The organism is Thalassospira sp. CA1 (assembly GCF_059052855.1).
On the sequence record NZ_JBZCIA010000004.1, the window covers coordinates 230,685 to 331,662 of the forward strand.

The 100,978-nt window shown below is 54.2% G+C and carries 102 protein-coding genes and 1 tRNA gene (1 of these 103 running past the window's edge); 55 read left to right on the plus strand and 48 right to left on the minus strand.

Going from position 1 to position 100,978, the window contains the following annotated elements:
• From AC5Q5A_RS09650 to AC5Q5A_RS09660, 3 genes are all read left to right on the plus strand, one after another.
• Positions 1-916, plus strand: the 3' portion of a protein-coding gene (locus AC5Q5A_RS09650; protein WP_063088740.1) for a LysR family transcriptional regulator. 17 nt of this gene lie to the left of the window's left edge; the window shows 916 of its 933 coding nt (coding positions 18-933); its start codon lies beyond the left edge, outside the window; its stop codon occupies positions 914-916.
• 921 nt (positions 917-1,837) lie between these two features.
• Positions 1,838-3,226, plus strand: a complete 1,389-nt coding sequence (locus tag AC5Q5A_RS09655; protein ID WP_493895122.1) for an adenylate/guanylate cyclase domain-containing protein — start codon at positions 1,838-1,840, stop codon at positions 3,224-3,226.
• Between the two features lie 887 nt (positions 3,227-4,113).
• Positions 4,114-4,584, plus strand: coding sequence for a Dps family protein (locus tag AC5Q5A_RS09660; protein WP_008889506.1), 471 nt, complete (start codon positions 4,114-4,116; stop codon positions 4,582-4,584).
• Positions 4,585-4,733: 149 nt separating this feature from the next.
• On the opposite strand, the gene AC5Q5A_RS09665 is transcribed toward AC5Q5A_RS09660, so the two are convergent.
• Entirely contained in the window at positions 4,734-5,768 is a 1,035-nt protein-coding gene (locus tag AC5Q5A_RS09665; RefSeq protein ID WP_008889505.1) for a TRAP transporter substrate-binding protein, read from the minus strand.
• Between the two features lie 153 nt (positions 5,769-5,921).
• Positions 5,922-6,938 carry an aromatic ring-hydroxylating dioxygenase subunit alpha gene (locus AC5Q5A_RS09670; RefSeq protein ID WP_493895123.1) on the minus strand — a complete coding sequence of 339 codons (1,017 nt, stop codon included), beginning with the start codon at positions 6,936-6,938 and terminating at the stop codon, positions 5,922-5,924.
• A 175-nt stretch (positions 6,939-7,113) separates the two neighbouring features.
• Here AC5Q5A_RS09670 and AC5Q5A_RS09675 point away from each other — a divergent pair, with 175 nt between their 5' ends.
• Positions 7,114-7,836, plus strand: coding sequence for a GntR family transcriptional regulator (locus tag AC5Q5A_RS09675; protein WP_040822962.1), 723 nt, complete (start codon positions 7,114-7,116; stop codon positions 7,834-7,836).
• A gap of 133 nt (positions 7,837-7,969) precedes the next feature.
• Entirely contained in the window at positions 7,970-8,935 is a 966-nt protein-coding gene (locus AC5Q5A_RS09680; protein WP_493895124.1) for a PDR/VanB family oxidoreductase, read from the plus strand.
• A gap of 50 nt (positions 8,936-8,985) precedes the next feature.
• On the opposite strand, the gene AC5Q5A_RS09685 is transcribed toward AC5Q5A_RS09680, so the two are convergent.
• Positions 8,986-10,260 (minus strand): amidase, encoded by a 1,275-nt coding sequence (locus tag AC5Q5A_RS09685; protein WP_493895125.1) that lies wholly within the window; start codon positions 10,258-10,260, stop codon positions 8,986-8,988.
• Complete coding sequence (locus AC5Q5A_RS09690) at positions 10,248-10,427, minus strand: hypothetical protein (protein ID WP_493895126.1); 180 nt, start codon at positions 10,425-10,427, stop codon at positions 10,248-10,250. The genes AC5Q5A_RS09685 and AC5Q5A_RS09690 overlap by 13 nt, the downstream gene beginning before the upstream one ends.
• Positions 10,428-10,506: 79 nt before the next feature.
• Here AC5Q5A_RS09690 and msrP point away from each other — a divergent pair, with 79 nt between their 5' ends.
• Complete coding sequence (gene msrP, locus AC5Q5A_RS09695; protein ID WP_493895127.1) at positions 10,507-11,475, plus strand: protein-methionine-sulfoxide reductase catalytic subunit MsrP; 969 nt, start codon at positions 10,507-10,509, stop codon at positions 11,473-11,475.
• 87 nt (positions 11,476-11,562) lie between these two features.
• Here msrP and AC5Q5A_RS09700 read toward each other — a convergent pair whose 3' ends face one another.
• Positions 11,563-12,333, minus strand: coding sequence for a substrate-binding periplasmic protein (locus AC5Q5A_RS09700; RefSeq protein ID WP_493895128.1), 771 nt, complete (start codon positions 12,331-12,333; stop codon positions 11,563-11,565).
• Positions 12,334-12,444: 111 nt separating this feature from the next.
• Positions 12,445-14,580, minus strand: a complete 2,136-nt coding sequence (gene uvrB / locus AC5Q5A_RS09705; RefSeq protein WP_493895129.1) for an excinuclease ABC subunit UvrB — start codon at positions 14,578-14,580, stop codon at positions 12,445-12,447.
• 316 nt (positions 14,581-14,896) lie between these two features.
• Here uvrB and AC5Q5A_RS09710 point away from each other — a divergent pair, with 316 nt between their 5' ends.
• Both AC5Q5A_RS09710 and AC5Q5A_RS09715 read left to right on the plus strand, forming a co-directional pair.
• A complete protein-coding gene (locus AC5Q5A_RS09710) occupies positions 14,897-16,099 on the plus strand; it encodes an aspartate transaminase (RefSeq protein ID WP_493895130.1) in 1,203 nt (400 codons plus the stop codon).
• Positions 16,100-16,253: 154 nt separating this feature from the next.
• Positions 16,254-17,060 carry an alpha/beta fold hydrolase gene (locus AC5Q5A_RS09715; protein WP_493895131.1) on the plus strand — a complete coding sequence of 269 codons (807 nt, stop codon included), beginning with the start codon at positions 16,254-16,256 and terminating at the stop codon, positions 17,058-17,060.
• A gap of 39 nt (positions 17,061-17,099) precedes the next feature.
• Here AC5Q5A_RS09715 and AC5Q5A_RS09720 read toward each other — a convergent pair whose 3' ends face one another.
• The 3 genes from AC5Q5A_RS09720 to AC5Q5A_RS09730 are packed head-to-tail and all read right to left on the minus strand — an operon-like array spanning position 17,100 to position 20,237.
• Positions 17,100-18,182: an ABC transporter substrate-binding protein gene (locus AC5Q5A_RS09720; RefSeq protein ID WP_493895132.1), complete on the minus strand. Its 1,083-nt coding sequence runs from the start codon at positions 18,180-18,182 to the stop codon at positions 17,100-17,102.
• Positions 18,179-19,522 carry a sensor histidine kinase gene (locus tag AC5Q5A_RS09725; RefSeq protein ID WP_493895133.1) on the minus strand — a complete coding sequence of 448 codons (1,344 nt, stop codon included), beginning with the start codon at positions 19,520-19,522 and terminating at the stop codon, positions 18,179-18,181. Before AC5Q5A_RS09725 ends, AC5Q5A_RS09720 begins: the two co-directional genes overlap by 4 nt.
• Before the next feature lie 43 nt (positions 19,523-19,565).
• Complete coding sequence (locus tag AC5Q5A_RS09730) at positions 19,566-20,237, minus strand: response regulator transcription factor (RefSeq protein ID WP_064787357.1); 672 nt, start codon at positions 20,235-20,237, stop codon at positions 19,566-19,568.
• 184 nt (positions 20,238-20,421) lie between these two features.
• On the opposite strand from AC5Q5A_RS09730, the gene AC5Q5A_RS09735 reads away from it, so the two are divergent.
• The 3 genes from AC5Q5A_RS09735 to AC5Q5A_RS09745 all read left to right on the plus strand — a co-directional run bounded on the left by AC5Q5A_RS09735 (position 20,422) and on the right by AC5Q5A_RS09745 (position 23,419).
• Positions 20,422-21,387 (plus strand): Bug family tripartite tricarboxylate transporter substrate binding protein, encoded by a 966-nt coding sequence (locus tag AC5Q5A_RS09735; protein WP_064787358.1) that lies wholly within the window; start codon positions 20,422-20,424, stop codon positions 21,385-21,387.
• Between the two features lie 78 nt (positions 21,388-21,465).
• Entirely contained in the window at positions 21,466-21,906 is a 441-nt protein-coding gene (locus tag AC5Q5A_RS09740) for a tripartite tricarboxylate transporter TctB family protein (RefSeq protein ID WP_064787359.1), read from the plus strand.
• A 10-nt stretch (positions 21,907-21,916) separates the two neighbouring features.
• Positions 21,917-23,419 carry a tripartite tricarboxylate transporter permease gene (locus tag AC5Q5A_RS09745; protein ID WP_493895134.1) on the plus strand — a complete coding sequence of 501 codons (1,503 nt, stop codon included), beginning with the start codon at positions 21,917-21,919 and terminating at the stop codon, positions 23,417-23,419.
• 82 nt (positions 23,420-23,501) lie between these two features.
• Here the strand turns inward: AC5Q5A_RS09745 and ahpD are convergent, their stop codons facing one another.
• Both ahpD and AC5Q5A_RS09755 read right to left on the minus strand, forming a co-directional pair.
• Positions 23,502-24,038, minus strand: a complete 537-nt coding sequence (gene ahpD, locus AC5Q5A_RS09750) for an alkylhydroperoxidase, AhpD family (protein WP_064787361.1) — start codon at positions 24,036-24,038, stop codon at positions 23,502-23,504.
• A gap of 181 nt (positions 24,039-24,219) precedes the next feature.
• Positions 24,220-24,747: a peroxiredoxin gene (locus tag AC5Q5A_RS09755; protein WP_008889483.1), complete on the minus strand. Its 528-nt coding sequence runs from the start codon at positions 24,745-24,747 to the stop codon at positions 24,220-24,222.
• Between the two features lie 165 nt (positions 24,748-24,912).
• Between AC5Q5A_RS09755 and AC5Q5A_RS09760 the strand changes: the two genes are divergently transcribed.
• The 4 genes from AC5Q5A_RS09760 to AC5Q5A_RS09775 are packed head-to-tail and all read left to right on the plus strand — an operon-like array spanning position 24,913 to position 28,449.
• Complete coding sequence (locus AC5Q5A_RS09760) at positions 24,913-25,836, plus strand: LysR substrate-binding domain-containing protein (protein WP_064787363.1); 924 nt, start codon at positions 24,913-24,915, stop codon at positions 25,834-25,836.
• Between the two features lie 54 nt (positions 25,837-25,890).
• Positions 25,891-26,856 (plus strand): rhomboid family intramembrane serine protease, encoded by a 966-nt coding sequence (locus AC5Q5A_RS09765; RefSeq protein ID WP_120224358.1) that lies wholly within the window; start codon positions 25,891-25,893, stop codon positions 26,854-26,856.
• 36 nt (positions 26,857-26,892) lie between these two features.
• On the plus strand, positions 26,893-27,933 hold the full coding sequence (locus AC5Q5A_RS09770; protein WP_493895135.1) for a zinc-dependent alcohol dehydrogenase family protein: 1,041 nt from the start codon (positions 26,893-26,895) through the stop codon (positions 27,931-27,933).
• Between the two features lie 3 nt (positions 27,934-27,936).
• Positions 27,937-28,449 carry a DUF2478 domain-containing protein gene (locus AC5Q5A_RS09775; protein ID WP_493895136.1) on the plus strand — a complete coding sequence of 171 codons (513 nt, stop codon included), beginning with the start codon at positions 27,937-27,939 and terminating at the stop codon, positions 28,447-28,449.
• A 9-nt stretch (positions 28,450-28,458) separates the two neighbouring features.
• On the opposite strand, the gene AC5Q5A_RS09780 is transcribed toward AC5Q5A_RS09775, so the two are convergent.
• The 10 genes from AC5Q5A_RS09780 to rfaD all read right to left on the minus strand — a co-directional run bounded on the left by AC5Q5A_RS09780 (position 28,459) and on the right by rfaD (position 38,388).
• Complete coding sequence (locus tag AC5Q5A_RS09780; protein ID WP_493895137.1) at positions 28,459-29,196, minus strand: glutamine amidotransferase-related protein; 738 nt, start codon at positions 29,194-29,196, stop codon at positions 28,459-28,461.
• Positions 29,197-29,339: 143 nt separating this feature from the next.
• Complete coding sequence (gene ychF / locus AC5Q5A_RS09785; protein WP_063088725.1) at positions 29,340-30,443, minus strand: redox-regulated ATPase YchF; 1,104 nt, start codon at positions 30,441-30,443, stop codon at positions 29,340-29,342.
• Positions 30,444-30,507: 64 nt separating this feature from the next.
• On the minus strand, positions 30,508-31,302 hold the full coding sequence (pth, locus tag AC5Q5A_RS09790) for an aminoacyl-tRNA hydrolase (RefSeq protein ID WP_493895138.1): 795 nt from the start codon (positions 31,300-31,302) through the stop codon (positions 30,508-30,510).
• Positions 31,303-31,317: 15 nt separating this feature from the next.
• On the minus strand, positions 31,318-31,947 hold the full coding sequence (locus tag AC5Q5A_RS09795; RefSeq protein ID WP_287445000.1) for a 50S ribosomal protein L25/general stress protein Ctc: 630 nt from the start codon (positions 31,945-31,947) through the stop codon (positions 31,318-31,320).
• 123 nt (positions 31,948-32,070) lie between these two features.
• Positions 32,071-33,003: a ribose-phosphate pyrophosphokinase gene (locus tag AC5Q5A_RS09800; RefSeq protein ID WP_063088722.1), complete on the minus strand. Its 933-nt coding sequence runs from the start codon at positions 33,001-33,003 to the stop codon at positions 32,071-32,073.
• Positions 33,004-33,318: 315 nt separating this feature from the next.
• Positions 33,319-34,332, minus strand: a complete 1,014-nt coding sequence (locus AC5Q5A_RS09805) for a hypothetical protein (RefSeq protein WP_493895139.1) — start codon at positions 34,330-34,332, stop codon at positions 33,319-33,321.
• Positions 34,333-34,449: 117 nt separating this feature from the next.
• Entirely contained in the window at positions 34,450-35,280 is an 831-nt protein-coding gene (gene pgeF, locus AC5Q5A_RS09810) for a peptidoglycan editing factor PgeF (protein ID WP_493895140.1), read from the minus strand.
• Positions 35,281-35,323: 43 nt separating this feature from the next.
• Complete coding sequence (locus tag AC5Q5A_RS09815; RefSeq protein WP_493895141.1) at positions 35,324-36,451, minus strand: class I SAM-dependent methyltransferase; 1,128 nt, start codon at positions 36,449-36,451, stop codon at positions 35,324-35,326.
• Positions 36,452-36,453: 2 nt separating this feature from the next.
• Positions 36,454-37,287, minus strand: a complete 834-nt coding sequence (gene lgt, locus AC5Q5A_RS09820) for a prolipoprotein diacylglyceryl transferase (RefSeq protein WP_174713872.1) — start codon at positions 37,285-37,287, stop codon at positions 36,454-36,456.
• Between the two features lie 114 nt (positions 37,288-37,401).
• On the minus strand, positions 37,402-38,388 hold the full coding sequence (rfaD, locus tag AC5Q5A_RS09825; RefSeq protein WP_197145818.1) for an ADP-glyceromanno-heptose 6-epimerase: 987 nt from the start codon (positions 38,386-38,388) through the stop codon (positions 37,402-37,404).
• Positions 38,389-38,598: 210 nt separating this feature from the next.
• Here rfaD and AC5Q5A_RS09830 point away from each other — a divergent pair, with 210 nt between their 5' ends.
• From AC5Q5A_RS09830 to AC5Q5A_RS09855, 6 genes are all read left to right on the plus strand, one after another.
• A complete protein-coding gene (locus tag AC5Q5A_RS09830; RefSeq protein WP_493895142.1) occupies positions 38,599-38,925 on the plus strand; it encodes an accessory factor UbiK family protein in 327 nt (108 codons plus the stop codon).
• A gap of 246 nt (positions 38,926-39,171) precedes the next feature.
• The gene (locus AC5Q5A_RS09835) at positions 39,172-39,678 is read left to right on the plus strand and encodes a type III secretion system chaperone family protein (RefSeq protein WP_120224348.1); all 507 of its coding nucleotides are present in this window, start codon (positions 39,172-39,174) and stop codon (positions 39,676-39,678) included.
• 347 nt (positions 39,679-40,025) lie between these two features.
• Positions 40,026-40,841 (plus strand): pyrroline-5-carboxylate reductase, encoded by an 816-nt coding sequence (gene proC / locus AC5Q5A_RS09840; protein ID WP_493895143.1) that lies wholly within the window; start codon positions 40,026-40,028, stop codon positions 40,839-40,841.
• A 41-nt stretch (positions 40,842-40,882) separates the two neighbouring features.
• A complete protein-coding gene (locus AC5Q5A_RS09845) occupies positions 40,883-41,599 on the plus strand; it encodes a TetR family transcriptional regulator (protein WP_493895144.1) in 717 nt (238 codons plus the stop codon).
• A gap of 197 nt (positions 41,600-41,796) precedes the next feature.
• A complete protein-coding gene (locus AC5Q5A_RS09850) occupies positions 41,797-42,249 on the plus strand; it encodes a phasin family protein (RefSeq protein WP_063088716.1) in 453 nt (150 codons plus the stop codon).
• A 190-nt stretch (positions 42,250-42,439) separates the two neighbouring features.
• Complete coding sequence (locus AC5Q5A_RS09855) at positions 42,440-42,787, plus strand: tRNA-binding protein (RefSeq protein ID WP_063088715.1); 348 nt, start codon at positions 42,440-42,442, stop codon at positions 42,785-42,787.
• A gap of 89 nt (positions 42,788-42,876) precedes the next feature.
• On the opposite strand, the gene AC5Q5A_RS09860 is transcribed toward AC5Q5A_RS09855, so the two are convergent.
• From AC5Q5A_RS09860 to AC5Q5A_RS09870, 3 genes are all read right to left on the minus strand, one after another.
• Positions 42,877-44,229, minus strand: coding sequence for a PAS domain-containing protein (locus tag AC5Q5A_RS09860; RefSeq protein ID WP_493895145.1), 1,353 nt, complete (start codon positions 44,227-44,229; stop codon positions 42,877-42,879).
• A 227-nt stretch (positions 44,230-44,456) separates the two neighbouring features.
• Positions 44,457-45,947 carry a methyl-accepting chemotaxis protein gene (locus tag AC5Q5A_RS09865; RefSeq protein WP_493895146.1) on the minus strand — a complete coding sequence of 497 codons (1,491 nt, stop codon included), beginning with the start codon at positions 45,945-45,947 and terminating at the stop codon, positions 44,457-44,459.
• 223 nt (positions 45,948-46,170) lie between these two features.
• Positions 46,171-46,947: a ferredoxin--NADP reductase gene (locus AC5Q5A_RS09870; RefSeq protein WP_063088712.1), complete on the minus strand. Its 777-nt coding sequence runs from the start codon at positions 46,945-46,947 to the stop codon at positions 46,171-46,173.
• A gap of 433 nt (positions 46,948-47,380) precedes the next feature.
• Here AC5Q5A_RS09870 and AC5Q5A_RS09875 point away from each other — a divergent pair, with 433 nt between their 5' ends.
• Entirely contained in the window at positions 47,381-48,076 is a 696-nt protein-coding gene (locus AC5Q5A_RS09875) for a nitroreductase family protein (protein ID WP_493895147.1), read from the plus strand.
• A 70-nt stretch (positions 48,077-48,146) separates the two neighbouring features.
• Here AC5Q5A_RS09875 and AC5Q5A_RS09880 read toward each other — a convergent pair whose 3' ends face one another.
• The 3 genes from AC5Q5A_RS09880 to AC5Q5A_RS09890 form a co-directional block, all read right to left on the minus strand.
• Complete coding sequence (locus AC5Q5A_RS09880) at positions 48,147-49,481, minus strand: ATP-binding protein (RefSeq protein WP_286791700.1); 1,335 nt, start codon at positions 49,479-49,481, stop codon at positions 48,147-48,149.
• 45 nt (positions 49,482-49,526) lie between these two features.
• Positions 49,527-50,255, minus strand: coding sequence for a response regulator (locus AC5Q5A_RS09885; protein ID WP_493895148.1), 729 nt, complete (start codon positions 50,253-50,255; stop codon positions 49,527-49,529).
• 104 nt (positions 50,256-50,359) lie between these two features.
• Positions 50,360-50,875: a MarR family winged helix-turn-helix transcriptional regulator gene (locus AC5Q5A_RS09890; protein WP_008889456.1), complete on the minus strand. Its 516-nt coding sequence runs from the start codon at positions 50,873-50,875 to the stop codon at positions 50,360-50,362.
• Positions 50,876-50,988: 113 nt separating this feature from the next.
• On the opposite strand from AC5Q5A_RS09890, the gene AC5Q5A_RS09895 reads away from it, so the two are divergent.
• The 3 genes from AC5Q5A_RS09895 (at position 50,989) to AC5Q5A_RS09905 (ending at position 53,876) form a co-directional block, all read left to right on the plus strand.
• Positions 50,989-51,885, plus strand: a complete 897-nt coding sequence (locus tag AC5Q5A_RS09895) for a branched-chain amino acid aminotransferase (protein WP_008889455.1) — start codon at positions 50,989-50,991, stop codon at positions 51,883-51,885.
• A 192-nt stretch (positions 51,886-52,077) separates the two neighbouring features.
• Positions 52,078-53,025 (plus strand): hypothetical protein, encoded by a 948-nt coding sequence (locus tag AC5Q5A_RS09900; protein ID WP_493895149.1) that lies wholly within the window; start codon positions 52,078-52,080, stop codon positions 53,023-53,025.
• Between the two features lie 290 nt (positions 53,026-53,315).
• Complete coding sequence (locus AC5Q5A_RS09905; RefSeq protein WP_493895150.1) at positions 53,316-53,876, plus strand: DJ-1/PfpI/YhbO family deglycase/protease; 561 nt, start codon at positions 53,316-53,318, stop codon at positions 53,874-53,876.
• Positions 53,877-53,976: 100 nt separating this feature from the next.
• On the opposite strand, the gene AC5Q5A_RS09910 is transcribed toward AC5Q5A_RS09905, so the two are convergent.
• Positions 53,977-55,626: a BCCT family transporter gene (locus AC5Q5A_RS09910; RefSeq protein WP_287444963.1), complete on the minus strand. Its 1,650-nt coding sequence runs from the start codon at positions 55,624-55,626 to the stop codon at positions 53,977-53,979.
• A 225-nt stretch (positions 55,627-55,851) separates the two neighbouring features.
• Positions 55,852-57,366 carry a choline-sulfatase gene (gene betC, locus AC5Q5A_RS09915; RefSeq protein ID WP_493895151.1) on the minus strand — a complete coding sequence of 505 codons (1,515 nt, stop codon included), beginning with the start codon at positions 57,364-57,366 and terminating at the stop codon, positions 55,852-55,854.
• A 248-nt stretch (positions 57,367-57,614) separates the two neighbouring features.
• Between betC and AC5Q5A_RS09920 the strand changes: the two genes are divergently transcribed.
• The 4 genes from AC5Q5A_RS09920 (at position 57,615) to AC5Q5A_RS09935 (ending at position 60,213) form a co-directional block, all read left to right on the plus strand.
• Positions 57,615-58,499 carry a choline sulfate utilization transcriptional regulator gene (locus AC5Q5A_RS09920; RefSeq protein ID WP_338186371.1) on the plus strand — a complete coding sequence of 295 codons (885 nt, stop codon included), beginning with the start codon at positions 57,615-57,617 and terminating at the stop codon, positions 58,497-58,499.
• A 95-nt stretch (positions 58,500-58,594) separates the two neighbouring features.
• Entirely contained in the window at positions 58,595-59,548 is a 954-nt protein-coding gene (speB, locus tag AC5Q5A_RS09925; RefSeq protein ID WP_493895152.1) for an agmatinase, read from the plus strand.
• 108 nt (positions 59,549-59,656) lie between these two features.
• Entirely contained in the window at positions 59,657-59,908 is a 252-nt protein-coding gene (locus AC5Q5A_RS09930; protein ID WP_296990511.1) for an antitoxin, read from the plus strand.
• The gene (locus AC5Q5A_RS09935) at positions 59,905-60,213 is read left to right on the plus strand and encodes a type II toxin-antitoxin system RelE/ParE family toxin (protein WP_210514671.1); all 309 of its coding nucleotides are present in this window, start codon (positions 59,905-59,907) and stop codon (positions 60,211-60,213) included. The genes AC5Q5A_RS09930 and AC5Q5A_RS09935 overlap by 4 nt, the downstream gene beginning before the upstream one ends.
• Before the next feature lie 58 nt (positions 60,214-60,271).
• Here AC5Q5A_RS09935 and hemF read toward each other — a convergent pair whose 3' ends face one another.
• Positions 60,272-61,150 (minus strand): oxygen-dependent coproporphyrinogen oxidase, encoded by an 879-nt coding sequence (gene hemF / locus AC5Q5A_RS09940; RefSeq protein WP_493895153.1) that lies wholly within the window; start codon positions 61,148-61,150, stop codon positions 60,272-60,274.
• Positions 61,151-61,200: 50 nt separating this feature from the next.
• Entirely contained in the window at positions 61,201-61,680 is a 480-nt protein-coding gene (locus AC5Q5A_RS09945) for a tRNA (cytidine(34)-2'-O)-methyltransferase (RefSeq protein WP_493895154.1), read from the minus strand.
• Between the two features lie 392 nt (positions 61,681-62,072).
• On the opposite strand from AC5Q5A_RS09945, the gene petA reads away from it, so the two are divergent.
• Genes petA through AC5Q5A_RS09960 form a run of 3 tightly spaced genes read left to right on the plus strand, consistent with a single transcriptional unit; the run spans position 62,073 to position 64,673 of the window.
• Positions 62,073-62,624, plus strand: coding sequence for a ubiquinol-cytochrome c reductase iron-sulfur subunit (gene petA, locus AC5Q5A_RS09950; protein WP_008889443.1), 552 nt, complete (start codon positions 62,073-62,075; stop codon positions 62,622-62,624).
• Between the two features lie 11 nt (positions 62,625-62,635).
• Entirely contained in the window at positions 62,636-63,904 is a 1,269-nt protein-coding gene (locus AC5Q5A_RS09955; protein WP_063088700.1) for a cytochrome b, read from the plus strand.
• Positions 63,897-64,673, plus strand: coding sequence for a cytochrome c1 (locus tag AC5Q5A_RS09960; RefSeq protein WP_063088699.1), 777 nt, complete (start codon positions 63,897-63,899; stop codon positions 64,671-64,673). Before AC5Q5A_RS09955 ends, AC5Q5A_RS09960 begins: the two co-directional genes overlap by 8 nt.
• A gap of 99 nt (positions 64,674-64,772) precedes the next feature.
• Here AC5Q5A_RS09960 and AC5Q5A_RS09965 read toward each other — a convergent pair whose 3' ends face one another.
• Both AC5Q5A_RS09965 and AC5Q5A_RS09970 read right to left on the minus strand, forming a co-directional pair.
• Complete coding sequence (locus AC5Q5A_RS09965; protein WP_493895155.1) at positions 64,773-65,612, minus strand: substrate-binding periplasmic protein; 840 nt, start codon at positions 65,610-65,612, stop codon at positions 64,773-64,775.
• Between the two features lie 76 nt (positions 65,613-65,688).
• Positions 65,689-66,519, minus strand: coding sequence for a methyltransferase domain-containing protein (locus tag AC5Q5A_RS09970; RefSeq protein ID WP_493895156.1), 831 nt, complete (start codon positions 66,517-66,519; stop codon positions 65,689-65,691).
• Between the two features lie 114 nt (positions 66,520-66,633).
• On the opposite strand from AC5Q5A_RS09970, the gene gloB reads away from it, so the two are divergent.
• Positions 66,634-67,404 carry a hydroxyacylglutathione hydrolase gene (gene gloB, locus AC5Q5A_RS09975; protein WP_493895157.1) on the plus strand — a complete coding sequence of 257 codons (771 nt, stop codon included), beginning with the start codon at positions 66,634-66,636 and terminating at the stop codon, positions 67,402-67,404.
• A 12-nt stretch (positions 67,405-67,416) separates the two neighbouring features.
• On the opposite strand, the gene AC5Q5A_RS09980 is transcribed toward gloB, so the two are convergent.
• On the minus strand, positions 67,417-68,664 hold the full coding sequence (locus tag AC5Q5A_RS09980) for an ROK family transcriptional regulator (RefSeq protein WP_493895158.1): 1,248 nt from the start codon (positions 68,662-68,664) through the stop codon (positions 67,417-67,419).
• 226 nt (positions 68,665-68,890) lie between these two features.
• On the opposite strand from AC5Q5A_RS09980, the gene AC5Q5A_RS09985 reads away from it, so the two are divergent.
• The 4 genes from AC5Q5A_RS09985 to AC5Q5A_RS10000 all read left to right on the plus strand — a co-directional run bounded on the left by AC5Q5A_RS09985 (position 68,891) and on the right by AC5Q5A_RS10000 (position 72,638).
• On the plus strand, positions 68,891-69,919 hold the full coding sequence (locus AC5Q5A_RS09985) for a sugar ABC transporter substrate-binding protein (RefSeq protein ID WP_493895159.1): 1,029 nt from the start codon (positions 68,891-68,893) through the stop codon (positions 69,917-69,919).
• A gap of 181 nt (positions 69,920-70,100) precedes the next feature.
• On the plus strand, positions 70,101-71,183 hold the full coding sequence (locus AC5Q5A_RS09990) for an ABC transporter permease (RefSeq protein WP_064787393.1): 1,083 nt from the start codon (positions 70,101-70,103) through the stop codon (positions 71,181-71,183).
• Entirely contained in the window at positions 71,180-71,974 is a 795-nt protein-coding gene (locus AC5Q5A_RS09995) for an ATP-binding cassette domain-containing protein (protein WP_493895160.1), read from the plus strand. Before AC5Q5A_RS09990 ends, AC5Q5A_RS09995 begins: the two co-directional genes overlap by 4 nt.
• Positions 71,975-72,008: 34 nt before the next feature.
• On the plus strand, positions 72,009-72,638 hold the full coding sequence (locus tag AC5Q5A_RS10000; RefSeq protein ID WP_493895161.1) for a nucleoside triphosphate hydrolase: 630 nt from the start codon (positions 72,009-72,011) through the stop codon (positions 72,636-72,638).
• Here AC5Q5A_RS10000 and AC5Q5A_RS10005 read toward each other — a convergent pair.
• Positions 72,625-73,509: a LysR family transcriptional regulator gene (locus AC5Q5A_RS10005; protein WP_493895162.1), complete on the minus strand. Its 885-nt coding sequence runs from the start codon at positions 73,507-73,509 to the stop codon at positions 72,625-72,627. The genes AC5Q5A_RS10000 and AC5Q5A_RS10005 overlap by 14 nt on opposite strands.
• 114 nt (positions 73,510-73,623) lie before the next feature.
• Here AC5Q5A_RS10005 and AC5Q5A_RS10010 point away from each other — a divergent pair, with 114 nt between their 5' ends.
• Complete coding sequence (locus AC5Q5A_RS10010) at positions 73,624-74,217, plus strand: cysteine hydrolase family protein (protein ID WP_493895163.1); 594 nt, start codon at positions 73,624-73,626, stop codon at positions 74,215-74,217.
• Positions 74,218-74,295: 78 nt separating this feature from the next.
• Here AC5Q5A_RS10010 and phbB read toward each other — a convergent pair whose 3' ends face one another.
• The 6 genes from phbB to AC5Q5A_RS10040 form a co-directional block, all read right to left on the minus strand.
• Entirely contained in the window at positions 74,296-75,018 is a 723-nt protein-coding gene (gene phbB / locus AC5Q5A_RS10015) for an acetoacetyl-CoA reductase (RefSeq protein WP_008889427.1), read from the minus strand.
• Positions 75,019-75,265: 247 nt separating this feature from the next.
• The gene (locus tag AC5Q5A_RS10020) at positions 75,266-76,438 is read right to left on the minus strand and encodes an acetyl-CoA C-acetyltransferase (RefSeq protein WP_120224322.1); all 1,173 of its coding nucleotides are present in this window, start codon (positions 76,436-76,438) and stop codon (positions 75,266-75,268) included.
• Positions 76,439-76,750: 312 nt separating this feature from the next.
• Positions 76,751-77,191, minus strand: coding sequence for a DUF411 domain-containing protein (locus AC5Q5A_RS10025; RefSeq protein ID WP_493895164.1), 441 nt, complete (start codon positions 77,189-77,191; stop codon positions 76,751-76,753).
• 41 nt (positions 77,192-77,232) lie between these two features.
• Positions 77,233-78,720 (minus strand): multicopper oxidase family protein, encoded by a 1,488-nt coding sequence (locus tag AC5Q5A_RS10030; protein WP_493895165.1) that lies wholly within the window; start codon positions 78,718-78,720, stop codon positions 77,233-77,235.
• Positions 78,721-78,852: 132 nt separating this feature from the next.
• Positions 78,853-79,083 carry a hypothetical protein gene (locus AC5Q5A_RS10035; protein WP_147419458.1) on the minus strand — a complete coding sequence of 77 codons (231 nt, stop codon included), beginning with the start codon at positions 79,081-79,083 and terminating at the stop codon, positions 78,853-78,855.
• A gap of 186 nt (positions 79,084-79,269) precedes the next feature.
• The gene (locus AC5Q5A_RS10040) at positions 79,270-79,731 is read right to left on the minus strand and encodes an Lrp/AsnC family transcriptional regulator (protein ID WP_064780005.1); all 462 of its coding nucleotides are present in this window, start codon (positions 79,729-79,731) and stop codon (positions 79,270-79,272) included.
• A gap of 173 nt (positions 79,732-79,904) precedes the next feature.
• Here AC5Q5A_RS10040 and AC5Q5A_RS10045 point away from each other — a divergent pair, with 173 nt between their 5' ends.
• A complete protein-coding gene (locus tag AC5Q5A_RS10045) occupies positions 79,905-80,876 on the plus strand; it encodes a nucleoside recognition domain-containing protein (protein WP_493895166.1) in 972 nt (323 codons plus the stop codon).
• A 15-nt stretch (positions 80,877-80,891) separates the two neighbouring features.
• Here the strand turns inward: AC5Q5A_RS10045 and AC5Q5A_RS10050 are convergent, their stop codons facing one another.
• Together AC5Q5A_RS10050 and AC5Q5A_RS10055 are read right to left on the minus strand one after the other, a co-directional pair.
• On the minus strand, positions 80,892-82,079 hold the full coding sequence (locus AC5Q5A_RS10050) for an alpha/beta fold hydrolase (protein WP_081579273.1): 1,188 nt from the start codon (positions 82,077-82,079) through the stop codon (positions 80,892-80,894).
• Positions 81,976-82,791, minus strand: coding sequence for a hypothetical protein (locus tag AC5Q5A_RS10055; RefSeq protein WP_493895167.1), 816 nt, complete (start codon positions 82,789-82,791; stop codon positions 81,976-81,978). Before AC5Q5A_RS10055 ends, AC5Q5A_RS10050 begins: the two co-directional genes overlap by 104 nt.
• A 339-nt stretch (positions 82,792-83,130) precedes the next feature.
• Here AC5Q5A_RS10055 and phaR point away from each other — a divergent pair, with 339 nt between their 5' ends.
• Positions 83,131-83,748, plus strand: a complete 618-nt coding sequence (gene phaR / locus AC5Q5A_RS10060; protein ID WP_008889414.1) for a polyhydroxyalkanoate synthesis repressor PhaR — start codon at positions 83,131-83,133, stop codon at positions 83,746-83,748.
• Positions 83,749-83,857: 109 nt separating this feature from the next.
• Here phaR and AC5Q5A_RS10065 read toward each other — a convergent pair whose 3' ends face one another.
• Positions 83,858-84,235, minus strand: coding sequence for a hypothetical protein (locus tag AC5Q5A_RS10065; RefSeq protein WP_493895168.1), 378 nt, complete (start codon positions 84,233-84,235; stop codon positions 83,858-83,860).
• A gap of 69 nt (positions 84,236-84,304) precedes the next feature.
• On the opposite strand from AC5Q5A_RS10065, the gene AC5Q5A_RS10070 reads away from it, so the two are divergent.
• Both AC5Q5A_RS10070 and AC5Q5A_RS10075 read left to right on the plus strand, forming a co-directional pair.
• Positions 84,305-84,661: a hypothetical protein gene (locus AC5Q5A_RS10070; RefSeq protein ID WP_493895169.1), complete on the plus strand. Its 357-nt coding sequence runs from the start codon at positions 84,305-84,307 to the stop codon at positions 84,659-84,661.
• 168 nt (positions 84,662-84,829) lie between these two features.
• Positions 84,830-85,225, plus strand: a complete 396-nt coding sequence (locus AC5Q5A_RS10075; RefSeq protein ID WP_062956477.1) for a helix-turn-helix domain-containing protein — start codon at positions 84,830-84,832, stop codon at positions 85,223-85,225.
• Between the two features lie 149 nt (positions 85,226-85,374).
• Here the strand turns inward: AC5Q5A_RS10075 and proB are convergent, their stop codons facing one another.
• From proB to rplU, 4 genes are all read right to left on the minus strand, one after another.
• On the minus strand, positions 85,375-86,499 hold the full coding sequence (gene proB / locus AC5Q5A_RS10080; protein ID WP_493895170.1) for a glutamate 5-kinase: 1,125 nt from the start codon (positions 86,497-86,499) through the stop codon (positions 85,375-85,377).
• Entirely contained in the window at positions 86,496-87,533 is a 1,038-nt protein-coding gene (obgE, locus tag AC5Q5A_RS10085; RefSeq protein WP_493895171.1) for a GTPase ObgE, read from the minus strand. The genes proB and obgE overlap by 4 nt, the downstream gene beginning before the upstream one ends.
• Before the next feature lie 432 nt (positions 87,534-87,965).
• Positions 87,966-88,226, minus strand: a complete 261-nt coding sequence (gene rpmA, locus AC5Q5A_RS10090) for a 50S ribosomal protein L27 (RefSeq protein WP_008889409.1) — start codon at positions 88,224-88,226, stop codon at positions 87,966-87,968.
• 35 nt (positions 88,227-88,261) lie between these two features.
• Positions 88,262-88,573: a 50S ribosomal protein L21 gene (gene rplU / locus AC5Q5A_RS10095; protein WP_008889408.1), complete on the minus strand. Its 312-nt coding sequence runs from the start codon at positions 88,571-88,573 to the stop codon at positions 88,262-88,264.
• Between the two features lie 315 nt (positions 88,574-88,888).
• On the opposite strand from rplU, the gene AC5Q5A_RS10100 reads away from it, so the two are divergent.
• The 13 genes from AC5Q5A_RS10100 to AC5Q5A_RS10160 all read left to right on the plus strand — a co-directional run bounded on the left by AC5Q5A_RS10100 (position 88,889) and on the right by AC5Q5A_RS10160 (position 100,923).
• Positions 88,889-88,978 (plus strand) — tRNA-Ser (locus AC5Q5A_RS10100).
• A 266-nt stretch (positions 88,979-89,244) separates the two neighbouring features.
• Positions 89,245-90,549 (plus strand): nucleotide sugar dehydrogenase, encoded by a 1,305-nt coding sequence (locus tag AC5Q5A_RS10105; RefSeq protein WP_493895172.1) that lies wholly within the window; start codon positions 89,245-89,247, stop codon positions 90,547-90,549.
• A gap of 2 nt (positions 90,550-90,551) precedes the next feature.
• On the plus strand, positions 90,552-91,601 hold the full coding sequence (locus AC5Q5A_RS10110) for a Gfo/Idh/MocA family protein (protein WP_493895173.1): 1,050 nt from the start codon (positions 90,552-90,554) through the stop codon (positions 91,599-91,601).
• Position 91,602: 1 nt separating this feature from the next.
• Positions 91,603-92,184, plus strand: coding sequence for an acyltransferase (locus AC5Q5A_RS10115; protein WP_493895174.1), 582 nt, complete (start codon positions 91,603-91,605; stop codon positions 92,182-92,184).
• Positions 92,181-93,275 carry a DegT/DnrJ/EryC1/StrS family aminotransferase gene (locus AC5Q5A_RS10120; protein ID WP_493895175.1) on the plus strand — a complete coding sequence of 365 codons (1,095 nt, stop codon included), beginning with the start codon at positions 92,181-92,183 and terminating at the stop codon, positions 93,273-93,275. Before AC5Q5A_RS10115 ends, AC5Q5A_RS10120 begins: the two co-directional genes overlap by 4 nt.
• Positions 93,253-95,064 carry an ABC transporter ATP-binding protein gene (locus AC5Q5A_RS10125; RefSeq protein WP_493895176.1) on the plus strand — a complete coding sequence of 604 codons (1,812 nt, stop codon included), beginning with the start codon at positions 93,253-93,255 and terminating at the stop codon, positions 95,062-95,064. The genes AC5Q5A_RS10120 and AC5Q5A_RS10125 overlap by 23 nt, the downstream gene beginning before the upstream one ends.
• Positions 95,065-95,093: 29 nt before the next feature.
• Positions 95,094-96,095 carry a UDP-N-acetylglucosamine 4,6-dehydratase (inverting) gene (pseB, locus tag AC5Q5A_RS10130; protein ID WP_493895177.1) on the plus strand — a complete coding sequence of 334 codons (1,002 nt, stop codon included), beginning with the start codon at positions 95,094-95,096 and terminating at the stop codon, positions 96,093-96,095.
• Positions 96,064-97,266 (plus strand): UDP-4-amino-4,6-dideoxy-N-acetyl-beta-L-altrosamine transaminase, encoded by a 1,203-nt coding sequence (pseC, locus tag AC5Q5A_RS10135; RefSeq protein WP_493895178.1) that lies wholly within the window; start codon positions 96,064-96,066, stop codon positions 97,264-97,266. Before pseB ends, pseC begins: the two co-directional genes overlap by 32 nt.
• Positions 97,267-97,992, plus strand: a complete 726-nt coding sequence (locus AC5Q5A_RS10140) for a cytidylyltransferase domain-containing protein (protein WP_493895179.1) — start codon at positions 97,267-97,269, stop codon at positions 97,990-97,992. It abuts the gene before it with no gap.
• A gap of 55 nt (positions 97,993-98,047) precedes the next feature.
• Positions 98,048-98,650, plus strand: coding sequence for a pseudaminic acid biosynthesis-associated methylase (locus AC5Q5A_RS10145; RefSeq protein WP_493895180.1), 603 nt, complete (start codon positions 98,048-98,050; stop codon positions 98,648-98,650).
• A gap of 475 nt (positions 98,651-99,125) precedes the next feature.
• Complete coding sequence (locus tag AC5Q5A_RS10150) at positions 99,126-99,764, plus strand: adenine nucleotide alpha hydrolase family protein (RefSeq protein ID WP_493895181.1); 639 nt, start codon at positions 99,126-99,128, stop codon at positions 99,762-99,764.
• Entirely contained in the window at positions 99,761-100,306 is a 546-nt protein-coding gene (locus AC5Q5A_RS10155) for a glutamine amidotransferase-related protein (protein WP_493895182.1), read from the plus strand. The genes AC5Q5A_RS10150 and AC5Q5A_RS10155 overlap by 4 nt, the downstream gene beginning before the upstream one ends.
• A 176-nt stretch (positions 100,307-100,482) precedes the next feature.
• Positions 100,483-100,923: a hypothetical protein gene (locus AC5Q5A_RS10160; protein ID WP_493895183.1), complete on the plus strand. Its 441-nt coding sequence runs from the start codon at positions 100,483-100,485 to the stop codon at positions 100,921-100,923.
• The last annotated feature ends 55 nt before the right edge of the window (positions 100,924-100,978 follow it).

Here is a 100,978-nt window from a genome sequence, read left to right on the forward strand (position 1 = left end):
GCGTGTTTTTCACGCTGTTGCCGAAGCCGGGAGCTTCACCCACGCAGGGGAAAACCTTAATCTGAGCCAGTCGGCCGTCAGCCGACAGATCAGCGCACTCGAAGAAAGCGTGAAAGTCCCGCTTTTCCATCGCCATGCGCGTGGCCTGATCCTGACAGAACAGGGCGAGCTGCTGTATCGCACGGCACATGATGTTTTTGCCAAGCTTTCCATGGCAGAAGCCCGCATTCGCGAATCAAAGGAACGGCCAAGCGGTCCGCTCAAGGTCACGACAACCGTTGCCTTCGGTTCGACCTGGCTGACGCCGCGCATCAACGAGTTCCTTGAACGCTATCCGGAAATCGAACTGTCGCTGGTGCTCAATGACGAGGAACTCGACCTTGCCATGCGCGAGGCCGATGTTGCCATCCGCATGCAGCCGCCCCGTCAGGCCGACCTGGTTCAGCGTCAACTCATGACACTGCGCTATCATGTGTTTGCATCGCCGGAATACATCAAGCAGCACGGCATGCCCAAAACACCCGAAGAGCTCAAGGACCATCGCCTGATCATCTATGGCGCGGATGCCCGTCCGCCGGTTTCCAACGTCAACTGGATGATGGCAACCGCACAGCAGTTCAAACCGGACATGCGCCCGATCCTGAAGCTCAACAATATCTATGGCATTTTCCGCGCCACCGAGTCCGGCCTTGGTATTTCGGCACTGCCCGATTACTTGCTGCCAACCAACAGCAATCTGGTCCGCATTTTGCCGGAACTCGAAGGGCCAAGCTTCGATGCCTATTTCGTCTATCCGGAAGAACTGCGGCACTCCAAACGTATCGCGGTGTTCCGTGACTTCCTGATCGAGGAAATTTCAAAGGTCAAGGCAAAGGCCGCGGCAGCCGCCAGCGCCAGTGCCACGACCGAGAAATAGAATTCCGGACATCTTTTATCCGATTCTGCAATAGCCCGGCCCTGCCGGGCTGTTGGCGTTTATGGGGTGTTTTACCAATATCGGGGCACATCAAATATCAGTCATGCCATAATGTCTTAAAATTGCTGACATTTTATTGTCATGCGCCTGACGCATGGTTGACTTGTAGTCATTCTATTTTTGGTCCACCCAAGGATCACTTATATTCATATCATAAGTTGTGAGCATCCGCACAAAGCGAGCCTGCTCCGGCTTCCTGATCTTTGGACGATCCGTCCGCCGGAACGATATCCGGCCTGGAATCTTCAAGAGATTCCCTACGTCTCCCAGACGTAAGCCTCCCTGTTGATCTTGCCGGTAGCTCCCCCGCTACCGGCTTTTTTTTGTGCCCCTGCACAATGAATTATCCCCGCAAACAGTGATCTAGCCAGAAAACTGACGAAACACCCTCGCAAAAATTGCTAAATATCAATAACTTAATGCCATTCTAAACATCCCTGTATATTTATGCAGAAAATGCATGGCTGAAAAAGCAATTTGGCAGTGGTCATTATCGTCAAAAACGCTATCTTCTCCCTCGAACCGCAGCGGAACACTCCGCACCGCGGTACAGAGTTTTCTCCCTGACCGATTATGTCGGTCTTTAGCCGGACGCCCTGTCCGGCTTACCCAGGGCCCTGCGAAGGGTCCTACGTCTCCCAGACGTGAAGCCTCCCTGATAAACTTGCCGGGCACATTTGTTGCCCGGCTTTTTTTTTTGCCTTATCGGCCTCCTAGCATCCTCCCCATTGCACCAGCTCGCACGCAGCTGTGATCAGCCGTCACCCGATCTCGACTTGGCAAGTGCCGCCCTTGGTTTCACTATGGGCAATCAATGTGTCCAATAGGGACACCCATCTGCATGATCGGGACATCGGCTCCATGAAAAGCACGCTGAGCGCCTTCCTGTTTGGCAAGAACGCCAACAGTCACCTGCCAGAGCGCGTCCAGAGCGCGATCGAAAAGCAACAATATGAAAGCGAAAAGCTGATCGGCTGGGTTCAGCTGTTGCTGGTCACGATCTTTGCAAGCCTCTATGCCATCTCCCCCAAAACCGTGATGTCCGATGGCATCCATCCTGTGCCATGGGCATTGGGGTTGTATTACCTGTTTACCCTCAAACGCCTTGCCCTGACCTATCGCAACAAGCTATCGACCTGGTTCCTGACTGCTTCAGTGATCGCCGATATCGGTCTTCTGATGGTCCTGATCTGGAGCTTCCACATCCAGTACATGCAGCCGGCAAGCTTTTATCTCAAAGCACCGACGGTGCTCTATGTCTTCATCTTCATTGCCCTGCGCAGTCTGCGCTTTGATCCGCGCTATATCCTGATAGCTGGCGGGACAGCGGCGGCAGGCTGGATCATCCTGACTGGCTATGTCATCTGGTCGGAGGGCGGCAAAAGCATGATCACGCGTGATTATGTGACCTACCTGACCTCAAACTCGATCCTGATCGGGGCTGAAATTGACAAGATTATTGCCATTTTGCTGGTTACGGCAGTTCTGACCGTCGCTGTGATGCGGGCCAAAAGATCGTTTATCCGGGCTGTCACGGATGAAATTGCCGCCCGCGATCTGTCGCGCTTTGTGTCACCCGAAATTGCCGATCGCATCACCCATGCCGAACAACAGATCCGGCCGGGCGACGGTGAAGCAGTCAACGCGACCGTAATGTTTACCGACATCGAAGGCTTTTCATCAATCGCCGAAAAGCTCGCGCCAAAAGAACTGGCCACCATGCTCAATGAATATTTCACCGAAACCAACGCCGTGATTTCGCATTTCGGTGGCGTCATCACCCAGTTTGAAGGCGATGCGATGCTGATCACCTTTAACGCCGTTACCCCCGATACCGATCATGCACTCAATGCCGTGCGCACCGCCCTTGCCATTCAGGAACTCGCCAATCGGCGCATTTATTCTCATGGTGGGCAATTGAAAACCCGCTGCGGGATCAATTCCGGCGAAATTGTTCTGGGTGCGGTCGGCTCCGAAAGCCGCCTGACCTTTACGGTGCATGGTGACAACGTCAATATCGCATCCCGGCTTGAGGCACTGAACAAGGAGTTCGGCACCTATATCCTTGCAACAGAGGATACAGTCCGTGCGTGCGGCAATCACGACGATATTCCGGCATGGACGCCGCGCGGCGATGTCACGGTGCGCGGACGGGAAAACCCGACAAAAATCTTCTCGCTCACACCAATCAAAATCACCGGTCACACCCCGGCGCAAGACACGGCCCGCCAAACGGCATCGCGCGCCTGAAAATCGTAACCAACGGCACGTCACGGACAAATTAAAAGCCCGGGGAGCTGCAAGCTCGCCCGGGCTTTGGGGACAGATGGTCTTGGGGAGACCTGTCAGATGCGCTGCCTTGCCCGTGGGGTGCATGACGCCTTGGGGGATAAGGGCGTCCGTTCCGGGCCTCGATGCGCCGTGAGGGAGGGGCACGGCATCGAAGTTTTCGCATCCGACAGTTAGGAATATGCCTTTGAAATGCGGCTCAAAATACGGTGTCTGATGACCATTTGGGGGCAAATTGGGGCAATTGCGGCGGCGCTTATATGGGGTGATCTTGCTGCCCCGCCATCCGGACAAAAAAAGTGGGGCGGGATAAAACCCGCCCCAATCTATTCGGGGTCATTCATGGTCTTGGGGAGACCAAGTCAGCCGGGGTATTTCAGGTGGGGGAACAACCTGAAACCATCTGGGCCAGTATCGTGAGGGGGGACAGAGACTGCTGACCACGTCCTCGACTGACAGTTGTGAATATGCCCGGAAATCAAGGCGGGAAAACAGGTCACATTGGGCCATTTCAGGGCGAATTGTGTTCCAATAAAGGCATCTGAAACTCAACCTGTTGATTTCATTGAATTCAACTGTCGCCTAGCAAACCTAAAAGCACCATATCGGCTTTTCTTTTGATCAGTGACACAAGCAAATACCCGGGTTTTTGTCGGGTTTGGATGATGCTGAGCGCCTGAAAACCACGTTGGGGACCCTTAAAAATAACCCCACTTCCAGTAATAGAATTGCCCTATCGCAAACAGTTAGACAATCAATTGGTGTAATTAACAGCTGTCATTCATACTGCCTTCAACACGAAAAAGCAAAAAGCCCGCTTGGATTGAAAGCGGCGAAAGGAGATAAACATGCAGATCGATATCGGCATCAATGAATCCAACCGCACCGCTATCGCCGACGGACTTGGCCGCGTTCTCGCAGACAGCTATGCGCTCTATCTGAAAACGCACAATTTCCACTGGAACGTGACGGGTCCGATGTTCCAGACCCTGCACACCATGTTTGAAGAACAGTACACCGAACTGGCAACCGCGATTGACGAGGTTGCTGAACGCATCCGTTCGCTGGGCGCCTATGCGCCGGCCAGCTTCTCGGCGTATGGCGAACTGACCGCGATCAAGGAAGAAAAAGGCGTGCCCGCCGCCAAAGACATGATTGCGCAACTGGTTGAAGGCCACGAAACCGTGATCAAGACCGCGCGTTCGCTCTATCCGATTTGCGATAGCTCGGATGACGACGCCACCGCAGACCTTCTGACTGCCCGCATTCAGGTCCATGAAAAAACCGCCTGGATGCTGCGCTCCCTGCTAGAAGGCTAAGCACCAACTTTTCGCGTCCCCAACGCAAAACGGCCCGGAACATTCCGGGCCGTTTTTTATATATGTGCGTCACAAGAACACCACACCCTTGCGACGTACGATGCCTATGACCAGGAAAGGAGCAACCCGGTCAGCGGGCTGAAAGCTTATTACTGGCTGTGTTTGGCAATCGCCGCACGTGCAGCCGCAACAATGGCCGCACCATCAACACCCTTGTCGTTCATTTCCGCGATCCAGCGATCAATCACTTCATCGGCCTTTGCGGCGAACTTTGCGGTTTCATCGGCTGAAAGCGTCACCAACTCGCCCGATTTGGCGAAAATCTCTTCACCGCGGGGTTCAATCGCATCCCATGCCTCGCCGATTTCGCGCGCAATGTTCTGGCCGGAGTTATCATCGATAACCTTTTTCAGATCATCCGGCAGGGCTTCATAGCGATCCTTGTTCATCGCAAACATGAAGACCAGCGTGCCAAACCGGACACCCTGATCCCCCTCGATTGCATACTGGGTCATATCCGGGATCTTGAACGGAATGGCGACCTCGTGCGGGATCAACGCACCATCCACGACACCAAGCGACAAGGCCTGCGGCAAATCAGGAACCGGCATGCTGACCGGTTGTGCGCCCCAGCTTTCCAGCATCCAGGCGCCGGTACGCGACGGTGCCCGCAGTTTCATACCTTCGACATCAGCAAGGCTTTCGATCTTTTTCTCGGTGGTGAAGATCGCCTGCCCGGTATGGACATGGATCAGCAACGGCTTGATATCGTCAAAGTCCTGCGACAGGTGCTCTTCATAGATATCCTGAATGGCCATGTTGGTGATGGCCGCACTGCCGGTATGAACAAATGGCAGCTCGAACACTTCACTGCGCGGATAGACACCCGGGGTATAACCAAGTGCACTCCAACCCAGATCAACAGCGCCATCGCGAATATGGCTGTAAAGCTCGGTCGGTTTGCCACCAAGCGCCATCGCCGGATAAATCTCGATCTTGATGCGACCGTCAGATTGTTCCTCGATCCGCTGGGCCCATGGCTCAAGAAACTTGGCCTGTGCCGTTGCCTTTGGCCCCAGCACATGTTCCAAAACGAAGGTAAATTCCGGTTCGGCCTGCGCAGAAAGCGCGCTTGCCAAACAGCCAGCAGCAACTGCTGCCGATACAAACAGGCGTTTAAACATTTTCAACCTCAGACGTTTTCCCTGAAAATGCGCTCAGCACCCCCCGCCCGCTTGGCACGGTTTTGGCGCGGTGTTTCACAGCACTGAGCGTCTCTCTCTTTTGGTAGCGTTCTTTGACCGGTTCGGATCCGGCTTTGTCTTTTTATGCGTTGGTTATTCCGCCGCAGCAGCAAGTGCCCGATCAATCAGACGACGTGCACGCACACCGCCCGCATCAATATTGAAGTTCAAAAGCTTGCGTTCCGGATGGCGCAGCATGTTGGCCTGCTGGCCTTCGACAACTTCAAGATCCTCATAGAACACCTTGGCCTGCGCATCTTTGATGTTCTGGGTCAGCCCGTTATCATCGGTGTCAAAGTTGCGCACCATGCCCCAGTAATAGCGGCACGTGGTTTCTGTTTCCGGCGTCATGCAGTTCACGACAATGCCGGTCACCCCTTTGGATCGGTCGCCCTGTTGCGCACCGGTCCCGGCAAGCGCAACACCGACATCAATCATCACATTGGATGGCAGGGTAAAGGTACAGATCTGCCAGCGGTCGCAGACTTCCTTGGATTTCAGGTTATTGGCCCAGAACGGCGGCGGCACGATGTTTTCCATCCAGCGTTCAACCGTGACGCTTTCGTCATCGGATCGTGTCTGCGGCAGGCTTTCGGTGATTTCAAGCTGACCGATGCTGGACGGATGCACATAAGTCTCGTGGCTCAGATCCATCAGGTTATCGACCAGAAGTTCGTACCCGCATTTCACATCATAAGTCCCGCCGTCAAAGACCCAGCCTTGTTCAGACGCATGCGGGATTTCCGGCACAAGCGCCTCGTCAGCCTTTTCCTTATCGCCGATCCAGACCCAGACAAAGCGATCCTTCTCGACCACCGGGTAGGCGCGCACACAGGCCTCGGGGTGGATGCTTTGCTGGTTGGGCATATGGACGCATGCGCCGTCACCATCAAATTCCAACCCGTGATAGCCACACACAAGGCGGTCACCTTCGACATAACCTTGGCTCAGCGGCAAAAGGCGATGCGGGCAGCTGTCTTCAAGTGCGACCAGTGACCGGTCGGCACGGCGATACAAAACGACATTTTCATTGCAGATCGTACGCGCGACGGGGGTGCGACCAATTTCGCCATCCCAGCCTGCGACGTACCAGAAGTTACGCAGGAACATGTTTCTCTCCCTTGGCGCAAGGCCAATCAAGGTTGCTTGCAGGTGGAATTTTTACCACCAAGATTTCTTGTTATGCTTCTAAGCGTAATCAAATTGGATCCAATTTGGCAAGGTGCTTTTTAAACAATTCGATCTGAACTATGATCGCCCGGCAGTCACAAAAACGGAAACCGGCATGAGCAAACACGGCCAGCGCGTCCTGATCACCTTGCGGAAAATGATCGCCAACGGGGAACTTCCACCGGGCGAACGGGTTGCAGAAATCCCGATTGCTGAACGGCTTGGCGTATCGCGCACACCGGTCCGGATTGCCTTTCGAACCCTCGAACAGGAAGGTCTGCTGCGCAAAGGGGATCGTCGCGGATACACCGTGCGTGCCATCACCCCGACCGAAATAGCCGATGCCATCGAAGTGCGCGGCGTGCTCGAAGGACTTGCTGCCCGCCTTGCCAGTGAACGCGGCATTTCCCTTCCGGCCCGCAGCCATTTGATTGAATGTCTGTCCACGGGTGACGCCTTGTTTTCCAAGGGGTTTCTGACCGATGAAGACATGGAAATCTATCACGATTTCAACATGCGCTTTCACAACACCATCATCGAGGCCAGCCGCAACATCGCCATCGAAGACGCGCTGTCGCGCAATGATCACCTGCCATTTGCATCCGTGTCTTCCATCGCCTTTAACCGCGATGACATGACCGGCGAATTCCGCCGATTCAATTTCAGCCATATGCAACATCACATCATTTTCGATGCCATCGATAACGGCCAGGGCGCGCGCGCAGAAGCCCTGATGCGTGAACATGCAAATGCGGCACTGCGCTATACGCAAATCCTTGGTCCGACACAGGATATGCCCGACAACTTCACCGTCATCGAACGCGAAGATACCGCATAATTCGCCCCGCCTTATATTTTCCGGCCCCATCAGGTTTGACAAAATTGGATCCAATTGGTCTAATCTGGATCCAGTCAAGCCGACAGACAAACACACCTGGAGAAAATCCAGGGGCCTGGGAAGGAAAATCGCCATGCCTGAAGTTACCGTTCAACAGGTCCATGACCTGACCGACCGCATACGCGGTTTTGATCTTGTTGCCGCCAACGGCACAAGCCTGCCGCCCGCCGAACCGGGCGCACATATCAAACTCACCGTCACCGATACAGCCGGCCAGTCTGTTAAACGGTCCTATTCGATCATCAATCCGGGGGAGCCTGATCTGTACCGGATCGCCGTACTGCGCGAAGAAGGTGGCGAGGGCGGGTCCATGTATATGCATCGAAAGGTCAAAACCGGTGATGTACTTGAGATCGACCTGCCGCAAAACGACTTCCCGCTTGTGGATAGTGCGGCCAAAACAATCCTGATTGCCGGCGGCATTGGCATCACGCCTATCCTTGCCATGGCGACCGCGCTCCAACAGGCCGGCAAGGATTTTGTCCTGCATTACGCCAGCCGCAACCACGCCGACATGGCCCTGATGACCGAGGTCCTTGATGCCGCCAACGGGCGATGCGCGCTTTATTTCGACGGTGGCGATGCAAAACGCAGCATGCCGCTCGCCACCATCCTCGGCACGGCTGAGGCCGGCAAGCACGTCTATGTCTGCGGCCCGGGCGGCCTGATTGATGCCGTGCTTGATACCGCACGCCGCAATCGCTGGGCGTCGGAGAATGTTCATTATGAACGCTTCACCACGCCTGCCGCACAGCTTGATGACACCAGTTTCGAAGTTCATCTGGCGCAAAGCGGCCAGACATTCGAAGTGCCGGTTGGCAAATCTGTCCTCGATGTCCTGATCGATGAAGGGATCGATCCGCTTTACGACTGCAAAAAGGGTAATTGCGGGATCTGCACATCTGTTGTGATTTCGCATGATGGCGATCTGTCGCATCGCGACGCCTATCTCAGCGACAGCCAGAAAGCCCAGAACGATCAGATGTGCATTTGCGTCTCCCGCATGCAAAGCAGCGGTCGCCTGACGCTCGACCTCTAAACAAAAACGGCCCGGAACTTCCGGGCCGCTTTCTTGTTAAGTCACCTTCTTCAGGCAAACAGCGGATCAATCAACCGGGCCGCGGCCAGGATCGCCTGATCATGACCGTGTGGCGCCCCGATCATAAGGGCGGTCGGTGCAACCTCGCCCTTGATCTGAACCGGCATCGACATCGCACAGGCATCGACGAGGTTCAGATAACCGGTATTGCGCAGCATCAGCGCATTCAGGTTGTCAAAATCGGCTTCGACCTCGGCAATCTTGGGCGCCATGCGCGGCAAGGTCGGCGCGATCATGACGTCAACATCCGCCATCGCAGTCCCGAACATTGAGACGATATCGGTCCGCTTGGCATAGGCGTCGATCACCTCATCACTTGATAGCGTATCGGCAAACTTCATGCGCGACAAAACGCGCGGATCGCCGACGGTTTCAAGCTTCGCGAAATCCTTGGCATAGATCCGGTGTGCTTCAAACGACACCAGCATCTTATTGAGGATCGCGTTCTTGGCGATGAAATCAAAATCAATCTCGATCAGTTCATGCCCGGCCTCTTTCAGCTTTGCACAAATCATTGCAAAGTCTGCCTTCACCCGGTCATCCAGCCCATCGACAAACGCATTCACCGGCACGCCAATACGAAGCATCCTTTTCGCATCTTCCGGCGGTGTCACGGTGATGTCTGTCAGAACTTCAAACGCACGAATGGCGGTTTCAAGATCGCCTGCCAACGGCCCCGGCGTATCAAAACTCTTGGCGAGCGGATGAATGCCCGCCCCCGGCACCGAAAGGCGGCTTGGCTTGATGCCATAAAGCCCGTTGATCGCCGATGGAATTCGGATCGAGCCACCTGTGTCGGTGCCCAACGCCAGATCCACAATCCCGTGCGCCACGGTCAATCCACCGCCCGATGTTGAGCCACCCGGAATACCCTCTGCATCAAAGATATTGCCCGGCGTGCCGTAATGCGGATTAAGCCCGACACCGGAATAGGCAAATTCGCTCAGCGTCGTTCGGCCAAACGGAATGGCCCCGGCGGCCTTGATCCGACGCACGCATTCGCTGTCGGCCTCGGCTGGCGCACGCCCCTTCAAAAGCTCGGATGCCGCCGTCGTGGCAATGCCCGCCTCGTCATACAGATCCTTGACTGATACCAACATCCCAGCAAGTGCGGCACCGGGATTTTGCGCACAATATTTCTCCGCCTCGGCAGCAGCCTTTAAAATCCGCTCAGAATCAAACTCGGTAAAGATCTTGTCCTTAAGCTCGCCAAGTTGATTGACCTTGTCGATTGCTTGTCTGGCCTTGTCGATCATTGCACCCATCTGGCACCCCGATTTGTTGTTTTGTCGCGATCCGACGGCCCCATTCGATCCGCCCCGCGCATTTGTGTTTCACTGTCATAGGATGGCACCCGTGCCTGATCAAGGATCAGATCGGCAATTTCGCCCGTACAAAACGGGTAGTAACCGGAAATGATCAGGGGTTTCACCCGCTGATCACCGAGCCGTGACTTGCCCAAAGCCGGTTTTCAAAGGACATTTAGAAAACCCGCGCAATTGGAGGACGACATGCTGATACGCCGCAAAAAGGGTTGGGAACTCCCCGAACGAGACGCAACGCCGGAATCGATTTATAAAAACCGCCGCCAATTCCTTAAGGGGATCGCCGCCGGATCGATCGGCGCGACAGCATCAAGTCTCCCGCTGGGCTCTGCATTGGCCCAAGGGTCGGGATCAACTGCCGACCTTTATCCGGTGGATCGCAACCCGGCCTACACGGTCGAACGCGAAATGACCGAAAAGTCCAAGGCGCTGACCTATAACAACTTCTATGAATTCGGATCGCACAAATCGATCTCGCAGGCCGCCCAGGCCATGCGCATCCGCCCCTGGACCGTGGTGATCGACGGGCTGGTTGAAAAACCGATTGAGATCGATTTCGAAGAACTTGTGCGCAAGATGCCGCTCGAAGAACGCGTCTATCGGTTCCGTTGTGTCGAAGCTTGGGCGATGACCGTGCCCTGGTCCGGTTTCCCGATGAAGGCACTGGTTGATTTCGCCAAGCCCCTGTCGGGTGCGAAATATGTCGAAATGGAAACCGCCAGCCAAAAGGACACCATGCCGGGCCTGCGTCAGTTCTGGTATCCGTGGCCCTATATCGAAGGCCTCACGATGGCAGAGGCCACCAATGAACTGACCATGATCGCCACGGGCATTTACGGCGAAGAACTGCCCAAGCAGAACGGTGCACCGCTGCGTCTGGTCACACCGTGGAAATACGGTTTCAAGAACATAAAATCGATCGTGCGCTTCACCTTTACTGACACGCGCCCCAAAAGCTTTTGGGAAGACATCAACGCCGATGAATATGGCTTCTGGGCCAACGTAAATCCGGAAGTCCCGCATCCGCGCTGGTCGCAGGCCTATGAACGTCTTCTGAATAACGGCGAAAGCGTCCCCACCCGGATCTATAACGGCTATGGCGATTATGTTGCCGATATCTACAAGGGCATGGAAAACGAACGGCTGTTTATGTAACCCGCACGCCCATTCCGCCCAAATGCAAAAGCCGGTGTTTTACGACACCGGCTTTTTTCTTGGCGATTCTCTTGGCCATCCGGCACGTTACGAATCAGTATTGGCGTACCGGCCATAGATTTCTTCAAAGGTGCCGTCCTGGCGCATATCGATCAGGTGTTTTTCAAGTACGGTAAAGCTGCCATCGGTGAAAAAGTCCGACCGGCGCGATAGCGCGATGAAAGATGGCTTTCCCTGTAACAACAAATCAGATCGTTTGATCCGAAACGGTCCGAACTTGCGGATATGGGCAACGGCAAGAAGCTCAGGCGCAATCAGTGCATCAATCCGCCCAAGATCAAGCATCCGAAACAACGTCTCGTAATCCGCCGCTTCGACAAACCGGATATAGGGCGCCTCGCTAAATTGCCAGCCATAACTGGCCCCGCGCAGCACCCCGGTCAGTTTGTGCTCAAGATCCTCGATCTCGATCACATTGGCATCCAGTGCGCCGGTATAAATCACCTTCGGCTCGCTCGGCAGGGCTGCGCCGAAATAATACATGTATTGCAAACGATCTTCGGTGCGATTGGGACCAAGCATCAGATCCGCCTGCCCGCTCTCCATCAGGTGCAAGGCACGTTTGAACGGCACCACCTGAAACACAAGATCAATCCCCGCACGTCGCGCAGCTTCGCGCACGACATCAACATAGATGCCGCTATAGACCGGCTCATCGGTTGTTTCGGTCACAATACGATAAGGCGGGGCATCATTGATCGCGACGATCAATGTACGTGCGGCAACCTCGTTGCCAAACCATCCTGCCCCAAGCAGGAACGCCGTGAAGACCAAACTCCAGGCTTTCAAACGCCACATCAAGTCTTCTCCATAGCGATCACACAGCGATCTGTGTTGCTGTTGTTATATGTGATCACGACAAATATTCTCAACGGCGAATGCAACCTGTATTTGTAATTTCTAAGTATCCTAGGCCCCTTTTCTACGGCGCCCTTTGTATTTCGGTTTATTGGCCGATTTTGACCCGGGGCCAACAGTGCCAATGGTGCGCGCCATCGGTCCTGCCTCAGCCAGCCCAAGTTCCTGATCCTCAAGGCGTTTGATCTCGTCACGCAGACGTGCTGCTTCCTCAAACTCAAGGTTCCCGGCCGCATCGCGCATGCGTTTTTCAAGGTCTTCGATATGGGCACGCAGATTATGGCCAACCATGATGTCGCCCGACACCCCGGTATCAACCGTGACGTAATCCTGTTCGGCGACACTTTCGAGGACGTCGTTAATTCGCGACCGCACGGTTTCCGGCGTGATGCCATGTTCCGCGTTATAGGCCATCTGCTTTTCACGCCGGCGGTTGGTTTCGCCAATCGCGTATTCAAGGCTGTCGGTCATTTTGTCGGCATAAAGCAGCACGCGACCTTCAACGTTACGCGCCGCACGGCCAATCGTCTGAACCAGCGAGGTTTTCGACCGCAGGAACCCTTCCTTATCCGCATCCAAAATCGCGACCAGCGCACATTCCGGGATATCAAGGCCTTCGCGCAGAAGGTTAATTCCGACCAAAACGTCAAACACGCCAAGCCGCAAATCACGGATGATCTCGATGCGCTCCAGCGTATCAATATCGGAATGCAGATAACGTACACGTACGCCATGCTCATGCAGGTATTCGGTCAAATCCTCTGCCATGCGCTTGGTCAGGGTGGTAACCAGAACACGCTGGCCCTTGGCGGCACATTGCTTGGCCTCGCCCAGCAAATCATCAACCTGGGTTTCAACCGGACGCACGATACAGACCGGGTCAATCAGGCCCGTCGGGCGAATAACCTGTTCGGCAAACACACCACCCGTGCGTTCCATTTCCCAGTTGCCGGGCGTTGCGGAAACAAACACGCTTTGCGGGCGCATTGCTTCCCATTCCTCAAATTTCAGCGGTCGGTTATCAACGCAACTTGGCAGGCGGAAGCCATGCTCGGCGAGCGTAAATTTGCGATTATAGTCCCCGCGATACATGCCGCCGATTTGCGGCACAGCCACGTGGCTTTCATCGACAAACAGCAAAGCGTTTTCCGGCAAATATTCAAACAGGGTCGGCGGCGGCTCCCCCGGATTACGGCCCGACAGCCAGCGGGAATAGTTTTCAATCCCCTTGCAGTGGCCGACCGTTTCCATCATTTCCAGATCAAAGGTCGTGCGCTGCTCGATCCGCTCGGCCGCTAGCAACTTGCCCTCGGCCTGGAACTGCGCCAGACGGTCTTTAAGCTCCTGCTTGATGCCGGCCATCGCCTGCACCAGCGTCGGACGCGGGGTGACGTGGTGCGAATTTGCATAAACCGTGACCGAGTCCATGGTCGCAAACTTGTGCCCGGTCAGCGGATCAAATTCCGCCAGTTCCTCGACCTCGTCACCGAACATCGAAACCCGCCATGCCCGGTCCTCGGCGTGGGCCGGGAAGATTTCCAGAACATCGCCACGCACCCGGAACGTCCCGCGCGAAAAGGCCGCGTCATTGCGGGTATATTGCAACTCCACCAGACGCTTCATGATGTCGTTGCGATCAACTTCATCCCCGACCGAAATGCGCTGGGTCATCTCAAGATAGGTTTCCACCGCCCCGATACCGTAAATGCACGACACCGATGCCACGATGATACAGTCGTTACGCTCCAAAATCGCACGTGTTGCCGCATGGCGCATCCTGTCGATCTGTTCGTTAATCGAACTGTCTTTTTCGATATAGGTATCAGATCGCGGGATATAGGCTTCGGGCTGGTAATAGTCGTAATAGGATACGAAATACTCGACCGCATTATCCGGGAAGAAATGCTTCATCTCAGCATAAAGCTGGGCCGCCAGCGTTTTGTTGGGCGCCAGAACAAGGGCCGGGCGCTGCGTCTTGGCGATGATGTTTGCCATCGTAAACGTCTTGCCCGACCCGGTCACGCCAAGCAGAACCTGATCGCGCTCGCCCTCATCAATACCCGCCATCAGCTCGGCAATCGCTTGCGGCTGATCACCGGCGGGCTCGTATTCGGTCACCAGTTTGAATTCCCGTGATCCTTCAACAGGCGGGCGACGTTTGGTCAAAAATTCCGGTAGCGCATTCATCGGGCAGATCCCTTTTCATTCCAACCCTAGTTATAGGTCAGATACGCCTGACCGCAAGCCCCCGCCCTGACAGTTCCTGTCAGGAAATGTCAGGAGACGTCAGGATGTAAATCCGGGAACAACGGGTGTTTTGGCACGTTTGCAAAACAGTTCTTTCCGCTCGGACTTCTGAAAGGCTGCAAAATTGGATAAAATCATCCCAAAGAACCCGCAGAAGGCCCTAAACAGCCTTGAATTGGAATTAAGGCAGGCGTAGGGTCCGAACCGAAAGAACACGATTCTTTTCACTTCTCATAAATTCCAGGGAAACAGACCAATGGCGTTCATTGCCGACCGTTTGAGCCGTATCAAACCCTCTCCCACCATTGCTGTCACCACCAAGGCTGCCGAACTTAAGGCTGCTGGCGTTGATGTGATCGGACTTGGCGCAGGTGAGCCGGATTTCGATACCCCCGACAATATCAAAGAAGCTGCCAAAGCGGCGATTGACGCTGGCAAGACCAAATACACTCCGGTCGCCGGCACGCCGGAGCTTCGCAAGGCAATTGTCGAAAAGTTCAAGCGTGAAAACGATCTGGAATACACCATCGACGAAATCACCGTCGGTTGCGGTGGCAAGCAAACCCTGTTCAACGCGTTCTTCGCGACCCTGAACCCGGGCGACGAAGTCGTCATTCCGGCACCGTACTGGGTATCCTATCCGGACATGGCGCTGATGGCCGAAGGCACTCCGGTCATTGTTGAATGCCAGGAAGAAAACGACTTCAAAATCACCGCCGCCGAACTTGAAGCCGCGATCACGCCGAAAACCAAATGGGTTGTTCTGAACTCGCCGTCGAACCCGACCGGTGCGGCCTATTCGCGCGCCGAACTGCGCGCGCTTGCCGACGTGCTTCTGAAACATGAAAACGTCTACATCATGTCTGACGACATGTATGAGCACCTTGTCTATGACGGTTTCGAATTCACCACCATCGCCCAGGTCGAGCCGAAGCTGAAAGACCGCACGCTGACCTGTAACGGTGTGTCGAAATCCTATGCCATGACCGGCTGGCGCCTTGGTTATGCTGCAGGCCCGGTCGAGCTGATCAAGGCGATCAACAAGGTTCAGTCGCAGTCGAGCACCCATACCTCCTCGATCAGTCAGGCGGCTTCGGTCGAAGCACTCAACGGCACGCAGGACTTCCTGGCAGAACGCGCAGAAGTGTTCAAAAAGCGTCGTGACCTTGTTGTTGCCGCGCTCAACGAATGCGAAGGCCTGTCGTGCAAGACCCCGGAAGGCGCGTTTTATGTCTATCCGTCCTGTGCGGGCGCAATTGGCAAAACCACCCCGGATGGCAAGAAAATCGAAACCGACACCGACTTCGTCACCTACCTGCTTGAGGCAGAAGGCGTTGCTGCGGTTCAAGGTTCGGCATTCGGTTTGGCACCGTATTTCCGCATTTCCTATGCGACCTCGGACGAGGCCCTGATCGAAGCCTGCAAACGCATCAAACGTGCGTGCGCAGCCCTGAAATAACGCCTGCTGTCCCGGTCTTCGGGATTAAATCGTATCAAACAGGGTCCGGCACTTGCCGGGCCCTGTTTTTTTGTCCATGATTACAATTAAATAATTACGCACCGAATTACCGATAAATCATCCGAACACCGCCCCAACAAAGATTGCCCCTCACATGAAGATCGAAAATTTCTATGCCACCGTGAACGGTATCAGCTTGTCATGTCAGCAGATCATCCCCGAGGATGTCCGACCTGATGCGCCAACCATCCTGATGCTGCACGAGGCCCTTGGCACGATCCGCATGTGGCGCGATTTCCCGGCCAAACTGGCGACCGCGACCCGCCATCCGGTGGTTGTCTATGAACGGCGCGGCCATGGCAAATCCGATCCGCACGCGGTTGGTGATATCCCGCGCGCGATTGATTTCCACAACATCGAAAGCGATGTCTATCTGCATGGCCTGATCACGGAACTGGGCCTCGCCAAGCCAATCCTGTTTGGCCACAGCGACGGGGCAACCATCGCGCTGAAATATGCCGCGCGCTTCCCCGACAACGTAACCGCTGTGATTTCCGAGGCCGCCCATGTTTTTGTCGAAGATGTCACGGTTGCCGGCATTACCGAGGCGGCAAAAATCTATGCGACAACGGATTGGAAAACCAAACTGCAACGCCACCACTTCGCCCAGACCGACGATGTCTTCCGTGCCTGGGTCGATACATGGCGCCAGCCGGATTTCCTTGAATGGAACATGGTTGATGAACTAGCCAACATTACCTGCCCGCTTCTGGTCATTCAGGGCGATGACGATCAGTTTGGCAGCGATGAACAGGTCCACACCATTTGCGCCAAGACCGGCGGCCCGGTGACCAAGATGCTGATCAAGGAGTGCGGCCATATCCCGCATTTCGATCAACCCGATCAGGTGATCAAGGCCAGCCTCAAACATCTTGGCCTTGCCGAATGTGTCGATGGCTAAGGCATCAAACGCCTTGCCGCATATTACGCCGTTTGGAGTCTAATCGGCCTGATATGACGGGCTTGCTGTCCCGCCACTCCACAAGATTGAAGACTCCCAATCTTCAAGGAAGCTCTTCTTCTTGAGCTCGTCCTGAAAGCCCAGCAAGCCGATCCCCAACTTTACCCGGAATACCGGGATGTCTTCCAGATGCGGGGTAAGCACCGTTTCGACATTCTGATTGATCGGAATAAGTGCCGAGTTGTTTGCCAGAACCTGCTGCCCTTCGCGCGACAGCAAAAAGTCGATGAACAGTTGCGCCTGATATTTGGCCTTGGACGTCTTGGGTACAAAGGCCGTGCGGCTCATTGTGATGGTGTAATCGCGCAGGAAATAAACCCCGATATCCGGGTTTTCCCGTGCCGCGGCCATGGCATAGGACCCGATCACGTTATAGCCCAGCACCAGCTCCCCAGTCGCAACGCGGTCGAGAATTTCCGACGAACAACAAAACAACTTTGCGCCCGCGCGACCGAATGTTTCGGTCAGACGTGATGTCTGGTTGTTCTGAATGGCATCCTGAGTGGCAAAGAAATATCCGATCCCCGATTGGCGAATGTCATAGGTACCAATCTTTCCACTGAACAATTCCGGATTGTCACGCACCATATTGGACAGATCGGTATGTGAAACCGGGCTCTCCAATCCTTCAAATGCCTGTTTGTTATAAACAAGTGCCGCCGGCTCAAAGGAAAACCCGTAAAGCTCGTTGCGCCACTGGGCCCAACTAGGTATCGCATCGACGTTTTCCGGCTCAAATCGATAGGCCAGCCCCTCATTGACCAGCTTGACCTGCAAATCCATCGCCGGGCTGATGATCACATCGGCTTCCATTTTCGGGTTATCAATATTGTACATGACAACCTGATAAAGTTCGCTGGTATTGAACTCGCGATAGACGACGTCAATGTCGGGATATTTCGTCTCAAACACATTAATAAAGGGCTCCACCGCCGAGGTATCGGTCGCCGACCAGACATGCACCTGAACACGCGCAAAGCCCTGCGTGCCCCAAAGCATCGCCAAAACCAAAACCGCGACCTGCGCGCAAACGCGCGAAAAGCGTCGGAAAAATACCGTCATTCCTGCCCCCCTTCGACCACGGAAAACACCATTTCGACACGCAACCCGCCAGCGGGCGACTGCCCCAATATCAGTTCCGCATGATGGCGTTCGGCAACTGCATTAACGATGGCAAGTCCAAGACCGGTACCGGTACTCAGACTTGAAAACCGTTCCAGCACGGATGCGTGTTTCCCGACATCAATCCCCGGCCCGTTGTCATCAACGATCAGGTGACATTTCTCACCCGATTTGCGCACCAGGATATCAATCTTGTGCGGAGCCGTTCCGTGTTTGATGGCGTTATCCACCAGATTGCGCAACGCCTCGCGAATGCCAATCTCGTCAAGCATCACAAACACCTGCTCATCCGGGGCAAGGTCACTTTCGATGGAAAATTCCGTATCATATTTAAGATAATCGCGAATGATGTCGCCAAAGGCAGTCCGCACCACATCAATCAGAACCTTGCGCGCCAGTGGTGTATTGTCTGCCCGATGAATGATCATCGCGTGCGATAACAGCTGGTTGGTCAGACGAATTGTTCTTTGCGCCTGTTCTTCGGCCTGCTTGATACGCGCCTGCTGCTGATCTGCGTCCTGCTGGCGACTTGCACTTTCAAGCAAACCTTGTAACGCGCCAAGCGATGTACGGGTTTGATGCGCGACATCGGCAATAAAGGCCTGCGCGTTATCAAGACTTTTCTTGTGGCGCAGGATCAAACCATTGATCGATCGTGTCAGACTGGCGACCTCGCGCGGCGGCGTGATCTCGATTGGTGAAAAGTCGGTCGGTTCGCGATGCCGCAACTGGCGTTCGATCCCGATCAGGGGCGAAAGCGCACGGTTAATCCCAAACCAGACAAATCCCAGTCCAATGGCCGTTACCAACAACAGTAACGCAATCGCATTGATCATCATTTCGCGCGCAAAGGCGTCTCTGGCAATTCGGGTTTGTCCGATCTGAACAACCACCCAATCACCATAGCCCGCACCTGCAAGAAACCGCCCCTGAAGCAGGAAGCGCACGTCTTCACCGCTGTAATGGGTATCAAAAAATACCGGCTGGTCGGATGGTTTATATTGCTCGGGCTGTGGCAAATTCCCAGACCCGGTCAGGGTTTTGCCATTGGCAGTAAAAATGCGATAAAAAACCCGGTCACTTTCGGCCAGGCCGATCAATTCCAGCGCCGAATAGGGAATTTCGACACTGGGCCCGGTTGGCGTCACCAGTGTACGTTCCAGAATGGCAAACGCCGCACCACTCAAAAGCCTGTCATAGGAATGGTTCGCGGCATCACGTGCGTAACTCCAGATCCCGACAGCGATACTGACAAGAATGATCGCAAACCCAACCGCCATGCTGGTCAAAAGCCGCTGGCGCAAAGAATGATGTCTGACCGTCTTATTCATCCGCAATATGGGCAATATACCCAAGCCCCCGAATGGTCTTGAGGATAATCGGCCCACCTGACAATTTCTTGCGCAATCGGGTGACCATCTGCTCGACCGCATTCATGCTCGGCGCTTCATCAAACGAATACACCTTGTCTGCCAGATCTTCCTTGGTCAGAACCCTTTGCAGATTGCCGATGAAGATTTCAAGCAGCTGTACTTCGCGGTTACGCAATTCAATATCGCGACCGTCAATCGTTGCGACTTTTGATGCCCGATCAAAGACAAGGTTTCCGGCGCGAAATTCATTGGATGCCGCCCCGCTTCGACGGCGGATAAGGGCGCGGCAGCGTGCCGCAAGTTCACGCAGATCGACCGGCTTGACGATGTAATCATCTGCACCGCCATCAAGTCCGATCAACCGGTCATCGATTTCCGACCGCGCTGTCAGGATCAGGACCGGGGTGGCATCCCCACGCGCACGCATTGATCGTAAAATTTCAAACCCGCTACGGCCCGGCAGATTGACATCCATCAGAACAAGATCGAACTGCTTGTGACGCAGCAAATCGTTCGCAAGCTCGCCATCATGCTCGCAATCGATGGCATGACCATCCGCGTGCAAACGATCCATGATCGTTTCCGCCAATGTTTCATTATCTTCAATCAAAAGAATACGCATGGCCGGATATTAGGCGTGCTTTGGGTTTCTTACAATTTGTTACACTCGATGTCAGCTTCAAGTCAGGAAGGAGTCAGCCTCCCGTCAGCATACCGTCAAGGCAATGTCAGTCTCGTGGCGTATAGCAGATATGCGGATCGAACATTGATGCGCGTAAAGAATAATCCAATGGGAGGATACAACTATGAAAAAGCTGTTCGCAGCTTCCGTTGTCATGGCTGGCTGCCTTTTTGGCACCGCGCATGCCGCAGACATTGAAAAACCCGAATGCATTGCCCCGGCTAAACCGGGTGGCGGTTTTGACCTGACTTGCCGTGTTGCCCAGGCTGGCGTCGGTGACAAGTTGGGTGACCCGATGCAGGTGACCTTTATGCCGGGCGGCATTGGTGCGGTTGCCATCACCCTTTTCAACACCACCCGTACTGATGATCCCAATGCCATCGTTGCATTCTCGTCGGGTTCACTTCTGAACATTGCGACGGGTAAATACGGTGAGTGGACTGAAAACGACGTTCGTTTTCTTGCTACTGTTGGTGCTGATTTCGGTGCGGTCATTGTCCGTGCAGACAGCGAATACAAAACCCTTGATGATCTGATGAACAAGATCAAGGAAGACGAAGGCAGCCTGGCAATTGGCGCCGGTGGTTCCGTTGGTTCGCAAGACTGGATGAAAGCAGCCCTGCTTCTTAAGTCTGTCGACCGTGATCCGCGCAAAATGATCTATGTCGCCTATGATGGCGGCGGCGATGCCCTGACCGGCCTTCTGGGCGGCAGCATCGATGTCTATACCGGTGATATCGGTGAAATGACCGCACATCTTGGCACCGGCGAGCTGCGTGTTCTCGCTGTCATGTCTCCGGAACGCCTCGACGAGCCGTTCGCAGACATTCCGACCACCAAGGAACTTGGTTACGACGCGGAATGGACCATCATGCGTGGTTTCTACATGGGTAAAAACGTCGATGACGAAGCCTATGACAAATGGGTAGCAGCTTTCAAAGAAGCCTATGGCACCGAAGAGTTCGCTAAAATCCAGAAAGACAAAGGCTTGCTGCCGCTCAACATTGCGGGTAAGGACCTTGATGACAACGTCAAGGAACGCATCAAGAAGCTTCGCGAAATCGCAAAAGAAGCTGGCCTGATCCAGTAATCGCCAAACATGTCGGTCCCCCGTTTCCAAACGGGGGACCTTCAGTTTTTCTAGCGTTCCCTAGGCCGGAGATCTCCGATGGCTGATCGCCTCTTTGCCCTGTTCGCCCTGATCGCTGGCGGCATTTATACCTATGTTGCCTTTTTCGTTATCAAGGCCCCTTTCCAGTATGACCCGCTTGGACCTGAAACATGGCCGCAAGTGCTGGCTGTTGTCTTCCTGCTGTGCAGCCTCTACGTCCTTGTGCGCCCGGATCACATCCAGTTTGCGCTGGGTCGCAGTGTTTGGTTTCGCTTGCTGATGCTGGTTGTGATGCTCGCAGGCTACGCAGAACTATACCAACCACTCGGTTTTGTGATTTCGACCGCGCTGTTTTGCTGCCTGCTGTCGGTCATGCTGGGTGCAAACCGTCTGCATGCTGTCGCCTTTGGATGTGCGACCGGCATCTTCGGATATGGCATTTGTGACTATTTGCTGGGCCTGAACCTGCCAGAAGGTCTGCTGGCACCGCTTTTGTGAGTTTATCCCCATGAATGAAGTTCTAAGTGGCCTAAGCGGCGGCTTTGGCGTCGCATTGATGCCTTTGAACCTGTTGCTCGTCCTGATCGGCTGTTTTGCCGGAACGCTGATTGGTGCGCTGCCCGGTATTGGTCCGATCAACGGTGTCGCCATTCTGCTGCCCATCGCCTATAGCCTGGGCCTTCCACCTGAATCGGCCCTGATCCTGCTTGCTGGCATCTATTATGGCGCGGAATATGGCGGGCGTATCTCGTCCATTCTTTTGAATGTCCCCGGTGATGCCGGGGCTGTCATGACAACGCTTGATGGCAACCCGATGGCCAAACGTGGTGAAGCCGGACGTGCGCTGTCAATCTCGGCTATTGCGTCGTTTGTCGGTGGCACCGTTGCCGTGATCTTGATGTCGTTGTTTGGCCCGTTCCTCGCCAAATTCGCACTGACCTTTACGCCAGCCGACTATGTCGCGTTGATGGTCTTTGCCTTCGCAAGCCTGTCCTCGCTGGTTGGCAAAAACCAGGTCAAAACCCTGATGGGGGCGGCAATCGGTTTGATGCTGGCGACTGTCGGCATTGATGCCAATACCGGTGTCGCGCGCTATACCGGCGGCATTCCCGATATCCTTGCCGGCTTTGACTTCCTTGTTGTCGTGATCGGTTTCTTTGGCATGGCGGAGTTGATCCACCTTGTTGAACAACAGGTTTCCGGCAAATTGAAGCTGCTTCCGATCGGCAAAAGCTTTGTCAGCTGGAAAGACCTGATGCAGATCCGCTGGACCATGTTGCGGTCCTCGATCATCGGATTTGTCATCGGCGTTTTGCCCGGTGTTGGCGCATCTGTTGCGTCGGCTGTGACCTATGGCACCGAAATGCGTATGGCCGGTGAAGATCGCAAGAAATTCGGTACCGGTGATCCGCGGGGTCTGGCCGCACCTGAATCTGGCAACAATGCCGCGGCCGGTGGCGCGATGGTCCCGATGCTGACGCTTGGTATTCCGGGGTCAGGTACAACGGCTATTCTGCTCGGTGCGTTGATGTTGTTTAACGTCACCCCCGGCCCGCTGATGTTTGAACAGCGCCCGGAAATCGCCTGGGGCCTGATTGCATCGATGTATATCGGCAACCTGGCGCTTTTGGTAATCAACCTGCCGCTGGTTGGTCTGTTTGCCAGAATGCTGACCATTCCGCAGAAATATCTCAGCCCACTGATTGCGGTTCTGGCCTTCATCGGCGTCTATTCTGTGGTTGGTAACCCGTTTGATCTGTTCCTGATCATCGCATTCGGGATTTTCGGCTGGGTCTTGCGCAAACTGGAATTCTCGCTGGCCCCGATCATTCTGGGCTTCGTGCTGGGTCACCTGTTTGAAGACAACCTGCGCCGTGCACTTTCGATCTCGCGCGGGGACTGGTCGATCCTGATCTCAAGCTGGGAAAGCATTGGTCTGTATGTGATGGCTGTGTTGATTGTCGCACTGCCCGTCATCGTCGGTCTGCGCAACAGACGCAAAGCCAAATAAACTGTCCTTGCCGGACACAAACTGAAAGAGGGCGTCGTAATGACACCCTCTTTTTTTTGTCTTGATGGCAGATGTTTGGCGGTTAGTCAGCCAATGCATCCTCGGCATCAATCACGACCGCAACCGCATGAATGACCGATGCGATGCGGATGGCGTTCTGGATGGTTTCTTTTTTAACGCCAGCGTTCTTTAGCACCTTGTCATGGCTGTCGATGCACATGCCGCATCCATTGATCGCCGAAACCGCGATCGAAAACAGTTCGAAATCGGCCTTATCAATGCCCGGCTTGCCGATGATGTTCATGCGCAGGCGGGCTGGCATGGTGCTGTATTCTTCATCCGACACCAGGTGGTTGAACCGGTAATAGATGTTGTTCATGCCCATGATGGCAGCCGCACCCTTGGCAGCTTCAATCGCTTCTGGCGTCAGTTTTTCTTTTGCTTCTGCGGCAACGGCCTTGGTCAGTTTGGCGTTGCGCGATGCAAAGGCACAAGCAAGGGCGGTGCCATAAACCTGCTGGTCGGTCATGCCCGGATTGTTGGCCATGCTCGAAAGGTTCAGCTTAAGGTCCTTGGCATAGGCCGGCATGGAGTCCTTGATTTCAACGATCGACGTCATGGAAAAAATCCTCTGAAGCTGTCTGAAACGATAAACGCGTAATGCAATAACGAATGGAGGGATTGTCAGCCTTGGCAGTGCCGCACTTGGTCGGGCGCACAATGCGCAAGTCGGCAAAAGTCACAGGCTGAAAGGCGGGACCGGGCCGAGGCCCGATCCCACAAATAGGTCCGGACTGGACTTACAGGGTTTCGTCGCCCTGGTTCCAGTTGCACGGGCAAAGTTCGTCGGTCTGCAGGGCGTCGAGAATACGAAGCGCTTCCTGCGGGTTACGACCAACGTTCAGGTCATTGACCTGTACGTGACGGATGATGTTGTCCGGGTCGATGATGAAGGTTGCGCGGAGTGCGACACCGGCGTCTTTGGCCAGAACACCAAGGGCGGTCGAGAGTTCTTTTTTCTCGTCAGCCAGCCATACGAACGGGCTGTCGCCCAGGTCTTCGTGGTGGGTACGCCATGCAGCGTGCACGAAGTCGGTGTCGGTCGAGCAACCCAGAAGAACCGCGTCACGGTCTTCGAAATCACCATTCAGTTCGCCGTAACCAACGATTTCGGTCGGGCAAACAAAGGTGAAGTCTTTCGGCCAGAAGAACAGGATCTTCCATTTGCCTTCATAGGACTTGTCGGTAACCGGTGCGAAGCTGTCCGGGGTTTTGCCCGAAACGCCGGTAAGATTGAATTCTGGAAGCGTATCACCAACGGTAAGCATTATGGTTACTCCTAACCCAGTTTGTAAAAACAATGAGCGGCCCCCGACAGGCCGCAAAAACTTTTGTGTGCAGTTGCAAAAAATGCACTGCTTGCTAGCGATTTGTAGAGAAATGCATTACCTAAGACAAATAGATAAAACTTGGATTCTTGATAGGAAAAATTTATGGCTGCCCAACCCAGCATCAAGCAGCTCAAATACCTTGTTGCGCTGTCCGAAACCGGACATTTTGGCCGCGCTGCAGAGACTTGCTTCATTACGCAGCCAAGTTTGTCGGCTGCAATAAGCGAGCTCGAGAACCTTCTGGGCGCCCAACTGGTCGAACGCAACAAGCGTCAGGTCCTGATGACTCCACTTGGTGAAGAGGTCGTCTCGCGGGCGCGAAATATCCTTCAGGAAGTCGATGAATTAACCACCATGGCGCAGGCCGCCTCCGACCCGCTTTCGGGCCCGATCCATATCGGTGTGATTCCGACCATCGGCCCCTATCTGTTGCCCGATGTGATGGCCGCACTCAAGGCCGGGTTCCCGAAATTGCAGCCGCTTTTGCGCGAAGACCAAACCGCCAAGCTGGTGGAACTTCTGATGGCCGGCAAACTCGACCTTGCCCTGATCGCACTGCCGATTGATGAAAACTGGCTTGAAGAGTTCGAACTGTTCGAGGATCGCTTTGTCTTTGCCTGTGCGCCGAACAATCCGCTGACGCATAAAAAGCATCTCGAAATCAGCGACATCAAGGATGAAAAGCTCCTGCTGCTGGAAGATGGCCACTGCCTGCGCGATCAGGCGCTTGAAGTTTGTCAGAAGGCAGGCTGGAACAAGTCGGCTGATTTCCAGGCCAACAGTCTGTCGACCCTGGTCCAGATGGTCGGGGCTGGCATCGGTGCCACACTGTTGCCGGAAATGTCGCTTGAAGTCGAAGCCCGTCGCCCCGATTTGCTTAAGATCGTTCCGTTTGAAAATCCGGTGCCGATCCGGCGCATCGGTATGGTCTGGCGCCGCAGTTCGGCCCGCAAGCTGGAATATCGCCAGTTGGCAGCCTACCTGCGCGATCGCCTTGCCCCGCGCGACCAGGCCGTCGTCGCCTGATCGGCAGCCCGTTGGCCGCCGTACCACTTAGGACACAGACAACAGACATAGCCAATGCTGCCGATCAAGGACAACAACCCGACCACCATCACGCCATGGGTCACCTACGCGATCATTGCGATCAATGTCGTGGTGTTTCTGGGGACCGTCACCCTTGATCCGCGCGCAGCCATCCTTGTGAACCTGCAATATGGCGCGATCCCGGCCGTGCTGTTTGGTCATGCCGAACTGCCACCGGGCTTTTCACCCTTCCCGGCCGGTTTCGGGTTCCTGTCGATCTTTTCGGCCATGTTCATGCATGGCGGCTGGATGCATCTTGGCGGCAATATGCTGTATCTCTGGATCTTCGGGAACAATGTCGAAGATTCGATGGGGCATTTCCGCTTTCTGATCTTTTATCTCGCCTGTGGCGTTGCCGCTGCCCTTGGGCACGGGTTGCTTGATACCCAGTCGGAAATTCCAATGATCGGCGCGTCCGGTGCGCTTGCCGGGGTGCTGGGCGCCTATTTCCTGCTTTATCCCAAGGCACGCGTGCTGGTCTGGTTCTTCTGGGTGTTTATCTTTTATGTCCCGGCCGTGGTCGTGCTTGGCTTCTGGTTTATCACTCAGGTGATCAATTTCGGCAGTGGTGCTGGCGGCGGCATTGCATGGGTTGCCCATATTGCGGGCTTTGTCGCAGGCGTCGCCCTGATCCCGCTGTTTAAGCATCGCAATGTGCCGCTGTGGCATGATGGCTCGCCCGCACCGGCCTTTGGCATCTATCGCCCTGGTCGTAAAACACGCGGTAGCACATCGAACATCCCGCCCTGGGCGGCTGCCTACGAGGCAGAGCGCGCAGCCAAACGTGCCAATATGCGCCGTGATCAGCGCGGACCTTGGGGCAAAGAGGGCGAGGAGCGCGATGCATCCCCGTGGGGACGCTATCAGCCGAAATCGTCACCAAAACCAAAATCCAAACCATCGGTCGGCGTCCCGAAAGTTGTCCGCTTGCATCCGGACCGCAACAAGGACGATACTTAGGCTAAAGAAAAAATATCGTCCCAGGAGGATACCTTCATGCGCGCAGCCTACTTCACCGACTATCAGGGCCCGATCGAGGTTCAGAATGTCGCCGACCCGACCCCGCAAAATGGCGGTGTGGTCATCAAGGTCGAGGCCACCGGCCTGTGTCGCAGTGACTGGCATGGCTGGATGGGCCATGATTCCGATGTTCAGGTTCCCCATGTGCCGGGCCATGAGTTTGCCGGCACCATCGTTGCGGTCGGCAAGGACATCAAACGTTGGCAGGAAGGTGATCGTGTCACCGTGCCGTTCGTATCGGGCTGCGGTCATTGCCCGGAATGCCATAGTGGCAATCATCAGGTCTGCGATCATCAGTTCCAGCCGGGCTTTACCGGCTGGGGCAGCTTTGCCGAATATGTCGCGATTGATTACGCCGATACCAACCTTGTCCGTCTGCCTGATGAGATGGATTTCGCAACGGCCGCAAGCCTCGGCTGTCGCTTTGCCACCAGCTTCCGCGGCGTGATTGATCAGGGCAAGGTTTCTGCCGGTCAAATCGTTGCCGTCCATGGCGCGGGTGGTGTTGGCCTGTCGGCGATCATGATTGCCGCCGCGGCTGGTGCCTATGTCATCGCGGTCGATATTGACGATGCCAAGCTCGACTTCGCCAAAGAAATCGGCGCCAATGCGGTGTTAAATGCCCGCACAATCGATGACATCCCGGCCGCGATCAAGGACATCACCCGGGGTGGTGCGCATGTGTCGGTTGATGCACTGGGAAGTGCTGTGACCTGCTTTAACTCGGTCGCATCCCTGCGCAAACGCGGCAAACATATTCAGATCGGGCTTATGACCGGTGATCATGCCCATGCCAGGGTGCCGATGGATCGCGTTGTTGCCCATGAACTTGAAATTCTGGGCAGTCACGGCATGCAGGCATTTCGCTATGATGCGATGCTCGACATGATCCTGTCTGACAAGCTTGCCCCGCAAAAGCTGATTGCTGATCGCGTCACCCTGGCAGAGGGGGCAACCGCACTTATGAATATGGACAGCTTCTCCTCGACCGGTGTCACTGTGATTGATCGGTTCTGATCCATGCTGGCCGGGATTGCCTTTCAGCCCAAGGACCCGATTGATGATCTTCTGGCCGGGATTGCCGACACCATGTTGGCAAACGGCAAGTCGGTTGCCGGTTACGTTCAAAAACGCCGCAAGGATGCCGATTGCGGAACCCTGGTGCATGTCCGCAATCTGCGCAGTGGCGATGAAATGCCGATCACGAAAAACCGCGGCAAAATGGCCAAGGGCTGCAAGCTGGATGGCGATGCGCTTTCGACCCTGGCCGCGCAGCTTGCCCGCGATGTAGAAGCCGGATCCGATATTCTGATCATTGCCCGATTTGGCCGAAGCGAGGCTGAAGGGCGTGGACTTCGCGATGTGATTTCACGCGCACTGGATCTGGAAATTCCGGTTCTGGTCGGGGTGCGCGATGAATATCGCGATGCGTGGGATGCCTTCCACGGCGGCTATGCCGATGCGCTGGCCCTTAACACCCAAGCCATCGAAAACTGGCTCTCGCAAACGCGCGCAGATACGCTGGCTGTCTGAGGATAACCGCTAGCTGCTCTGCCCGACATCGCATGCCATGCGGTTCTTGACCAGAACCTTCTCGGCAAAGCGTTCAAACCACGCCCCGAAGGCCGCATCATATTTCGCCCGCCCGGCCCGCTGGGTATCGGGGCATTGTGCGTTCGGGCGGTCGGTCTTGTCGGCCGCATTCGAAAGCCAGCGTTCATGGGCTTCATCATCCACCTCCGGGTGGAACTGAATGCCCCAGATACGCTCTTCAATGTGATAGGCCTGATGGGGGAATGTCGGCCCGGTCGCGACCAATTCCGCCCCGTCGGGAATGCCAAACCCTTCACTGTGCCAGTGATAAACCATCAGTTCATCGGGAAACAGGTGTTCGCCTGCTTCTGTCGCCTGCACCGGGTAATAACCGATTTCGGTCATGCCTTCGGGATGGGGCACAACATCGGCACCAAGATGGCGCGCCATCATCTGAGCGCCAAGACAAATGCCCAGATACATCGCATCACTGGCCACCACATGCGGCAGCCAGTTCATGATCGCACGCACATTATCCAGATGATCGTCATTGGCACTCATCGGGCCGCCAAACACGACAACCAGATGATATTTGCCAAGATCAGTCGGAAGCGGGTCGCCTTCACCGGGACGGCGAATATCGAACTCAAACCCATAGCGGCGCATCACCGTTCCCAACCGCCCCGGCTGTCCGGTGGCAGAGTTGAAAACAAGTAGAATGCGGTTTTTCGGGCTCAGATCGTTCATGCGGTCCTCATTGCTGCAATAGCGAAGGTAGACCGCACCACGCCGTTTTGACAAGCCCCGCGTCACCAAAACCGCCTAACCAAAACAAAAGGCCACCGCGCAATTTACGGTGGCCTTTGGAATAATTCCGAAAAAGCGGGTGTTTAGACGTTGAATTTGAAGTGGAAGATATCGCCGTCCTTGACGATATAGGTCTTGCCTTCCTGACGTAGCTTGCCAGCATCGCGCGCCCCCGCTTCACCGTTAAATTCGATGAAATCGTCATAGGCGATGGTTTCGGCCTTAATGAAGCCGCGCTCGAAATCGGTGTGAATGACACCGGCCGCGTTCGGGGCGGTTGCGCCCTTGAACACCGTCCATGCGCGTGCCTCTTTCGGACCTACCGTAAAGAAGGTCAGAAGGTTCAGCAGCTTGTAGCCTTCGCGGATGATGCGCGCGAGGCCGGTTTCCGAAAGACCAAGACCTTCAAGGAATTCTTTCTTGTCTTCAGCACTATCAAGCAGGGCAACTTCGGCCTCGATGGCAGCAGAAATCACCACCGAACGTGCACCCTGTGCTTCGGCCATGGCGGCAACCTTGGCCGAAAGTTCGTTGCCTTCCGCCGCACTGTCTTCATCGACGTTGCAAACATAAAGGATCGGCTTGCTTGTCAAAAGCTGCAGCATACGGAACGCCTTGGCTTCGTCTTCGCCGTCAATTTCGACCACGCGGGCCGGCTTGCCTTCACGCAGCACTTCAAGCGCGCGCTCGATCAGATCCATCGCCAGCTTGGCGTCCTTGTCGTTCGAACGCGCCTTTTTCTGCAGACCCGGAATACGTTTTTCCAGGCTTTCCATGTCGGCAAGCATCAGTTCGGTTTCGATGGTTTCCGCATCACGGACCGGATCGACCGAGTTGTCGACATGGGTGATGTCGTCATCTTCAAAACAACGCAGCACGTGAACGATGGCATCGGTTTCGCGAATATTGGCAAGGAACTGGTTGCCAAGGCCCTCGCCCTTCGATGCACCACGCACCAGACCGGCAATATCGACAAATTCCAACTGGGTCGGAATGATGTTGGCCGAATTTGCGATCGCCGCGATCTTGTCAAGGCGCTCGTCCGGGACGCTGACACGACCGGTATTGGGCTCAATCGTGCAGAACGGGAAGTTTGCTGCCTCGGCTGCTGCCGTCTGGGTCAGGGCGTTAAAAAGGGTCGATTTACCAACGTTGGGCAGACCGACAATACCGCATTTGAATCCCATCTTTCCGGGCTCCGTCACTTGAATTTCTGTTTATCAGGATCGGTTTGCGCATGTGCAAACCAGACTATTTCTTTTTGCCAAATGCCTTGGCAAGCGCTTCGGCCATGGCCGAGGCTGCATTACTTACCGGGGTATCGGCGCGCTCAAGCCGCACCTTTGCCGCCCCTGAAAGATCATTGATGCCGTCACCTGCCTGCGGCTCGGTTGATGCATCTTTGTTTTTCTCGCCCTTTTCGCCCTTGGACTTGTCAGCAGCCGGTTTGTCCTTTTTCGGCGCCTTTGGCTTGGGCGGTGAAACGATGGCGGAAACCTTGCTCATAAAGCCGCCATCATCGCCCTTGATCAGGCGTCCGAATTCCGCGGCCACCGCATCCAGAAGCGTCATCAGCCAGCCATCCTGTTCGGCCTTGGAGAAATCCCCAAGCACATGACCATGCACGCGGGATTTTTCCCCCGGATGACCAATGCCCAAACGAACGCGGCGATATTCCTTGCCACAATGGGCGTCAATCGATCGCAAACCGTTATGGCCGCCATGGCCGCCGCCGCGTTTGACGCGCAGCTTGCCCGGTGGCAGGTCCAGCTCATCATGCAGGACAATAACGTCTTCGACCGGAATCTTGTAAAAGCGCAGCACTTCGCCAACGCTTTGCCCCGAAAGGTTCATGAAGGTTTCCGGTTTCAGAACCAGAACCTTTTGGCCGTTCAATTCACCTTCGGAAATCTGGCCCTGGAACTTTTTGCGCCAGGGACCAAAAGAATAGCGGCGGACGAGTTCGTCCGCCGCCATGAAGCCAATGTTGTGACGATTGGCGGCATATCCCGATCCCGGGTTTCCCAATCCAACCACCAGAAACATCGTAAGACCTCGATCTTATTCTTCGGTCGCTGCTTCTTCTTCGCCTTCTTCGTCAGAAGATTCGTTCTCTTCCGAACGCAGAGCAGACGGCGCAGCAACGGTTGCGACCGTGAAGTCACGATCGGTAATCGTAAGCTCGACACCTTTCGGCAGTTTGATCGCCGAAATGTGGATCGAGTCACCAACTTCAACACCGGTCAGGTCAAAGACCAGCTCTTCCGGAATTGCAGACGGTGCGCAAAGAACTTCGACGTCGTGACGAACGATGTTCAGAACACCGCCTTTTTTGAGGCCCGGGGATTTCTCTTCGTTTTCGAAGCGAACCGGAACTTCAACGTTGATCGTCTGGCCTTTGGAGAAGCGCAGGAAGTCAACGTGCAGAATTTCGTCAGATACTTTGTCGAACTGAACGTCGCGCGGCAGAACTTCGTATTTCTCTTTGCCAACCTGAACGGTCAGAACGTGGGAATAGAAGCCCGGCGCATGCAGAAGTTTCCAAAGCGGACGCGGGTCAACCTGGAACAGAACAGCTTCCTGTTTTGCACCATAGATAACACCAGGGACCATACCGGCACGACGCACGGCACGGGCGGCCCCCTTTCCGGCCCGTTCACGGATTTCCGCAGTGATAACAGAATTTGCCATCGGAAAATCTCCTTGAACTAAAAGTAGTTTGTCCCCGCAGGTTGGTGAGAATCACCGCTGAAAGCCTGCGAAAACAAGTGCGGTGGCCTCCAGGGGTGCCACCGCAGCGAGGGCCTTATACCCTCAATCGAAAAGAACGGAAACAGATTTTTCTTCCGAAATGCGACGGATGGCTTCTGCCATCAGCGGTGCAATCGGAAGCTGTCTGATTTTTCCACAATCACGCACCGCATCGGATGCCTTGATCGAGTCACTGGTCACAACTTCGGTCATCGGGGAGTTGGCAATACGCTCAACCGCCGGACCCGACAGAACACCATGCGAAACATAGGCCGCAACCGACGATGCACCGCGTTCTTTCAGCGCACCGGCCGCATTGCAAAGCGTGCCAGCAGAATCAACGATGTCATCGACCAGGATGCATGCCGCGTCCTTAACATCACCAATGACGTTCATGACTTCGGAAACACCGGCCTGCGGACGACGTTTGTCGATGATGGCAAGTTCGGCATCCAGACGTTTTGCAACCGAACGTGCACGGGCCACACCGCCAACGTCCGGGCTGACGATGACCAGTTTCTGACCGTCAAACTTGTTGCGGATGTCGCTGGTCAGAACCGGCGATGCGAACAGGTTATCAAGCGGAATATCAAAGAAGCCCTGAATCTGACCGGCATGGAGATCCATGGTCAGAACGCGGTCTGCACCGGCAACCGTGATCAGGTTGGCAACCAGTTTCGCCGAAATCGGGGTACGGGGGCCCGATTTACGGTCCTGACGGGCATAGCCGAAATACGGCATCACAGCCGTGATACGACGTGCCGAACCGCGGCGCAGCGCATCAAGCATCACCAGCAGTTCCATCAGGTTGTCGTTTGCGGGATAAGAGGTGCTCTGAATGACAAAAACGTCCTCACCGCGGACGTTTTCCTGTATTTCGCACCAGATTTCCTCATCAGAGAAACGCTTAACATCTGCACGGGTAAGCGGCAGATTAAGATGGTCAGCAATTGCCTCAGCCAACGGGCGGTTACTGTTACCAGCGAGGATCTTCATATCGGGGCCTCGGTTAATGGGTGCCGGGAAAGCGAATAACTAAATCTTTTGCGACTCCGACCCGAACAGATAGCCGTCCCTAGCCTTTTGTTGCCCTTGCCGCCCAACAGCCCGGAAACTGGGAATTTCCCGACCAATCAACGACGCCTTCACGACACTCAAAGACCAAATCCTGACACTTCTGCATACCGGCAGATCGCGGCGGCTTTATAACCAGCCGTTAACAGTCTGTAAATGGGCCCAATGCCGAATAACGACAAGGCAGTCATGCATGTCCGGCCAATCGGCCTCTGGCATCACCGATAACAACGGCAATCAACGCGCCAAAGCTGTCCTGTTATCCGGACGCAGTTGAAGCTTCTTGCTGGTTGCGATCTGTCCCAGAACACCTTCAAGGGTTTCAACCGCCGCCTGGGCTGCAAGGGACGCCACCGACCCCCATCTTTCATCAAGCTGGCCGCGCGGCACGACATTGTTCTGGTTCATCTGGCCCAGTTCCGTGCCATCGACTTCCATGATGATCCATTCAATCGATACGCGATCAAGCGGTGTGGTGGTTTCTTCCTTCACCGGACTGACATCAATGGTGGCAGACAGGATGACACTGTTTTCATCCATCTCGCGGTTATCCACCGTGATCCCTCGTGCCTTCAATAATGCCCCGGCTGACCGTGCAAGGGCTGTATTGCCATCGCCCGGCGCCCCAGCAAAATCAATCAGGGCGACCTTCATAAGCGGCGCTGCCCGCAACGAAGACCGATCACCGGTAATCATGAAGGCAATCTGATCGGCGGGTTGCGCGACCAGCCCTTCATAGGTTTTCGCTACCGGGTCGTCGGCCTTGCCTTCAAGTTCGCGGACCTTATCAACCAGCTCCTTCGGGATGGCGAGGTTGCTTTCCTCGGGCCCGGTGGGTTGATCGGCAAACCACTGATCGGCGGCCAGTTCGCCAGTCGACCGGGTAGTATCAATCGCAAGCCCGTCCGGGCGCATCAGAACCCAGGTGATATCAAGATCGGCACCGGTATCACTCAGGCTGGCCTGAACATTCGGACGCAGGATGTAATCGCCGCCAGTCTCAGATTCGCTATAGGCCGGAATATCACGCAGACGAAGGGCACGCGCCATCGCGCGCGCCAGATGGGCAGACGCCCCTTCGGGCAGATCTTCGGTATTTTCCACGCGCACGGTGCCGGTATCACGCAGCTCAAGCAATGCCGGATCCCCGGCCCGACCTGCCCCCTCGAACGGGCGCGGCAAATCGCCACAGGCCGCAAGCAATCCAGCCAGACCAATAACCAAAACAACAGAACGCAGGAAAGACTTCATAGGGGCACTTCTAAAACGGGATTTACGCCATCACATGATGACGCAACCAACCATGGTCGCGATGATCATAAAGAAAAAAGCATTATCAGATGTGGCATGGCATATCCCCCGGGGTCCCTACGCCTCTGTCAACATGATCGCCGAAAGCTGCCGACCGTAATCGGGCTCCTTGCGAAGCGTCGTGCGGCGATAACTGTAAAAAAGCTCTTCCTCGGCCAACGTATCGCGCGCCACAAGCTCAACCGAGGCAACCCCGGTGGCAATCGTCCGGCGCCGGACATATTCCGGCAGATCAAACATGAAATGCCCGTCGCGCGACGACGGATCAAACAGGTCTTCCTGGCCTTCCGGTCCGGCAAGGATGGTATCGCGGAACGTGCCATCAACTTCATAGGATTTGCGCGCAATGCACGGCCCAACAGCGGCGTGAATGTTTTCGCGCTTGGCACCCAGTTTTTCCATCGCATCCACCGTGCTGGCCGATACCCCGCCATGCGATCCGCGCCAGCCGGAATGACAGGCCCCGATCACACCGGCAACCGGATCATGAAACAGAACCGGCGTGCAATCAGCAGTCAGAATACCCAGCATGATGTTCGGGCGATCTGTGACCATCGCGTCGGCCTTTGGCGCCTCATTACGCGACAGCGGTTTATCCAGAACGGCCACATCAATGCCATGCACCTGATACACCGTGGTCAGACGATCAGGGCTGGTATCAAACACGGATGCGGCACGGGCCCGGTTTTCCGACACGCGGTCCTTGTCGTCATCGGATCCGAAACCGACATTCAGCCCGCCATGGATACCATCACTGACCCCGCCCTTGCGGCTCAGGAAGCCGTGGCGCAGGCCGTCCTTGTCCGACAGGTTCCCGGCTTCAAACCAGGTCAGCCCGTTGCTGCTGCGTTCGATCCCGTTGGTAACCTGGCTGATCGGATGTGTCATGCTGGCCTGCTCCGTTCCCAAAACCGTTCCGGTCGCAATCAATTTAGCCCGCCACGCCACTGACGCAAGGCGGCGGGGTGGTATCGCGACCATACGCGATCAGAACTTTAAAAAGCGTTCCCATCTGACCGGCATCAATCAACCGCGACAACGCCTGATCAATCGCAGTTTTCTGGGCATCATCGGCACTGGTTTTCAAATGCTCGGCCCGCTGTTCAATGCCCAGCATCCGCAAAAACGTCCCTTGGGTTAGAACCGCACCGGTACGCGCACCCGCCTCGTTCATCGCCCGCCCGATGGCGGCAAAATCAACATGCGCGGTCAGATCGGCATCGCCCGGATCGCTCAGAACCGGGCGATATTCATGGCCCTTGAGCGCCTGGAACGTATCGCCAAACGCGCTGCCGGGATGGCCGTAATCAATAAACAGCGCCCCACCACCCGTTTCATTCAGGCGTCGTGCAATTTGATCGGCAATGGCAATGGCTGGTGCACAGCTTTCAAAGATATCACCCTTCTTCGCAGCCCCGCGCATGGTGACCGGGATCAGCGCATCCGTGATCGGCGTTTCAGCACCTCGGACAAAACCAAGTTCGCCGGTTTTGGCATCAAGCCCGACCAAACGCTCGGCCCAGCCTTTCTCGCCGCGCTCGAATTGCCGGATAGGCAGCGCGTCAAAGAACTCGTTGCCGATCACTATCGCCGGGACGTTGGCGCGGGTCGGAATGTCATCAAACGTTTCATGCCAAGTGGCGGGAATGCCGTACGCCATGATCGATGTTTGTTGATGGGTGCGCAAAACCGGGCTGGTTTCGACAAACCGCACGGTCAATGCATCGCCAATGCCCGGCACATTGCGCACAGCCCGCAGCGCATCTGACATCAATGTTCCGCGCCCCGGCCCCAATTCGATCAGATCGATTTTCGGCGGACTGCCCATCTGTTGCCAAGTCACTGCGGCCCAAAGGCCGATCAACTCGCCAAACATCTGGCTGACTTCCGGTGCGGTGATGAAATCACCGGCGCGCCCGAACGGGTCCTGCTTGCGGTAATAGCCGTGCTCGGGATGGGCCAGTGCCTCGGTCATGAAATCGGCAATGGTGATCGGGCCCGATACATTGATCCGGCGTTTGATATGGGCCAAAAGCGGGCTGTCGGTCGCAGAACTCATAATTACGCGTTTTCGGCTTCTTTGGGGTGAATGCGGGTTTCAATCGGTTTGGATTTCAGCGCATAGACAATGCAGCCAATCCCGGCCAGCACCATCGGGATCGACAGAACCTGCCCCATGGTAATGCCCCCGGCAAGGTAACCAAGCTGTGCATCGGGCTGGCGGAAGAATTCGACAATAATCCGCGAAATGCCGTAACCCGCGACAAACGTCCCGCCAAGGATCCCCGGACGATGGCGCACGAATGCTTTGCGCGACAGGATAAACAGCACAACAAACAGGATCAGACCTTCAAGGGCTGCTTCATAAAGCTGGCTTGGATGGCGCGGCTCCGGCCCACCATTGGGGAATACAAAGCCCCACGCAACGTCAGTGGTGCGGCCATAAAGCTCGCCATTGATGAAGTTGGCGATCCGGCCAAAGAACAAACCAATCGGGGTCGCCACTGCGGCGGCATCCAGCACGGCAAGAATGGAAATATTGCGCTTTCTGGCAAACAGAATGATCGCAACAATCACGCCCATGAACCCGCCATGGAACGCCATACCGCCCTGCCAGACTTTCAGGATATTGGCCGGGTTATCCAGATAGTAATCCAGATTGTAAAACAGGATGTAACCCAACCGCCCGCCAAGGATCACGCCCAGCGTTGCCCAGAACAGCAAATCATCAACATCGCGTTTGCTCATGATGTTGGGCGTTTTGGTGCAATAATACACCACATATTTCCAGCCCAGCAGCAGACCGGCAATATAAGCCAGCGCATACCAGCGAATGGCAATCGGGCCGATGGAAATCGCAATCGGGTCTATCGCCGGAAAGGCAAGGCTCAGCATCTGGAATACTCCGGATCAGCAGGTTGGGTGTTTATCGGCGAGGTGTTTGCTCTGAGGTCGCAAAGGAGTTGGGCAGCATCATGGCAAACCCACCCCGAACCATGCAGGCGACACTCAGCGGAACGGATCCTCGGTCGCAAGATAATCCTGCACATAGGACCGCACGCCTTCTTCAAGCGATGTCATTTCCTTGCCATACCCCGCTTCGCGCAGCTTGGTCATATTGGCTTCGGTGAAATACTGGTACTTGTCGCGGATCGATTCAGGTGTCGGCACGAACTTGATATCGGGCTCCTTGCCCATGGCGCTAAACACTGCCAGTGCCAGATCCTTGAAGCTGCGCGCCTTGCCGGTGCCAATATTGAAAAGGTCGCTGACCTGCGGGTTGTCATAAAGCCACATGATGATGTCGACCACATCACCGACCCAGACGAAGTCACGCAGCTGGCCGCCATCTTCATAATCGGGATGATGCGATTTAAACAGGGTCGCTGTCTCGCCGTTTGAAAGCTTGTCAAACAGCTGCGACACCACGGACCGCATTCCGCCCTTGTGGTATTCGTTCGGGCCATAGACGTTAAAGAACTTAAGCCCCGCCCACTGTTTTGGACGGAAACCGTTCTGATCGAGAATACGGCGGAACCGGCGATCAGTGGCATGCTTGGACCAGCCATAGGCATTGAGCGGGGCCAGCTTTGCCAGATCGGCATCATCAAAGCTGTCATCAAAGCCCTGCTTGCCATCGCCGTATGTTGCCGCCGACGATGCATAGATCAGGCGCGATGAATGGCGCGAACACCATTCCCACAGCCAGGCCGTCAGTTTCAGGTTGTTGACGACGATCTTGTCGGCATCGGTTTCCGTGGTCGCGGAAATCGCGCCCATATGGAAAATCGCCTCGACATTGCCGGCATGCTCTTCAAGGAAATGCGGCAGTTCATCGGGATGAACAATGTCACGCAGGTTCCGCTTGGCGATGTTTTTCCATTTGATGCCATCGCGCAGGCGATCAACGACAACGATGTCGGTTTCGCCACGCTCTTCAAGGGCAGCAACAATATTGGAACCGATAAACCCGGCACCACCAGTGACGATAAGCATTGCATTCTCCTGACGGGGCCGCCCTGCCCCGATGGGCCAAGGCGACTGATCACGTTTGTCGACACTTTATAAGACCGCCCCTGATCTGGAGCAAGAAAAGCCATGCAAAATAACGCTATCGTCACGTCCGCTTCATGACGTGCGGCTTGCCCTGAGCCGATGATGCGCCATATTATGCCCAACAACAGATTCAAAAAGCCGGAGACCACTATGCAGATCAACAACCGCATTCTCGATGACCTGACCCGTGTCACCAATTCCGCATTGGGCACCATGACCGGTGTCAAAGGCGAAGTAGATGCCATGATCCGCCAGCAGTTTGAAAAGATCCTGCTCAACATGGATCTGGTCACCCGCGAGGAATATGACGTCGTGCACGATGTTGCTGTTCGTGCTGCCGAACGCATTGATGCGCTCGAAGCCAAAATTGCCGATCTTGAAAAGCGTCTTGATGCGACTGAGCCTGCCAAGAAACCGGCCGCCAAACGCAGCACGGCCAAGGCTGCCGCCAAAACGGCGGCAAAAAAAGACGCCTGATCGGGGCAACTATCCCCATATAATTCCCATATATGCGAAATGACGCGGGCGTTTTATGCGCCTGCGCCAACATTTGCTGTCACAAGCAGGGCCGCTTGACGGTCGATCAAATGGACCGGGCAAACAGGCCGGGTGCCAATGATCCGAATATTCATTGCTGTCCTGCGCGCAGCAGCGGTTGAAACAAAGCGTTCACCGGCATATAGTGCGCGCCCTTTCGCACATGCTTGAACAGGCTGGGTATTAATGAACGACCAAATGGAAGATATCGGCGACATCGGCGATGAAAACCCGCTGATCCTGGTCGAGGATATCGCCCGCACCAACCAGTGGCATCTGGAACGCCGCAGCTCGGACGAGATTGTGGTCGAAATTCCGGCCCACTGGTGCACCTATCTGGTCTATTTCACCTGGCGTGAAGATGCCGAGGCGCTTCATATCGCGTGCTGCTTTGATCTGTTCGTGCCCGAACCGCTGCGCCCGCGCATCTACGAACTGGTTGCCAAATGTAACGAGCAACTCTGGATCGGGCATTTCGGTCTGTGGCTGGAAGAAAACATGCCGCTGTTCCGCCATACCCTTCTGTTTGGCGGCGATGTCCCGCCGATGGTCGAACAGTTCGAGGAACTGATCGATATCGCCCTTTCGGAATGCGAACGTTTCTTCCCGGCATTTAACTTTGTGCTTGGCCAGGGGAAAACCCCGGACGAAGCCTTGATGCACGCGATGCTCGAACCTGCCGGTCAGGCTTAATAAGAAAACCTCTGATAAGCTTGCATTGAAAAGGACGGCCTCATCGCCGTCCTTTGTCATTTTCGGCTGATTTTTTTTGGGCCTTTGCCGCCAGACGCCAATTCAATACAAATCCTGCAAACCGGCTTTCCGAACCGCCTTTCACAACAGAAAATTCTGCAAAGCCCCCCCTTCTCAGCCAAAGCATCCTAATCAAGGCTAACAGCCTGCAAACACGGACTGTTTGCACGCCCCTCTTGCCCTCTGCGCTGACTTGACCCACCTTGAGAAGATCGCTACGGCATTGCATCATGTGCGTTGATCCCCCACGATCAACCAAACCCGATGGATAAAGCGGAGCAGAATTTATGAATACGCGTCTTTTGCTGGTTGGCTGTGGCAAGATGGGCAGTGCCATGCTCGAAGGCTGGCTGGCCCGCGGGCTTCAGGCATCGAACGTCTTTATCGTTGAACAGAGCGAAACGGCTGAAAAGCTCGAAGCGCAATACGGCATCAATGGCGTTCCCGATATTGACCACATTCGCGAAGACTTCATTCCGCAGGTTGTCCTGTTTGCCGTCAAGCCACAGGTCCTGCCCGATCTGATTGACGCCTATAAACCGCTGGTGCGCGCCGAAACGGTCTTTTTGTCGGTCGCCGCAGGCAAAACCATCGACTTCTTCACAAGCCACCTTGGCGAACATGCCCGCATCGTGCGTGCCATGCCCAATACACCGGCTGCCGTTTCGCGCGGCATGACCGTGATGTGCCCGACCGAAAATGTCAGCATCGCCCAGCGGGATATGTGCCAGACCCTGCTTGAAGCCGTCGGCATGGTGTCCTGGATCGAAGATGAAAGCCTGATGGATGCCGTCACCGGCCTGTCGGGCAGCGGGCCTGCCTATATCTTCCATCTGGTCGAAGCCATGGCGCAGGCGGGCGAGGCTGCCGGCCTTCCGGCCGATCAGGCGATGACCCTTGCCCGCCAGACCGTGGTGGGTGCGGGCTTCCTGCTTGATGCCAGCGAAGAAAGTGCCGCCACCCTGCGTGAGAATGTCACAAGCCCCGGCGGCACCACCGCGGCCGCACTCAATGTTCTGATGGATGCGAAAACCGGCCTGCCCGATTTGATGACGCGCGCGGTTGCCGCCGCCCGTGATCGGTCCAAGGAACTGGCGGGCTAACACCGCCCGTCACCCAAGACACCCAACCCAAGGAGAACATCATGCCACCCAAAAAGGATATCCCCAATCTCCTGATCGATGCGGCCCTGAAACTGGCCGCAGAAAAGGACTGGCATGATGTCACCCTGATTGATATCGCAACCGAAGCCGGCGTTTCGGTTGCCGAATGTTACGACCATTGCAGCAGCAAGGGCGATCTTCTGCGTCGCTTTGTCAAACGCGTTGACCGCGAAGTTTTGGCCGATATCGACTCTGAGGATTTCAACGAACCCGGTCATGACCGCCTGATCGCAGTGATCATGGCGCGGTTTGATATTCTCTCTGATTACCGAACGGCCCTGCGATCGATCATCAATGCCGGCGGTGACCTTGGCCCGGCCGACGGGCTGCGGGCGATCAAGACCCATTTTGGCGCCATGCGCTGGATGCTGGAGGCCGCCGGTTTTCAAACAGCCGGCCTGCATGGCAGCATGCGAGTTGCGGGCTTGACGGCGGTTTACGCCAAGACCTTCAAACACTGGCTTGATGATGACAGCACCGATTTTGGCCCGACCATGGCCTATCTTGATCGCGAACTTTCCAAGGCCGCCAAGTGGGACCGTCAGGTTGAAAAGGGTCTTGGCAAAGCATCATCGATTTGTGGTAAAATCAAGAAACGGTGCCGGAATTTTTCGATCAAAAAATCACCGTCCCCGGGCGACAACAGCCCTGCCGATGCACCATCAGATCAGGCGACGTCAACCACGGCCAACAGCTAATTCCCTGATCTGAAACGCAAAAACCGACTATACACCTAAGGTTATGATTTTGACACAAAACAATAACCTATAAGTTTTTGTGCAGTGCAAAATAATCCTTGACGACAGGCGATCATTCCGGCATATTGCAGTTGAATTTGTGCGGCGCACAATAGCGCCTCATTGCATATCTGTCGCAAACTAATGGAGTGCAAACCATGACCGCCGCAAAAAAGGCAACCAATCCGTTCTTTGATCTCGACTTCACCAAATACACTGCGGACTTCAAAGTTCCGGGTGTAGACGTGAACGAAATGATGGCTTTCCAGCGTAAAAACGTGGAAGCCCTGACCAAAGCCAACAAGGTGGCCTTCGACGGTTTCCAGGCTGTCGCTCAGCGCCAGAGTGAGATCTTCAAAACGCTGCTGGATAAAGTTCAGACCCAGGGCAAAGATTTCGCTGCTACTTCTGCTGACGACCCGATGGCTTCGGCTGCAAAACAGACCGAAGCTGCAAAAACGGCTTACGAAGAAGCCCTTGCAAATGCCAAGGAACTGTCAGGTCTGGTAACCAAGTCCCAGGAAGAAGCGCTTGCTCTTCTGCAGACTCGCTTTACCGAATCCCTTGACGAATTCAAAGCTGCTATCGAAAAGACCGCAGCTTCGAAGTAACAGCTTTGGCTGTTAAATTCCCGTAATCTACTTGATGGCAGGGCCTTATGGTCCTGCCATTTTTCTTTTGTGGCCCCTGTCCCCAATCACGCGTTTTTGCCCAAACTCCGGAATTCATATCGCGTTGATGGTTTGGGCTTACCAGAAACATTCGATCTTACTAAGCTGACTCCAAAATAAGGAGACAGCCATGAGCACCGAAATCAGTTTTGATGATTTCCTGAAGGTCGACATTCGGGTCGGCACCGTGATCGACGCCCAGGAATTTCCCGAGGCCCGCCGCCCAGCACTTAAGCTCTGGGTCGATTTCGGGCCCGAGATCGGGACAAAGAAAACATCGGCCCAGATCACCAAACACTACACGCCCGAAAAGCTGATTGGCCGTCAGGTCGCCGGGGTGGTCAATTTCCCCAAAAAACAGGTCGGCCCCTTCATGTCAGAATTCCTCTGTCTTGGTTTTCCCGACGGGGATGACGACAAGGGCATTGTTCTGATCCGCCCGGACCAGGATGTGCCAAACGGGTCGCGCCTGTTTTAGAGCACGTAGCGTTAGGCACAAAAGAAAAGGACGGATATCGTCATTGCGATACCCGCCCTTTTCCCGCTCGTGTCACGCTCCCGGCAGGGTTAGCGTGCCAAAATGCCCGATGCTTCACGCGTTCGGCCAACAATCAGGGGAATGTCTTCCGACGCCTTGATCATGTCCTTGAACAAATTCTGGGATGTCTCGACGGACGTCTGTACGCCGCGCATCTCGCTGCTGACCTGATGGGTGATTTCTGCTTGCTGTGAAACAGCCAGCGAAACCACCGCCACCCGACTGAGCATCGCCTTAAGATCCCCCCGCACAGCTGTCGAAACACGCGCCGTTTCACCGACGCATTTTTCCAAAACTTCGATCTGCTCAATAATGGCGGGATCATCGCGTGCGCAGTCGCGCAACACATCAAGTGCCTTTTCAATCGATGCAATCGCCCCGTCACTTTCTATTGCATGATCGAATGCGTGATCGGCAACCGATCGCAGCTCGGTCATGCGTTGGGCTGTTTCATCCACACTGCTGACAAGCCGTCCGGCAACCATCGCACTGACTTCCAGATGCGCATGCGCCTGACGCCATGATGCCGCAATATCCTCGTAACGCTGATCAATCTTGCCAACGGTCTGATCAATTTCGCCGAAACCGGTTTCAAGTGTCGATTTCAAATTGGCCAGTGACGTGACCTGTTCGGTAATATCGGTGGCAAATTTGACGATCTTGCAAACTTTCCCGTCGGCCCCGTAAACCGGGCTATAACTCGCTTCAAACCAGACCTCGCGACCGTCCTTGCCAAAGCGCTTGAACTGGCAGGCCCGGTTTTTTCCCTTTGCCAGCGCTCGCCAGAATGCACGGTACTCGGCACTCGCGGCATATTCGGGATCAACAAACATGCTGTGATGTTTGCCAGCCACTTCCGACAGGCTGTAACCCATGGCGACGAGGAAATTGTAATTGGCTGTCAGGACGTTGCCCTTGGTGTCGAACTCAATCACGGCCTGACTATGTTCAATCGCATCCACTTTGCCTTGCAGGTCGGCCAAACTGTCATGACGCCAAGTGACATCAACGCCAAGCCGGACAATGCGGATGACCTTGCCATTGCGATCTTTCACCGGACCGACGGTTTCTTCAACCCACTTGCGCTCCCCGGTCTTGGTGATCCACGGCAAGATAACACTTTTGGATTTACCGGCCCGCAAATCAACCCAACACAGACCGTACTCGGCTGCCTCAACCACATCGTCCGACAGAAACATCGAATGGTGACGACCGAGAACCTCTTTTTCGTCATATCCGGTTAATGCAAGGAAATTATCGTTCACACAGATGACATTGCCCGTCAGGTCCAGCTCCGCAACAGAAAACGACGCGTCAATCAAGCCGAAGACGTCATCGAACTCATCGGCGGTTTCAACAGTTATGGATGTCAGTGAATTCATGGACAACTCCGGCATATCGCAACTACGCAAAACGGGTTCATTTGATGTGCCGACTATCGCCTGACCATGCCTGATACGACATCCCCATTTGGGGAGGGGAAATATACCTACGTATATATTTTGGCATAATCCCCACAAGCAATGCATTCACAAACAAAAAGAGGCAGAATGCAAATGCATCCTGCCTCTTTTTGTTCAATATGGTCTGAGCTCTGGTCCGGACGCCCTTAGCGCGCAAGCACCAGTGCCGCCTCTCGGGTCCGCCCGACACTGCCCGATACGATCGAGGACGCATCGCGGATAAAGTTCACGCTGCTTGCGAACTGCTCAACCGAATTTGCCATACTTTGCATGTTGCTTGAAACCTGCTGGGTCACAGCACTCTGTTCCTCGACGGCCGAGGAAATCGTGGTGACATTGTTCAGCACATCTTCAACTTCGGTCCGGATGGAACCCAGCACGCCGGCAACTTCGCCAGCAATGTTCTGGACACCTTCGATCTCGCCAGTAATCTGCTCGGTGGCCTTGGCAACCTGATTGGCCAGGTTTTTGACTTCATTGGCGACAACCGCAAAGCCTTTGCCTGCTTCGCCAGCACGGGCGGATTCAATCGTCGCGTTGAGTGCCAGCAAATTGATCTGCCCTGCAATACCTTGAATGACATCAATGATGCTGCTCATGGCGGTGACGACTTCGCTCATTTTTTCAGTTGATGCACCTGCGGCAATGGATTTTTCAAACACCTGATCGGTTGATGCGCGCGCCTCCGCCATACTGCGGGAAATCTCGGCAATAGATGCAGCAAGCTCTTCAGCCGCCGCAGCAACTGTTTGCACATTCGAAGATGTTTCTTCACAGCTCGAATGCGCAACCGTGGAACGCTGTTCAAGCTCACCCAGGCTCTGGTCAATTTCGCCAAAGTTGCTGTCGATCATCTGCTTCAGGTCGGTCAGAAGTTTGACCTGTTCTGTGATGTCGCTGGCATATTTCACCACCTTGTACGGCACGCCGTCGGCATCAAAGATCGGGTTATAGGATGCCTCGATCCAGATTTCCTTGCCACCCTTCGCAAATCGTTTGAATTGCTGGGCGGTAAAGTTGCCTTTGGCGAGTTCGCGCCAGAAATCGACGTAGTCACGGCTATTTGCATAATCAGGATCAACAAACATGCGATGATGTTTACCGACAATTTCCGAAAGCTGATAGCCCATCACCGACAGGAAGTTGTCATTGGCATCAAGGATATTGCCGTTTAGGTCAAACTCAATCACAGCCTGGCTGCGATTGATCGCATTCACCTTGCCTTCGAAATCGGCCATGGTTTCCTGACGCTTGGTGATGTCAGATGCAAATTTCACAATCTTGGTAACATTGCCCTTGCTGTCGCGCACCGGGTTATAGGTTGCCTCGATCCAGACACGTCCGCCGGTCTTGGTGATGCGCGGGAATGCGGCACTTTTGAAGAAGCCCTTGCGCAAATCAGACCAAAAGGCATCGTAATCCGGACTTTTGCGAATTTCCTCGGGCACGAACATTGCGTGGTGCTTTCCGACGATCTCGGAAAGCTCATAACCCATTACATCAAGGAAATTCTTGTTCGCGCGCAGGATCTTGCCCTGCAGATCAAATTCAATGACCGCAAGTGATTGCTCAAGCGCACCCAAAGTCATGGCAGCACTCTGGGAACCGGAACGTTTGAAAATACTGAAAAAGCCCATTTCTGTCTCCATTGACACTGCACCAGGACATTGAACAAGTTTCCAAACCTGACGCTTCATGAGCTCAAATTACGCGACTGCGAAAATTTCAAACATCCCCATTTGGGGAGGCATATATACCTACGTATACAACCTGATATAAACCCCGGATTCCGCCCAAACAAAAAGGCAGCACCCGACGGATGCTGCCTTCTGATCTCTCGGCCAAAATGTGGCTGGATGCTTATTTCTCGACGAACGCCTTTTCGATGACGAAGTGGCCCGGTTCGTTCATGTTGCCTTCCTTGCCACCCCACTCAAGAAGCATCTTGCGGGTGTCGGCAATCATCTGCGGGTTGCCGCACAGCATGAAACGGTCGTTTTCAAGTGTCGGCTTTTCCAAACCAAGGTCGTCATAAAGCTTGCCCGATTCCATCAGTTCGGTGATACGGCCCTGATGCTTGAACTCTTCGCGGGTGACGGTCGGATAATACAGAAGCTTGTTCTGAACATCTTCGCCGAAGAATTCGTTGTTCGGCAGTTCGCTGTGAATGAATTCCTGATAGGCCAGTTCGCGGACTTCGCGGCAACCATGCACCAGGATCACTTTCTCATAGCGCTCATAGGTCTCGTAATCGCGGATCACGCTCATGAACGGTGCAAGGCCCGTACCGGTCGACAGCAGCCACAGGTTCTTGCCCGGCAAAAGGTTGTCATGGATCAGGGTGCCGGTGGGTTTACGCCCAACCAGGATCTTGTCGCCAACCTTGATGTGCTGCAAACGTGATGTCAGCGGACCGTTCGGCACCTTGATCGAGAAGAATTCAAGTTCTTCATCATAATTCGCACTGACCATCGAATAGGCGCGCAAAAGCGGCTTGCCATCAACTTCGAGGCCGATCATGGCGAACTGACCATTGATGAATCGGAAGCCCGGATCACGGGTGGTCTTGAACGTGAAGAGAGTGTCAGTCCAGTGGTGGACATAGGTGACGGTTTCTTCGTTTAAATTGCTGGCCATAACGCTACATCAATCCGTTTCGTCTGTCTGAGTGTGGAACCGTGGCGGGAAACACGGAGTATATATCCCGGCACGCATTCCATGCCAAGTTGCCGCGATTTAACATCAGTCAAGCGTATATCGCAAGCAAACAATCAAAATTTATTGTCATTTTGTGTGAATTACATACTTTTATGTATATTTAGTGTGAAATACCCTTTTGCGTTCCACCCGCCCCTGGAACGAGTTGGTTCCACGCCAAACAATCTCTGTGCGGTTTGATAAGCCCGCCTGCCACTTGATGCAATGACACATCGCAATGAATGCGGGCAATGTTGGTTGGTAATCGTTCGTCTCTCACGTCTCGGTGTGCGCCGGCGTTTGGCCTTGTCGCGCAGATCAACGCTTCATAAGATCAGGCTTTACCGATAAACAAAAACAATCAGGAAGCGCCATGCCGTCGAACAAGCCTCTGACCACAGACTTCATTCCAATTCCGCTGCCCGACTATCAGGAATATGACGTGGAAGAGATGCGCGCACGCGCCAAAGGTTTTTACGACGACATCAAAACCCGCCATACCGTCCGCGATTTCTCTGACCGCCCGGTGCCGCGCGACATTATTGAAACCTGCATCCGTGCTGCGGGCACCGCACCAAACGGGGCAAACCATCAGCCTTGGCATTTCTCAGTGATTGGCGATCCGGCGATGAAACGCAAAATCCGCCTGGCGGCAGAGGAAGAAGAACGCGCGTTCTATGAAGGCCGTGCTGGCGAAGAATGGCTCGATGCCCTCAAACCGCTGGGCACAGATGACGCCAAACCGTTTCTGGAAACTGCCCCGTGGCTGATTTGCATTTTTGGAGAACGCAAAAGCACCTCGGCCGATGGCAAACTTCGCAAAAACTATTACGTGCCGGAATCCGTCTCCATCGCCACGGGCTTTCTGATTGCCGCCCTGCACCGCGCAGGCCTTGCCACCCTCACCCACACGCCAAACCCGATGAGCTTCCTGACCGATATCTGCGGTCGCCCGGATCACAACAAGCCCTACATCCTGCTGGTCACCGGCTACCCGGCGGCGAATGCCACCATCCCAGCTCACGCGACCGAGAAAAAGGACCTCTCGGAAATCGCGACCTTCTTTTGATCACCCGCACCGCTCAAACAAAAAGCCCCGCCGTTCAATGGCGGGGCTTTTGCAATTCAATGCTCAGACCTTAATGCCCGATTGGCAGAACCAACCGCACGCGAAGCCCACCGCCCGGCGCATCTTCAAGCAGGACCTCGCCACCGTGACCACGTGCGGAATCACGTGCGATGGTCATGCCAAGCCCGACGCCGCCGGTCGCCTGATTGCGCGACTCTTCAAGACGGTAAAACGGCTTGAACACCTCTTCGCGTTTGTCGGCCGGAATGCCGGGACCATCATCGTCAAAAACAATCTCGTAATCCTGTCCCCGACGCCCCGCACGCACCGACAAGTTTGTCGCATACCGCCCGGCATTGGACATGATGTTTGCGATACAGCGCTTCATCGATTGTGGGCGCAGCTCCATCTCCAGGCTGTCTTCGATATGAAGATCAATCTGCTGCCCGTCACGTAATGCCTCGCCAACCTGATCGGTCAGAAGCTTGCCAATATCTGTCAGAACCGCCTTTTCACCCTCTTCGCCGCGCGCAAATGCCAGATAGGCATCAACCATGCGTTCCATGTCGATGACATCCTGTTTCAGGGCATCGACACCGGGCGAGCTTTGCTGCATGGCCAGTTCAAGCTTCATGCGGGTTAGTGGCGTGCGCAAATCATGTGACACCCCGGCAAGCAGGGCTGTTCGTTGCGACAAATGCCGCCCGATGCGATCGCGCATCGACATAAACGACGTCGCCGCCATACGCACCTCGGCCGCGCCTTCGGGCTTGAAGTTATCCACATCTACCCCGCGCCCAAACTGATCTGCGGCCTTGGCCAGACGTCGGATCGGACGGACCTGATTGCGCATGAAGATCACCGCCACCCCATACAGGATCAAGGCAGACCCCGCGATCCACATAAAGAAGATATAGGTGGTCGAGTTATACAGGCGCTTGCGCGGGGCGATGATCGACATCACCCCGTCTTTTAGCTGTACGCGGATTTCAAGTTTGCGGTCATCAATGTCAAGGTCAAAGAAGAACGGTCGCTGCAGGCGTTCATCCAACGCGACATACAGTTCCTCGGACACCAAACCAAAGGGCGGTTCCGTAATCTGACGTTCAAGGATCGCGTCACGCTCGAAAAACAGGTCGAGCTCCATGCGCGCGCGCGCCGTGTTCTGAATCCACTCGTAATGGTCCGGATCAGGATACTGGCCCAGATAGTCGATCACGAAAACAACATCCCCGGCGAGCCCCCGGCTCAGTTGGCGGGCAACCGTGTCCCAGTGCCGTTCAAAGAAGATCAGCACGGTCACGATCTGCAAAAGCAGCATCGGCGTCATCAGGATCAGAAGCGACCGGCCCAAAAGCCCCGTCGGCATCAATGACTTGATCCGTCCGTTCTGTTCGCTACCCACGCTGCTTATCCCTGTCCGTTTTCATGGTCGCTCATTTTGCGTTCCTCAATCCGTATACAGGACATAGCCCTGACCACGTACTGTCTGCAAGTATCTTGGTTGCTTGGGGTCTTCTTCGAATTTGCGCCTAAGGCGGGTGACCTGCACATCAATGCTGCGCGACGCGCTAGGATCAATGGCATTGCCGCTGATCATGCCCTGAAGTTGCTCGCGCGATGTGGTCTGCCCGCGTCGTTTGACAAGCGCTGCCAGCAAGGCCTGCTCCGCCGTCGTCAGATAGATATGCTCGTCCCCACGTTGCAGGATCATGCGTGTCACATCAAACCGGAACGCGCCAAACGATGCCGTATTGTCAGATGCGCCCGGCGATCCTGAGTTTTCCGGTTCGGGCAGCTCGCCATAGCGCCGCAGGATTGCCTCAATGCGAAGCACCAGCTCGCGCGGCTCAAACGGTTTGGCCAGATAATCATCTACCCCGGCTTCAAGACCTGCGATGCGGTCCTCGGTCTCGGACAGTGCTGTAAGCAGCAGGATCGGAACCTTTGATCCGCTTTCGCGCAGGCTGCGCGCCAGATCAACGCCCTTTTCGCCGGGCATCAGAACGTCCAGCACGATCAGATCAAACTGCAATCCAGCAAGGCTGGCACGCGCAGTCGCAGCATCACGTGCGGCAGATACGTTAAAGCCGTTCTCGCCCAGATAGCGGGTAAGAAGGTCACGCAAACGGTCATCATCATCGACCACAAGAACATGTGGCTGATCAGCACCGGTCATCGGATTTCCCTGGGTTCAGGATCGCTGGAGAACAATTTGGCTGCAAAGTCTTTCAAAAGCGTAAGCATGACGACGTCAAAATTATGACAGATCTGACATCCGCCTCATCCGGCACGGCGGCGCAGGCCACCGGGACCGTCATCCTCGAACCGCTTGCGGTCCTTTTCATCCATCATGCCCATCATGACCTTGCGGAACCCCTCGACCGATTCTGCACCGGCCTCGCGATAGGCGGCGGCAATCAGGGCACGTTGCTGTTCGGTCAATTCGCGCTCAAGCGCCTCGCCCTTTTCAGTCAGGGTCAGCAAACGCTGACGGCGGTCCTGCACACCGGTCTTTTGTTCGATGAAACCTTCGCGCACCAATTGACCCAGCACGCGTGACAGGGACTGCTTGGTGATCTTGAGAATCGACAACAGGTCACTGACCGTAATACCGGGGTTTCGGCTCACGAAATAGATGACCCGATGGTGGGCGCGACCAAAATTATATTGCGCAAGCATCTGGTCCGCGACTTCGGTGAAATCACGGTAGGCATAGAACAGCAATTCAATGCCTTGTCTAAGCTCTTCTTCCCTCAGGAAAAGAGGGTTGACCTTGCGTGTAGAGATATCTGCCATGCTTATCCGTTATGTCAGTTATATTGACACATTAATCTATGAATGTTACCCCGACCAGACAAATAAGGACATAAAGTTACGTCCAGGAACGTTCTTGAAATGGAATTTGGCAAATGACAGCTCCGACCTTTGATAACCGTGATGGTTATATCTGGTATAATGGTGAACTTAAACCATGGCGTGAAAGCACTTTGCATGTGCTGAGCCACGCTGTCCATTACGGGAGTGCGGTTTTTGAGGGCGAACGCTCCTATAACGGCAAGGTCTTCAAGCTGGCCGAACATGGCGAACGCCTGATCAAGTCCGGCGAAATCCTGGACATGAAAATCCCCTATAGCGCTGCCGAACTCGATGACGCCGTCATCGAAACGCTGGCAGCGAACGACATTACCGATGGCTATATTCGTCGTATTGCCTGGCGCGGCAGTGAAATGATGGGCGTTTCGGCCCAGACCACGCGCATCAATGTGGCGATCGCCTGCTGGGAATGGCCAAGCTACTTCAAGCCGGAAGAACGCCTCAAAGGCATTCGTCTGGATCTGTCGAAATGGGCCCGTCCGGCACCGAACACTGCACCGACCAATGCCAAGGCTGCCGGTCTTTACATGATCTGCACCCTGTCCAAGCACGAGGCAGAGCGCAAGGGTTATGCCGATGCCCTGATGCTTGATTACCGTGGTCAGGTTGCCGAGGCGACCGGTGCCAACGTGTTCTTTATCAAGGATGGCCAGATCCATACGCCGAAGCCTGATTGCTTCCTGGATGGCATTACGCGGCGTACCGTGATTGGCCTTGCCAAGGCGCGGGGGTATGAAGTGATTGAACGCGCGATAATGCCTGAGGAAATGGAAGGCTTCGAAGAATGCTTCCTGACTGGCACCGCGGCCGAGGTCACGCCGGTGGCGGAAATCGGGCAATATACCTTCACCCCGGGTCAGGTCTGCAAGACCATGATGGAAGACTATATGGCGCTGGTGCGCGGCGAAAATACGGCTGTTGCCGCTGAATGATTTTTTTGAATAATCAGATCGATTATTCACATTTTTTGAAAAACACCCCGGATGTTTCACACCGGGGTGTTTTTTGTTGAATTTTGTCACATGGCGAAATTTTTCATTCGGTGGTGGATGACATCCTGATTGTGTGGTCACATATCCTATCGATTGCGATCACATATAACGCCACCTTTACCGGACCACCGCATGACCCCTCGCACGGGCGCAGTGAGCAAGACTGTCAAAACCAGCATCTTTGTTGCTGTGAGCCTTGTTGTATCTGCGCTGGCAGCTATTGGTAGCAGCCCGGCAAATGCCACAGACGGTCTCGACATCCGCTTTCCGGTACGCGAAAGCGAGTTTGATAGGGTTTTTTCCTGCCAGAATGACAACAATCCGGACTGCCGGTCCTGCCTTGCCAATCGCCCCGACAGTGCGTCGCTGGTGATGTATTCCATCTTGCAGGAAGCGCTGAATGCCGGGGGGCTTGCCGCCCGGGTACAGGTCGTGCCATCGCCCAATTCCGAACGCAGCCGCAAGATGGTCAGCGAAGGCTTTGCCGATATCAAATCGGACTGGGATTTTAATATCGATGCGGATCCTGAAGTCTTGAAATCACTGCCGATCCTGCGCCGGGGCGAGGTGGAGAAAGGCATATATGTCAGTCAGGACACCTTCGTGCTTAGCAGTGATACGCCTGTTTCCGATGTGCATAACATGAGTGCGGTGTCCATTCGCACCTGGCGTCTGGATTGGGAAGTGCTTGAAAGTCTGGCCCCTGCAAGCCTGACCAGTGCGGCGACCAAGGAGCAGATCTATGCGCTGATCAATGCCGGTCGGGCCGACTTTACCTTGCTGGAATTTTCCAGCGGGCCCGGCATGGTGCGCAATCTTCAGGATATCCGGCTTTATCCGATGCCCGGCGTCAAGGTGATCCTGCCCGCCAGCCAGCATTTCATGATTTCGCGCGCATTGCCGAATGCGGAAAAGATCGTTGCGGCGCTCAATACCGGGATCGATGCCCTGCACGCCAACGGGTTCATTCATCAGTGCCTGACAAATAGCGGCATCATCAATGAACAGGTCCGTGATTGGCGCATCCTGAACCCGACAGAAGATCAGCTCGCGCACCAGAGAACCATCCCGTCAAACTGAGCTTCCCCGCCCGGCCGCAAACACGCCGTATTCCTTAAAGTATGAGGATTACAAGTCGCCTGTTTTTCAGACGGATAAGCGGGATTGCCGCCCGTTGCCCGGCAGTCAAACAGACCACTGACAAGGCGGAATATAAATCCTCATACAATTTAAAAGCGCATCAGAGGCAATGCGGTGTTTCACAGCATTTTTGCGCCCGTGCCACAAAATGATCACATTGAAATCCGGAACGAAAAAACATCGCAGCCGTTGGTAAGGTGTAATGCCCGACCAATGAAAGGAGCGACATTATGCCTGCGATTGATACCGCAAAAATTCTGATTCTTGCCACCGATGGCTATGAACGGTCTGAACTGCGTGTTCCGCTTGAAAAATTGTCAAACCACGGGGCCGACGTCAAAATCGCATCCCCCAAATCTGATCCGATCAAAAGCTGGGATAAAAGCGATTGGGGCGACACGGTCGATGTCGATGTCGAAGTCAAAAATGTCGATATCAAAGAGTATGACGCGCTGGTCATCCCCGGCGGGCAGATCAACCCGGACCTGCTGCGCAATGACGAAGCGTCAGTCAGTCTGGTGCGCGAGTTTGTCGCATCGGGCAAACCGGTTGCCGCCATTTGCCATGGCCCGTGGCTTCTGATCGAGGCCGGAGCACTGCGTGATCGTCATGCAACGTCATTTGCATCAATCAAGACCGATATGCTCAATGCCGGTGCGCTGTGGCGCGACGAGGCTGTGGTCTGCGAAGACGGCATTGTGACGTCGCGTTCGCCGCAGGATCTTGATGCCTTTGTCAGCAAAATCGTCGAGGAAGTCAGCGAAGGCACCCATCACCAGCGAGCGGCATAAGATCGACCAAGATAGTCTAAGCACCCTTAAGGCAACGGACGGATGGCACAGGCCATCCGTCCGTTTTGTGTTTGTGTCTTACCGTACCAATTTGGCCTCGCTATTCAGCATGCCGTGGTGCGGTGATTGACGGCCCCGGGTGAACATCGGGGAGTTCGGTTTCGTCGACATAGGCATTGGGCAGGTTGTGTTCTGCCTCGTGCTCGGTCTCGTACCATTGCTTGTAGCGATAGAGCACAAGGGAATCGCGCCCAAGGCCACGCAGCAAGCCATACATCATCACCAGGATCACGGCGGCAAACGGGAAGCCCGCCACAACCGCCGCGGCTTGCAGGGCGGAAAGCCCGCCCGCGATCAGAAGGACCGCGGCAATCACGCCTTCGGTCGTGGCCCAGAACAGGCGCTGAATACGGGGCGGATCGGCGTCACCACCGGCGGTCAGCATGTCGATGACAAAAGACCCACTGTCAGATGAGGTCACAAACCAGATGACGATCATGACGATGACAACGGTGGTGACAAATTTGGTCAGCGGCATGAATTCAAGCAGCTTGAAGATCGCGCTGCCGTAACTGGCCTTGGTGGCCTCGATCAGGCCGGGATTGCCGATCATTTCCATATGGATCGCAGCCCCGCCAAAGGCGGTAAACCAGAAGAACAGGATAACGACCGGAATGAACAGCACGCCAAGGGTGAATTCACGCACCGTACGGCCGCGCGAGATGCGGGCAATAAAGATGCCGACAAACGGCGACCACGACACCCACCAGGCCCAATAGAAGATCGTCCAGCCTGCCTGCCAGTTGCTGTCAGTGTAGGCTTCGCTCCAGAAGCTGATGACGACCAGATTGCTGATATAGTTGCCGACGTTTTCAACAAAGCTGTCGAAGACGAAAAGCGTCGGGCCGAAGATCAGAACAAAGCCGAGCAACACAAAGCTGAGCTGAATGTTGAGGTTACTGATGCGTTTGATGCCGCCATCAAGACCTGCCATGACCGAAATGGTCGCAAACACGGTGATGATGGCAATCAATACGATCTGAACCGGCAGCGTATCGGGAATGCCAAACAGCGAATTCAGACCGGAACTGATTTGCATGACGCCAAGACCAAGGGTCGTGACAATGCCAAACATGGTGCCAAACACGGCCAGAATATCGACCACGTGGCCCCAGGTGCCATAAATCCGTTCGCCAATGATCGGATACAGTGCCGAGCGGATCGAAAGCGGCAGGCCCTTGCGATAATGGAAATAGGCAAGCGACAGGCCAACGATGCAATAAAGCGCCCAGCCATGGATGCCCCAATGCAGGAACGAAATCATCATCGCCTGTTCGGCGGCCTCGATGGTTTCGGGTTCGGCCATGGGTGGTGCGAAATAGTGATAAAGCGGTTCGGCCACGCCCCAATAGAGCAAGCCGATGCCGATACCGGCACTAAACAGCATCGCCGTCCATGAAAACAGGCCATATTCGGGCTTGTCAGTCTGACGTCCCAAACGCACTCGCCCATAAGGGCCAATGGCAAGATAAAGACTGACGATCACAGCCAGATTGGCAACGATGATCAGGAACCAGCCAAAATAGTTTGCGATGGCGGCTTGTGCTGCGGCAAACAGCGCGCCCGCGGTTTCCGTAAACACCGCCCCGAATATGATGAACCCGACGATCAGGATTGCCGAGACGGAAAAGACCGGCTTGCTGACCCGCGGGAAGGGCCCGAGTGGCCCCACCTTCATTTTGTCGTCCATGATTACCTCACTGTTTCGGGTACCCAACTTTTCGTTGTTTATGCCCCCCGATCAGCGCCGGGGGTCTCCCGGTCGACAAACTGATCAAACATGCGGTCCGTACCCGCGCCGGACAGCAAGGCGGCTTTGATTAGGCACTTCAGGTCTTCCTTTCTTCAGCTCTTGCTACACAAGAGTTGAGGCAGCGCCGGCCCGCCGTCCCACATGGCTGGCCGACGCTGCTTCTTACTCCCCTCGCGGGAAGCGCTGTTTGTCTTCGAGTTCGTTCAGATCCATGTGATTGCGCATGTAGCGTTCGGACGCCTTTTGCAGCGGCTGATAATCCCACGGGAAGTAGGACCCGTTGCGCAGCGCCTCATAGACGATCCAGCGACGTGCCTGACTTTCGCGGACCGCGGAATCAAATGCCTCCAGATTCCAGCGCGCGGCCCGCTGGGCACGGAATGCCTCAAGCTGGTCGGCGCAGGCCGGATCGGTTGCAAGGTTGGTGAGTTCCCTGGGATCGGCTTCAAGGTCAAACAGCTGTTCGGGATCGAGCGTGCAATAGGTGTATTTCCATTTGCCTTCGCGGATACAGACCAGCGGGGCATAGGACCCTTCGGCGGCATATTCCATCAGGACAGGCTCGGTGCGTGCCTTGCCAGCAAGCATGCCACACAGCGACATGCCATCGGTCCAAGGTGCTACTTCATCCATCGAAATGCCGGCAAGATCGGCCACGGTCGGGGTGACATCAAGGCTTGAAACCGGGTCGGTATAAAGGCCCGGCGTGATGTTTGGCCCGGCCATCATCAGCGGCACACGCGCCGAGCCTTCAAAGAAGCTCATTTTGAACCACAGACCCCGTTCGCCCAGCATATCGCCATGATCAGAGACAAAGATGATGATGGTGTTATCGAGCTGACGGGTGGTTTCAAGCACCTCCATGATCTGACCGACCTTGTCATCAATATAGGAGATGTTGGCGAAATAGGCCTGACGCGAGCGTCTGACATCTTCCTTTTTGATATCGAAAGCGGTGTAGTCACTGGCCTTCATCAGACGCTGGGAATGCGGATCCTGATCATCGAAATCAAACGTTGCGACATCGGGTTCGAGTTCCGGGCAATCTTCATACAGATCCCAGAATTTCTTGCGCGCGACATAGGGGTCATGCGGATGGGTGAAGCTGACCGTCAGGCACCACGGGCGTTCATCATGACCGCGTGACAGATCATAAATCTTGTGCGTCGCGTTATAGGCAACCTCGTCATCATATTCCATCTGGTTGGAAATCTCGGCGACACCGGCACCGGTGACAGAGCCCAGGTTATGATACCACCAGTCGATCCGTTCGCCGGGTTTACGGTAATCCGGGGTCCAGCCGAAATCAGCCGGGTAGATATCGGTGGTCAGGCGTTCTTCAAAACCATGCAGCTGATCGGGGCCAACGAAATGCATCTTGCCCGACAGGCAGGTGTAATATCCTGCGCGGCGCAAGTGATGGGCATAGGTCGGAATGTCTGACGAAAATTCGGCGGCGTTGTCATAGACCCGGGTGCGATTGGGCAATTGACCGGCCATAAAGGATGCACGTCCCGGCGCGCAAAGCGGGGAACCTGTATAGCAATTGCGGAAACGCGCCGAACGTTCGGCGAGCTTGCGCAAATGCGGCGTATGAAGGAAATCCGCAGGACCATCGGGGAACAGGGTCCCGTTGAGCTGGTCGGCCATCAGGATCAGGATATTCGGGGACGTCATTTATTATGCACTCCTTCACAGGGTGCAATCCGCCGATCACCGAGATGGCAGCATTGACGACAAAAGCACCCCTGGGTCGTTTGGTGCGAGACAAAGCAAGCGCAAAACTCCTGCCCCTTTTCGGGTGTCTTTTATCGGGTCTTGTCGTTAATCCGCTTGACCTTGATCGCGTGACCGACATTAAATCCATAAATCAACATTCAAAGAAACCCGGTGTTTTTTAATCACTTCCATAAAGAATTTTTATAATGCAAAGACCCCTCGACATTGGCTGGCTGAGAATTTTTGAAGCGGTCGGGCGGCTTGGCAGCCTGACACGGGCCGCCAATGAGCTGGGCTTGAGCCAGCCTGCGGTGACCTATCAGATCAAGCGGGTCGAGGATCAGCTGGGTGTGTCGCTGCTGCACCGATCCCAAGGCGGCAGTCGATTGACCGATGCGGGCGAAATCCTGTTTGAGGCGGTGAAAACCAGTGTCGAGAGCATCGACAAGGCTGCGCGCGACACCCGGCGCACCACGCAGGATCATGCGGTGCGGATCTTTACCGATTTCGGTTTTGCCGCCTTCTGGCTGATGCCACGTGTGACCGATTTCCGCCGCCTGCATCCCGAGGCCGAAGTCCATATCATCGCATCCCAGGGCCTTGATGATGCGATGGCGCGCGAAACCGATGCCGCCATGCTGTTCGGGGCGGCGGATGATTTCCCCGATACCGCACAGCTTCTGATCCCCGAACGGGTAGTACCGGTTTGCACACCGGGCTTTCTTGAACGCTACGGTCCGTTTGACGATCCAGCCAAATTTGCCCGTGCCCCGCTTTTGCATCTCGAAGTCGCCGGCAAGTCACGCTGGCTGACGTGGGAAAGCTGGCTTGCCGATCACGGAATTACCCGCAAACCCGCCCAGGGCGATCTTGGGCTTAATACCTATGGCTTTGTCATTCAGGCCGCCCTTGCCGAACAGGGGGTCGCACTGGGTTGGCGCGGATTGGTGGATCATCACCTTGAACAGGGAAGCCTTGTTGCCATCGGACGCGAAGTGGCGCGCGCCGATCGCGGATACTGGGTGGTGCCCGGTGCCTCGGTCAGCAATACCACCACCACGCTGCTTGATTGGTTGATCAACGAGACCTGAGTGCCGCCAAGCACCTGAATTGTTTTGCTGTATCACAGGCGGTCCGTCCCCTAGAGTAATGTTTCGCGCACACCACTTTCGACAGGGGATTTTTCATGTCTGAGCATGGCTATAACAGCGGGCGGTTGAACCTGCCCTTTGTGGGGATTTCGACCTTTTCCAAAAGCCCCTATGTTGAAAACTGGGATGCGATTGATGCCGATGTGGCCATTCTTGGCGCGCCATTTGATTTTGGCACCCAGTGGCGATCGGGTGCAAGGTTTGGTCCGCGCGGCATTCGCGAGGCATCGACACTTTTTGCCTTTGGCCATGCCGGGGCTTATGACCATGAAGATGACGTCACCTATCTTGAAGGGGTCCGGATGGTCGATATTGGCGATGCCGATATCATTCATACCGACACGATCAACAGCCACGCCAATATCGAGTTTGGCGTGCGCAAGATTTTGGCGGCCGGTGCCCTGCCCGTGGTTCTGGGCGGCGATCATTCGATCAACATTCCCTGCATCAATGCCTTTTCCGAACAGGAACCGGTGCATGTTGTGCAGTTTGACGCCCATCTGGATTTCGTTGATGAACGCCACGGGGTGCGCAATGGCCATGGCAACCCGATGCGCCGGGCCATTGAAAAGCCGTGGGTCACAGGCATGACCCAACTTGGCATTCGCAATGTGTCCTCCACCGCCAAGGAGGGCTATGACTATGCCCGCGCGCAGGGATCAGACATCCTTTCCGTGCGCCAAGTCCGCAAGCTTGGTGTCGAAGGTGTGCTGGAACGCATTCCGGCCGGGAAACGGTACTACCTGACGATTGATATTGACGGGTTTGATCCGTCAATTGCGCCGGGCACCGGCACGCCCAGCCACGGCGGGTTCCTGTATTATGACGTGCTGGAAATCATCGCGGGTCTGGCCAAGCGCGGCGATATCGTTGGCATTGATCTGGTCGAAGTTGCGCCCGACTATGATCACACCGGAACAACCGCCATTCTGGCAGCACAGATATTGCTTAATACCATCGGGCGGATTTTTGCTGCGCGTGGCAAATAGTGGCAGACACCGCTGGAAAAACGTCCGCTTGATGAACAGGATCAGGTCATAGCAACAAACCCACATATGTGGTAATGTGGGTTTGTACATTTGTTGGGAGATTGCCCTATGAGCCGCTTGACGATCGACATCACCGACCAGCAGCATCAAAGCCTGAAGGCGACGGCCGCCTTGCAGGGCAAGACCATCAAGCAGTACGCACTCGAACGGTTATTCCCGGACGATGCCAATGCCGACAAGGCATGGATGGAGCTGAAAACCTTACTCGAAAACCGCATCGAAGATGGGGTTGCGGGGAACGTTTCGTCCAAAAATATCTCTGAAATTCTTGAGGAAGAACTGAGCGAGAAGCCTGCGTGACGGGGTATGTCCTTAGCGCAGAGGCAGAAGCCGATCTGCGCGGGATCATTCGATATACCAACAAGGAGTGGGGCCCAGCACAAGTGCGGCGCTATGTCGCCACGCTGGAAAAGGGCATTGATGATCTTGTCGCCGGGCGTGGTTCATTCCATGACATGAGCGAACTTTTTCCAGATCTTCGGATGGTGCGCTGCGCGCAACATTACGTCTTTTGTCTTCCGCGCGAAAATGCGCCCGCACTGGTCGTGGCGATTTTCCATGAACGTATGGACCTTATGACGCGATTGGCGGACAGAATTCGATAGCAAGGTCGGTGCAAGCAGCACGAGATCCCCGCCTTCGCGAGGATGACGGTGTCAGGCGTTACGGCCAGTTGGCTTCGGGCGGAAGCGACATCAGGATGGCTTCGGTGTTGCCGCCGGTCATCAGGCCAAAGCGCGTGCCGCGGTCATGGAGCAGGTTGAACTCGACATAGCGACCGCGCTTGATCAGTTGGGCGCGGCGTTCGTCATCGGTCCAGGGCTTGTTGTAGTGGCGTTTGACGAGTTCCGGATAGATATCGCGAAACGCACGCCCGACATCCTGGGTAAAGGCGAAATCGGCATCCCAGTCGGCATCGAGATAATCATAGAAAATCCCGCCAACGCCGCGTGGTTCGTTACGGTGTGGCAGCCAGAAATATTCATCGCACCATTTTTTGAAGCGGTCGTAATAGTCATCGCCATGGGCATCGCAGGCAGATTTAAGCGCACCATGGAAATCGGCGGTGTCTTTTTCCTGCGGGAAGACCGGGGTCAGATCGGCACCACCGCCAAACCATGCCTTGGTGGTGACGATGTGGCGCGTGTTCATGTGCACGGCCGGAACATGGGGCGAGCAAGGATGGGCGACCAGTGAAATGCCCGCGGCCCAGAAGTTGGGGTTTTCATCGGCGCCGGGGATTTCCTTGCGGAATTTTTCAGAAAATTCGCCATGCACGACCGAGATATTGACCCCGACCTTTTCAAACACCCGGCCCTTCATGACCGACATCTCGCCGCCACCTTCATTTTCGCCGCGTTCCCAGACGGTGCGCTCGAACCGCCCCGGTGCACGATCGGAAAGCGGTCCTTCGTAGCTGTCTTCAAGCGCCTCGTAACTGGCGCAAATGTCATCACGCAATTGGCGGAACCAGTCCCGGGCGATCTGTTTGCGTTTGGCAATCACGGCATCCTCGACCTTATGGTCGGTGCTCGTCTTCATTGCCTGTTTTGCAGCAATTTTTGCGTCCGTCATTGCGTTACTCACTTGGTTCATTCACTCGGTCGGCTTGCAGGAAAGCCATCGGTCTGTCGGAGCGCCTCGCCCAATGTCATTGCGGTTGCCATGGCGACATTCAGCGAGCGCATTTGCGGCTTCATCGGAATGACGACGCGGGCATCGACATAATCATGGACGCTGTCAGGCACCCCTTTGCTTTCGGAACCCAGCATCAGGAGATCATCGGCGCGAAATTCAAAATCGCAATAGGGTTCGGCCCCCTTGGTCGTCAGCAACACCAGACGCCCCGGCACGGTTCCGTCCTGGCGGGCTTCGACAAAGGCGCGCCAGTCGGCATGGCGTATATAATCGGCCTTTTCGAGATAATCCATCCCGGCGCGCTTAAGCGCACCGGACGTCAGAAGAAAGCCGCACGGTTCGATGATATCGACCGGCAGGCCAAAACAGGCCGCCATGCGCAGGATGGTGCCGGTGTTTTGCGGGATGTCGGGTTCGAATAAACAAATTCTCATGGCTTCTTTTAGAATCGTTGGTGAACAAATGTCGAATCAGTTCATCAGCGACATATAATTACCCGTTAACGCCGCTATTAGACTTTTTTGGAATATGAAGAACTAAAGCCACAAGTCCTTGGCGTACAAAGGGCGGGATACCCGCAATTACGCTATGTTTTACCGAATTGTGCAGCGCAAAACCCAATGATCTTGTTGAATGCAAACAATTTGCAACTCCAAGTTCTCCTTAACAAACCGAATTTTTGTTAGTATACGGACCGTCAAACAGGCCTAAGGGCTTTGAGTGGCAAGATTGTTTGATTTTCATCAATGGAATGTAAACATGAATGCCCTAAGTCTTGGTTTGGCATTCCGCATGCCTGTTTTGGGGGCAGAAAGAGGGATTAATTATGTCGCAAACGGTGCATTCCTCCGGCGAACACCAGCCGGACGAGAACCGCAGGGATTTCCTGACCTTGGCGACCACAGCAGTTGGCGCCGTTGGCGTTGGTTGCGCGTTGTTGCCGTTCGTGGACAGCATGAACCCGTCCAAGGACGTTCTCGCACTTGCCTCGGTTGAGGTTAATCTGGCCAACATCCCGGTTGGTCAGGCAATTAAGGTCATGTGGCGAGGCAAACCTGTCTTCATCCGCCATCGTACCGAACGCGAAATCAATGAGGCCGAAGACGTCGCATTGAACGAACTCGTCGATCCGCAGACCGACGATGCGCGTGTCGAAAAGAAAGAGTGGCTGGTCGTCGTCGGCGTCTGCACCCATCTGGGCTGCATTCCGATGGGCACTGCCACAGGCGAAACCCGTGGTGATTATGATGGCTGGTACTGCCCATGCCATGGCTCGCACTATGATACGTCGGGCCGTATCCGCCGCGGCCCCGCGCCGTTGAACCTTGTCGTTCCGGAATATGAATTCCTGACCGACACGTCGGTCCGGATCGGGTAAGGAGCAGGTTAATGAGCGCACCTCAGTGGAACAACAAAGTGGTCAAGTGGGTTGACGACCGTCTTCCGGTCATCTCCATGTTGCACCACTCTGCATACGAATATCCGACCCCGAAAAACCTGTCCTATATGTGGAACTTCGGTTCCCTGGCCGGTTTTGTTCTGGTGACGATGATCCTCACCGGTATTTTCCTGGTGATGAACTACACCCCCCATACCGATATGGCCTTTGAGTCGGTCGAGCGCATCATGCGTGATGTGAACTATGGCTGGCTGATCCGCTATATCCATATGAACGGCGCTTCGATGTTCTTCATCGTTGTGTTCATTCACATTTTCCGTGGCCTGTATTACGGGTCATACAAAGCACCGCGCGAGATGCTATGGTGGATCGGTATCCTGATCCTGCTTGCCATGATGGCAACCGCGTTCATGGGCTATGTCCTGCCGTGGGGCCAGATGTCCTTCTGGGGTGCAACGGTTATTACCAACCTGTTCTCTGCCTTCCCGATCATCGGTGATCCGCTGGTGACCTGGCTTTGGGGTGGTTTCTCGGTTGATAACCCGACGCTGAACCGGTTCTTCTCGCTGCACTATCTGATGCCGTTCGTCATTCTGGGCCTTGTTGTCCTGCATGTCTGGGCACTGCATACCGTGCGCTCGAACAACCCGACCGGTGTTGAGATCAAGACCCCGGCGGATGCCATTCCGTTCCATCCGTACTACACGATCAAGGATCTGTACGGCATGGGCGTGTTCCTGATCTTCTTCTCGGTGTTTGTGTTCTTTGCACCTGACTTCCTGGGCCACCCGGATAACTACATCCCGGCGAACCCGCTGGTCACACCGCCGCACATCGTGCCGGAATGGTACTTCCTGCCGTTCTATGCGATCCTGCGTTCGATCGACTTCACCATCTTTGGCATCCCGGCAAAACTGCTTGGCGTGCTGGCGATGTTTGCCTCGATCGTGATCCTGTTCGTTATTCCGTGGCTTGATACCTCCAAGGTGCGCAGCTCGAAATTCCGTCCGGTTTACAAATGGTTCTTCTGGCTGTTTGTGATCGATACCTTCATTCTCGGCTATTGCGGGGCGAAGGCACCGGATGACTACTTCCTGGGTATTCCGGGTCTGAAAGTCATCGTGATGGGTCAGCTTTCGACGCTGTATTACTTTGCACACTTCCTTGTGGTCATGCCGTTGGTTGGAAAAATGGAACGAACCAAGCCGCTTCCTGCAAGCATCAGCGAATCTGTTTTGAAGGAGGGTGCAAATGCGTAAGTTCGCACTGACCGCAATTGCTGCCGCCTTCGCGGTAACCGCATTCACTGGTGGTGCAGCCAAGGCTGCCGGCGATCAGCCGGTGCCCGAGGCACAGGATTGGAGCTGGCAGGGTCTGTTTGGCACGTATGACCGTGCCCAGCTGCAGCGTGGCTTCCAGGTCTACAAGAACATCTGTGCCGGTTGTCACAGCCTGCGCTTCATTGCCTTCCGTAACCTTGAAGGCATTGGGTTCAACGAAGACCAGATCAAGGCGATTGCAGCCGAGTATGACATCGAAGACGGTCCGAATGACGATGGTGACATGTTCACCCGTCCGGGTCTTGCTTCGGATTACTTCCCGTCTCCGTTCCCCAACGAGAAGGCGGCTGCGGCTGCCAATGGCGGCGCGATTCCGCCGGATCTTTCGTTGATGAACAAGGCCCGTGTGGGTGGTCCGGACTATGTGTTCGGCCTTCTGACCGGCTATGAGGAAGAAGCACCTGAGGGCTTCGACCTTGCGGACGGGAAATATTACAACCACTACTTCCCGGGTCATCAGATCTCCATGGCACCGCCGCTTTATGATGAAGCGGTCGAGTACACGGATGGTACCCCGATGACCCTGGAACAGCATGCACGTGATGTGACCGCCTTCCTGAACTGGACGGCACAGCCGGAGCTTGAAGCCCGCAAGGCGCTTGGCATGAAAGTGATCCTGTTCCTGCTGGTTCTGACGGCAATGCTGTATGCGGTCAAACGCAAGATCTGGCGCGACGTCGAACACTAAGACGTCCTGATCTGCCCGATATTGAAACAGGCCACCGACATTCGGTGGCCTGTTTTTTTGTGCGCCGGTCAGACGCCCCGCAGGATATGGCGGGCGATATCAATAAGAGAAATAGGAAACAACCAGCCGGTCGATCTCGCCGCTTGCGAGCATGTCACTGAGCACGCGATCAAGGGCGCCGGCAAACTGGTCGCGATAGGGCCATTTGCCTTCCGGGTCCGGGCCATAGGCAACATAGCCAAATTCGTGCCCGATGATCGCGGCCTCGTCAAACAGACGCGCGACTGCCTTGTCGACGGCCAGTTCGCGCATCCCGGCCAGAATGGCCATGCGTTCATTGACATAACAATCGACACGGCCGGCCATCAGGAAACGCAGATTGCTGGCTGTGGTGTTGGCTTCTTCAAGGGCAATCTCGCCGGCCTCGACCATGTCAAAGAATTCCGGCCCGGCCAGACGATATCCGGCGTTGTTGGCAAAGCGCGCGCCTTTGAAATCATCGGGGAAGCGCTTCAGATCGTTGCTTTGTGCGTAATCCTTGCTGCAGATTGCCACGACGGTTTCGCGCAGGATCGGGATGGAATAGCGTTCGATCCAGTCGCGATCCCCGCGCGCGTAAGGCGGAAAGAACCCCATGATCTTGCCATCCTTAAGCAGCTCCATCCCGCGGCGAAACGGCACATTGACAATATCGAGCTGATAGCCCGGCAGGCGATCAAATGCTTCCTGCAGGATGCGGACATAAATGCCTTCTGGCGTGACCCCATCAAGAAACGCGTAGGGTGCGTTGCTGTCTTCGGCGTACAGCGTGATGGTGCGGGGCATGTTGCTGTTTTGCACCGGCTCGGCCACGGCGTGCAATGGCAGAAACAGCGCACCGCCAAACAGCGCGCGTCCGGTAAACCTGACTGTGTTTCGCAAAACAGATTTCAATGACATGATGTTATTATGCAGACAACCATAGCGTGCCTGTCAATTATCATCATGTAACAAAACATGCCGTGATTTTACGGACTTACTGGTCTGATGCCGAAGGCTGTATTGGTTTGTCTTCATCCGACGGGCCGTTTTGACACTCATCCCTCCGGTCGTGCGACAGACGGTGCTGCTGATTGCCATCGGCCGGACGCAGTGGCGGGACCGTCACCGGGATGTGGACCAGACGACGTTTGCGCTGTGGCGTGCCGGAGCTGGCGTAAAGCTGCTTACCGGCTTCGACAATCGAAACACCGGCAAAGGCCTTGAACAGGCGCGATCCGATATTTTCAAATACCTGCGACCAGCGCAGCAAAAGCCGCATGTTGGTCGGCGGCATGAAAAGTGCGCGGCTATGCTGGATCGGCAGGAACATGTTTTCACGCAGCAGGTTTTGCAGCTGTGAGACGCTATGGGGATGGCCATAGCCAAAGGGCGTTTTTTCCGACCATGACCAGAGCGAGCTTCGGTTCGGTGTCACCACGACAATCCGGCCATTGGGGGTCAGCACCCGCCAGCATTCGCGCATCAGGCGACGCATCGAGTCCGTATGTTCGACCAGATGCACGACCAAAATGCGATCCACCGAACTATCAGGCAGCGGCAACATGGTTTCTTCGGTCAGCGCCACACGGTTGTCTTCACCTGCAGGCCAATGAACGCAGCCCTGCTGGGCTGGCATGAAGGCCATGACACGCTCTGCCTCGCCAATGAAGGGGCGCAAGTACGGCGTGGCATAGCCAAAACCAAGGACGCGCATCCCCCGGACATCCGACCACATGACGCGCAAACGCCTGCGGATCAGACGCCGGGCGGCTTGTCCGATACTGCTGGCATAAAAACGGTGAAGATCAACGACATCCTGACGCATGCGATCAGCCTATCATCCCAGATCCAGCACGGGAATGTTTTTGCGTGATTGTTTCAAGACAGTGGTTGCTGCTAGTCTTGGTTCAAATCGGAATTCATAGTTTTGAGGTCGAGCATGGCTGCCGGCGAAGTGATCGTTATTCCCTGTCTTTCTGACAATTACACCTATCTGGTGCGCTGCCACCGCAGTGAAGTCACCGCCATCGTTGATCCGGGCGAAGCAGGCCCTGTGATTGCCGCCCTTGAAGAGCGTGACTGGAACCTTGATCTGGTGATCAACACCCATCACCACCATGACCATATCGGCGGCAATGCCGAATTGATCGAGAAATACGGTGCGAAATTGCTGGGCCCGACGGCGGAAACCGCGCGCATCCCCAACATGGATGAAACGTGCGGCGAGGGCGATCAGGTCCTGATCGGCGATCTGGAAGGACGGGTGTTTGATGTGCCGGGCCACACCAGCGGGCATATCGCGTTTTATTTCCCGGCCATCACCGCGCTGTTTTCCGGCGACAGCCTGTTTGCGCTGGGTTGCGGGCGTTTGTTTGAGGGCACGCCCGAACAGATGTGGCATTCCTTGCAGAAGTTCCGCAATCTTCCGCCCAGCACGCAGGTCTATTGCGGCCATGAATATACCCAGGCCAATGCGAAATTCGCCAAAACGATTGAGCCCGACAACGCCATCCTGATCGCACGGTGCCAGGATATTGACGGGCTTCGCGCACGCAACTTGCCGACCATTCCATCGCGTCTGGATGTGGAGCTTGCGACCAATCCGTTTCTGCGCGCCGATGAGCCATCGGTTGCCGCGGCATTGGGGATGAGTGGCGAAAGCCCGGTTGCGATCTTTACCGAGATTCGCAAACGCAAAGACAATTTTTAAGCTGATGTTGGATCAGGCCATCTGTTTGAACAAAACGTTCTGATCAAGCAGATAGCGCGAGAACAAGGGCAGACTTGCCGCACCGATGGCGCGTGCGGCACTGCCCACCCGCCCCTGTTCGATGCGGGGGCGTTCGATGCCTTGCAGATCGAGCTCGGAAATCGCGGCACGGGTTGCGGCAACCACCCGTTCGCAGACATCGGCCGGGAAGCCGCCATCGACAATGACGGCTTCGAAATCAATCACCGAGCAGACCGAGGTGATGGCAATCGCCAGACTGCGCGCGGTGTGTTCGATCCAGATATCAAGCGTCTTGCCAAGACCATGCCAGTAATCGGGATCGCGCCATAGCATCGCCGGATCACCGCCTTCGCGGGTCAGCATTTGTTCAAGCACAAAGATCGAGGCCTGATCGATCAGCTGGCTGGGATGGCCGCTGCGTGACGAAACCGGCATGGAGCCAAACGCCCCTGCATTGCCCGTCCGTCCGGCATAAAGCGCCTGATTAAGCACAACCCCGCCGCCAATAAACGACCCGATAAAGAAATAGGCGAAATCGGAATAGTTCGGGCCAAGGCCAAAGACAAGCTCCGCCCCGCAGGCCGCCGTCGCGTCATTTTGCTGAAAAACCGGGAACGGCACGATGGCGGCGATCGCATCGACCAGATCAACCTCGCGCCAGGCATTCATGTCTTCGACCGGTGCGCCGACTTCATCGACCCAGTTCCAAAGTTCAAACGGGGCAGCAATACCGACCCCGGCAATGCGGTCAATCTGGTTGCGATCAAGACCGGTCAGGATGTCATCGACAGCACCACGAACGAACCGGCGAATGCCATCGGGGGTGGGATATTTATACGCTTCGCGTTTGGTTGCCCGCACCGATCCGACGAAATCCATCAGGATCAGTTCCGTGCTGCGCCGCCCGATCTTGAGCCCAAAGGAATAAACCCCGTCGGGATTAAGCGCCATCGGCACCTTTGGCTTTCCGACATTGCCGCGCACCGGTGTGCCGCGCATCAAAAGCCCATCCTTTTCAAGGGCGCGCATGATGACGGAAACGGTTTGGGCCGACAGCCCGGAAAGCCTTGCGATTTCGGCCTTTGAAAGGCCGGCGTTACGGCGCACGAGCGACAAAACAAGCCGTTCGTTGTAGGCGCGCACACGCAACTGGTTTGCGCCCCCGCCCGGATGCAAGGGACGCGCGTTGCTATCATCCGCCCCGATATTGTCCGGGTTCGCAGAGATGCTGTCAGTCATTGGTTCCTCCCACTCGGGATCCTTAATGCCCGATTAGGGACCATGGTGACAGGAATAATTAATAAATCAATCGGATTTATTAATTGACAGGATCGCCGGTTTGGTGTGTCGTAAGGCCATACAGATTGAAGACCCGCGACAAAAAATGTGCGTCACGATCTGTTGGAAAACAGCAAAATCAGGCCAAAATGGCCAAATATTCAGGTTCAGTCCTGGGAGGAAACAAATGAAGAAAGCACTTCTTGGCGCCGCCCTTGGTGCGCTTGCACTGGGTATGACTGCGGCCCCGAACGCAGCAAAAGCCGACGAAATCGGCGCCTGCCTGATCACCAAAACCGACATCAACCCGTTCTTCGTGAAAATGAAGGAAGGGGCAACCGCTGCGTCTGTCGCCAATGGCATTGATTTGTCGACCTATGCCGGCAAGATTGATGGTGACCATGAGACACAGGTTCAGGCCATCGAGTCTTGTATCGCATCGGGTGCCAAGGGCATCCTTCTGACCGCGTCGGACACCAAGGCGATTGTTCCGGTCGTCAAAAAGGCCCGCGATGCCGGCCTGATCGTAATTGCACTTGATACACCACTTGAGCCGATTGACGCAGCCGATGCGACCTTTGCCACCGATAACTTCAAGGCCGGTGAACTGATTGGTCAGTGGGCCGCGGCCAAGCTTGGTGACAAGGCAGCAGACGCCAAGATCGCCCTGCTTGACCTGACGCCGAGTGCGCCGTCGGTTGATGTGCTGCGTGATCAGGGCTTCCTGAAAGGTTTCGGGATCGACATCAAGGACCCCAACAAGATCGGGGACGAGGATGACGACCGGATCGTTGGCCATGATGTGACCAACGGCAACGAAGAAGGCGGCCGTACTGCGATGGAAAACCTGATGCAGCGCGATTCCGACATCAATGTGGTTTACACCATCAACGAACCGGCCGCTGCCGGTGCCTATGAGGCACTGAAATCGTTCGGCATGGAAGACGGCGTTCTGATCGTGTCGGTCGATGGCGGTTGCCCGGGTGTTCTGAACGTCAAAGACGGTGTTATTGGCGCAACGTCGCAGCAATACCCGCTTGATATGGCCTACAAGGGCATTGAAGCCATCAAGAAATGGGCCGAAACTGGTGAAAAACCGCAAACGACCGAAGGTCTTAACTTCTATGACACGGGTGTGAACCTTGTGACCGACGAGCCGGTTGACGGCGTTCCATCCATCAGCGTCGAAGAAGGTATGAATCGCTGCTGGGGTTAAGCCCGGGCTTATTCTGACCTGCGTCGAAGGAGGGCAGTATTATCCCCTGCCCTCCTTCTCCCAATTTGCTTTACACTTGGTATGGCACCCAAAACAACCAACCGGCCATCAGAGCCGGGAGCGTGTCTGTAAACAGAGCAGCAATGACTGATCCTGTTTTCAACCAGGTCCGGAGGAAACGATGAGCGAGACACCAAAATCGTCGCGCCAGAAACAGGAATTCGAGCACGCGCTTGAGTCCAGCGACCGCAACGTCGCGCAATTCGAACATAAACACCGCAGTCTTTTCGGCAACGTGCAGCATTTTTTGCATGGCAACCCGACCATGGTGCCGGTGATTGTTCTGATATTTTCGATCATCATTTTCGGCTTTGTCGCCGGCAGTAAATTCTTTTCGCCCTTTAACCTGTCGCTGATCATGCAGCAGGTGTCGATCATCGGCATTCTGGCCGCGGCGCAAAGCCTTGTGATCCTGACCGCCGGTATCGATCTTTCGGTCGGTGCGATCATGGTTCTGATGTCGGTCATTATGGGCCAGCTTGCCGTCACCATCGGCATTCCAGCGCCGATTGCCATTATCATTGGCTGTATCGGCGGGATCTGTGCCGGGGGACTGAACGGGTTCCTGGTGACCCGGATCAAGTTGCCACCGTTTATCGTGACGCTCGGCACCTGGAATATATTCTTTGCGCTCAATCTTTGGCTTTCGGGCGCACAGTCAATCCGAAGCCAGACACTTGATGAAATTGCCCCGCTTTTGAAATTCTTTGGCGAAAGCATCGCGCTTGGCGGGGCACGGATCACCTATGGGTCGATCCTGATGCTGGTGATTTTCGGGGTGCTTTGGTACATCCTTAATCACACCAGTTGGGGGCGGCATGTCTATGCCATTGGCGATGACAAGGAAGCAGCCGAACTTTCGGGCATTCGCACCAACCGTACCCTGATTACGGTTTATTGCCTTGCCGGTTTGGTTTGCGCGATTGGCGCTTGGGCATCGATCGGACGTGTGGGATCGGTTTCACCTCAGAGTTTTCAGGAAGCCAACCTGCAATCGATTACGGCTGTTGTCATCGGGGGTATCTCGCTGTTTGGCGGGCGCGGATCGATCATTGGCCCGTTGATCGGGGCGTTGATTGTTGGCGTGTTTAATTCCGGCCTTCGCCTTGCGGGGGTGGATGTTCTTTGGCAGGTCTTTGCCATCGGCTGGCTGACCATTATTGCTGTCGCCATTGACCAGTGGATCAGAAAGGTGTCGTCATGAGCAACACTTCCCAATCTGTGCAACCTGTTCTGAAAGCACGCGGCATCGTCAAACGATATGGTCGTGTCACCGCCCTTAACTATGCCGATTTTGATCTTTATCCCGGTGAAGTCCTTGCGGTAATCGGCGATAACGGGGCGGGGAAATCATCCCTGATCAAGGCGCTTTCGGGGGCTGTCACCATTGATGAAGGCAGTATCGAGCTTGATGGCAAGCCGATCCAGTTCACATCCCCGATGGAGGCCCGCGAAGCCGGAATTGAAACGGTGTATCAGAACCTTGCGCTTTCGCCGGCACTTTCGATTGCTGACAACATGTTCATGGGCCGCGAGCTTCGCAAGAAGGGCATCATGGGCAAGTATTTCGGGGCGCTGGACCATGAGGAAATGCAGCGTCTGGCACGTGAGAAGCTGACCGATCTTGGTCTGATGACCATTCAGAACATCAATCAGGCGGTTGAAACCCTTTCGGGTGGGCAGCGCCAGGGGGTTGCGGTTGCCCGCGCAGCCGCATTCGGATCGCGCGTGGTGATCATGGATGAACCGACAGCAGCACTGGGCGTCAAGGAAAGCCGTCGCGTGCTCGATCTGATTGCCGATGTGAAGGCGCGCGGCATGCCGATTGTGCTGATTTCGCATAACATGCCGCATGTGTTCGAGGTCGCAGATCGCATCCATGTGCATCGATTGGGCAAACGTCTTTGCACCATCAAACCCGATGATTACAGCATGTCAGACGCGGTTGCCTTCATGACGGGGGCCAAGGAGCCACCGGCAGAAGACGCCGCATAAAACATCGTACCCCGGATATGAGAACCATAGTTTCATGACACCTGATCTCGACGCGTTGGCAGACGCCATTCGCGCCAAGCACGCCGACAAGGGCCGCATTCTTGTGGCCATCGTCGGCGCACCAGCCTCGGGCAAGTCAACCTTGTCCGACCGGCTTTATCACCATCTGGGGGGTGATAAAGCCGGGGCTGCTGTGGTGCCGATGGACGGGTTTCATTTTGACAATGGCATTCTGGAAGAACGCGGCCTTCTGGCCCGCAAGGGTGCGCCGGAAACCTTTGATGTTGGCGGCCTCAAGCGCACCTTGATGGCCCTGCGTGACACGCCAAACGATGACGTTTACGTGCCGCTGTTTGATCGGACACTCGAAATCTCGCGTGGCTCAGCCCGAATGATTGCGCCTGATCACAAGATCATTCTGGTCGAGGGCAATTACCTTTTGCTTGATCAAACACCCTGGAATCAACTGCAGGGGCTGTTTGATCTTTCGATCTATCTTGATGTGACTGAGGAAAAACTGCGTGCGCGCCTGATGGAACGGTGGCGGTCGTTTGGCTTTGATGATGATGGTGCCCGCGCCAAGGCAGAAACAAATGACCTGCCCAATGCCATAACCGTTGCACGCCTCAGCAAACTGGCCGACATCGTGGTTACGGGCGGCTGATAAAGTCCCCATTGAGGAGAACATCCACAAGCCAGTCCGCAACCGCACGGACCGGTGGCAGGTGGCGTTTGTCCTGATGGGTCAGAAGCCAAACCTCGCGACCAACCGGATGATAGCCATCAAGCAAGGTTAGGCCATCAATCCGCGCGCCCACGCACACCGGCAGCAGCGCACAACAGGCATGGCCTGCCATCATTGATGCCATGATCGACCCACGATTGGCATAGCCGATGGTTTTGCGATCCGGGAAATGATCCGCCAGCCACTTCTGTTCGGGCTTATCGGCAAAGAATTCATCAAGATCGATCCACGGCAGTTTTGTCGGATCAAGTGCCTCCAAAGGCAGCCCATTGGGATTGCAAAAGACGCCATATTCAAGACAGCCAAGACGTCGGATATGAAACGCGCCGGTTTCAGGCCGGGCAAGGCGGATGGCGATATCGGTTTCACGTTGTGGCAGACTGAGATTGCGGTTGGCCCCGATCAGTTCCAGCGCAATGCCTGGATATTGCCGATGCAAGGACGCCATGTGCGGGGCGACACAATCTTGTAAAATCGCATCCACCCCGGTCAGCCGAACGATGCCACTAATTTGCCTGGTATCGTGATCAGCATGAGGATCCCCGACCAAAAGCCCAGATACCGTTTCCTGCATTTGCAATGCGGTCTGTAGCAATGCCTGTGCGCGGGCGGTCGGGGTGACGGCACGGCCATCGCGATGGAGCACGCTATAGCCTACCCAGTCCTCAAGACGCGCAATGCGCCGCGCCACCGTGGTTTGGTTCACCCCCAATTCACGGGCAGCGGCACTCATATTCCCGGCCTGACAGACCAAGGCAAAGGTCCGCAATCCTTCCCAATCAAGGGACATAACAAGCTCCCGATATCTGCGTATTTGCAGATATTAGCCGAAATAACGCCGATAGATAATGCAAATTCGCAGATCAATAATGGGGCATCAAAACGATAACCCAAGGATCCAGACATGACTGCACAGACTATTTTCGATATCGCCGGTGCTGTTCTGCCGACCGGAACGCCCAAGGACGCCGCATTGATTGTGATTGATGCGCAGGAAGAATACCGCGATGGCAAATTGAAGCTGTCCGGGCTTTCGCCTGCGCTTGCCAATATCCAGACGCTACTTGCCCATTGGCGCGATCAGGGTGGCACCGTGATCCATGTGCAGCACCATGCGACGGGCCTGTTTGATCCAAGCGGCCCCTATGCTGCGATCATGCCCGAAGTTGCGCCGCGCGATAGTGAACCGGTCCTCACCAAATCCGTACCGAGCTCATTTGGCAATACCAACCTTGAAGAGCTTCTGACAAAAGCTGGCCTCAAACATGTTGTTCTTACGGGCTTTATGACGCATGTCTGTGTGTCGACCACCGCACGGGTTGCCGATGAAAAGGACTATCAGGTCACCGTCGTGTCAGACGCCACCGCAACCCGCGATTTGCCCGATACCCTCACCGGTAAAACCATCCTTGCGGCAGACCTGCATAACAACGAACTGGCGATGCTGGCCGATGCCTTTGCCAAGATCGTTACGACGAGAGAGATTCTTGCGGCATAACCGCATGCAAGCCCGCCTCCGAAACAAAAAACGCCCCGCAAAATCTGCGGGGCGTTTTGTATTTTGGCCCAATGCCGGTCAGAACATATGCTGACCGCCATTAATCGACAGGCAGGAACCGGTGATGAAGCCCGAATTCGGGCCGCAGAGATAGAGGATCGCCTGGGCGATTTCATCTGCTTCGCCCAATCGGCCGACCGGAATTTTGGAAATAATGCCTTCAAGCACCTTTTCCGGAACAGCCGCCACCATGTCGGTATTGATATAGCCCGGCGCGATGGTGTTGACCGTAATGCCTTTACGCGCGACTTCCTGGGCAAGTGCCTTGGTAAAGCCGTGCACGCCAGCCTTGGCGGCGGAATAGTTGGTCTGGCCCAACTGACCGGCCTGGCCGTTAATCGAGGAAATATTGACGACACGGCCAAAGCCGCGTGCACGCATGCCTTCAAGAACCGGTTTGGTCATGTAAAAGAGCGAGCTCAGGTTGGTGTCGATCACCGCGTTCCATTGCTCGGTCTCCATCTTGTGCATGAAACCGTCGCGGGTGATGCCGGCATTGTTGATCAGAATATCAATTGGGCCGACTTCAGCTTCGACCTTGGCGATGCCAGCGGCACACGCATCGGCGTCGGCCACACTCCATTTATAGGTCGCAATGCCGGTTTCGTCTGTGAAGGCCTTGGCGGCCTCGTCATTACCAGCATAGTTCGCCACAACGGTGTAGCCCGCGTCCTTGAGTGACAGACTGATTGCCTTACCGATCCCACGTGTTCCACCGGTTACCAGTGCTGTTTTTGTCATGGTCGCCTCCCTAAACTTCGTTCATCAAACGTGTCATCATCGCGATTTCCGTAGCTTGCCCTTCTACGACTTGCGTAACTTTAATCCATAAATTGCGTTATATACGTAACTTTATTACTTCTCCATCCTCGAATTCTACAAAAGCGGTTAGTCTTTCGTCGCACTGCAGCAAATTCTGCATCAATGCAAACGGGGCATCCCCATCAAGAGGACGCCCCGCATATGTTATTTTCCGGCAAAAGGTCGCTTAGCGTTCAACGCAAAGCGCAACCCCCATACCACCACCAATGCAGAGCGTCGCCAGACCTTTTTTGGCATCGCGTTTCTGCATTTCGTGCAGCAATGTGGTGAATACACGGGCGCCGGATGCGCCGATCGGATGGCCAAGCGCAATCGCACCGCCATTGACGTTAACCTTATCGGTGTCCCAGCCCATGTCGCGGTTAACCGCTATCGCCTGGGCGGCGAAGGCTTCGTTGGCCTCAATCAGGTCAAGGTCGGCTGCCGACCAGCCGGCCTTTTCAAGCGCCTTTTTCGAGGCCGGGATCGGGCCGGACCCCATGATCGCCGGATCAACACCCGCCGTTGCCCAGCTTTTGATCGTCGCAAGCGGGGTCAGGCCACGCTTGGAGGCCTCAGCCGCTGACATAACGACAAGGGCGGCCGCCCCGTCATTGATGCCCGATGCGTTACCCGCGGTTACCGTGCCTTCCTTATCGAATGCAGGGCGGAGTTTGGCCATACCGTCGACGGTGGCACCGTGACGCGGGTATTCGTCAGCATCAAAGATGGTTTCACCCTTGCGATGCGCGATGGTCACCGGGGCGATTTCATCATTGAAGCGACCGGCTTTCTGGGCGGCCTCGGCCTTGTTCTGGGAGGCGGCGGCGAATTCATCCTGTTCTTCGCGCGAAATGCCCCATTTCTTGGCAATGTTTTCAGCGGTGTTGCCCATGTGATAGCCGTTGAAGGCACACCACAGGCCATCCTTGATCATGCTGTCGATGAATTTGACATCGCCCATTTTGTGCCCGGCGCGCAGATGCGCGACATGGGTTGAAAGCGACATGTTTTCCTGACCACCGGCGACGACGATGTTGGCGTCCCCCGTCATGATCTGCTGGGCAGCCAAGGCAACCGTGCGCAGGCCCGAGCCGCAAACCTGGTTGATCAGAAACGCGGTTGTACGATCAGAGATGCCCGCACCGATGGCGGCCTGGCGTGCCGGGTTCTGACCCTGACCACCTGTCAGGACCTGACCAAGGATCACTTCGTCAACAGCATCGCCTTCGACACCTGCGCGTTCGAGTGCAGCCTTGATGGCAATAGCACCCAGATCGTGCGCCGGTGTATTGGCCAGCGTGCCACTGAATGCGCCGATTGGTGTCCGTGCGGCACCCACAATTACGACGTCGGTCATGAGATCCTCCGATTAATCCTGATTACGTTTCCAAAGATCGGGCGAAGGTCGTTACGAGCCTTGCTCAGATCCTGCCTCAATCTTACCGCGCCGCAGCAAATTTCCAAGCGCTGATACCTACCACTTTCGGGTCAGTCGAATATGTACAACTTGCAAGCGAGGAGCATCAAAGGACTCCCAGCAGGCGATACATAGAGTGTGTGCCTATAGCGGCGAGATCGCAAGCCCTGTGCGCAACTTTAAGGGCAATGTCACGCATAATTTCGCCTTATAAGGCCCGGTCCCATCGTCGGAGCCGGGCCTTACAGGCGGTTAGCGGACGTCGTAGACGTCGGCGGTGTTGTCCTTGATCTGATAGACTTCGAACGGGGCATTCTTGACCCCGCCCATACCGGGCGATCCCATCGGCATGCCCGGCAGGGTATATGCCTTGGCATCCGGACGTTCTGCCAAGATGCGGTCGATGGTTTCAAACGGGACATGACCGGAAATGGCATAGCCGTCGATCATGGTCAGATGGCAGCCCTGCATTTCTTCGGGAATCCCCATCATGCGCGACATCTGAACAACCTGATCGCTTTCGATCACTTCGACTTCATAGTCCCGTGCGACAAGATAATCGGCGTAGATCGCACAGCAGCCGCAATTGGGATCCTTGTAGACTTTTGCCTGCAAGGGATTGGCGTGGCTGTGGCCGGACAAACTCATCGTTGCCAGGCCAAGGGTCAGCATAAATGCAAAGAAACGTTTCATGGTTTTGATCCTGTCGTTTTTCGATTGCAGCTTTGCGGCGGTCAGGCGGTCCGGATGAAGCCGGACATGCCGCCGAATTTGTGTTCGAGAATGTGACAATGAAGCATCCAGTCGCCGGGATTGTCGGCAACAAAGGCGATTTCGGCCTGTTCTGCCGGGGCAAGAAGGACGGTATCCTGCCATTCCTGATAGCGGGTTGGTTGCCCGTCGCGCGAAAGCACCCGGAAGGCATGACCATGCAGGTGGATCGGGTGATACCAGGCCGTGGCATTGGTGACGGTCACGACACAGCTTTCCCCGCGGCCAAGTGAAAATAGCGGGCCGAGATCATCCCGTTCGGGATCGCGGCCATTGACCATCCAGATGCCACCGCCGGTCATCATGCCCATCATCGATTGCGCCATGCCGCGCACTTCACCAAGGAAGCCGGCATCAATTTTGCCGGTTTCGACAAGATGGCGCAGCACGCCACCGCCCATCATGCCGCCGGTATAAAGCAGCTGTTCACGCCGGGCATTTTGCAGATCAGGTTCCGGTAACGGGTTATCGGGCAAGGTCATGCTGGTTTGCGCAACGTCGCCACGCACCGGATCCCCCGCAACCCGTAGGTTTGCCAACGGGTTTTCAAGCCCGTCATAAAAACGGTCGATCAGGGAAAACTGACCACTGGCACCGGGCGGCACATCAACAATAAAATCAGCCCGCATGCCCGGTGCGAACAAAAAGACCGGCAGGTCCGGTACATGCGGTGTGACCGGATGACCATCAAGGGCAATCAGATGCGGTGCCAAACCCGCAAAATCGATGGCAAAAACCCGCGCATTGGCCGTGTTGATCATGCGCACCCTGATCCGTTCGCCGGGGCGTACCGAAATATCGGGATTTGCCACACCATTGATGGTGACAAGCCCGCCCAGCCGCCCGGCATGACCAACATCGTGCCCGGCGTTAAACACCGGATCGATTTCGCCATTTTCCCCAAGACGCCAGTCATCGATCAGCCAGACAAATTCCCGATCGACGCTGACCGGTTCGGCTTCCTCGACGATCAGTGCACCATAGAGGCCGCGGGCAAGCTGGGTCGGTGAATTGATATGCGGATGATACCAATAGGTCCCGGCATCCCGGGCGTTAAAGCGGTAATCGAATGTGTCGCCCGGCGCGACCGGCTTTTGGGTCAGGCCGGGCACCCCATCCATGGCATTGGGAACACGCACCCCGTGCCAGTGGATGCTGCTGGGCTCCGCAAGCTGGTTTTCAAAGCGGACATGGACGTCTTCGCCCTGTTTGACGCGCAAAAGCGAGCCCGGCACCGTGCCGTTAAATGCCCATACCGGTGTTGGCACAGCGCCCCCGGGGATAAAGCGGGCCGTGGCAGGTGCGGCGGTCACATGGTGGACGCCGCCGGTCTGGGCAGCGTTGGCCATGCCCGGCAGACCGGCAGAAAGGGCCGCGACCGTGACGCCACCGGCACCCAGCGTTTGCAAGAAACGGCGCCGTGACGGGCGCAAAGTGGAAGGAGTCTTCATAAGGATGACTTTCCTAACAGATGACAGTTTCCCGGCATTGCACATGCCGGAATGGTTGGCGCGCAGCACCGTTGTCAGGGCGCGCACGCTTAGCCGGTCTGTGGGGCAATACCGCCACAAGACCGGGTCGGGTCAGGAAAGAAGGCGTGGAGGGGCGATTTCCGGGCGTTGCGTAATGCCAGCAGCACGATGGGCCACGGGCAGGATATGAAGCTGCTTGACCGAAAGGAGGTTTGCCAGCGGTTCCTTACGCGCAATCACGGCCGGGACAGCACAGATGATATCGCAGGCATCGGCCACCTGTGGCGATGCCGCGCAATCATCGCAATCAGCCATCATCTGTTCCATGGTTCCATGAGACATGCCAGCCCCTGCCATCGGCATTGCCGAGGCGGAGGCCGATATATGTGTCATGCCCGCGACCGAGGCGCTGAGCAAACACAGTGTCATGAAAATATGGAGCAGCTTGTTCATAAGCCAAAAACTATCGCGATCCGGTTGGCGCGTCCATGATCTTGATCATATCGACCAATGACATTCACATTCGGGCTAGATCGCCGGTCCGAATTCATCCTTCAGCGTTTCGGTGATGATATAGGTGCGGTACCAGACGATGTTGTCATCGGCATCAAACAGCGTTTCGCAAAGGGCGGTATATTCGGCCATGTCGCGCATTTGCAAAATCATCACCCCGGTAACTTCCCCGGTGACGACATGGCATTGGCGTACGGCATCAAGTTTGCGGACCTTGCGAATAAAATCCTGCCGGAACTGATTGCCATGGCGATGAAATTCAAGATTGATCACAGCACCCAGCGGACGTCCGACCTGGGCCGGATCAATCACCGCGACAGTTTTGCGGATCACCCCTGATTGACGCAGCTTTGCCACCCGACGCAAACAGGCCGAGGGCGACAGGCCGATCCGGTCGGCCAGTTCGGCATTGGGGATATCGGCGTTTTCCTGCAACTGGCGCAGGATTTTGGTATCGATCTGATCCAGTTCGGGCATATCACGCAACTCCACCGCGCCAATCAGCCTAACAACGCTTCTATATTGCACGAAGATGCGCAAATACGCTGCACAAAAATCAAGAACCCGTGGCATGATCGCGGCCTTGAACGACCTTACATGCGCCTACCGCCACCATTAAAACCCTCAATACCTAACCGGATTGCCGCCCCATGCATCGCTACGCCTTTGATCTGATCAACCGCAGCCAGAAACTGTTCATCACCCTGATCAAGGTGATGTTGCCCGTGATGGTAATTGTCCGCATTGCCGAGGAGTTCGGGGCAGTTGAACTGGTATCCAATTGGCTGGCACCGGTGATGGCGCTGATCGGCCTGCCGCCGGAGGCCGGGCTGATCTGGGCGACCTGCGTTTTGGTCAGCATGTATGGTGCGGTCGGTGCCTTTGTCGGGCTGGCAGCGCACCTTGATATGACCGCCGCACAGCTTAGTGCGCTGTGTGCGATGATGCTGTTTGCCCATGGCCTTCCGGTCGAACAGGCGATTGTCAAACGGGCCGGGGCAAGTTTTTGGGCGACCACGGCCCTTCGCGTCGGTGCCGCGATCGGATATGCCGCGCTGGTGACCTGGGTGAGTGACCTGACAGGTTGGCTGTCCGAGCCGGTTGATTTTTCATGGATGGCTGGGGGTGAAACCACGACTGCCGCCAGTGGTCTGGCCGGATGGATCGACTGGTCACTACAAATGGTCAAATCGCTCGTGGTGACCTTTGGCGTGATTGTCGGATTGCTGATCCTGCTTGATCTGCTTGAGAAAACCGGGATCACGGCGCGCATCACACAGGCGATGATGCCGGTCCTGCGTATATCGGGCATTTCACGCGACGTAGCACCGGTAACCACCATTGGTGTGCTGCTTGGCATTACCTATGGCGGGGCGCTGATCATTGATGAGGCGCGCAAGAACAACTATCCGCCAAGGACGCTGTTTCTGTCGCTCAGCTGGTTGTCGCTATCGCATTCCCTGATCGAGGATACCGCGATCATGTTAGCCCTTGGTGCCGATATATGGGTTGTCCTTGTCGGACGTGTGATCCTGACCCTGATCATCATCGCCCTTCTGGCGCGCCTGACCCTTCGCTGGGCGCCAGAGCGCGCCCAACTTGCCACCGAAAATGCCGATTAAAAGCGGGCTTTCGGATTAGCCCGCAAGCCAGTCGACCACCGGCTTCCATGTGGATTTTTCCGCACGCGATCCGACCATCATGCCGATATGCCCGGCAGAGGGATGAAGTTCGGTGCGGAGATCTTCGGGGCAGGCATCAAAGAGAGCCTGCGCGCTTTCGGGTGGGACGATGCGGTCATTTTCCGGGATCACGGCCAGCACCGGACAGGACAAATCCGCCGGGTTGATATCAATGCCGTCAATCTGCCACTGGCCCTTGGCCGGGCGGTTTTCAACATACCAGCCAATCAGGCAATCGACCGCGACCCGACGCGGCAATGGCACGCCATCATTCAGCCAATCTTCGAGGGCGACAAAATCCTGTGCCTTGGTTGAATCCATTGCCATGGCCTGAAAACGCCGGAATTTCTCACCCATCATGAAGGGATCGAGGCTGGCAAACAGGCTTTGCAGCACATCGACCGGAAGCGTGTCATGGATCGCCAGCATTTGCGGCAAAGAGGGCGCAAAGGCCGCAGCAATGCGTGACTGGGTGGGACCAGCGGCCATGAAGTCCCATGGGGTTGCCAGCAGGACAAGCTTTGACACCTGTGCCGGATCGAGAAGCGTTGCCGCAAGGGCGACCACACCGCCCATGCAATAGCCCACCACCGGCACCGGCCCGCCATTGATATCGGCGACGTCCTGAAGGATGGTGACCAGACGGCCAGCGACATAATCATCAAGGCCAAAGTTGGCTTCATCCATGCCGGGATAACCCCACTCGACCAGAAGCGGGCGATAGCCGCATTTGGCGAGATAGCGCGCAAAGCTTCGCTTTTCATTGAGATCAAGGATATAGCCGCGATTGACCAGCGACGGCACAAGCAGGACGACTTCGCCGGTTTTCGCCGCCTTGTTGTCAGACGTCGCGCCATAGTCATATACCCGCGTCGAACCCTCTTCCCAGACGGTCGGGATATCTTTGCGGTCCTGATCGCGCGGGCGGCGATAGGGATGGCGTTGATAGGCGCGCACCCCGTCATGGAACCCGGCATGGCGATCAAAGGCGACCCGGTCAAGCGCCTGGGCGACATCATCAGGGTGATAGGCTTCAAGCTCAGCCAGAAGACTTTCCGCCTGATCCTTCAGTTCCGGCTTCCAGGGCAGCAATTGTTTCAGAAAGATCGGCAATGCGGCGCGCGAGCTGAGCCAGCTCGTCATCTCGACTGCCAGATGCATTGGAAGCGGTCTTGGCCCCGCCCGCCTCTGATTTTCGCGTTTTGGCGGAAGCGGTTTTTGTTTTGGCGGACTGATCATTCTTCCCCTGCCCCTTTGCAGCATTTTTTGCAGCACGTTTGGTTTTGGAAGTCTTGTTGGTTTCATCGGCGGCGGATGGTTGCGCGCTGTCTTTATCGGATGTCTGTCCATCCGCATTACCGGCAGCATTACCAGCAGCATCCGGCTTGGCTTTTGAAGTGTCTGGTTTGGGCGTCATCCCGGCCATACCGGCCATCGCCGACATATCGGGCGCAAACGGCATGCCTGCAAACGGGGATGCCGGCAGTTCGCGTGCGGCCTTGGCCATCTGATCCATCATCGCCTGCAACGGGTTGGCGGCCGCCATGGCATCGCCCATCGGGTTATTGATTGGATTTCCGGGCCCGGCGGCCGGATGTTGGCCCATCGCCATTTGACCGATCAGCTTGCCCCAGGCTTCAAAGCCTTCGCCCATGCGGGTGGTATCGGCACCAAGGGATGCGTAAAGACGTCCGATGGCACTGGCGGCATGGGCGCCATCAGCCGTTGCGGCGACCTGTTGGCGCCAGAGTTCAAGAAACTGCCGGGCAAGTTGGTCAAGCCGTTCGTCATCGGCGTCTGACGATGAAGCCCCTGTGGTTTGTGATTGGTCGGGGTCGTTCGTAGCCTTGGCCATCGGCGATACCCTTATTGTTCCCAGTATTGTTCAGATGCGACGCATATCTGTTGGTAACCACTATAGGAGGTTGAGGGGCGCGGGAAAACGAATTCCCGTGCTGTGGCGCAACAAACCGTATCCAAAGTTGTTTTTCGCACTGCACTTCGCGTTGAATACTGGACACATTGGAAAATTCGCGGCACTCTCACAGTCTTCTGAGCGAATGCAAAATCGAAAATGCTGCGCAACATCGTAAACGCAACAATGTGAATTGCCGGGGCGCAAAGCAGGTGGAACGACACCACCAGAAGGTTCGCCAGACATACGTCCGGGAAACAGGGAAGCAGGAAAGACGCCATGACCAACAAGAAATCAGATGATCAGGACCGCATCGTTATCAAGAAATATGCGAACCGCCGCCTCTATAACACGGCGACCAGTTCCTATGTGACGCTTGATCACCTTTCGCAGATGGTCAAAGACAATACCGACTTTGTTGTCTATGACGCGAAATCGGGTGAAGACATCACCCGTCCGGTCCTTACCCAGATTATTGTCGAGGAAGAAAACAAGGGGCAGAACCTTCTGCCGATCAGCTTCCTGCGCCAATTGATCGGTTTTTATGGCGACAGCCTTCAGGGGCTGGTGCCGAGCTACCTTGAGCAGGCAATGCGCGCCTTTGGCCATAATCAGGAACAGATGCGCGAATATATGCAGGGCACCATGCAGGGCATGTTCCCGTTTGGCCAGTTCGAGGAAATGAACAAACAGAACATCGCGCTGTTTGAACAGACGATGAAAATGTTCTCGCCCTTCATGCAGGATGAAAATGGTGAGCCGACCGGCGAAGGCCCGAAAAAGCCAACAGCACCCGGTGCTGCGAAATCCGATGCTTCGCTTGATGAGCTGAAAAGCCAGCTTGAAGCCATGCAGGCGCAGCTTAACAACCTTGCCGGTGGCAAATCCGGCAAATAAGGCCCCCGGCCCGCATCCCGGGCACTGAGATCAAAAAGGCGAAGCTGCCATAGCGCACTTCGCCTTTTTTCATGCCCGCATCAGATGTTTGGGCCAAGAGCGTGTTGCATCAAATTTGCTTCACTTTGTTTGTTTTTGGCGTGTCGTTTGGCAAGACACAGCGTGCAGAGCGATGCGGCGCATCGGTCAAACGGTGTAACGCCGCGAAACGCCGCCAAAAACAAACCCTGTGGGCCGGGATATTCTTCGGCCCCGCAGCGTCAAGGTCCTTGACCGTAGCCCCGCTACGCGCAGCGGACCTTTCCTTGCCGGACAGAAGGATGTCCTCGGCAAAGTGAGGCAAATTTGATGCAACACGCTCTAGCGGCAAACAATGCCCGTCGAACGCCCAAGCCGTCCGGCACCAATCCTGCATAAATTTTTCGTTAACACTTTCAGAACGCCCGGCACCGCCGAAAGGCGGCAATTTTTGCCGGGTGAATGCCATGACCACGCACCAAAACCCACGGAGTCCCGAAATACACAGGCAACAATGACCCAATAAACCGAAAAACACATGACCGCGATCACACCGATTTCCATGCTCCCGGCCCGCAGGACCGAAACTGCGAGCAGTGGAACCGATGGTCCTGCCGGGATCGGGATCGAGCAACTGGCGCAATTTTCACCTGTGGAAAAAATTGCGCAGGGTGGTGGCGCGTGGCTGCAACCCCATGATCTTGTGGGCAGTGCAGCATTCTGGACCCAGCTTCTGGGTCAGATCCTACCTCAGGAAAACCTTTTGCAACCGCCGGTCATTCAGTCTGCGCATGCCAGCTATGCGCTCCATCACAAACCAGACAGCGTAGAAACGAACGTCTTTTTTTCGCCTTCTGCACTAGACAAAGACAGCTCGATTGACCTATATAGCTAGCTTCTGGCGGAAAGCTGTAATGATTATCTGACCAATGTTCAGGTACAGGTCATCAAAATCGCAGTGCCTGAAAGGTGCCGCGATGGGTGTGACATATCGGGAAAAACAACGAACCCGACAGCATCCGAAGTGGGGAATAATAACTGGCGGTTGATAACGGATTATAAAATGACTGAGAATGCTCAAAACGAAGAACCGAAACGCGCAAACCGCGCCACAGACACTGACCGTTATGTTGGTCAGCGCATCCGCGAACGTCGCATCATGCTGGGCCTTTCCCAGCAGCAAATGGCGGATCTGATTGGCGTTACCTATCAGCAGGCTCACAAATACGAGCGCGGCATTAACCGCATCTCTGCTGGTCGCCTTTATGAGATCTCCCAGGTCCTGGGCGTTCCGGTAAGCTATTTCTATGAAGGCCTGGAAGGCAATCAGGAAACCGAGCTCAATGCGCGTCAGCGTATGTGCCTGGAACTTGCGCGTAACTTCGCAAGCATCAAGCACGAGAAGCATCAGGAAGCACTGAGCCAGATGGCTCGCGCTCTTGCCGATCAGGCTGCTTAAGTCCGCATATCCGGACCATAGTGCCACCGCAAAAAAGGCTGTCCTCTGCATTCCGGAGGCCAGCCTTTTTTATGACCGGTTCGCAGATGCAAAAAAAAAGGGACGCGAACGTCCCCTTCGTATTTTCTGGAATTGTGCAGGGTTTGTGCCTAGCCCTCGACCAGCACCAGATCATCGGAATGAATGATGGCATTGCCGCGTGTGAAGCCCAGGGTTGCTTCGATATCGGCCGATGCATGCCCCATCAGAAGCCGGGTTTCTTCCGCGCCATAGGATGTGATGCCGCGCGCGATCTGCGCCCCGTCAGGCCCCAGTACCCGCACAGCATCGCCATGCTTGAACCGGCCATCGACGCCGGTTATTCCGGCCGCCAGAAGGTTCTTGCCAGCCGCCAGCGCCTTGGCCGCCCCGGCATCGACAATGATGGCTCCTGACGCCTTGAGCGAGGTTGCAATCCAGTGACGACGTGCCGCCAGCGGACTTTCGCTCGGCAGGAAGACGGTATTGGGGGCGCCTTCAAGCTGGGCTTTCAGCGGATGATAGATGGTGCCACGCGCGATGATCATGCGACACCCGGCCTTCATGGCGATTTCGGCGGCCTGAAGTTTGGTCACCATCCCGCCGGAGCTGTACATGGTTGGCGCAACACCGGCCATACTGAAAATCTCTGGCGTCAGTTCGCGGACTTCGGGGATCAATTCGGCATCCGGATTCTTGCGCGGATCGGCGGTATAGAGACCATCAATGTCAGAAAGCAGAACCAGCGTATCGGCCGAAATCATGTGCGCGACCTTGGCACCCAGACGATCATTATCGCCAAAGCGGATTTCCTCGGTCGCAACGGTATCGTTTTCATTGATCAGCGGAATGGCGCCATGGCCAAGCAGGGCATTCAGCGTCCCACGGGCATTCAGGTAGCGACGACGGCCTTCCATGTCCTCAAGTGTGACCAGCACCTGCGCCATGGTCAGGCCATTTCGACCAAGCGCCTCCTGCCAGACCTGTGACAGGCTGATTTGGCCGGTGGCGGCGGCGGCCTGCTTGTCGGCGAGACTGATCGTGCGGTGATCAAGGCCAAGCAACCGACGACCAAGCGCGATCGCACCGCTGGAGACCACAATCACCTCGACCCCGCGTTCGCGCAGAAGGGCGATATCATCGGCCAATGCTTCAAGCCAGGCACGACGCAGCTTGCCGGTATTTTCATCAACCAGCAGGGCCGAGCCCACCTTGATGATCAGGCGTTTTGCATCCGCCAGGGCATTGCTTGTCACGGCTGGAAGCCCTCTTCTTCGCGGCCTTCCCTCGCCCGGCGTTCACGTTCGCCTTCGATATAGGCGCGGATTTCGCGATGGATTTCCTTGAGCCCCTGCTGGGTCACTCCGGACACGATATAGACCTTTTTGCCGATACCCTTTTCAAGGATCTGGCGCTGCTCCTCGACCATTTCAGGCAAGAGCTGATCAGCCTTGGACAGGACGACGATTTCGGGCTTTTCGACGAGTTCTTCGGCGTAGCCTTCAAGCTCTTCACGCACCGTCTTATAGGTTGCGACCGGATCTTCTTCGGCGCAATCAATCAGGTGGACCAGAACTTCGCAGCGTTCGATATGGCCAAGGAAACGGGTGCCGATGCCCTTGCCTTCGGATGCGCCTTCGATCAGGCCGGGAATGTCGGCCAGAACAAATTCATGATCATCGATATTCACCACGCCCAGCTGCGGATGCAAGGTTGTGAAGGGATAATCGGCGATTTTCGGACGCGCATGCGAGGATGCAGCAAGGAAGGTAGATTTACCGGCATTCGGCAAGCCCACAAGACCGGCATCGGCGATCAGCTTCAGGCGCAGCCACACCCACATTTCTTCTGCCGGCCAGCCTTCTTCGGCACGACGCGGTGCCTGGTTGGTGGAGGATTTGAAATGCGTGTTGCCACGGCCGCCATCGCCACCCCGGCAGAGCAGATAGGTCTGACCCGGTTCGATCATATCGACAATCAGGGTTTCGCGATCTTCGGCCAAGACTTGCGTTCCGACCGGGACCTTAATCGTGATGGATTTGCCGGACCGGCCGGTACGCTGCCGACCCATGCCATGCATGCCGACTTCGGCCTTGAAGTGCTGCTGATAACGGAAATCAATCAGGGTGTTGAGGTTCTCGACCGCCTCGAGGATGATATCGCCACCGCGGCCGCCATCGCCGCCGTCCGGCCCGCCATACTCGATATATTTTTCACGGCGGAAGCTGACCGAACCGGCACCGCCGCGGCCACTGCGCACATAAATCTTGGCTTCATCGAGAAACTTCATAACCGGTCCTTCGGGCGCACCCGTTTATCACTTTATATTGGCTCCCCGGTGCGCGAGGGACGCGCAGCGACGGGGTCCGAAATTCTATATCACATAAAACAAGGGAGGAATGATTGCTCATTCCTCCCTCCAGGGTCAGTTCCCATCAATTTCATGCAATTCTGTTTCAGACAAAGTGTTCAAGCGAAGTGGGCGATTGCGACGAACAGGTTGGAACCTTTTCAAGCGGTCGACTATTTCGATTGTGCGCTTTGCCTGAAACCCTGCGGGCGCGGTCATAAAAGACCTCTGAGTACGTCACGCCTGCTTGAATGCTGAAAAGCGTTCTGCGCAGCCGACTTCTTCTCAGATGTCTTTATGACTGCGCAGAATGGATGAGATTGATGGGAACTGACCCTAATCTTGCTACGTATCGCGCAGCCGACGGGAGGCTTACGCCTCGGCCGGAACGACGGTTACGTAGGTACGACCCTTGAAACCCGACTTGAACTGGACAGAACCGTTCACAGTCGCAAACAGGGTGTGGTCTTTGGCGAGGCCAACATTGTCACCGGCATGGAACTTGGTGCCACGCTGACGAACGAGAATGTTGCCTGCAACAACTGCCTGACCACCGAATTTTTTAACGCCGAGACGGCGACCTTCGGAGTCACGACCGTTGCGCGAACTACCACCAGCTTTCTTATGAGCCATGAAACTCTCCTAAAACTGCATCTCAACCTGATAAATCAGGCCTTGATGTCCTTGATGCGCAGAACAGTCAGGTTCTGGCGATGACCATTTTTACGACGGTAGTTATGCCGGCGCTTTTTCTTGAAAACGATCACCTTGTCGCCCTTGGCCTGCTCGAGAACTTCTGCGGTAACAGAAGCACCTTTGACCAACGGAGCACCAACCTTCGGCGCACCGTCGCCAGCAACCATGAGAACTTCTTCAAGTTTCACGGTATCACCGGCCTGGGCAGCGATCTTTTCGACTTTGATAACGTCGTTGGCAGCAACTTTATACTGTTTGCCGCCAGTTTTGATGATTGCGTACATCTAAAAGTTCCTGAAAAACATTCTGGAAACACAAACGCGCAGCTCGGTGCCGCTGCTAACAGATACCGAACCGCTGCGAAGAACGGGTGAATTACCGCTTTTGCCCCAAAGAGTCAACCACAGAGTGACCTTTTACGCCGCCGGGGACGGCATGGCAAAGCCGCAGATTTGCGCGAACCTACACGCCTTGCGAACCGGGGCAAACAGCGCGCCCCAAAAGCCCATGCAAAAGAGTCCGTGAAATTTGAGATTTCCCTCTTGCAATCTGGCGCTCATCCCGGTAAACACCGCCTCGAACGCCAAGACCACACATGCGGAGAGGTGCCGGAGTGGTCGAACGGGGCGGTCTCGAAAACCGTTGTACTAGCAATAGTACCGTGGGTTCGAATCCCACCCTCTCCGCCATTCAGCGAATGTACTCGCTCTCCAGCCGTTTATAGCGCACGAGTTCGCTGCGCGAAACACCTAACTCCCTCCCGGAGCAATAAGCAAGAGTTAGAAAACCCGAATGCTAGTAGCATATCTCGAGTTGCAAATTATTCTTGACGAATGCTATAGCCGCTGGGTTGAATCGTTTACCAGCCATAACATAAACGACCCACCCAGAAGAAGAACATAACGTGAACTATTCCGTTTAAATTCACACACTTTGTAGAAGCGAACTCAGAAGAATGAAAAAACTACTGATCAATAAACTCAATGATAAGTCAGCAAAGATTGGTGTATTTGGACTTGGTTACGTGGGACTTCCCTTGGTGCTTCGTTACTCTCAAATTGGATTTAAGGTAATAGGTTTTGACGTAGACTCGGAGAAAGTCAGAAAACTCAATAAAAATGAGAGCTACATTGAACATATTGAATCAAAAAAAATTTCTGACGCATCTTTAAATGGATTTGAGGCTACGGAAGATTTCTCAAGAGCAGATGAAGTGGATGCTCTTATTCTTTGCGTACCCACTCCATTGAACAAATACCGCGAGCCTGACTTAAGTTTTGTTACCAACACTACTGACATGATCGTTCCTTATTTGCGTGCTGGGCAAGTTCTCTCACTCGAGAGCACAACTTACCCAGGCACGACAGAGGAGGAATTGGTGCCACGTGTGACATCCAGAGGCTTATCAGTTGGGATCGATTTCTTCGTGGTTTATTCCCCCGAACGAGAAGACCCTGGGAACTCACAGTTCGAAACTAAGACCATCCCCAAAGTAGTTGGAGGGCACACGGTCTCATGCTTGGAAGTGGGAAAAGCACTGTACCAACCAGCAATAGACAAAATCGTGCCCGTATCTTCCACCAAAGCTGCTGAAATGACCAAGCTGCTCGAAAACATTCATCGAGCTGTCAATATCGGGCTCGTCAACGAAATGAAAATAGTGGCAGATCGGATGGGGATTGACATACATGAGGTAATAAGAGCTGCTTCAACAAAACCATTTGGTTTCACACCGTATTATCCAGGCCCTGGACTCGGCGGTCATTGCATTCCAATTGACCCCTTCTACCTGACGTGGAAGGCAAGAGAATATGATCTGAACACCAGATTTATCGAACTTGCCGGTGAAGTGAACACGAGCATGCCACGTTGGGTTGTAAGCAAGACCATGGACGCGCTCAACGAGCGCGGAAAGTCTCTTAAAGGTGCAAAGATTCTTGTGCTTGGCATTGCTTACAAGAAGAACGTGGATGATATGCGCGAATCCCCAGCCGTTGTTATTATGGAGCTTCTACAAGAGAAAGGAGCGGATATCGAATACTCAGACCCTCACGTTCCTTCCTTCCCGCATATGCGGGAGCATAATTTTGATCTGAGTAGCGTTGCTTTATCCCCTGAAATTATTTCTAGTTACGATGCACTCATTCTCACAACGGACCATCACAAGTTCGATTATCCCATGCTCCAAGAGAATGCGAAACTTATCGTGGACACCCGCGGAATCTATCTAGAACCTTGCGAAAATGTAGTGAAAGCTTGAGTATGCTCCCTGTCATAAATGAGAGAAAAATTCGGACCGCAGTCGTTGGATGCGGCCGTATTTCCCGAAATCATTTCGGCTCAATCGAGAAATATCCGAATGACATAGAGTTGATCGCTATTTGTGACAGTGACCCCGTTGTCTTGCATCAACAGGCTGAAAAACTGGGTGTCCCTGCATATAGCTCGATGGAAGAGCTGCTTACGGGAGAGGAAATCGACCTGGTGGTGCTTTGCACCCCGAGTGGAGTTCACGCTGACCAGGCCGAACTGGCAGCTAAATTTGGCGTGAACGTCATGACTGAAAAGCCGATGGCAACACGTTGGCAAGATGGTGTTCGCATGGTTCGAGCATGCGACAACGCAAATGTTCACCTATTTGTCGTAAAGCAAAACCGTCTAAACACTACTTTACAACTCCTCAAACGGGCTGTTGATAAAAAGCGGTTTGGAAAAATTCACATGGTACATCTGAATGTATTCTGGACCCGCCCCCAATCTTATTACGATCAAGGTAAATGGCGTGGTACTTGGGAGTTCGACGGCGGAGCATTTATGAACCAGGCAAGCCACTACGTGGATTTGCTTGATTGGCTGATTGGTCCCGTCGACAAGGTCCAAGCCATGATGAGCACCACTCGCGACATCGAAGTCGAGGATACAGGGGTCTTGAACGTAAAATGGCGAAATGGTGCACTAGGATCTATGAGCGTAACAATGCTCACCTATCCGGAGAACCTAGAAGGAAGTATTACAATTCTAGGTGAAAAAGGATCTGTGCGCGTCGGCGGCGTAGCGGTAAACGATATCCAACTTTGGAAATTTGACGAACCAGAGGACTGTGACAAGGATATCCAACAAGCAAATTATGAGACAACCTCAGTTTACGGCTTTGGGCACCCTTCATACTATAAAAACGTCATTGAAACACTTAGAGGAGAGGCCGAAGCTGAGACAGATGGACGAGAAGGCCTGAAATCTCTAGAACTTCTCATCGCTGCATATCTTTCGGCACGTGACGGAAAGACAATATCTTTGCCGCTGGAATACTGAAATGAATACTCAAATACACTCAACAGCTATCGTAGATCACGGCGCACAGATCGGTGACGGTAGTAGAGTTTGGCATTGGACTCACGTGTGTAGCGGCGCAAAAATTGGGTGTGAGACATCTCTTGGGCAGAATGTCTTTGTAGGTAACAATGTTGCAATCGGGGATAATTGCAAAATCCAGAATAATGTTAGCATCTATGACAATGTCTTTATCGAAAATGATGTCTTTTGCGGCCCAAGCATGGTTTTCACAAATGTTTACAACCCACGGGCACAAATTAATCGAAAAGACCAGTACCTCAGCACTTTAGTAAAGAAAGGCGCTACGCTTGGCGCTAACTGCACAATCGTTTGCGGGATCACAATAGGTGAGCACGCATTTGTGGCAGCAGGTGCAGTAGTAAACAAAGATGTACCGCCCTATGCTCTTATGGTCGGGGTCCCTGCTCGGCAAATAGGCTGGATGAGCCAGTATGGCGAACAAATCCCATTACCTCTTGAAGGTGAAGGGACCTTTAAATGTCCTCACATGAACCTAGAGTACAAACTGACAGGATCCGAATTGAAAGCCTATGAAGTATGAGTATACGTTTTATTGATTTGCAAACGCAATATCATCAACTTCGCGATCAAATCGCAGACCGAATAAACTCTGTTCTGGAACACGGCCAGTACATAATGGGCCCAGAAGTATTGGAACTTGAGAACAAGTTAACTGCGTACTCTGGTGCAAAGCACTGTATTACGGTTGCCAGTGGTACAGAGGCATTGTTAATCAGCCTAATGGCGATAGGGGTTTGCCCGGGCGACGAGATTATCACTACGCCGTTCACGTTTGTCGCAACAGCAGAAACAATCGTTCTCCTAGGTGCAACACCCGTGTTTGTCGATATTGAGCCGGATACGTGCAACATGGATGCAGCTCTAATTGAAGACAAGATTACAGAAAAAACGAAAGCTATAATGCCGGTCAGCTTGTACGGGCAGCCATGTGACATGGATGCGATCAATGCCATTGCTGCGCGAAACGGCAACATCCCTGTTATTGAAGATGCAGCCCAAAGTTTTGGCTCGACTTACAAGGGTAAAAAAAGCTGCAATCTAAGTACAATTGGTTGCACAAGCTTCTTCCCAAGCAAACCTCTTGGGTGTTACGGAGATGGCGGAGCGATTTTCACGAACGACGACTCCATAGCTCAAGCCTGCCGTGAGATCCGTGTTCATGGACAAAGCAGACGCTATCATCACACACGTATTGGTGTCGGCGGTCGCATGGACACGTTGCAGTGTGCAATTGTGCTTGCAAAGCTGGAAAGATTTGAGTGGGAAGTCGACCGACGAATGGAGATTGGGAACAGATACAATTCTCTACTCGACTCAGCAAAAATCGACCGAGTGCAACAAAGATCGGGCCGGACCAGTGTCTTCGCACAGTACACCGTACTTTTAAAAGATCGTGAAGTCGCTCAGGAAAAGATGAATGGTCACGGCATCCCAACTGCAATCCACTACCCAGTACCTATAAACCAGCAACCTGCATATAGGCACCATGGTAATTCGACAGCTACACCTATGTCGGAACGGGCCTCTCTAGAAGTGCTGAGTCTTCCCATGGGCCCAGACCTAACAGAAAGTGATCAAATGTACATCGTTGAAAAACTTCAATTCAGGTAAGAAATTGAGCTCTTTAAAAAAGATTCTTGCGCTACTAACAACAAGTGAGCGTAGAAAAGCGCTCCTCCTTCTGGGGATGGTGTTTTTGATGGCATTAATAGATGCCATTGGCGTTGCATCAATTATGCCGTTTATTGCTGTGTTAGCAAACCCAAGCCTTGTGGAAACGAATAATATATTCTCATCCGTATATTCCTATTTTGAATTTTCTGATACGCAGTCTTTCCTTTTCTACTTAGGCGTTTTTGTTTTTGCACTTCTGATTATATCTCTCTCATTTAAATCCATAACAACTTACTTACAACTCCGCTTCACTTTAACAACAGAATACAGCTTAAGCAAAAGACTTGTTGAGGGATATTTACGACAACCTTACAGCTGGTTTCTACACCATCATAGTGCTGATTTGGGTAAAACTGTATTATCTGAGGTCAGCGATGTTATTAATTATGGCATGATGCCTCTGATGACATTTATTACTCAGGGGGTTCTCTCTGTATCATTACTTGCACTTTTGATGATTGTTGACCCTACAGTGTCAATTATTGCAGGGACGACTCTTGGACTGATCTATGGCCTAATATACATGCTCATAAATAACTTCTTGTCACGTATTGGATCAGAAAGAGTAGAGGCGAATAAGGCACGTTTCATGGTTTTGAATGAAGCGTTCAGCGCGATCAAAGAAGTAAAAATACGTAACTTGGAAAACACTTACACTCAGCGATTTTCCGTCCCGGCAAAGACTTACGCAGTCAACCAAGCTTCTGTTCAGATCATAGCTCAACTTCCGCGCTTTGTACTGGAAATGATAGCGTTTGGTGGAATGATTCTGCTGGTGCTAGCCCTAATGGCAAGGAGCGGCGATTTTCGTACTGCCATACCTTTAATCGCTCTTTATGCTTTTGCCGGGTATCGCCTGATGCCTGCACTGCAGCAGGTATACGGAAGCTTTTCCCAACTGCGCTTCTCTAGTCCAGCGATCGAACTGGTGCATCGTGAGCTAACGAGCTTAGTTAGCTCACCTCCTTCAGGAACCGACACGAGTTCATTCTGCCCAATTAACGACATTGAGTTGACCAATGTAAGCTACAGGTACCCAAAAGCAGGGCGCACCGCCCTTACCAACATTAACCTCAAGATTGTTGCAAATAGTATTGTAGGATTAGTTGGCACCACCGGCGGCGGAAAGACAACAACAATTGATATTATTCTTGGTCTACTTGAACCTCAAGAAGGCAGACTAAGTGTTAATGGCAAAGCTATAACTGATAACAACCGCCTACAGTGGCAAAAAAGTATTGGTTACGTACCCCAACAGATTTATCTCGCAGATGACACCATAAGTGCTAACATTGCTTTTGGCATTCCCGCCGCCAACGTAGACCACTCAAAAGTTGAGAGAGCGGCGAAAATTGCTAACTTGCATCAGTTTGTTACTGCCGAACTACCTGAGGGATATTCTACCTACGTGGGCGAGAGTGGTGTGCGCCTATCCGGTGGTCAGCGTCAGCGGATTGGGATTGCACGCGCACTTTACCACAACCCAAGAGTGTTGATCTTGGATGAAGCCACAAGTGCGTTAGATAATCTAACTGAACAGGCTGTAATGGAAGCAGTAAACAATCTCGGGCATGAGATCATAATCATTCTGATTGCACATAGGTTAACTACCGTTCGCGATTGCGACCAAATTTATCTTCTGGATAAAGGGCAAGTAAAAGCCCATGGTACGTACGATGACCTCATTCGACGCAGTGAGACCTTCCGCTCAATGGCGACTAAATAACCAGATTACCCGAACCAACGGCTAATATTATGCTTACAAACTCAACTATTCTTGTTACTGGCGGCACAGGTTCGTTTGGACACGCTTTCATCCCGATGACGTTAGCCAAATACAACCCCAAGAAGATCATTGTCCTCTCGCGTGATGAAATGAAACAGTGGGAGATGGCAAAATTATTCTCAAATGATCCGCGCATCCGTTTTTTCATCGGTGACGTTAGAGACAAGGATCGACTGTACAGAGCTCTGGATGGTGTGGATTTTGTAGTCCATGCTGCGGCAACAAAAATTGTTCCGACGGCCGAATACAACCCCTTTGAATGTATTAAAACTAACATTAACGGGGCGATGAACCTGATTGATGCGTGCATAGACCAAGGCGTGAAACGTGTCGTTGCACTGTCAACAGACAAAGCAAGTAGCCCAGTCAATCTGTATGGTGCAACCAAACTAGCATCAGACAAACTCTTTGTGGCAAGCAATAGCTCATACGCCTTAGGCCATAACACTAGCTTTTCAGTTGTTCGTTACGGAAATGTTATGGGCTCTCGCGGCTCAGTAATCCCATACTTCTTGTCCATCCGAGACTCTGGCGTATTACCGATCACTGACACCCGAATGACTCGTTTTATGATAACCTTGGAGCAGGGAGTTGAACTAGTATGGCATGCATTCGAAGATATGGTGGGCGGCGAAATCTACGTAAAAAAGATCCCTTCAATGACTATTGTCGACATTGCAAAAGCAGTAGCTCCTTCAGCGAAGCATGAGATTATCGGAATTCGCCCTGGTGAGAAATTGCATGAGCAAATGATCAGCTCGGAAGATTCACATTTCACTTATGAATACCCGGAGCACTACAAAATTCTTCCCCAAATCAATGATTGGGGAAATGATGCGAAACGCATAAAAGACGGTATAAAGGTTCCAGAAGACTTCATATATGCCAGCGACACAAATACCGAATGGATGAGCCAGCAGTCGCTAAAGTCTTGGGTGAATGACCATCACGACACCATTGGAAAGATCTAACTTCATGATCCCTTATGGCCGTCAGGATATTTCAGAAGAAGACATTAACGCTGTCGTGAACGTGCTGCGCTCTGACTGGCTGACGCAGGGGCCATGCGTACCGCGATTTGAAGCTGCTTTATCCGAATACACAGGCGCCGCACATGCAATTGCTGTAAACAGTGCAACCAGTGCACTCCATATCGCGTGCTTGGCCCTAGGAGTTGGGCCTGGCGATTGGGTGTGGACAAGCCCGAACACTTTTGTTGCAAGTGCAAACTGCGCAGAATACTGCGGAGCAAACGTCGACTTTGTCGATATAGACCCCGAAACCTACAATATGAGCGTCACCAAGCTAGAAGATAAGTTGAAACATGCTAGCAAAACAAACACTCTCCCCAAGGTAGTAATTCCCGTTCATTTTTCGGGACAATCTTGTGATATGGAAGCAATACATGAACTATCCCAAAAATACAGTTTTCGTATTATAGAGGACGCTTCCCACGCTATCGGTGGCCGATATAAAGGTGAACATGTCGGTTGTTGCAGATTCAGTGACATCTCCGTCTTTAGCTTTCACCCGGTAAAAATTATAACGACGGCAGAAGGCGGCGCCGCTCTAACAAACGACCCGCAATTAGCTTCACAATTGAACCTTTATCGTAGTCACGGAATAATTCGAGAAAACGCAAATAGAAGAACGGATGGTCCTTGGCAGTACAAGCAAATTACTCTTGGCTACAATTACCGAATGACAGACCTACAAGCCGCCTTAGGGATTAGCCAAGTTAACCGTCTGGATTATTATATAGACGTTCGAACAGCCCTTGCCAAACGTTACGATGAAAAGCTTGCTGGGACCAATTGGCGCTTACCAAAACAACAAATTTTTCAAACATCAGCACATCACCTTTACGTGCTCAGACTTCCAAATGATAATATCGAAGAGAAAGCGCAATGTTTTGCTTATCTTCACAACAATGGAATTGGAGTGAATGTTCATTACATTCCTGTTCACACGCAACCCTACTATAAAGAAAAGAGCATTAACTATGGGCAACTAAAAAATTCGGAACAGTACTATAAAAGTGCGATCACAATCCCGCTTTACCCAAGCCTTACTCATGATGAACAAGATTATATTATTCAACACTTAAAGCTGGCACTACAACTAAAAACAATGAATAAATAGATGATAATTATTCCCGCAAAATATTCGTCATCCCGCGCCCCACAGAAGAACTTCAGACCATTTTTCAATGGATTGTCACTTCTACAGATCTCAGTTATTAGAAGCGTAACTGCGAATATTGGACCGGTAGTGGTGAGCACTGAAAATATCGAGTTTGCGCGAGAGCAGATAACATCTTTGCCGATGGCAGTGAGAAAGAGCGTCTCTCTTCACAAGCGCCCTCTGTCATTGGCTCACGATCCTGCCACTATTCTAGACGTTCTTGTTGACTGCTTATTAACATACAACACGACTCTTCCTACTTATATTTCTGTTGTACTACCAACATCACCTTTCAACAGTGTAAGTTCGATACAGAACGCACATGAAAAGTTTATTAGCACCGCCAACGCAGAGAAACTAATTAGTGTATCACCATCTTCTAAACCGCCATACAATGCGTGGATTGATGCCCCTAGCACCGATCCCGACCGACTAGAACATGCGTTTCCCGACAGCCCATACGCTCTTAGACAATCCACATCATGCCCGATGACATACTTTTCTAACGGCTGTATTTCAATTTATTCTGTTGCCCCTCTACTAACGGACAAACAATTTAATTCAACAATTGGATACAAAATGCCAATTTTGTCTGGAATAGATATTGATTTTGAACATGAATTCGATATAGCTCGACTTTTATTTCCAGATTGGTCTGAAGATTTGAATCTATTCACCTCTTAGCCTCTTCCTCCCAACCCCTAGCTAATAACCCGATCACTTTTAAAGGACCTCGCAAATGAATGACCAAGAACTGTTTTGGATGGGAGAATTCGGGGATGAATATGCTGAGCGCAACAATGGCCTGGAACTCGTCGCCGCCAAGATTGATATGTTCAACAAGTCACTCAAATCAGCTGGCGAAATAAATACGATAATAGAGCTTGGAGCCAACAGAGGATTAAATGCTAATGCGCTAAAGAGCCTATTGCCCAACTCCAATTATACTGGTGTTGAAATTGGAGAAAAAGCGTTTTCATTGCTAAAACAAAACTTAAATGTGGACCAGTGTCACCATCGGTCAATACATGGTTTTACCGCAAATCAGCAGTATGATTTAGCGTTGATATCTGGCGTAATGATCCACTTGAATCCAGATACCCTTTCAAGTGTCTATAAACTTCTAGACACTCTCTCACAGCGATATGTTCTTATATCCGAGTATTACAACCCCACTCCAGTAGAAGTTACTTATCGCGGACACCAGGGGAAACTTTTCAAACGAGATTTTGCTAAGGAATTTATGGATCAAAGCGGAAGAAAACTAATTGACTACGGTTTTGTCTACCGTAACGATCCAAAGTATAAACATGATGACATGACATGGTTCCTTTTTGAGTAGTGCAATGATCTACCGGTGCTCAACATGCCTAAACCTCTCAACTCGGCCCAACTCTAATTTTGCTATAGGCGAACAGTGCGCTCCGTGTAGGTACTCTAAAAACACTGAAGGTACCGATTTTACGCAAAACCTTGATGCCTTTTGGAGTCATATACAATCACTCTATCCATCGCGAGATGTAATGTCTCTTCGATATGTCCTTGGTGTATCCGGAGGAAAGGATAGCTTGCGACAAGCTGAGTTCTGCCGGCAGGTACTCGGTATAGAGCCAGTACTAGTGAGCGTTGGCCTACCGCCATCTCAGACGAGCGAGACAGGAGTTTTGAATATTCAAAACCTATATGATCGCAACTATGAGGTTCTATTGGCCTACCCAGCTACAGAAACCCTAAAGCGACTAACCAAATATTGCTTCTTTACCCTTGGAAACCTCAAGGTCGCATCAGAAGTTGCACTATTTAACGGGGCCGCGCGAATGGCCGACTTTGCTTCGGCCGACGTTATACTGTGGGGTGAAAATCCGGCATACTCGGTTGGCGACACAGCTTCCGCCGGTCGATCCTATTTCGATGGCGCATCAATATACCAAATTAATACACTATCTCAGTGCAAACAATTACCAAAACAGACTGTTGCTCTTCACGATTTCTTCTATGGTATTGAAGATGGGCTACGCAAGATAGCTCCTAAAATTGTATTTATGGGAGGGATTATCCCCAGGTGGTCGAACCTCAGCAATGGCCTCTTCTCACTTCTAAGCGGCTTCAGCGCCAGAAATGAGACTGATGCTGACTACCTAAATATTAGCGCTGTTGATGAAGACTTCGTTTTAATAAACCAGTATATAAAATATTTGAAATTTGGTTTTGGTAGAACCACGGACATCCTTAATGAGATGATCAGGAGCAACACTATCTCCAGAAACGATGCTCTTGAATTACTACCAATACACGAACCTTATATTCCAACAAATGAAATACGCCGTTTTGCACACTTTATCGGGGTAGATGAGCATTCTGTATGGGTTGAAATCCTCAAAAACACAAATAACGATTTGTTTTTTACTCAAGGCTCCCCGCCAGTTGCAAAACCACTGTTAGCTCAAGCTCGATGAAAATACTAAATATCCCAGGAAACATCGGCGCATTGCGATCTTGGCTGAGTCAGTTTACAAGTATCGAGATGATGGATGCTAATCAAATCTCCCAACTTGGCGCTGGTGAGCTTCTTGTATTACCAGGTGGAAATGTTGGGGGATTTAGCAAGAGGATTTCGGATGCAATACGTGAATCAATCGACAGAGACTGTAGAATTTTAGCAGTATGCGGCAGCTTCCAGTCGCTGTTTACCGGCACCGAAGAAACCAACAATCAGTTTTGCCTACAACTTTTCTCTGGGTATACTACTAAATTACCGTCTCCTAGAATAGGTCCTGTCGAAGTTAAAAGCCCTTGGTTCAGCGGCTCACCCTACTTCAACCACAGCTACGCAGTTTCCGTGCCGGAAACAAGCAAAGAACTAATGCATTTTGCATTGGACGATTCCGGAATGTGCTGGGGTGTCAAAACCAGGCAAATTCTAGGTGTTCAGTTTCATCCCGAACTATCCCAAAATACTTTTGATATGGCGTTCACTGAATGGCTTCGAGACGACTAGCTAGTATTCTAATAATAGACGGCACTACCTGCATAAAAACAGGGGAGACAATATTACCGTTATGGAGACCACAACCCCATATCGATTATATGCTGGCGGGGACCTGCACAGATTTAATTTTAGCGAGTAACAATCCAAATACTTTGATTAATTTGGATATTGACTGCAGAATAAATATGATCGCAGCCCTCGGCTGGTCCGGCGTTACTCACATAGAACGGCTCTTCAACGCTGGATACTCTAAAGTATTCTTCGGAGGAGCACGAAGGGCGGCGCCGTCAGAGATAGAAGAGCAGATTTTTTGCGAAATGGTTGGTATTTATGGCGCCTCTAGTTTCGGTTATTCTATGCATCTTCCCTGTCCGGAACCATATATCCCAAGGCATCTGTCAGATAGCTTTAATGAGGTTCTAATTATCGATAGCGAGCTTCAACTGCTTCCTGATCCTGCTCGTACAGAGCATATTGCCTACAGCATATCCAGAAATATGTCCACCAAGGGCAAAGAAATAAACTTCTCTGCGCCGCACATCAATTATGAGCATTTTGAAAAATGTGTTAATTTTCCAGTAAACTATGTGAATTACTGCGAGCACGGAATTGCCAAGTACAGATGAACTACTGTCAGAAATGTATATTAACCAAAGACCACCCATTCGGAATATACAAGAG

Bases quoted from the DNA above. Each gene is read 5' to 3' on its own strand.
- AC5Q5A_RS10020 (WP_120224322.1), bottom strand. From the start codon at position 76,438: ATGACCGACGTCGTAATTGTGGGTGCCGCACGGACACCAATCGGCGCA.
- pth (WP_493895138.1), bottom strand. From the start codon at position 31,302: ATGTTTCTGGTGGTTGGATTGGGAAACCCGGGATCGGGATATGCCGCC.
- pseB (WP_493895177.1), top strand. From the start codon at position 95,094: ATGCTTACAAACTCAACTATTCTTGTTACTGGCGGCACAGGTTCGTTT.
- AC5Q5A_RS09835 (WP_120224348.1), top strand. From the start codon at position 39,172: ATGAACGACCAAATGGAAGATATCGGCGACATCGGCGATGAAAACCCG.
- rpmA (WP_008889409.1), bottom strand. From the start codon at position 88,226: ATGGCTCATAAGAAAGCTGGTGGTAGTTCGCGCAACGGTCGTGACTCC.
- rfaD (WP_197145818.1), bottom strand. From the start codon at position 38,388: ATGCTTATCGTCACTGGTGGTGCCGGGTTTATCGGTTCCAATATTGTT.
- AC5Q5A_RS09775 (WP_493895136.1), top strand. From the start codon at position 27,937: ATGCTGGCCGGGATTGCCTTTCAGCCCAAGGACCCGATTGATGATCTT.
- AC5Q5A_RS09725 (WP_493895133.1), bottom strand. From the start codon at position 19,522: ATGGCGGTTGGGTTTGCGATCATTCTTGTCAGTATCGCTGTCGGGATC.
- AC5Q5A_RS09855 (WP_063088715.1), top strand. From the start codon at position 42,440: ATGAGCACCGAAATCAGTTTTGATGATTTCCTGAAGGTCGACATTCGG.
- AC5Q5A_RS09770 (WP_493895135.1), top strand. From the start codon at position 26,893: ATGCGCGCAGCCTACTTCACCGACTATCAGGGCCCGATCGAGGTTCAG.
- AC5Q5A_RS09815 (WP_493895141.1), bottom strand. From the start codon at position 36,451: ATGAGTTCTGCGACCGACAGCCCGCTTTTGGCCCATATCAAACGCCGG.
- AC5Q5A_RS09985 (WP_493895159.1), top strand. From the start codon at position 68,891: ATGAAGAAAGCACTTCTTGGCGCCGCCCTTGGTGCGCTTGCACTGGGT.
- AC5Q5A_RS09660 (WP_008889506.1), top strand. From the start codon at position 4,114: ATGCAGATCGATATCGGCATCAATGAATCCAACCGCACCGCTATCGCC.
- betC (WP_493895151.1), bottom strand. From the start codon at position 57,366: ATGACGTCCCCGAATATCCTGATCCTGATGGCCGACCAGCTCAACGGG.
- petA (WP_008889443.1), top strand. From the start codon at position 62,073: ATGTCGCAAACGGTGCATTCCTCCGGCGAACACCAGCCGGACGAGAAC.
- AC5Q5A_RS09800 (WP_063088722.1), bottom strand. From the start codon at position 33,003: ATGAAGATCCTCGCTGGTAACAGTAACCGCCCGTTGGCTGAGGCAATT.
- proC (WP_493895143.1), top strand. From the start codon at position 40,026: ATGAATACGCGTCTTTTGCTGGTTGGCTGTGGCAAGATGGGCAGTGCC.
- AC5Q5A_RS09670 (WP_493895123.1), bottom strand. From the start codon at position 6,938: ATGTTCCTGCGTAACTTCTGGTACGTCGCAGGCTGGGATGGCGAAATT.
- hemF (WP_493895153.1), bottom strand. From the start codon at position 61,150: ATGAAGACGAGCACCGACCATAAGGTCGAGGATGCCGTGATTGCCAAA.
- AC5Q5A_RS10065 (WP_493895168.1), bottom strand. From the start codon at position 84,235: ATGGCATTCACCCGGCAAAAATTGCCGCCTTTCGGCGGTGCCGGGCGT.
- AC5Q5A_RS09930 (WP_296990511.1), top strand. From the start codon at position 59,657: ATGAGCCGCTTGACGATCGACATCACCGACCAGCAGCATCAAAGCCTG.
- AC5Q5A_RS10035 (WP_147419458.1), bottom strand. From the start codon at position 79,083: ATGTCTCATGGAACCATGGAACAGATGATGGCTGATTGCGATGATTGC.
- AC5Q5A_RS09735 (WP_064787358.1), top strand. From the start codon at position 20,422: ATGAAAAAGCTGTTCGCAGCTTCCGTTGTCATGGCTGGCTGCCTTTTT.
- AC5Q5A_RS09765 (WP_120224358.1), top strand. From the start codon at position 25,891: ATGCTGCCGATCAAGGACAACAACCCGACCACCATCACGCCATGGGTC.
- AC5Q5A_RS09780 (WP_493895137.1), bottom strand. From the start codon at position 29,196: ATGAACGATCTGAGCCCGAAAAACCGCATTCTACTTGTTTTCAACTCT.
- AC5Q5A_RS10110 (WP_493895173.1), top strand. From the start codon at position 90,552: ATGCTCCCTGTCATAAATGAGAGAAAAATTCGGACCGCAGTCGTTGGA.
- AC5Q5A_RS09720 (WP_493895132.1), bottom strand. From the start codon at position 18,182: ATGACGGTATTTTTCCGACGCTTTTCGCGCGTTTGCGCGCAGGTCGCG.
- AC5Q5A_RS10150 (WP_493895181.1), top strand. From the start codon at position 99,126: ATGGCCGACTTTGCTTCGGCCGACGTTATACTGTGGGGTGAAAATCCG.
- AC5Q5A_RS09760 (WP_064787363.1), top strand. From the start codon at position 24,913: ATGGCTGCCCAACCCAGCATCAAGCAGCTCAAATACCTTGTTGCGCTG.
- AC5Q5A_RS09980 (WP_493895158.1), bottom strand. From the start codon at position 68,664: ATGACTGACAGCATCTCTGCGAACCCGGACAATATCGGGGCGGATGAT.
- AC5Q5A_RS10030 (WP_493895165.1), bottom strand. From the start codon at position 78,720: ATGAAGACTCCTTCCACTTTGCGCCCGTCACGGCGCCGTTTCTTGCAA.
- pgeF (WP_493895140.1), bottom strand. From the start codon at position 35,280: ATGACACATCCGATCAGCCAGGTTACCAACGGGATCGAACGCAGCAGC.
- AC5Q5A_RS09955 (WP_063088700.1), top strand. From the start codon at position 62,636: ATGAGCGCACCTCAGTGGAACAACAAAGTGGTCAAGTGGGTTGACGAC.
- AC5Q5A_RS09885 (WP_493895148.1), bottom strand. From the start codon at position 50,255: ATGACCGGTGCTGATCAGCCACATGTTCTTGTGGTCGATGATGATGAC.
- AC5Q5A_RS09995 (WP_493895160.1), top strand. From the start codon at position 71,180: ATGAGCAACACTTCCCAATCTGTGCAACCTGTTCTGAAAGCACGCGGC.
- AC5Q5A_RS09970 (WP_493895156.1), bottom strand. From the start codon at position 66,519: ATGCGTCAGGATGTCGTTGATCTTCACCGTTTTTATGCCAGCAGTATC.
- AC5Q5A_RS09755 (WP_008889483.1), bottom strand. From the start codon at position 24,747: ATGCTTACCGTTGGTGATACGCTTCCAGAATTCAATCTTACCGGCGTT.
- msrP (WP_493895127.1), top strand. From the start codon at position 10,507: ATGCTGATACGCCGCAAAAAGGGTTGGGAACTCCCCGAACGAGACGCA.
- AC5Q5A_RS09680 (WP_493895124.1), top strand. From the start codon at position 7,970: ATGCCTGAAGTTACCGTTCAACAGGTCCATGACCTGACCGACCGCATA.
- AC5Q5A_RS09655 (WP_493895122.1), top strand. From the start codon at position 1,838: ATGAAAAGCACGCTGAGCGCCTTCCTGTTTGGCAAGAACGCCAACAGT.
- AC5Q5A_RS10070 (WP_493895169.1), top strand. From the start codon at position 84,305: ATGACCGCGATCACACCGATTTCCATGCTCCCGGCCCGCAGGACCGAA.
- speB (WP_493895152.1), top strand. From the start codon at position 58,595: ATGTCTGAGCATGGCTATAACAGCGGGCGGTTGAACCTGCCCTTTGTG.
- AC5Q5A_RS09900 (WP_493895149.1), top strand. From the start codon at position 52,078: ATGACCCCTCGCACGGGCGCAGTGAGCAAGACTGTCAAAACCAGCATC.
- AC5Q5A_RS09700 (WP_493895128.1), bottom strand. From the start codon at position 12,333: ATGTGGCGTTTGAAAGCCTGGAGTTTGGTCTTCACGGCGTTCCTGCTT.
- AC5Q5A_RS09710 (WP_493895130.1), top strand. From the start codon at position 14,897: ATGGCGTTCATTGCCGACCGTTTGAGCCGTATCAAACCCTCTCCCACC.
- AC5Q5A_RS09665 (WP_008889505.1), bottom strand. From the start codon at position 5,768: ATGTTTAAACGCCTGTTTGTATCGGCAGCAGTTGCTGCTGGCTGTTTG.
- pseC (WP_493895178.1), top strand. From the start codon at position 96,064: ATGACCATCACGACACCATTGGAAAGATCTAACTTCATGATCCCTTAT.
- AC5Q5A_RS10115 (WP_493895174.1), top strand. From the start codon at position 91,603: ATGAATACTCAAATACACTCAACAGCTATCGTAGATCACGGCGCACAG.
- AC5Q5A_RS10140 (WP_493895179.1), top strand. From the start codon at position 97,267: ATGATAATTATTCCCGCAAAATATTCGTCATCCCGCGCCCCACAGAAG.
- AC5Q5A_RS09740 (WP_064787359.1), top strand. From the start codon at position 21,466: ATGGCTGATCGCCTCTTTGCCCTGTTCGCCCTGATCGCTGGCGGCATT.
- lgt (WP_174713872.1), bottom strand. From the start codon at position 37,287: ATGCTGAGCCTTGCCTTTCCGGCGATAGACCCGATTGCGATTTCCATC.
- AC5Q5A_RS10055 (WP_493895167.1), bottom strand. From the start codon at position 82,791: ATGGCCAAGGCTACGAACGACCCCGACCAATCACAAACCACAGGGGCT.
- AC5Q5A_RS09795 (WP_287445000.1), bottom strand. From the start codon at position 31,947: ATGGCAAATTCTGTTATCACTGCGGAAATCCGTGAACGGGCCGGAAAG.
- ahpD (WP_064787361.1), bottom strand. From the start codon at position 24,038: ATGACGTCGATCGTTGAAATCAAGGACTCCATGCCGGCCTATGCCAAG.
- AC5Q5A_RS10120 (WP_493895175.1), top strand. From the start codon at position 92,181: ATGAGTATACGTTTTATTGATTTGCAAACGCAATATCATCAACTTCGC.
- AC5Q5A_RS09875 (WP_493895147.1), top strand. From the start codon at position 47,381: ATGCCGTCGAACAAGCCTCTGACCACAGACTTCATTCCAATTCCGCTG.
- AC5Q5A_RS09945 (WP_493895154.1), bottom strand. From the start codon at position 61,680: ATGAGAATTTGTTTATTCGAACCCGACATCCCGCAAAACACCGGCACC.
- AC5Q5A_RS09895 (WP_008889455.1), top strand. From the start codon at position 50,989: ATGACAGCTCCGACCTTTGATAACCGTGATGGTTATATCTGGTATAAT.
- AC5Q5A_RS09865 (WP_493895146.1), bottom strand. From the start codon at position 45,947: ATGGGCTTTTTCAGTATTTTCAAACGTTCCGGTTCCCAGAGTGCTGCC.
- phaR (WP_008889414.1), top strand. From the start codon at position 83,131: ATGACCAACAAGAAATCAGATGATCAGGACCGCATCGTTATCAAGAAA.
- AC5Q5A_RS09905 (WP_493895150.1), top strand. From the start codon at position 53,316: ATGCCTGCGATTGATACCGCAAAAATTCTGATTCTTGCCACCGATGGC.
- AC5Q5A_RS09960 (WP_063088699.1), top strand. From the start codon at position 63,897: ATGCGTAAGTTCGCACTGACCGCAATTGCTGCCGCCTTCGCGGTAACC.
- AC5Q5A_RS10040 (WP_064780005.1), bottom strand. From the start codon at position 79,731: ATGCCCGAACTGGATCAGATCGATACCAAAATCCTGCGCCAGTTGCAG.
- AC5Q5A_RS09685 (WP_493895125.1), bottom strand. From the start codon at position 10,260: ATGGGTGCAATGATCGACAAGGCCAGACAAGCAATCGACAAGGTCAAT.
- AC5Q5A_RS10000 (WP_493895161.1), top strand. From the start codon at position 72,009: ATGACACCTGATCTCGACGCGTTGGCAGACGCCATTCGCGCCAAGCAC.
- AC5Q5A_RS09845 (WP_493895144.1), top strand. From the start codon at position 40,883: ATGCCACCCAAAAAGGATATCCCCAATCTCCTGATCGATGCGGCCCTG.
- AC5Q5A_RS10025 (WP_493895164.1), bottom strand. From the start codon at position 77,191: ATGAAACGTTTCTTTGCATTTATGCTGACCCTTGGCCTGGCAACGATG.
- obgE (WP_493895171.1), bottom strand. From the start codon at position 87,533: ATGAAGTTTCTCGATGAAGCCAAGATTTATGTGCGCAGTGGCCGCGGC.
- AC5Q5A_RS10010 (WP_493895163.1), top strand. From the start codon at position 73,624: ATGACTGCACAGACTATTTTCGATATCGCCGGTGCTGTTCTGCCGACC.
- AC5Q5A_RS09715 (WP_493895131.1), top strand. From the start codon at position 16,254: ATGAAGATCGAAAATTTCTATGCCACCGTGAACGGTATCAGCTTGTCA.
- AC5Q5A_RS09920 (WP_338186371.1), top strand. From the start codon at position 57,615: ATGCAAAGACCCCTCGACATTGGCTGGCTGAGAATTTTTGAAGCGGTC.
- phbB (WP_008889427.1), bottom strand. From the start codon at position 75,018: ATGACAAAAACAGCACTGGTAACCGGTGGAACACGTGGGATCGGTAAG.
- AC5Q5A_RS09910 (WP_287444963.1), bottom strand. From the start codon at position 55,626: ATGGACGACAAAATGAAGGTGGGGCCACTCGGGCCCTTCCCGCGGGTC.
- AC5Q5A_RS09745 (WP_493895134.1), top strand. From the start codon at position 21,917: ATGAATGAAGTTCTAAGTGGCCTAAGCGGCGGCTTTGGCGTCGCATTG.
- AC5Q5A_RS10050 (WP_081579273.1), bottom strand. From the start codon at position 82,079: ATGACGAGCTGGCTCAGCTCGCGCGCCGCATTGCCGATCTTTCTGAAA.
- AC5Q5A_RS10145 (WP_493895180.1), top strand. From the start codon at position 98,048: ATGAATGACCAAGAACTGTTTTGGATGGGAGAATTCGGGGATGAATAT.
- AC5Q5A_RS09890 (WP_008889456.1), bottom strand. From the start codon at position 50,875: ATGGCAGATATCTCTACACGCAAGGTCAACCCTCTTTTCCTGAGGGAA.
- gloB (WP_493895157.1), top strand. From the start codon at position 66,634: ATGGCTGCCGGCGAAGTGATCGTTATTCCCTGTCTTTCTGACAATTAC.
- AC5Q5A_RS10155 (WP_493895182.1), top strand. From the start codon at position 99,761: ATGAAAATACTAAATATCCCAGGAAACATCGGCGCATTGCGATCTTGG.
- AC5Q5A_RS10045 (WP_493895166.1), top strand. From the start codon at position 79,905: ATGCATCGCTACGCCTTTGATCTGATCAACCGCAGCCAGAAACTGTTC.
- AC5Q5A_RS09870 (WP_063088712.1), bottom strand. From the start codon at position 46,947: ATGGCCAGCAATTTAAACGAAGAAACCGTCACCTATGTCCACCACTGG.
- AC5Q5A_RS09860 (WP_493895145.1), bottom strand. From the start codon at position 44,229: ATGAATTCACTGACATCCATAACTGTTGAAACCGCCGATGAGTTCGAT.
- rplU (WP_008889408.1), bottom strand. From the start codon at position 88,573: ATGTACGCAATCATCAAAACTGGCGGCAAACAGTATAAAGTTGCTGCC.
- AC5Q5A_RS09965 (WP_493895155.1), bottom strand. From the start codon at position 65,612: ATGTCATTGAAATCTGTTTTGCGAAACACAGTCAGGTTTACCGGACGC.
- AC5Q5A_RS09850 (WP_063088716.1), top strand. From the start codon at position 41,797: ATGACCGCCGCAAAAAAGGCAACCAATCCGTTCTTTGATCTCGACTTC.
- AC5Q5A_RS10160 (WP_493895183.1), top strand. From the start codon at position 100,483: ATGATCGCAGCCCTCGGCTGGTCCGGCGTTACTCACATAGAACGGCTC.
- AC5Q5A_RS09675 (WP_040822962.1), top strand. From the start codon at position 7,114: ATGAGCAAACACGGCCAGCGCGTCCTGATCACCTTGCGGAAAATGATC.
- AC5Q5A_RS09730 (WP_064787357.1), bottom strand. From the start codon at position 20,237: ATGCGTATTCTTTTGATTGAAGATAATGAAACATTGGCGGAAACGATC.
- uvrB (WP_493895129.1), bottom strand. From the start codon at position 14,580: ATGAATGCGCTACCGGAATTTTTGACCAAACGTCGCCCGCCTGTTGAA.
- AC5Q5A_RS10105 (WP_493895172.1), top strand. From the start codon at position 89,245: ATGAAAAAACTACTGATCAATAAACTCAATGATAAGTCAGCAAAGATT.
- AC5Q5A_RS09805 (WP_493895139.1), bottom strand. From the start codon at position 34,332: ATGAAGTCTTTCCTGCGTTCTGTTGTTTTGGTTATTGGTCTGGCTGGA.
- AC5Q5A_RS09990 (WP_064787393.1), top strand. From the start codon at position 70,101: ATGAGCGAGACACCAAAATCGTCGCGCCAGAAACAGGAATTCGAGCAC.
- ychF (WP_063088725.1), bottom strand. From the start codon at position 30,443: ATGGGATTCAAATGCGGTATTGTCGGTCTGCCCAACGTTGGTAAATCG.
- AC5Q5A_RS09830 (WP_493895142.1), top strand. From the start codon at position 38,599: ATGCAGATCAACAACCGCATTCTCGATGACCTGACCCGTGTCACCAAT.
- AC5Q5A_RS10075 (WP_062956477.1), top strand. From the start codon at position 84,830: ATGACTGAGAATGCTCAAAACGAAGAACCGAAACGCGCAAACCGCGCC.
- AC5Q5A_RS10005 (WP_493895162.1), bottom strand. From the start codon at position 73,509: ATGTCCCTTGATTGGGAAGGATTGCGGACCTTTGCCTTGGTCTGTCAG.